Here is a 113,409-nt window from a genome sequence, read left to right on the forward strand (position 1 = left end):
GCGCTTCCTCGCTGCTTACTTCGTCCAACTCTTTGATTCTCAAGGAGTTTTCCGTTTCGTCTGCGCCGGAAGTGGGGCGAATTATAGACAGATCCGGAGGGGCGTCAACAGTTAATTTCCGGTTTCGGCAGAAAGACTGAAATACCTACATAATCAATCGGTTCCTGCTGTTTATATAGGGACGCATCAACGCCCTAGCTATATAGACAGGCTTAAAGGACCCCTGCCTCGCGCAACGCCATCACGGCCTCATCCGACAGCCCCAAAACGCCCGTCAACACTTCCAGCGTGTGCTCACCCAATAGAGGCGGCGCCCGACGATACTCCACAGGCGTTTCAGACAGCCTGATAGGGCTCGCGACCTGAGGCACCGTTCCGCCCAGCGCATGAGGTAACTCAACCTTCAGGCCCCGCGCCTGCACTTGGGGATCGGCAAACACCTGTGCTACGTCATTGATAGGACCGCACGGCACGCCCGCACGCTCCAGCGCCGCCACCCACTCTGCCGTCGTCTTGAACACAGTGGCCTGACGGATGAGCGGCACCAACTCCGCCCGATGCGCGACACGCTGCTTGTTCGTGACAAAACGCGGATCATCGGCCCACTGCGGCTGGCCCGCCACCTGCGCAAACTTGCGGAACTGGCTGTCATTGCCCACCGTCAGGATGAAATCGCCATCGGCCGTAGGAAAGTCCTGATAGGGGACGATATTCGGGTGAGCGTTACCCAGACGCCTCGGCGAGATGCCCGTGGTCAGGTAATTCATTGCCTGATTGGCCAGACACGCCACCTGTACGTCCAGCAACGCCATATCAATATGCTGGCCCATACCTCCCTGATCACGATGAGCCAGCGCCGCGAGGATGGCGGAGGTCGAGTACAGCCCGGTGAGAATATCGGTCAGCGCTACACCGACCTTCACCGGCCCGGCGCCTTCGTCCCCCTCAGGGCGACCTGTCAGACTCATCAGGCCACCCAGCCCCTGGATCATGAAGTCATAACCGGCGCGCCTGGCATACGGCCCGGTCTGGCCGAAGCCGGTAATCGAGCAATAGATAAGCCGCGGATTCTCGGCCTGCAGCGACTGGTAGTCCAGGCCGTAGGCTTTGAGCCCGCCAACCTTGAAGTTCTCGATGACGATATCGGACTTGGCCGCCAGTTCGCGCACCAGCTTCTGACCCTCTGGACGCGTGAAGTCGATAGTGACCGACTGCTTGTTGCGGTTTGCCGACAGGTAATACGCGGCCTCGGAGGTATTCTCGCCCCGAGGATCCTTGAGAAACGGTGGCCCCCAGGCGCGAGTGTCATCGCCATTGCCCGGGCGCTCGATCTTGATCACGTCGGCGCCCAGGTCTGCAAGAATCTGCCCGGCCCAAGGCCCGGCCAGCACCCGGGACAAGTCCAGCACACGCAAATGCGATAGCGCGCCCATGGCAGGCTCCTTAATAGAACGCCTGAATACCGGTCTGCGCGCGACCCAGGATCAGCGCATGTACGTCATGGGTCCCTTCATAAGTGTTAACCACTTCCAGGTTGACCAGATGACGGGCAATGCCGAACTCGTCGGAGATCCCGTTACCACCGAGCATGTCCCGCGCCATGCGAGCGATGTCCAGGGACTTGCCGCAGGAGTTGCGCTTCATGATCGAGGTGATTTCGACCGCAGCCGTGCCTTCGTCCTTCATGCGCCCCAGCCGCAGACAACCTTGCAGCGCCAGGGTGATCTCGGTCTGCATGTCAGCCAGTTTTTTCTGGATCAGCTGATTGGCCGCCAACGGACGCCCGAATTGCTGGCGGTCTAATGTGTACTGGCGCGCGGTGTGCCAGCAGAACTCGGCAGCACCCAGCGCGCCCCAGGAGATGCCGTAGCGGGCCGAGTTCAGGCAGGTGAATGGGCCTTTGAGACCGCGCACATCCGGAAAGATGTTTTCTTCAGGGACGAATACGTTATCCATCACGATCTCGCCGGTGATGGACGCACGCAACCCCACCTTGCCATGGATGACCGGGGCACTCAGGCCTTGCCAGCCTTTCTCCAGGACGAAGCCGCGGATGTCGCCAGCGTCGTCTTTGGCCCAGACCACGAACACGTCAGCGATCGGGCTGTTGGTGATCCACATCTTGCTGCCGCTCAGGCGGTAACCGCCTTCGACTGTCCGGGCGCGGGTAATCATCGCACCAGGATCCGAACCGTGGTTCGGCTCGGTCAGACCAAAGCAGCCGATCCATTCGCCGGAGGCCAGCTTGGGCAGGTATTTCTGCTTTTGCGCTTCGGTGCCGAACTCGTTGATCGGCACCATCACCAGCGATGACTGCACGCTCATCATCGAGCGGTAGCCCGAATCGACACGCTCCACTTCACGGGCAATGAGGCCGTAGCACACGTAATTCAGGCCACTGCCACCGTATTGCTCGGGAATGGTCGCGCCCAGCAGGCCAACGTCGCCCATCTCACGGAAGATCGCCGGATCGGTCTGCTCGTGACGAAACGCTTCGAGCACGCGAGGAGCGAGCTTGTCCCGGGCGAACTGTTCGGCGCTGTCACGCACCATGCGCTCTTCTTCAGTGAGCTGCTGGTCCAGCAACAGTGGATCGATCCAGTTGAAGCTTGCCTTGGCACCCATGACGTTCTCCTCGCGAATGATGCCCCGGACGATGCCGGGAAAAGTCGTGGGCTGATCCTAGGCGTGCAACAGCACCACCGCAAACGAGGATTTCGCATGGTGTTGTGCTAATTTCTCACTCCGTAACAGCGCAAGCAGCGAAATATTCCCTTCAAGAGTGAGGTTGACGTACATGCGCCGCAAGATACCCAGCACCGCCGCGCTGGTCAGCTTCGAAGCTGCGGCGCGTCACGAGAGCTTTACCAAAGCCGCCGAGGAATTGTCCCTCACCCAGAGCGCTATCTGCCGACAAGTCGGCAGCCTGGAGGAGTTCCTCAACGTGGAGCTGTTCCGACGCTCACGCAGGGGCGTAAAGCTGACGGAAGCGGGGCTTTCCTACAGCCGCAGGGTCGCCATGCAACTCGACGCGGTTGAACGAGACACGCTGTCGGTGATGGGCCATCAGGGCGCCAACGTGATCGAACTCGCCGTTGTCCCGACCTTCGGCACCCAGTGGCTGTTACCGCGACTCAAGGACTTCCAGCAGCAGCACCCGGACGTCACCATCAACCTGACTAACCGCACTCGGCCCTTCCTGTTTGCCGATACCGATTTCGATGCGGCGATCTATTTCGGCGACGCCGATTGGTCCGGGACCCAATCCCATCGTCTGATGAGCGAAAACCCGATGCCGGTGTGCAGCCCGGCACTGCGAGGCAAACATGACGTGCTCAGCCCTGGCGCCCTCGCTGAGATGCCGCTGCTGCAACAGACCACAAGACCCTACGCCTGGCGCCAGTGGTTCAGTTCGATGGGGATAAGCGTGGCACGCGACATGACAGGTCCGAGATACGAGCTATTCTCCATGCTCGCCCAGGCAGCCATGCATGACATGGGGGTTGCACTCATTCCGCCATTTCTGATTCAACGCGAGCTGGCAGAAAAGCGCTTGGTCGTCGCCAATCCTCACGCCCTGTCGAGCGTGAAAGCCTATTATCTGATGATTCCAGAGCGCAAAGTGGAATCAGCGTCGCTCAAAGCCTTCCGTGACTGGCTGGTGAATCAGGCTGAAACCTACGCCCTGCCTTGATTTGCGCCTCAGGCCGGCGAATACCTGACCCTGTAGTCAATTCCTTAGAAAACCTACAGATATCTTTATTTGTCGCATTTAAGCAACACCCGTGTGCTGAATCGAAAACATGCTGCACGCTATGTATGACGTGGGCTGTAGCCTTATTCAGTACCATTCTCTCGATAGATAGGAAAAAAACTTCAAACCGCCACTACCGCGCTACAAGCCTTTATTACTAAGGCTTGTAGCGTTTCGGCGCGTCAAACGGTCACAGGGTGACATGTAGTTAATGTGGCGTCGCGTTACAGATTTCCTTGAAGGCCCTTTGTTAGACCTGCAAAATGCCGCGCCCCGCCTTGTCTTGCGGGGACGTGGTGATCGCTGCCCCAGACGCGCCATCCGCAGTGCGCTGGCCTATTTTCAAAAGATAAAAAGATCACGCAGGAGATTTGACGTGCACATTGGTGTTCCTCTCGAAACCCAGACGGGTGAAACGCGGGTTGCTGCAACCCCGGAAACCATCAAGAAGCTCATTGGCCAGGGACATAAGGTCACCGTCCAGTCGGGCGCCGGCATTACCGCCAGCGTTCCGGACAGTGCTTATGAAGCGGCGGGTGCTTCAATTGGCAGCGCTGCCGATGCCCTTGGCGCCGAGCTGATCCTCAAAGTCGTCGCACCCAGCGACAGCGAACTGACTCTGATCAAGACGGGCGCCGTTGTCGTCGGCATGCTCAACCCCTTCAACAACGAGACCATCGCCAAGCTGGCCGAATGCGGAATTACCGCTTTTGCCCTCGAAGCGGCGCCGCGCACCTCACGCGCGCAAAGTCTCGATGTGCTTTCTTCGCAAGCCAACATTGCCGGTTACAAATCGGTACTGCTGGCGGCGCATCATTATCCGCGCTTCATGCCGATGCTGATGACCGCTGCCGGTACGGTCAAGGCTGCACGGGTGCTGGTCCTCGGTGCAGGCGTTGCCGGCCTGCAAGCAATCGCCACGGCCAAACGGCTTGGCGCAGTGATCGAGGCGTCCGACGTTCGTCCTGCGGTGAAGGAACAGATCGAATCCTTGGGCGCCAAGTTCGTCGACGTGCCTTACGAGACTGACGAAGAGCGCGAAGCGGCTGTAGGTGTTGGCGGTTACGCACGTCCCATGCCGGCCAGCTGGATGCAGCGTCAGGCGGTTGCCGTTCATGAGCGTGCCAAACAGGCAGACATCGTGATCACCACTGCGCTGATTCCTGGCCGCAAGGCGCCGGTACTGCTGAGCGCTGAAACGGTCGCGCAGATGAAACCGGGCTCGGTGGTCATTGACCTTGCCGCGGCACAAGGCGGCAACTGCCCGCTGACGGTCGCCGACCAAGTGGTGATCGAGCATGGCGTGACCATCGTCGGCCACACCAACCTGCCGGCCATGGTCGCTGCCGACGCGTCGGCGCTTTATGCACGCAACCTGCTGGACTTCCTGAAGCTGGTGTTCAACAAGGAAGGCCTGTTCGAGATCAACCTGGAAGACGACATCGTCGCCGCGTGCCTGATGTGCCGCGACGGCCAGATCGTGCGCAAGAACGGCTGAGGATAAAAACAATGGAAGACATGCTGATCTCTCACGGCGTCTACAACCTGATCATCTTCGTGCTGGCGATCTACGTCGGTTATCACGTGGTCTGGAACGTCACCCCGGCGCTGCACACCCCTTTGATGGCCGTGACCAATGCCATCTCGGCGATCGTCATCGTCGGCGCCATGCTGGCCGCTGCCCTGACCGTCACCCCACTGGGCAAGACCATGGGCACCCTGGCGGTGGCTCTGGCCGCCGTCAACGTGTTCGGTGGCTTCCTGGTCACCCGGCGCATGCTGGAAATGTTCAAGAAAAAGGCTCCGAAAGCCAAAGCTGAGGATGCCAAGCAATGAGCATGAACCTCGTTACCCTGTTGTACCTCGTTTCAGCGATCTGCTTCATTCAGGCTCTCAAAGGCCTGTCACACCCCACCACCTCGCGTCGCGGCAACCTGTTCGGCATGCTCGGCATGGGCCTTGCGGTGCTGACCACCATCGGCCTGGTGTTCAAGCTGGCCGCACTGTCCACCGACGGCGCCAGCGCGGGCATCGGTTACATCATCATCGGTCTGCTGGTCGGCGGTACCGCCGGTTCGATCATGGCCAAGCGCGTTGAAATGACCAAGATGCCGGAACTGGTCGCCTTCATGCACAGCATGATCGGCCTGGCAGCTGTGTTCATTGCCATCGCCGCCGTGGTCGAGCCGCAGTCGCTGGGGATCGTTGCGCATCTGGGCGATGCGATTCCTGCGGGCAACCGTCTGGAACTGTTCCTCGGCGCGGCGATTGGTGCGATCACCTTCTCCGGTTCGGTCATCGCCTTTGGCAAATTGTCTGGCAAGTACAAATTTCGCCTGTTCCAGGGCGCACCGGTACAGTTCGCCGGACAGCACAAGCTGAATCTGATTCTGGGTCTGGCGACGCTGTTCTTCGGTATCACCTTCATGCTCACCGGCAGCCTGTTCGCCTTCAGCCTGATGCTGATCCTCGCGTTCGTCATCGGCGTGCTGCTGATCATCCCGATTGGCGGCGCCGACATGCCGGTGGTGGTGTCGATGCTCAACAGTTATTCAGGCTGGGCGGCGGCGGGCATTGGCTTCTCGCTGAACAACTCGATGCTGATCATCGCAGGCTCGCTGGTCGGCTCTTCCGGCGCAATCCTGTCGTACATCATGTGCAAAGCCATGAACCGCTCGTTCTTCAACGTGATCGGCGGCGGCTTCGGCGGTGCGACAGACGCAGGCGCGGCGGCCGGTTCCAAGGAAGCACGCCCGGTGAAATCCGGCTCGGCTGACGACGCGACCTTCCTGCTGACCAACGCTGACACGGTGATCATCGTCCCCGGCTACGGCCTGGCGGTGGCCCGTGCCCAGCATGCCCTTAAAGAGCTGACCGAGAAGCTGACCCACCGCGGCGTGACCGTGAAGTATGCGATCCACCCGGTGGCCGGTCGTATGCCGGGCCACATGAACGTCCTGCTGGCCGAGGCCGAAGTGCCCTACGATCAGGTGTTCGAGATGGAAGACATCAACTCCGAGTTCGGCCAGGCAGACGTGGTGCTGGTGCTCGGCGCCAACGATGTGGTCAACCCCGCAGCGAAGAACGACCCGAAATCACCGATCGCCGGCATGCCGATCCTGGAGGCCTTCAAGGCCAAGACCATCATCGTCAACAAGCGCTCGATGGCCAGCGGCTACGCTGGTCTGGACAACGAACTGTTCTACCTCGACAAAACCATGATGGTTTTCGGCGACGCCAAGAAAGTCATCGAAGACATGGTCAAGGCTGTCGAGTAAACGCTCTAGACCGCAGCGAAGCGAACCCTCGGCGCGTGTATCGGCTGAGGGTTTTTTGCATCTGGCGTAACAGTGTTTTGTCTTCAAACCCGCTAATTAGAGCCCTCGAATGCGACCTTGGTAGCGGGACGAAAAAATATCAAATCTCTAGACTGCGCATTCGCTTCCCCGTCCCGAGATAAAAAATCATGCACCGTGAACGTATCCGTCGGCCTTCCCTGATGAGCAAGATAATGAGCGCGGCCGATGCCGCCTCCCTGATCAAGGACGGCATGACCGTCGGCATGAGTGGCTTCACCCGCGCAGGCGAGGCCAAGGCCGTGCCCAGGGCGCTGGCCGAACGCGCCAAGGCGCATCCGCTGAAGATCAGCCTGATGACCGGCGCAAGCCTGGGTAACGACCTGGACAAGCAACTGACCGAAGCGGGCGTGCTGTCCCGCCGCATGCCGTTTCAGGTCGACAGTACTTTGCGCAAGGCGATCAACGACGGTTCGGTGATGTTCATCGACCAACACCTGTCCGATACCGTCGAGCAATTGCGCAACCGCCAGATCAAGCCGGTGGATATCGCGGTCATCGAATGCGTGGCGATTACTGAAGAAGGCCATCTGGTACTCAGCACTTCCGTGGGCAACTCTGCCAGTTTCGCGATTCTGGCCGATCAGGTGATCGTCGAGATCAACCTTTCACAGCCGCTGGAGCTCGAAGGCCTGCACGACATCTATATACCGACCTATCGCCCGACCCGCCTGCCGATTCCGGTACTCAAGGCTGACAGCCGCATTGGCAGTCAGGCGGTAAAGATCGATCCGGCAAAGATTGTCGGCATTGTCATCAGCGACCAGACCGATTCCCCCTCCAGCGTCTTGCCCGCCGACAGCGAAACCCAGGCTATCGCAGGGCACCTGGTTGAGTTCTTCAAGAATGAAGTGCGCCACAAACGCCTGACCAATCAGCTGATGCCGCTGCAGGCGGGAGTTGGGACCATTGCCAACGCGGTCATGACCGGCCTGATCGACTCGCCGTTTCACGGCATGGCGATGTACTCCGAAGTGCTGCAAGACTCCACGTTTGACCTGTTCGAAGCGGGCAAGCTGGATTTCGCCTCGGGATGCTCCATGACCCTCTCGGAGCGCAAGCATGATTCGGTGTACAACCACCTGGAGCAGTACAAACCCAAACTGTTACTGCGCCCACAGGAAATTTCCAACCATCCCGAGGTCGTACGGCGCCTGGGCATCATCGGCATTAACACGGCGCTCGAGTTCGACCTGTATGGCAACGTCAACTCCACCCACGTTGGCGGCACGCGAATGATGAATGGCATCGGCGGCTCGGGCGATTTCGCGCGTAACGCACACCTGGCAATCTTCGTCACCAAGTCCATTGCCAAGGGTGGGGCCATTTCCAGCGTGGTGCCGATGGTCAGTCACGTAGACCACACCGAGCACGATGTAGACATCCTCGTCACTGAAGTCGGCCTGGCGGATCTGCGCGGGCTGGCGCCGCGTGAACGTGCTCGGGTGATCATCGACAACTGTGTTCACCCGGCGTACCGGGAAGCCCTGAATGATTATTTCCGCAGAGCCTGCGCCATCGGCGGGCATACCCCACACGTGCTGCGCGATGCACTCAGTTGGCACCTGAACCTGGAAGAGACCGGGCGCATGCTGGCCGTTTGAAAAAACAGTTTTGAATTGGCGGCGACCTTTCGTCGCCACTTTTTGGCTGCTGGAGGCAAAATTGGCAAAAAGTGTACTGCTGTACCGGTCTATTCGGACGACGAAAAGCTGGTTTTCACCGTTTCAGCGCACAAAACGCACCATATTTGTGCCGACCGATACAGTTGCCCCACAAAAGCACAAAACAGTGCCTTGCTACAGTTAACTGGAGCAGCACAATACAAGTGAACTGTGTCTGGAGAGAGCAGGGCAACGAGAGGAAGATGGGTACCAATCAAGCCACTATCTAATCCCGCCATAAGCGGAAGGAAGAAGCACCATGGAACGCACCCTCAGTTCCGAACTGTTCTACGAAGAAACCGCAAAATCCGCTCAAGGCTCGTTGCCGCTGCGTATGTTCGCCAACCTGATGCTCTGGCAGCGTCGTCTGTCCAGCCGCCACCAGCTGGCACGTCTGGATGCTCGTCTGCTGGCTGACGCCGGTATCAGCGAATCCCAGCGTTACGAAGAGCTGAGCAAGCCGTTCTGGCGCTAAGTTAGCGTCTGCTGGTCCAAGGCCAAGAGCCTCTCACCAGCAACCCGAATTGTTCAAACAAGGCCCGTCGCAGGAAACTGCTGACGGGCCTTGTGGTTTCTGGCGTGTGCAAAACGCCTCGTTGCAGCACGGCTTGCCGGCGGGTCCGATCCCACGGTCGCTACCGTCAGCAAGCCGTGCTGCTAAACGAGCGCTTTGTACAAATCCCGCAATCGGCCGGGAGCAGTACAATCTTATTAACTTACAATTAGACCGATACAGTTGGGGTTTTCCGCGGGGTCGGGCGCAATTAGAACGCTTCTCTGAGGCAGCTGGCCTTTAGCCGTGATAGTCCTCTATACCCCTGTTACGCTAGTCTTGCCCCACCTTTCAGCCCATCGCTTGCGAGACAGCTCTGCTCATCGCCAGATTTGCGCGTGTGGTTTCAATCGTTTCCTGGAGTTAAAACATGTCTCGCCTTCGTTTATTGAGTGCAGCTGCTTTGTTGATCGTGGCAACGGGTGCTCAGGCTTCCAGCTTCGTGGTCACCACAGACACCATCGTTCGTGCGCTGGATGCATCGTCCAACGCCACGTCGAAAATCTCCTCCTCGTTCCATGACGACAAGATCGTGCTGGCCGCACGCGATGACGCCGCCAGCTTCGTTGCAAGCCAGGGCGACATCCGTGGCGTACGTCTGGAAGGCGCGTTCCAGCACATCCGTGAAGTAGCGCCAGGCCTGCAGGCTTCGGACGCACAGTTGGCACAGGCGATTCTTGCCATCTGATTCAGCGTTGTGACAGCTTCACAAGCGCTGCCCCGGCATACGGACTAGCTCTGGCCGGGGCGTTGCGCTAGCCTTGCGGCTCGTTTTGCACATACCGAAGACTCATGCATTCATTGTCTCGCCTGTTGATTGCGACGACTGCCAGCCTGATGTGCATGACCCAGGCTCAAGCATTCGACGTAACCACGCAAAGCCTGATCAAAAGCGGGTACGCCACCAGCCAGGTGACGACCGGGCCTTTCGATAACAAACTGATACTTGCCGCCCAGGATGATGCTGCAGCGTTCATAGCCAGTGATGGCCAACTGCGAGGAGCACAGCTGGAGTCCGCGTTGATGTATCTGCGTCAGACCCAACCAAAACTTCATGCCAGCGACCTTGAACTGGCGCAGGCAATCCTCGTCCAATAACCACTTTTGCATCTTCTGTATTTTGGAGACGTTACATGCGTACCCCGCTGATCGCCGCCGCCCTCGGCCTGCTGTTGCTGGCTGATATGGCGCAGGCCCAAACCTTGAAGGCCACCAGTAATATTGTCGTTCGGGCGCTTGGCCGCAGTATTGATTTCACCTCCGACACCACCTCATCGGTGCGCAACTGGAAAGTTGTCGTAGAAGCGCAGGATGATGCCGCCAGTTACGTCGCCACCAACGGAGACATCCACGGAGCACAACTGGACGCCGCGTTTTCCACCTTGCGCGAGCGCTTGCCAGAAGCTCGCAATGCCAGTGACCAGGAACTCGCCGAAGCCATCCTCGCACTGTGAGGCGAATAGCCGTCTGGCTGCTGGCGTCGGCGCTGTCGCTGATCTGCAGCAGTGCCTTCGCCGACCTGAGCCTGTCGCTGTACACCGATGGGCTCAACCCTGCACAGCGCAAGGCCAGCCAGACGCTGCTCGACGAAGCAATGGCGCATCTGCCGCCCATGTTCACCCGCAAACTGGACCGCAAGGTCGAAGTGCGCTGGACCGATGACATGCCGGCCAATGCCTACGGGCGCGCAGACGGCCCCTATCGGCTGGACCTCAATGAGCACCTGCTCGCCGGGTTGACTGACGGCAGCGCAGCGACCACCAGAACCAATCGTCCCCATGGCACTGTGCGCGAGGAAATGCTCGCCACGGTGCTGCACGAGCTGACCCACATTTATGATCATGCGCAGCTGTGGTCACCTGAAGACCGCAAGCTGATCATCGCCTGCAGGCGTCAGGGCAACAGCGTGGGCAAGATCGGCCTGCGTGACAGTTGCCGTGGGCAGACCGATCGCCGTTTTACCCTGAGCGATGACCCGCGCCTGCTGGATCTTGCCGGCTGGCCACAATACGTCGGGCGGCGAGGGGAGCGCGAGGCGCGCAACGGCCAGGTCGCGCGCAGCCCGGACATCTACGAAATCAGCAGCCCGCTGGAATTTGTCGCCGTGAACATGGAGTACTTCCTCCTCGATCCGTCCTATGCCTGCCGTCGTCCAGCGCTGTATGACTACTACAAACAGTTGTTCAACTGGGCGCCGGCCGCCAGCGAACAATGCCCGACGTCTTATCCATACCTCAACGCCGGCAATGACTTCGCCCGCGAGCCACTGGGCAAGCTCGACCCCGAGCGCGTGTATGAGGTCGATTACCTGCTCGCCGAGGCCAACCAGAATCTGGTGAGCCGCTGGGGCCACAGCATGCTGCGCCTGGTGATCTGCAAACCGGGGCGCCCTCGTGGGCCGGACTGTCGGCTGGATCTGGATCAGCACCTGGTGTTGTCCTATCGCGCTTTCGTCAACGATTTGCAGTTGTCCAGCTGGAGCGGGCTGACCGGCGCCTACCCGTCGCGACTGTTCGTCTTGCCACTCGGTCAGGTGATCGACGAGTACACCAAGACCGAACTGCGCAGCCTGGCATCGGTGCCACTGAAACTGTCGCGCCAGGAGATAGACGGGCTGGTACAGCACGCCGCCGAGATGCACTGGGCTTACGACGGCAACTACTGGTTCCTGTCCAACAACTGCGCGGTGGAAAACCTCAAGCTGTTGCGCAGTGGCACCAACGATCCAAGGCTTGCAGGCCTGGACAGCATCATGCCCAACGGTTTGCTCGAAGTGCTCAAGGGCAGGGGTCTTGCCGACACCAGCGTGCTCGACGATCCAAAGAAGGCGTTGCGTCTGGGCTATCGCTTCGACTCCTACCGCGACCGCTATCAGGCGATGTTCAATGTGCTGCTCAAGACCACCGATGTGAAACAGGCCACCGTGGAAGACTGGCTCGCGCTTTCAGCGAAGGAACGGCGTCCTTATTTCGCCCAGGCGGATCTGCGCACCAGCGCGGCGATGCTGCTGCTGGAGCAGGCCGGTCAGCGTCGCCAGCTGTTGCTGGCCCAGGACGAGGTCAAACAGCGTTACCTCAGCGCAGTCGAGAAGAAGGACAACGGCGTATCCAGGGCCACGGGTACATTGCAGGACATTCTGGCCAACAGCGGCTTTCTCAGTCGCCCGGCAGAATTGCTCGGCAGCGGTGGATATGGTTTGCCACAGGAAGGCGAGTGGACCCGTCTGGAAGCAGAAAGCAGCCAGCGTCAGAAGCAGCTGCAACGGCTCAGCGGCGACCTGGACAAAGAGGTGAGGGCACTGCTGGAACCTGACCGCGCCGCGGAGATTGCCGCCACCGAGGAAAACCTCAAGCAGATCGGCGAGCACTTGCGGGCACTGCACAAAGCCGCGGGCGGGATTGAGTTGCCGTGAAGGCGAACGCCGGTTTGCTTTTGGTTCCGGCCGAAGGCCGTGGGAGCCTAGCTTGCTGACGATCTGCTGCCAAGCGGCAGCAGATTTGGGCACTCCATCCTGACAGACCGAATCCCGTCAATGATCTCGCTGCCGGTTCCCGGCAGATCGCTGGCAAGCCGAGCTCGCACGTCCTACGGGCAGAAACGGGTCGGCGTCCGCGCAGAAGCTAGAGGGACTCTTCCCGCTCACCCGGCAACTGCTCATCCAGATGCAGCCACGGCAAGCGGCTGTCGGTCCAGATATGCCGGTCCGCAGGCGTCAGCTCGGGATGGTCGAGCGTGGCAATGGTGATGTCCATCGTCTGCGGGCTGTTGCGGCTGAACAAGGCGACGTGCGCCCCGCAGTTATTGCAGAAATAACGCACGCAAGTGGGGCCGGAATCATACGCAGCAGGGCTGCCCGCCAGCCACTTGAAGGCCTCCAACGGCACGCTGACCCAAGTCATCACGATACCGCCTGAAGTCCGTCGGCAAATCGAACAGTGACAATGAGCGATATCGCGCACAGGCGCATTGAGCTGGTAGCGCAGATTGCCGCAATGGCACCCGCCGGTATGCATTTCACTCACGGTCGTTCTCCTGTTCGTGTTTAACGTCTGACTGCCTCTTGGCGTAATAGCTTCATTTTTCCTTTCGCGATCAACGGATCTGCGACGAAAGCTGGCTGAAAGCTAAGCCCTTTAGCATCCCCCCACCGCCGGCAACAGACCGGTCAAGCCAGGACGAACGCTATTGACGTTCGCCGGCCCATCTACAACAACAATTCGGTGATTCTGATGCTTGCTTGTCCTTTGCTGCACCCCTCGTTTACTCCCCGACTCCATGCGCCGCTCGTCCTGAGCTGATTGCCTCGTCTCGTCCGTTCCCACGTCGCGTAACGCCCGGAGTATTTCTATGTTGACCTTCCTCGGCTTTGCCATGGTCGTCGCCTTCATGTACCTGATCATGAGCAAGCGCCTGTCAGCGCTCATCGCCCTGATCATCGTGCCCATCGTCTTCGCTCTGTTCGGCGGCTTCGCTTCCGACATCGGTCCGATGATGCTGGCCGGCATTACCAAGCTCGCGCCGACCGGCGTGATGCTGATGTTCGCCATTCTCTATTTCGCCCTGATGATCGACTCCGGCCTGTTCGACCCGGCGGTGCGCAAGATCCTCAAACTGGTCAAGGGCGACCCGGTCAAAGTCTCGGTCGGCACTGCGGTGCTGGCGCTGGTGGTTTCGCTGGACGGTGACGGCGCCACTACATACATGATCTGCGTAGCCGCGATGCTGCCGCTGTACAGCCGCCTGGGCATGAGCCCACGGATCATGGCTGGTCTGATCATCCTGGCCGGTGGTGTGATGAACATGACGCCATGGGGTGGCCCGACGGCTCGCGCCGCCAGTGCGCTGCATGTCGATCCGTCCGATATTTTCGTGCCGATGATTCCGGCGATGCTCGCTGGCGTGATCGCGATTCTGGTCATCGCCTATTGCTACGGCAAACGTGAACGCGCGCGTCTGGGCGAGCTGCATCTGCCGGGCGATGAGGTCGATCACAGCGAAATCAGCGTCTCGCAATTCCCCGATGCCCGCCGGCCCAAGCTCATCTGGTTCAACGGCGCGCTGACCCTGGCGTTGATGGTGACCCTGATCATGGGCCTGCTGCCGCTGCCGGTGCTGTTCATGATTGCCTTCAGCATCGCGATGATCGTCAACTACCCTTGCCTGCAAGCGCAGAAAGACCGCGTCTCCGCCCACGCCGGGAGTGTGCTGGCGGTGGTTGGACTGATCTTCGCTGCCGGTATCTTCACCGGCATCCTGTCCGGTACCGGCATGGTCGATGCAATGTCGAAGAGCCTGCTGGCCGTGATTCCCGACGCGATGGGGCCATATCTGGCGGTTATCACGGCGGTGGTGAGCATGCCGTTCACCTTCTTCATGTCCAACGATGCGTTCTACTACGGCGTGCTGCCGGTACTCGCCGAGGCCGCCGCGCATTACGGCATCAGCCCGGTGGAAATGGCACGTGCCTCGATCGTCGGTCAGCCCGTCCACCTGTTGAGCCCACTGGTGCCTTCGACTTACCTGTTGGTGGCGCTGGCCGGTATCGAATTCGGCGATCACCAGCGCTTTACCCTCAAGTGGGCGGTGCTGGTCTGTGTGTGCATACTGGCCGCCGCACTGCTGATGGGGATCTTCCCCGCGTTCAGCAGTCTATAAGGCGAACGAACTCTCTCGCTGGCGCCTGCGCGGCAGCGAGATCAAACAAGCTCAAAGGAATACGTAATGGAATGGCTGACCAACCCTGAGATCTGGGTTGCTTTCTTGACGCTGACTGCCCTGGAGATCGTTCTGGGCATCGACAACATCATCATGATCTCGATTCTGGTCAGCCGCATGCCCAAGTCGATGCAACCGCGCACGCGGATCTTCGGCCTCGCACTGGCCATGGTCACGCGGATCCTGCTGCTGCTGTCGATCACCTGGGTCATGCGCCTGACCGACGATCTGTTCGTGGTGCTCGGCCAGGGCATCTCCGGCCGCGACCTGATCCTGTTCTTCGGTGGCCTGTTCCTGTTGTGGAAAAGCTCCCAGGAGATTTACCACGGCATGGAAGGCGAAGAGGAGCAGCTGGACGAGCCCAAAGGCAAGGGCGGGATATTCCTGTACACCATCATCCAGATTGCCATCATCGACATCGTGTTCTCGCTGGACTCGGTGATCACCGCCGTCGGCATGGTCTCCCACGTGCCGGTGATGGTCGCCGCGATCATCGTTGCGGTCCTGATCATGATGCTGTGCGCGGGCGTGATCAGCGATTTTATCGACAAGCACCCTTCGCTGAAGATGCTGGCGCTGTCGTTCCTGATCGTCGTGGGCACCGTGCTGATCGCCGAATCCTTCGATGTGCATGTGCCTAAAGGCTATGTGTACTTCGCCATGGCGTTCTCACTGGCGGTTGAAGCGATCAACATCAAGATGCGCACCTCGATGGCCAAAAAGAAGGCAATGAAGGATCCTGTGAAACTTCGCAAGGACGTTCCGGGTCAATAATCACCGATGCGTTGGCAGGTGAAAGAAAACGGGGCGTGATGAATGCCCCGTTTTTCGTTCCGGGCTCGGGCCGCAAGGGTAGAACGTCCCCGTAGCACTCCGGGTTGCGGGCGTAAGCCCATGAAGTACGTGTCAAACCGCTCAAACACCTGATTTGTTACAGATTTGTTTCAAGAAAGAATCTGCTGTGCCATTCTGGCAATAAGGCCTCTGGCCGACTAAAGCTTTAGCTGAGCGTGCTCATCACGACTATGCCCAAGCGCCTTCGCTCGCTACACGCTGTACTTTCAACCTTTGCCCATTGGGCGCCGGCCATTGTGGTCCGCCGGGCAATTAACAGGGGGCTTTCCGTATGCTGACCCTGCTCGATTTGCTTTCTGCCGTCGCGCTGTTGATCTGGGGCACACACATCGTTCGAACGGGCATCCTGCGCGTGTACGGCTCGCAGCTGCGGCGCGTGCTCAGTCAGAACATGTCCAAACGCCCGCTGGCCTTTGTCGCGGGGATCCTGGTCACCGCAGTGGTGCAGAGCAGCAACGCCACCGCCATGCTCGTGACGTCATTCGTCGGCCAAGGCCTGATGAGCCTGACGCCTGCCCTGGCGATCATGCTCGGTGCGGACGTCGGTACCGCAGTGATGTCGCGAATCCTCACCTTTGATTTGTCGTGGCTGTCGCCGCTGCTGATCTTCCTCGGGGTGATTTTCTTTCTCTCGCGCAAACAGACCCGGATCGGTCAGCTCGGGCGCGTCGGTATCGGCCTGGGCCTGATCGTGCTGGCGCTGCAGCTGATCGTCACCGCCGCCGCGCCGATCACTCAGGCCGCCGGGGTCAAGGTGCTGTTCGCTTCATTGACCGGCGACCTGCTCCTCGATGCTCTGGTCGGGGCCATGTTCGCGCTGATCTCCTACTCGAGCCTAGCCGCTGTGTTGTTGACCGCGACCCTGGCCGGTGCCGAGATCATCAGTCTGCCGGTGGCCATTGGCCTGGTGATCGGTGCCAACATCGGCAGCGGCTTGCTGGCGTTCCTGAGCACCAGCATGCAGAACGTCGCCGGGCGCCAGGTTGCCTTGGGCAGCCTGCTGTACAAGCTGATCGGCCTGTTGCTGATCATTCCGGTGCTGACCCCGCTGGTGAACTGGATGGACACCCTGGCGGTGAGCCCGTCGAGCCTGGTGATCAGTTTCCACGTCATTTACAACTCGCTGCGCTGCCTGATCATGCTGCCAACGGTCGGTCCGATGGGCCGTCTGTGCGCCTCGATTCTGCCGCAACAGGCCGAGGTCAATGGCCAGACCAAACCCCGGCACCTGGACCTCACCGCGTTGGCCACACCCAGTCTGGCGCTGGCCAATGCCGTTCGTGAAACCCTGCGCATGGGCGATCTGATCGACAGCATGCTCAACGCCATGCAGGAGGTGCTGCGTGGCAACCAGACGGCCGTAACCCAGGAAGTCCGGCGTCTGAATGACGACGTCGAGGTCCTGTACAACGCGATCAAGCTGTATCTGGCGCAAATGCCGCGCGAAGACCTGAGCGATCAGGACAACCGCCGCTGGGCCGAAATCATCGAGCTGGCGATCAACCTGGAACTGGCCAGCGGGTTGATCGAGCGTATGCTGCGTAAGGTCCAGCAGCAGAAGACTTCGCAGCGCCGGTCGTTTTCTGACGTCGGCCTGGAAGAGTTGTCCGGGTTGCATGAGCAACTGATGGCCAACCTGCGCCTGGGGTTGTCGGTATTCCTCAGCGGCGATCCGGAAAGCGCGCGCCAGCTGCTGCGCGAGAAACGTAGGTTCCGGGCACAGGAACGGCGTCTGGCCCACGCCCATGTCAGCAGACTGCAACGCAAGATCGTGCAGAGTATCGAGACCAGTTCGTTGCACCTTGAGCTGATCGCTGACATGAAACGCCTTAATTCAATGTTCTGCAGCAGCGCCTATGCCGTTCTTGAAACCACCGACACTGGGGCCTTGTCCAGCGAGAACCAGACCGAATAATCGGGCTGAACGCCAGGGCCGGACTGAAGTCTGTTACACATACCGGCCCGCAAGGAAGCCCGTTTTTATGCGTTGCCTGCTGTTCGTCTGTTTGTTTCTGACATCCCTTCCATCCATGGCCTTCGACCGCTTCCAGGTGGAGGGCTATGTGTTGCCCAACGGTTTGCAATTGCTGCTCAAACCGGGCGAAAAAGGCCATGTTTCGATTCGTCTGGTGGTGGGCATCGGTTTCGACGATTTCCCGTGTGCCGACAAGGAGCTGCCGCACCTGCTCGAGCACTTGCTGTTCAGTGGCATCGACAATTCTGGCGAGGGCGGCCTGGAGCAGCAGATGCAGACGCTGGGCGGGGAGTGGAATGCGTTCACCAGCAACACCGACACCACCTTCGTGATCGAGGCGCCTGCGCAAAACCAGCGCAAGGTCCTGGACCTGCTGCTCAATGTGCTGACCCACACCCAGATCAGCCAGGCCAACCTGGACACCGCCAGACGTATCGTCGAACGCGAGGACGGCGGGCACTATTCTCACCTGCAGCGCTGGCTCGACAAACGCGATCTGGGCCACAGCGCCAGCAATCAACTGGCGGTGGAGCTGGGCCTCAAATGCCCGGAGCGGCCGGAAGTCGATCACCTGACCCTGGATCAGATCGAGACCATCCACGACAACTGGTATGCGTCCAACAACATGACGTTGATCATCGTTGGCGAGCTGGACAAATTATTGCCTGCCTACCTTGAGCGCACTTTCGCTCAACTCAATGCGGTCGACCCGACCGAACACCCCCCGCTTGCAACCATCAACCAGAAAGCCGATCCCGAGCGCACCCTGGTTCGGGGTGCCCTGGGCGACGGCGCCAAATTGCACCTTATGTTTACCGAGCCGGACATGGGCGAGCAGCACGACGAGACCTGGGATCTGGTGAAGGCTTATCTGGATTGGGCGCTGTACACCGAGCTGCGGCTGGACAAGGGTTACTCCTACGGCCCGTGGGCGGACCGCGAAGCCTTCGGCGATACCGGGTTTCTGAGCCTCAACGCCGACCTGGCCCGCGACGATGTCGGTGCGGCGGTGGCATCTGTTCGCTCGATGCTGGAGCGGCTGCGCAAAGAGGGCATGGACCCGGCGACATTCGCCCGCCTGCAGCAAGCCTCGATCGCCAAACAGGCCTGGGCTGTTCAGGGTAACAGTGCCCTGGCTGACTACTACTGGGGCGCCTTGAATGACTACGATGACGGCCGCTTCGAAGACCCGGCCAAACGCATTCGCGGCGTCAGCCTGGACCTGGCCAACCGAGCGATGCGCCAGCTGCTGGCTCAGCCGGGGTACCTGCGCATCGAAGAGCCGCTGCTCAGTTATGACGAACTGTATGAGATCGGTGTGGCGCTGATTGTGCTGGCGGCGCTGCTGATCTTCTGGCGCTGGCGCGTGTATAAAAAACGCCCGCTTTGAGGGTTGTGCAAGGTCCTTGTGGCATTCCGGCTCGCCGGTGGTAGCGATTTCAAGGCCGCTGCCGCCGGCAAGCCGGACTGCAACAGATCAAATGTGCACGGGCTCTTTTGATTCTGGCCGAAGGCCGTGGGAGCGTGGCTTGTCTCGCGATCTGGCGCGAAGCGGCGGCAAAACCATTCGGTTTCGCCATGCCAGGCACAATGGATTTGCAGCGTTTTTGTCGGTTCCGGCAGATCGCCGCCAAGCCGGGATCCACACCTTCGGCAGAAACGGTTTGCATGCACGTAGAAGCGGTGATCATTGGTATCCTTCCAGGGTTTTTTTTCTACAGCGAAAGTGAATAACGAATGCCGGACTTGAACGCCCTCATGCAGAACTCCCACGTACAACGCGTACTGGAGTTCATCAAGCGCTACCCGGGGCTGATCGCATTCTTCGGTTTCTGCTCCGGCATCGGCAGTTTCATCCTGGTCGACCGCCAGGCCAAGCTGGCCACCTGGATCGCCGTGATCATGCTGATCAGCTGGATCTGGCTGATGGTGGAAAACAGCGCCGTCGCACTGATTGCCAGAGTGTTCAAGCGCGAGATTCCTCAGCCGCTGCTGCGCTACGCCACGCAGATGATCCACCAGGAAAGCCTGTTCTTCGTGCTGCCGTTCTTTTTCGTCACCACCACCTGGAACAGCGGCCAACTGGCGTTTACCGGCTTGTTGGCGGCCGCCGGGCTGATCTCGATCACCGATCCGCTCTATTACAAATGGCTGGCCCCACGCCGCTGGCTGTTCATGGCGCTGCACACCCTGACCCTGTTCGCCGCCTTGCTCACCGCGCTGCCGATCATTGTCCACCTGACTACCGCCCAGAGTTACAAGCTGGCGCTGGTCACCGCAATGCTGTTGTCCTTCCCGAGCCTGGCGTCGAGCTTCCCGATCAACAGCTGGAAACGCGGGCTGGGCCTGGTCCTCATGACCCTGGCCATTGGCGGCGCGGGCTGGATGCTGCGCTCATGGGTACCACCGGCGACGCTGTGGCTGACGGAGGTGGCCGTGAGCACCAGATTCGATAACCAGAATCGCACCCCTGGTGAGAGTATCCAGGAGATCGGTGTCAACCAACTGCGTAGCTCGGGCCTGTATGCGTACACCTCGATCAATGCACCGCGTGGCCTGGACGAACGGATTTATCACGTCTGGCGGCACAATGGCGAAGAGGTTGACCGAATCGCTCTGGACATCCATGGCGGACGCAAGGAAGGCTATAGGGCCTGGACTCACAAACAGAATTTCCCGCCAGATGTGCTCGGCAAATGGCAGGTAAGGGTGCTCACTGAGGATGGCCAGATGATCGGCGTTTTACGCTTTGAGGTTACCGATAGCGACCAGCCTGCGCTGACCCGCAAAAAGATCACTCCGGCGGGTCTGAAGCCCGGCGCAGACACGTTGAGCCCGGACGAGTCGAACGCGGACAAGGCTGATGACAACACGCCAGCCCAGGCCCCATCCGATCCTGTCAAAACCAACTAAGCTCGTCGCTATGACCCCACTGACCCACCTGGCTACCGGCGCACCCAAGGTTTCGGGAAGCGTCTCACTGGATACTTCGACCAGTCCCACGCAGCTGTGGATTGCCGGAGACTGGACGCTCGCCCATTACCACGAACTCAAGCGCCAGACCGACGCCTTGAGCGACGGTTTCGGCCCCGGCACGCAAGTGGACATGAGTGACCTCGGTGCGCTGGACACCGCCGGTGCCTCATTGCTGGTTGAACTTCTGGGTGCCCAACGGCTGCGTTTGTTGGCGGTTCAGGCACCCAATCTGCCCGAATCCAGTCGCGCTTTAATGCAGACGATACAAAGCGCGCTCGCCGATTACTGCCAGCCGTTGAAGGATCCTGAAGTCGCTGTCGGCACACAGCTGCTCGCGCGTATCGGCTCAGCCGTTGAAGTGATCTGGAACGATACCTTGCAGTTGCTGGGTTTCGTCGGGCTGATATTGCAAACCCTGGTGACGACCCTGTTCCGCCCCAAGCGCTGGCGCACGACTTCGGTCATTGCCCACATCGAGCAGATCGGCCTGGACGCCGCGCCCATCGTGGCCCTGCTGACCTTCATGGTCGGCGCCGTTGTGGCGTTTCTGGGCGCTACCGTCCTCAAAGCCTTCGGCGCGACGATTTTCACCGTCGATTTGATCGGCTTTTCGTTCCTGCGGGAGTTCGCCGTGCTGCTGACCGCGATTCTGCTGGCGGGGCGCACGGCCAGCGCGTTCACTGCACAAATCGGCTCCATGAAGGCCAATGAGGAGCTTGATGCTCTGCGCACGTTGGGCCTCAGTCCCACCGAACTTCTGGTCTTGCCTCGCGTGCTGGCATTGCTTATCTCACTGCCGATGCTGACGTTTCTGGCGATGATCTGCGGCATCGTTGGCGGCGGGGTGGTCTGCGCCTTGTCGCTGGGCATTTCACCGGCGATGTTTCTTTCCCTGATGCAGGCCGACATCGGCGTACAGCATTTTCTGGTGGGCATCGTCAAAGCGCCGATTTTCGCGTTCTTCATTGCGGCCATTGGCTGCCTGGAAGGCTTCAAGGTCGAGGGCAGCGCCGAATCGGTGGGCGCACACACGACATCGAGCGTGGTGCAGTCGATCTTTGTCGTTATCGTGCTCGATGCGCTGGCGGCGATGTTCTTCATGGAGCTTGGCTGGTGACCAAACGTTGCGTTCTACCCAGCGAAACGGTGATACAGGTGCGCGGCCTGTGCAATCGCTTCGGGCCGCAAGTGGTGCACGAGCATCTGGATCTGGACCTCTATCGGGGGGAGATTCTCGCCGTGGTTGGCGGTTCTGGCAGCGGCAAATCGGTGCTGCTGCGCAGTATCGTTGGCTTGCAGCGCCCGGCCGAGGGCAGCGTTCGAGTATTGGGCCAGGACCTGCTGAATCTGCCCGACAAGCCACGCTCCGAGGTTGAGCGACGCTTCGGGGTGCTGTTTCAGAAAGGCGCGCTGTTCTCGTCGCTGACCATCACCGAGAACGTCGCCTTGCCGCTGATCGAGCATGCAGGCCTGAGCCGCGATGAGGCCGAACATCTGGCCGGCATCAAGATGGCGCTGGCCGGCCTGCCCCTGTCGGCCGCCCATAAATTTCCCGCATCGCTGTCCGGAGGCATGGTCAAGCGTGCGGCGCTGGCCCGCGCCCTGGCGCTGGATCCCGACATCCTGTTTCTCGACGAACCCACCGCGGGGCTCGACCCGATTGGCGCGGGGGCGTTCGACCAATTGATTCTGACCCTGCGCGATGCGCTGGGCCTGAGTGTGTTCATGGTGACCCACGACCTGGACACCCTGTACACCATCACCGACAGGGTCGCTGTGCTTGCACAGAAACGAGTACTGGTGGCCGACAGCATCGACAAGGTGTCCGCCTACAAGGACGCCTGGATTCACGAATACTTTCATGGCCCGCGCGGCCGATCGGCCTATGCAGCGGCCACCCACCCACACGAGGTCTCATGATGGAAACCCGCGCCCATCACGTATTGATTGGCCTGTTCACGGTCATCGTGGTCGCCGCCGCGCTGCTCTTCGGCCTCTGGCTGGCCAAATCAAGCGTCGACACCGCATTCAAGGATTATCAGGTGGTGTTCAACGAAGCCGTCACCGGGCTGTCCCGTGGCAGTCCGGTGCAATACAGCGGAATCAAGGTCGGCGATGTGGTGCAGCTGCGCCTTGATCCCCAGGATCCACGCCGAGTGCTGGCGCAGATCCGGGTTGCCGGAGAAACACCGATCAAGCGCGATACCTTTGCCAAGCTCGCCCTCAACGGCATCACTGGCACATCGATCATCCAGCTCAGCGGCGGCACGCCCCAAAGCGAAGAACTCAAGGGCGAAGACGGCAGTCTGCCGGTGATCATTGCCTCGCCGTCTCCCATCTCCCGGCTGCTCAACGACAGCAACGACTTGCTGACGGGGATCAATACGCTGCTGCACAACGCCAACGAACTCCTGTCGTCCAAGAACGTTCTGGCGCTGAGCAAGACCATGGAGCATCTGGAACAGACCACCGGGGTAATTGCCGACCAGCGCGACGATATTCGCCAGACCCTCAAGCAACTGCTGGCGTTGAGCAAGCAGGCAAGCACAACGCTGGACCAGACCACCACCGCGATGCGTAACGCCAACCTGTTGTTCACGGTTGACGGAAAGCAAGCGATCGCGACCGGTCAGGCGGCCATGCTGTCCTTGCAACAAAGCACCGACACCATCAACCAGCTGATCAAGGCCAACAAGGGCTCGGTCGACGGCGGCCTGCAGGGGCTGGGCGAACTCGGCCCGGCGATTCGCGAGCTGCGTGAAACGTTGTCATCGCTGAAAACCATCTCGCGCGGCCTGAACGCCAACCCGAGCGGCTATCTGCTCGGTAGCGACAAGAACAAGGAGTTCGAGCCATGAGGCTTGCCGGTCACCCATTTACCCGACTGCTGCTGGCCAGTGCCCTGTTGTCACTGGGCGCGTGTTCAATCCTGCCCAAGCCAGAGCCTCTGGACGTCTATCGCCTGCCAGCGACATCCACGCCCAGCAAAGCGGCGACGCCAGCACCCTGGTCCTTGCGCGTGGTCAAGCCCAAGTCCAGTGAAACCCTGGACAGCCCACGTATCGCGGTCATCCCTCAGGGCGACGTCATCAGCAACTACAAAGGTGCGCGCTGGAGTGATCCGGCACCGGTGCTGCTGCGCAACCGGCTGACCGACGCGTTCTACCGCGACGGCCGTGTGCAGTCGATCAGTACCGACGACAGCAACCTGCAGGCTGATTTCGAATTGGGCGGGGAGCTACAGGCGTTTCAGAGTGAATATCGCGGCGCGACCATCGAGGTGGTGATTCGCCTGGACGCGCGACTGTCTGACGATCGCCAGCGGATCGTCGCCAGTCGCCGCTTCGAAGTGCATCAGCCGTTGGGCGATAAGCAGGTCTCAGCCGTGGTGGCGGGCTTCGGGCAGGCCAGCGACAGGCTGACCGCCCAGGTGGTGCAATGGACCCTGGAGCAGGGTCAGAAGCGTTATACCGCCGAGCCGAAGAACCAATAGCACACGGCAATGGCTGCGATCACACCGGCCAGCTCGGCCAGCAATGCGCAGCCCACGGCGTGGCGCGCCCGCTGAATGCCCACTGCGCCGAAGTACACCGCCAGCACGTAGAACGTGGTCTCGGTACTGCCCTGAATGGTCGCCGCCACAAGCGCCGGGAAGCTGTCCACGCCTTGGGTTTTCATGGTTTCGATCAGCATCGCCCGCGCGGCGCTGCCGGAGAAGGGCTTGACCAGCGCGGTGGGCAGCGCATCGACGAAGCGGGTATCCAGACCCATCCACTGGATCACATGACGGATACCTTCCAGTGCGATGTCCAGGGCGCCCGAGGCACGCAATACACCGACGGCGCAAAGCATCGCCACCAGATACGGCAGCAGGTTTTTGGCGACATCGAAGCCTTCCTTGGCGCCCTCGACGAACGCTTCGTAGACCTTGACCTTGCGCAGCGCGCCAACCACCAGAAACAGCATGATGATGCCAAACAGGGTCACGTTGCCCAGCACCGAGGACAGGCTTGCCAACGCGGTAGCCGAGAGCCCGGCCAGTACCGCCATGAAGCCGCCCAGCAGCAACGCCCCAGGTATCAGATAGGCCAGCACCACCGGGTCCCACAGACGCAGGCGCTGCATGACGGCCACCGACAGCAGACCGACCAGGGTCGATGCGCTGGTCGCCAGCAGAATCGGCAGGAATACCAGGGTCGGATCCACCGCACCTTGCTGAGCGCGGTAGACGAAAATGGTCACCGGCAATAGCGTCAGCGAGGAGGCGTTGAGCACCAGAAACAGGATCTGCGCATTACTGGCGACCGTCTGGCTCGGGTTGAGCTCCTGCAAGGCGCGCATGGCTTTGAGGCCGATGGGCGTTGCGGCGTTATCCAGCCCCAAGGCATTGGCGGCAAAGTTGAGGGTGATCAGGCCCAGGGCAGGGTGGCCGGACGGCACTTCCGGCATCAAACGGCGAAACAATGGCCCAAGGACCTTTGCCAGCCAGTCGACGATACCGGCCTTCTGGGCAATATTGAGAAAACCGAGCCACAAGGTCAGGGTGCCGAACAGGACAACCATCACCTCTACCGAGAGCTTGGCCATGGCGAAGATGCTTTCCACCATCGCGGCAAAAATGCCGGAGTTGCCCCCTATCAGCCACTGAGCCAGTGCGCAAACCGCTGCGACCACAAAAAAACCAAGCCATAGGCCGTTGAGCATCGGTAAATCCCCTCGCAAGATGCGGCGATGATAGCGGCGGGCGCGTAAACAACAAACCCCAGGGGCACACTCGATACTCTGTAGGAGCTGCAGGAAATTACGACGGTGGCGAAAGCGGCCTGCCTGACACAGCGTTTCCGCGCCGCCGGCATGGCGCGAACACCCCTGAGTTGTGCGCCATCGCAACCGGTTCACGTTTCCAGGCCCTCGCCATAAACAACAAACCCCAGCCAGGCCGGGGTTTGTTTCAACGCTATTGAGCGATCAATCGACTGTCGACTGACCCGCTGGCTGAGTCTGCTTGCTGCGCCAGTGCGGCAGAGAGTTCCAGTAGCGCTCGCCCTTGGCATCGTCGTACATGCCTTCCCAGCGCGAGATGACCAGTACCGCCAAGGCGTTGCCGATCACGTTCAGCGCCGTACGCGCCATGTCCATGATGCGGTCGACACCGGCGATGAACGCCAGGCCTTCCAGCGGAATCCCGACGCTGCCTAACGTTGCCAGCAACACCACGAAGGACACACCCGGCACGCCAGCGATGCCTTTGGAGGTGACCATCAGGGTCAGCACCAGCAGGATCTGCTGGCCGACAGGCAGGTCGATGCCGTAGAGCTGGGCAATGAACAGCGCGGCGATACTTTGATACAGCGTCGAGCCGTCAAGGTTGAACGAGTAACCGGTCGGCACCACGAAGCTGCTGATGGCTTTCGGTGCGCCGTAGGCTTCCATCTTCTCGATCACGCGCGGCAGGACGGTTTCGGAACTGGCGGTGGAATAGGCCAGCACCAGCTCATCCTTGAAGATGCGCATCAGCTTGAGTACCGAGAACCCGAACAGACGGGCAATCAGCCCCAGCACCACAAAAGCGAAGAACGCGATGGCGACGTAAACCAGGATCACCAGTTTGGCCAGCGGCAACAGCGAGGCAAATCCGAAGTTGGCGACCGTGACCGCAATCAGCGCGAACACGCCAATCGGTGCGTAGTTCATGATCATGTGAGTGACCTTGAACATAGTCTCCGACACGCCCTGGAACACCTTGACCAGCGGCTCACGCACTTCGGCGTTGAGGCTGGAAAGGCCAAGGCCGAAGAATACCGAGAAGAAGATGATCGGCAGCATGTCGCCACGGGCGACCGCCGCGAAGATGTTCGACGGTATCAGGTTGAGAATGGTCGCCACGAACGCATGGTCATGCTGAACCTCGGCGGTGGTCTTCTCGTACTGAGAGATATCCACGGTGCCCAGGGTGCTCATGTCGATGCCGGTGCCGGGGTGGAACACGTTGGCCAGCAGCAGACCGACGACGATTGCGATGGTGGTGACCACTTCGAAATAGAGAATGGTCTTCAGACCGATACGGCCCAGCTTTTTCGCATCGCCGACGCCCGCGATGCCGACCACCAGAGACGAGATCACGATCGGGATGACGATCATCTTGATCAGGCGGATGAAGATATCCCCCGCCGGCTGCAGGATATTGCTGATCCACCAGGCTTTCTCCGCGCTGAAGTGGTTGAGCAGCGCGCCAAGTGCGATACCCAGGACGAGACCGATGAGGATCTGCCAGGCGAGGCTCAGTTTTGCCTTCTTCATGTCATTACCTTTGTTGTAGTTGGCGTGGACATATCTCATCGACGCGCTCGAGGTGCTCAGGCAAGCAGCAGCGAGGCGTGAATACCCTTAGAGATGTCCAGAAGGTCACCGCAGACGAGCATCCAAGCTCTTGGCAGGCGAAAAAAGGCGCAACTATTCCCATGCAAATCAACCACGTCTAATGCCGTAAATGACTACCTCATGCCGAATCGGCATGATGCAAATCAAAGACTTAGGCAAATTCGTCTCAAAACATGACCAAAGGCTCGAGCATTTTTATGCTCAGAGGTGGCTAAAACGTCGCCTGTGGCGTGCTTGGGGAAGGGGAGGAGGAGGCAAGTGACAAAATGGTCATAAGCGGCCGAGACGTCATCGAAAGGACTTTTTTCTCGATGTACGGTCGACGCGTGGCGAATGTCAGCACGTCAGTGACGTCGGCAGCGGGAAATCCAGTGATATCAACACATGTAAGCGGGATGGCTACAGAGGGTCTGCGGGCTCGAGGCGGGCTAAAGGCGGGAGGAAAACGAACACAGCGAACTCTCGAGATATGCGCGGCGCAAGCCCATGATCGAATCACCCCGCTGGGCGAGTATGACAATGGACTTGCGTTGCGGCTTCCTGACCCGGCCCACGAATGGGAGTACTCCCTGTACACCTGGGTCGCTTCAACCATTCCTTTGGTCAGAACGCCCCGACCCCTTGGTCACGCGCATGCCTTCATCGGGCTGCGCGACTATCAGGAAGAGCCATACGGATTTCGCTCTTCCTTTGTTTGAATCAGTACCACTTCGGGTCTTTCTTCAGCTGTTCCTGAAGAAGAACCTTCACGCCCTCGTCAGGCTTGCCGAGAAAACGGTAACTGGCGTGACGGGTAGGCGATTTATCTGCAGGCAAGCCGACCGGAACCTCGACCAACATGGCGTAGGCATGCTGCTTGTCCAGACTGAAGGCCACAATGAGCCGCTTCTGAAGACAGGTGTCCTGGGTTTCGCAGAGCGGCCCTACCAGGTACTTGTCACCATGCTCGGTCACGGCATTCATCTGATCCGAAGCACCGGACAGATTGATCACCCAATCAGGTAAACGCTCTTCTTTCTTAACAACGCTCGACCAGGTCTGGCGGTACTCGGGATCCGCGCTCAGTAGCTCGTTGACCCGCGCCTGACCATCGTTAGCTGCCATGGCAATGGCGCTGGCGCTCATCAGGAGCGCCAGCGTCGTGGCATGGAAACGCCTGCCAAGCATGGTTAGCCTCGACCGCGACGACCGAAGAAGAACGACACAACGAACATCACCAGGAACACAACGAAGAGAATCTTGGCGATACCCGTGGCGGTGCCTGCGATACCACCGAAGCCAAGAACTGCTGCGACGATGGCAATGATCAGAAATGTGATAGCCCAGCTCAACATGGTGATTCTCCTTACTGTTTTTAGTTTCTAGCTACAGCGAGGCATCGATTGACCCTCGGCGTAGATCGCGTGACTGACGCTGTGCGTCAGAAAATCCAACTCTGTTTACGTGGCGCCTGATCAAGGGCAGCCGCCGCTTCTTCGACCGGTTGCAGACTGAGCGCAACATCCGTCGCCTTCAGCGCACTTGCCTTGGCAAATGGAGCGCTATGGCTGTAGGCATGCTGGATCGACGTGACCTCCTGGCTCTGATTCCAGTGGTTAAACTGCTGAACGACAATCAACGTAATCATCAACGCCAGGCTAGCGAACAAACCTTGCTGCACGTGCAGAGGGGAGATACGCAGTGTGGCGAGACGTTGAGTGTTCATTGAGCTGGCTCCAGGCAATCTTGTCGGCCGACGATGCAGACCTTTGTTAAATAAGTTATTGCAGCCTGTGTGCCAGCTTTTTACTCCAGATAAATTCTATATTTATCAATAGGTTAAGACTCAATGAGAGATAGCTCTTACAAGCAAGGTGCACGATTCAACATTTGGCATCGTGCGTAATGCACGAAGAACGCGGGTCGTAGCTCAAGTTGTCACTGCGCAGCGATGTCCCAGGAGAAAGGCCGGGAGCTGTCCGTCTGCCTTCAACGGTCGATGTAAAAGCAATGACTGCCGGCACACCGCAACGCTGCAGAGGGCCCATTAACCGGCACTGCGCGTCATCACGCGCAACGTGTCGGCGTCCACACCCTTTACGCCGCGGATATTGCGAGCGATCTCCACCGCCAGTTCCTTCTCGGCATAATTGGCAACCACCCCATCCAGGCTGACCACACCACTCTTGGTTTCGACCTTGATATTGAGACCGTCCAGATTTCGGCTATAGATAAGGCTGGATTTGACCTTGCTGGTGATCCAGGCATCGCTGAACTCCTCGCGCACGGTGTTGGCCTGCGCCTGGTTCTGCTCTTTTATAGCCTGCGTGTCACGAGCACTGAGGCTGATCAGGTTATTGACCTCGGTGACACCGTCGGTATTGCTGGCAAGGCTGCCGGCCAGCTGTTTGGCTTCGGCATCTTTGGCCTGCCCTTTGAGCGTCACGACGCCCTGCGCGGCAGCAACGTCGATATTCAAACCCTCAGTGACGCTGTTCCACAGCAGCTTGGACTTGATGGTCGCAGTCAGCGTCGCGTCGTCAAAACGCTGGGCCATATTGGCCTTGGTGCCGGGCTCGGCAGCGACTTGGGGGTCGATCTCCAGCTGATTGTCGACGTTATTGATGCCTTGAGTCCCGCCGGCAATCTGCGTGGCCAGATCCTTGTCTACCTGATTCTCAACCTTACCGGTGAGGGTCGCCGTGCCTTGCTCTACCTTGACCCCAATGTTGAATGGGCTCAGGTGGCGATTGAGCGCAAAGGCCGTCCAGATGGAGCCTTCCTGCCGCGCCTGGGCCAGTTGCGTTTGCAAATCGCCCTGGGCCGCTTGGGCAATGACGGGCGTCATGCCGAGCAGGCCTGCGGTGGATACAACCAGAGCAATTTTCTTCAGCGGGTGCATGGCGAATCTCCAGACAGTGGCAAAGGGTGCTACTGGAGAGACTTTTCATTTGCCCATACGTTCTGTCAGCCCATGCCCGCCGCCACATCCAGAACGTGCGCGATCCACAGTTTTGCGGGTGATACCCCCACAGATGAGTGAAAAATCCGATTTTTTGGCAGATCACTTACATGCAACCCGCCGAATCAATCAGAATGAACCATGCAACTTGCCCGATATTTCCGGGACTAACCAAGACAATTCATTTAGGAGCGTAGGAAAAATGGAAGCTGCCACTGAGAATCAGGGCCGTATTCTGCTTGTGGATGATGAATCCGCCATCCTTCGTACCTTCCGCTATTGCCTTGAAGATGAAGGCTACAGCGTCGCCACCGCCAATAGCGCGGCACAGGCCGAAGCGTTGTTGCAACGTCAGGTGTTCGACGTCTGTTTTCTCGATCTGCGCCTGGGGGAGGACAACGGCCTGGATGTACTGGCGCAGATGCGCGTGCAGGCACCGTGGATGCGCGTGGTTATTGTCACCGCGCACTCAGCCGTGGATACGGCGGTGGACGCCATTCAAGCTGGCGCCGCCGATTACCTGGTCAAGCCGTGCAGCCCCGACCAACTGCGTCTGGCAACGGCTAAACAGCTGGAAGTGCGTCAGCTTTCGGCGCGTCTTGAAGCGCTTGAAGGCGAGGTGCGCAAGCCCAAGGACGGTCTGGATTCTCACAGCCCTTCGATGATGGCGATTCTGGAGACAGCACGGCAGGTCGCCAACACCGACGCCAATATCCTGATCCTTGGCGAATCAGGGACCGGTAAAGGTGAGTTGGCCCGGGCAATTCATGGCTGGAGCAAGCGGGCGAAAAAATCCTGCGTCACCATCAACTGCCCGTCGTTGACCGCAGAACTGATGGAAAGCGAGCTGTTCGGCCATAGCCGCGGTGCGTTCACCGGTGCCAGCGAAAGCACCCTTGGCCGGGTCAACCAGGCAGACGGCGGTACATTGTTCCTTGATGAAATCGGCGATTTCCCACTGACCTTGCAGCCTAAACTGCTGCGCTTCATCCAGGATAAGGAGTACGAGCGCGTGGGTGACCCGGTGACGCGTCGGGCCGATGTGAGAATCCTCGCCGCCACCAACCTGAACCTGGAGGACATGGTCCGCGACGGCCGTTTCCGAGAGGATTTGCTGTATCGCCTGAACGTCATCACCTTGCATCTGCCGCCACTGCGTGAACGGGGCGAAGACATTCTGACCCTGGCAGACCGCTTTCTGGCGCGCTTCGTCAAGGAGTATGGGCGACCGGCCCGGGGCTTCAGCGAAGAGGCACGCGGGGCACTGCTCAATTATCGCTGGCCGGGCAACATTCGAGAGCTGCGCAACGTGATTGAGCGGGCGAGCATTATCTGCCCCCAGGAGAAGGTCGAGATCACTCATCTGGGCATGGCCGAACAACCGACCAACAACGCACCCCGGGTGGGCGCGGCCTTGAGTCTGGACGAGCTGGAAAAAGCTCATATCGGCGCCGTTCTGGCGACCAGCGATACCCTCGATCAGGCCGCCCGCACCCTGGGCATCGACGCCTCGACGTTGTACCGCAAACGCAAGCAGTACAACCTGTGACAGGTCGCCCATGAAGTTCGCGATGAAGTTACGCACCCGGTTGTTTTTCAGCATTTCTGCACTGATGACGGTCGCCTTGCTGGGACTGTTGCTGGGGCTGGTCAGTGTCATGCAGATGGCCAAGTCCCAGGAATCGCTGATTCGCCACAACTTCATCACGCTCGATATCGGCCTCAAGCTGCGGCAGAACCTGGGCGATCAGCTGGTCATGCTGCTCAAGGAAAAACCCGACCAGACCACCTTGCAGCAGAACCAGCAGCAGTTTCAGGAGCTGCTCGATCAGGGCATTGACCACGATCAGCAGACCAGTACCCAAAGCGGCTTCGAGAAAGCACGTCTGGACTACGAGCAATTTCTCAATGCCCTGCAGCGCTCTGGCGATCCAGCTAATGCGCTGAGTGACGACAAAGCCGTCACCAATGCCTTCAATACACTGCGCAATGGATTGCTCGACGCCCATCGCCAGGCCCTGGAGAACATCAGCCAGGCTGAAACCGCCTCACGTACCCGCGCCTTGTGGGTTGCAGCGTTACTTGGCCTGGTCGGCCTGGCAGTGCTCGCCATCGGCTTCGTCACCGCGCACGGTATTGCGCGCCGCTTTGGCGCGCCCATCGAAGCGCTGGCCAAGGCAGCCGATCATATTGGTCAAGGCAACTTCGAGGTGACGCTGCCGATTTCCTCGGCGGCAGAGATGAACCAGCTGACCCGGCGGTTCGGCATCATGGCCGAGGCGCTGCGTCAGCATCAGGTGACCAACGTCGATGAGCTGCTGGCCGGTCAACAGCGCCTGCAAGCGGTGCTCGACAGCATCGATGACGGCCTGCTGATGATTGATCGCCAGGGACGCCTTGAGCACCTCAACCCTGTCGCCCAAAGGCAACTGGGTTGGGAAGAAGGCAGGTTGGGTCAGGGGCTCGGTGAAGCCTTGCAGCGCCCGGAGCTCGACGAGCAGCTGTATCTGGTGCTGCGCGGTGGAACCCTGGAGCGAGCGCCGGAGGACCTTTCCATTGAAGTAGACGGCGAGACCCGCCTGCTGACCTACAGTCTGACGCCGGTCAGCCACACCAAGGGCCACATCCTTGGTGCGGTGATGGTGCTGCACGACGTCACAGAGCAGCGTGCCTTCGAGCGCGTACGCAGCGAGTTCGTTTTGCGCGCATCCCACGAATTGCGCACGCCGGTGACGGGCATGCACATGGCCTTCGGGCTGCTGCAAGAGCGTGTGCATTTTGCGCCGGATTCTCGCGAGACGGACCTGCTCAAGACCGTCAACGAAGAAATGCAGCGCCTGATGCAGCTGATCAACGACCTGCTGAACTTCTCGCGCTACCAGAACGGCTTGCAAAAGCTCGTCCTCGCGCCCTGTGATGTCCCCGAACTGCTGAACGCAGCACGTCAGCGGGTTGCCGAGGCAGCGCAGCAACAAGACGTGATGGTGCTGCTGGAAATGCAGGAGCCGCTGCCCCGGCTGCAAGCCGACAGGGTGCAACTGGATCGTGTGCTGGACAATCTGCTGGACAACGCCCTGCGCCACACTCCGCAGTCCGGGCTTATCCGCCTGCAGGCACGCCGTCACGGCGAGCGTCTGATCATCAGCGTCGAAGACAACGGCGAAGGCATTGCCTACGGTCAGCAGGCGCGCATTTTCGAGCCCTTCGTTCAAGTGGGCAGGAAGAAAGGCGGGGCGGGGCTTGGCTTGGCGCTGTGCAAGGAAATCGTCCAGCTGCATGGTGGACGCATGGGTGTGTATTCAAGACCTGGGCAGGGCACGCAGTTCTACATGGCGCTGCCGCTCTGACCCCCTCTGCGAGCTGACGCGCAGTGGCAGCAAAGCCCAGGTCGCATTACCCGGCGGCTACGCCACATCATCTGCCCGGCGCCCATTGCTACGCCGCCCGCCAGTGACCAGCTCGGTAAACTTGCTCGCCGTCAGCGGCCGGGCGAACAACCAGCCTTGCCCATAGATCACCCCTTCGCTCTTGAGCAGCAGGGCCTGTGATTCAAACTCGATACCTTCGGCGATCACCCGCAGTTGCAGCGCGTGGGCCATACGGATGATATGCGGCGCCACCCCGCTGCTGGCGGCGTCATGGCCCAGTGCATCAATGAACGCCTTGTCGATCTTCAGGCAATCGACTGGCAAGGTCTGCAAATACGCCAGGCTGCAATAGCCCGTGCCGAAGTCATCAATCAAGACCTGATGACCACGGTCGCGCAACGCTTGCAGGTGATTGCGGGCGACCACCACATCGACCAGGCCACGCTCGGTGACCTCGAACGCGATCTGCCGTGGCGCTACCCGGTGCAGCGCCAGCAGCTTGGCGGTCACGCGGCCGATACGTGGCGCCATCACATCACAGGCCGCCAGATTGACCGACACGTACAAATGGGGATTGGCGCGGAGCAGATGGCCAAGTTGCTCAAGCAACTGCTGCAGGACGAAATCGGTAATCTGGCGAATCTGGCCGGTGTTTTCAGCCAAGGGGATGAACAAGTCAGGACTGGTCAGCGTGCCGTCGGGTCGTCGCCAGCGCACCAGGGCCTCAGCACCCACGCACAAGCGGGTATTGAGGTCAAAAATAGGCTGATACAACACCTTCAGCTCGCCCCGGCGCAGCGCACCGTGCAACTCGCCGCCCAACGACTGACGCTGGCGCACCAGTTGCAGCACCAGAATCCCGATGCACAGCGACACCAGCACACTGGCGGGCACCAGCAACCACCAGGCGCCCGTGATCTTCTGCTGCAAGCCGCTGCGTGGAGTAATCAGCACCAGCTGGTATTCCGGATTTTGCGTCGGCATCCGGTAGACCAGCTTGTCCTGCGTGGTGATGAGCGTCTCCACGGAAGAGGGTGTCCAGTCGGATGTCGGTGGCCAGGTCTGGGCAGGCCCCAGCACCGGGACGGCCTTGGTCCCTTGATCCAGCACGACCACCAGGCTGCCCCCGGCCGGTAAATCCACGACGTCGGTGAGATGCCCGCGGGAAGTCGACACGCGAAACTCTCCGCGCCCCATCATCAGCGATGCAAGATTGTCGTCAGGCTGGGTGGATGTGTTGAGCCAGTAGTCATAGGTCGGCCCGCGGATATCCGGCGCCCGCGGCTTGCCGATCATGCTCTGGCGGGTCCAGCTGGAGCAGAACTGACTGTCGCTCACATAGGCCACTTCATAGATGAAGCGGTAGCGTGAGTTGACCTGGCGCAATTGCTCCACCATCTCCGGCCCGCAACCGCGCAGGGGCTGCGCTTCGAGTTGATCGAGTCCAGCACGTAGTTGACCGAACAGCTGCTCCAGACGCACCAGAAATCGTTCACCCTGGGCGTTCATCTGAGCGCTTTCATCCTGCCGCGCCTGGTGCATGGCCAGCCCGAAACTGCCCGCCAACAGCACGACAGCGCTCAACAACGCTGCCAGGAGTGCCAGGAGCGAGGGGCGATAGAATATTGAGCGCAGCTGCGGTGAAGCCGGGAACATCGACTGATATCCAGATGAATACCAATGAGGTATAGCAACAAGCGCGGAAATAGCCCGTCAAAAACAGACGCTAGTAGCAATTTAATGCCTGAGGTTGAGCACCTGAAGGATAGCTGCACTTTGCGCATCGGGTTCGCCATCGAATTTCTGCGGGCGATAGTGCATCTGGAAGGCGGTCAGCACATGCCGGGTGGCGATATCCCACTCGCCTGTCTGTGGCGTCGGATAACCCAGTTGCGACAGCTGTTGCTGGAACCATGAAGCGCTGGGCACCACCAGCATCTGTGCCTGATGCGACGCGACCTGCTGCTCGTCTGGCCAGATACCGAAGCCTTCCTGAGCAAGACGCTTCCAGGGAAACAGCGGGCCCGGATCGAGTTTGCGCAGTGGTGCGATGTCGCTGTGCCCGATCACGTGCCGAGGCTCGATGTGATTGCGTTTGACGATGTCCTTGAGCAGCACGATCAACGCCTGCACCTGGGCCTCACTGTAGGGGTACCACAGGCGGCCGGCAGGGGTGTCCCGATAACCGGGATTGACGATCTCGATGCCGATGCTGCTGGAGTTCAGCCAGGTACGGCCATCCCACTCGCTCTCACCCGCGTGCCAGGCGCGCTGGGTTTCATCCACCAGTTTGTAGGTGACTGCCGGGCCATCTCCGATCAGATAATGCGCACTCACCTCGCCATGGGTCAGCAACGCCAGCGATCGATCAAGAGAAGCGGAGGTGTAGTGCAGCACCACGAACTGCACGCGGCTGTCGAAGTTCACGGAGGGGCGGCTGGTGTCGAGCTTCGGTCCACTGGAGCAGGCCGTGAGGAGCAGGAACAGCGTCAAGACAACAAAGGGTTTCATCGTATCGGACCAGGCAAGGTGATTTGCATCATAACGTAATAGTGTACGGTCGTAAAAAACCTGCCAAGGGTAGGAAGTGCCCCGCCACGGGTGCGGGGCCGCCCAAACTACCGAACGCACATCAACTGGAAGCTCATCGAAGAGTCACCGGATGGTCCGCTCTTTCCAGGAAATAATGCCAGTACATTGACTTTCTCGGCCGTCGCCGCGCCACCTAACTTGACATGGCCATAATACAGTCGATCCTCATTACTGGAGTCAATGGCCGACGCCGAACAGAACACTGGCGCCTTTTTGAATTGCTCGTTGTTAAAAGTTACTTCATAGGTAGCGAAGTAGTTTCTTTGATTCTTCAGCGTCACGTCCTTGATCCAGCTGGCGTCCTGATGAACAAGGTTGCCTGCCCGATCGATGGTAGCCGTGTAGACCTGTGTCGACGCCAGCGCATGGCTCGACAATACCGCCGCACCGGCCACCAGCATCAACTTCATAATAACGTTCATAAAAGTCCTTTTCATCGCGCTGCGACACACTTGGCAATGAAGTGCGCAGCAGGCTTTTGATTGATCTAGTTAAGTAAATATATATTGCCGGTAGTTAATCTAAATAGAAAACCAGCAACACGACTAGATAAGCCCGTCACGAAATACTAATCAAGCACTCCTCAATCAGATTCGAAAAAAAGGACTGACACCACGCTAGAAGAGGAAAGTTCCTACTTACTCATAACCAAGAGCTTACGTGAAGTAGCGCCCTTAGGAAGTTATCCCTGCACTATCCGGTTACGCCCCTCGGCCTTGGCTCGATACAGTGCCTCATCAGCGCGCTTGAGCACCAGGTCACTGCGTTCATTTGGCCGGAACGTGGTAATCCCCATCGATACGGTGATGGTGACCGGCTCGCCCTTGAAGTGAAACGGGCATTGCTCGATGGTCACGCGCAGCCGCTCGAGCAACGCCAGACCGTCGTTGATCTGGGTCTGAGGAAGCAGGACCACAAATTCTTCGCCACCGAACCGCGCAATGAAATCAGCAGAGCGCAAGCGCTTCTTCAATTGATCGGCGACGATCTTCAGCACCTTGTCCCCTGCCAGGTGACCGTAGCCATCATTGATGCGCTTGAAGTGGTCAAGATCAAGAATGCCCAGCAGCAGGCTGGAGCGATTCCTTTGCAACTGATCGACCTCATGGTCCAGCCGCTCGTTCCAGGCGGCACGGTTCGGCAGGCCAGTGAGCGTGTCGATCAACGCCTTTTGTCGCTGTTCTTCAAGATGGGCGCGAAAACCCAGGGCCTCCTGCTCCATGGTTGCCACGCGGCCTGCCAGCGAATGCAGCCGGGATGCCACTTCCTGCTCACGTTCGTCGCGTTGTTTCTGATGATCATCCATTGTGCCGATCAAGCCTTCGAGGCGGCTCTCCAGCACGCTTTTCAGGCTGTTCAGATCGGACGCTTGCAGCACGCTGCTCTGCAGGCCGCCGACGTGCTCACGCAGTTGATCGTTCAGCTCACGCGACGCAGACTGCTGGCCGGCGTGGTCTTCGCTGGCGGCTTGCAGGTTGCTCTGGAATGACTCCAGCCGCTCATTGAGCTGCTTGAGATACAGTTCAAATTCGTGCTGACCGCTGTCGGTGATCGCCAGCATGAGCACGGCAAGGTCATCCAGAATCGGCAGCAGCTCGTACCAGTTCAAACCGTGCTCCAGGCGCAGGCGCATGGCCTCTGCCTGGGGACGGTGGTGCTCTGGCAGGGTCAGGTCGTTGAGCAGGCCCAACAGGGTCTGTTCGATGTGCGCCGCGACGGAGCTGTAACTTGGCTCAGGGGAGGAGGGCAACGCAAATGGGCCTTCCTCCTCGGCGGTATCGTCTTCAAGCGGCTCTTCGACGGCCTCGCCCTCTTGTTCAGCGTCTGGCTGCTCTGCATCCTGATCTGCAATCGCCTCGGCTTCAGCCTGCTCGATGGTTTGCTCCTCGCTGTCCAGAGCGGCTTGGGCGATGGACTCAACCGGCTCTGGCGTAGCAGCAAGCGATGCCGCCGGCGGTGCTGTCTCGGGCTGGGCAGGCAGTTGGGGCTGGGGCTGGGGCTGGGCAATGGCGGAAGCCGAATCTGGCTGCGCATGCTCAAGAACCGCTGCGTCGGGCTCGGCCATTTCGACGGGCATGTGCGGATCAGCGGGCAGTGCTGCGGGTGGCGGTTGCGCTATCGACGCCGCGGGCGCAAGGGCGATGGGGCTTTCGAGGGCGACAACGACTTCAGCTGGCGGCGCTTCATTGGTCCATTGGGACCTCTGCGGCGCGGTCCGTTCAGCTGCGAGCGGTTCGTCGTCGGGGTCCGGGTCATCGGCGCTCGCCGCAGCGGGATTGGGCCTCTCAGGGAGCGGCGCAGGCACCGGGGACGTATCGGTTGCCTCGACAGGCTCGCGGCTGCCAAACAGACGTTCCAGCAGACCGGGACGAGCCGTTTCTTCGGGATGCTCAAGCTGGGACAGCGCCTGACCCTGCAATCCGCTCAACTCACTGAGCAGCAACGGCAGCTCGCGCGCCTGGGTAACGCGGTCTTCAAGCGTCTTGGCGAAGCGTTTGAGCGGCTTGGCAACTTCCCGGGGCAAGGGCAGCGATTGCAGCTGCGCCACCAACGAGGTCAGCGCCGTGCCCATTTGCTCAACGCGCTTCTCACGGCGCTGCTCGGAGTCGAGCACCGCCTTTTCAAGCCGCGGGATCAACGCTGCGAGGCCTGCGTCCATGTCGTCCTTGCGAACGATCTCGCGCATTTCCTTCATGCATTGATCGACCGCCTTGTCGGCGCCCTCTGCCGCCAGACTACTGCGCACCAGACCGCGCCGCAGCAAATCCAGGCGGGCATTCCAACGCTTCTCAAGCTTGTCCTGTTGCTCGATGCTCTTGAGGTATTTTTCTTTCCAGCGTTGTGCTTCGTCGCTCATTCCGAGGGTCCGAGAGGAGATGTGCTTGTTATCGGCAGCGAGTCGCCAATTAATGAGGCCGGCAAGCGAATCTCCACCGCAACCGGCAGATGATCGGAAATGGGCTGAGCCAGCACCTGCACTTTTTCAAGCGTCAGGGTCGGGCTGAGGAGGATGTGGTCCAGACAACGTTGCGGCCGCCAACTGGGAAAGGTCGCCTCGATCTGGGGCGCGAGCAGGCCCAGATCACGCAGAGGAGAGTTTTCCAGCAGATCCGCGGCGTGGGTGTTCATGTCGCCCATCAACACCTGGTGCCTGTAGCCGCCAATGAGCTCACGGATGTAAGCAAGCTGCCGGGTTCGCGTACGCGCGCCCAGCGCCAGATGCATGACCACCACGATCAGCGCGTCGGCGCCTTCACCGAAACGCACCAGAATCGCGCCACGCCCGGCGGGCCCGGGTAGCGGGTGGTCTTCGATGTCCCAGGGGCGCAGGCGACTGAGCACACCATTACTGTGCTGGCCGAAGCGTCCAAGGTTGCGATTGAGTTGCTGGTGCCAGTACGGAAAGGAGCCGAGCTGGGCGAGGTGTTCCACTTGATTGATATAGCCAGAGCGCAGGCTCCCGCCATCGGCTTCCTGCAAGGCAACCAGATCGTAATCGCCCAGCAGGTCGCCGATCTTCTGCAGGTTCCCGGCCCGGCCGTTGTGGGGCAGCAGATGCTGCCAGCCACGGGTCAGATAATGCCGGTAGCGCTCGGTACTGATGCCCACCTGAATGTTGAAACTGAGCAACCGGAGCCGGCCATCGGCGGGCAGTCCGGTTTCCAGCAGGTGTCGCTCGTTGACCTTGGGGCTATGCCGGGCAACGATGCGTTCAGTACCCCAGCGCGTCATGACCGGCGCTTACTTGGCGGTCAACGTTGCGCGTTCTTTGGCGATCAGCTGATCTGCCACATCCAGCGCTTGCTCAGGACCACCGGCGGTGCCCAGGTCGAAACGGTACTTGCCGTTGACGATCATGGTTGGCACGCCAGTGATTTCATACTTCTTGGCCAGCTCCTTGTATTGGGCGATCTTGCCTTTCACGGCGAACGAGTTGAAGGTTTCGAGGAACTTGGTCTTGTCGACGCCTTGAGTGGCGACGAAATCAGCCATGTCGTTCGGATCGGTCAGGCGCTTGCCGCCCTTCTGGATGGCTTCGAAGACGGCGGCATGGACTTTTTTCTCGACGCCCATGGTGTCCAGGGTAATGAACAGCTGGCCGTGGGCATCCCATGGACCGCCGAACATGGCTGGAACGCGGATGAAGTGGACATCGGCCGGGAGTTTTTCGACCCATGGGTTGATGACCGGCTCAAATGCGTAGCAGTGGGGGCAGCCGTACCAGAACAGTTCGACTACTTCGATCTTGCCGGGTTCGGACACCGGAACGGCGCTTTTCAGCTCGACATATTGCTTGCCAGCTTCGAGCGGCTCTGCAGCCTGGGCGGTCAGACCGAACAGGCTGGTGAAAATCAGAGCGGCGCTGAAAATCAGATTACGCATGCTTAACTCCTGGGCATGAAAAGTCACCTCGATGGCCGCAGTTGGACCGGGCGAGGTGATGTGAGTTCGCAAGTGTAACGCCTGTCGGGACAAAAAAGGGCAGCCGTTCGCTACCCTTTTTGGCCCGCCGGAGCGAGAGACAGGTGAAAGGATTTCTAATGGTCAATTAGTTTGGAAACCAGCGTTCCAGACTTAATGCGGGCTTAATGCAGACCCTGAATGTAAGCCGACAATGCGTCGATATCCTTGTTACTGAGTTTGGCGGCGATCGAGCGCATGACCATAGTGTCTCCGTCATTGGTACGATCACCTTCGCGGAACGCCGTGAGCTGCTTTTTCACGTAGTCGGCGTGTTGGCCGCCCAGATGTGGAAAGCCTGCGGCAGCATTACCGGCGCCATTGGGCGAGTGGCACCCGGTGCACGCCGGCATGCCCTGATCGAGCTTGCCACCGCGAAACAGCGCTTCGCCGCGGGCAACCAGGTTGGCATCGGCTGCGCCAACGCTGCCTTTCTGGCTGGAGAAGTAGGCGGCGATATCAGCCAGATCCTGCTCGCTGAAGTTGTTCAGCAACCCGGTCATCTCGAGGACGACGCGCTTGCCGTCCTTGATTTCATGCAATTGCTTGAGCAGATAGCGCGGGCCCTGTCCGGCCAGCTTCGGGAAATTGGCAGCCATGCTATTGCCATCCGGGCCATGACAGGCGCCACATACCGCGGTTTTGGCCTGTCCGGCCGCGGGATCGCCGACCACCGCATCAGCGGCTCGGGCGGCGCCCGAGATGCCCAAGATCAACAGCAGACTCACCAGTAATTTGTTCATCGGCTAATCCAGTACATTTTATTGTTGGTGTAAGGTTAGTCCGTTCTGTGAACTGCATCCTTTGGACGGGACAAAGCACACACAAAATCTGCGGCATTATATACTTGCGCCCATCAAACGGAAACGACACCCCGTTGCAGCACCATTGCCGCAACGCCCTCACCGGATATCCCATGCAACTCAAGAACCCGATCCTCGGATTGTGCCAACAGTCCAAGTTCATGCTCAGCGCCGCCAAAGTCGATCAATGCCCTGATGACGAGGGCTTCGAAGTCGCCTTCGCCGGCCGCTCCAACGCCGGTAAATCCAGCGCACTGAACACCCTGACCCACGCAAGCCTGGCACGCACCTCGAAAACCCCGGGCCGCACTCAGCTGTTGAACTTCTTCAGTCTGGACGACGATCGGCGTCTGGTCGACCTGCCAGGCTACGGTTATGCAAAAGTACCGATCCCGCTCAAGCTGCACTGGCAGCGTCACCTGGAAGCTTATCTGGGTAGCCGCGAGAGTCTGAAGGGTCTGATTCTGATGATGGACATCCGTCACCCGATGACCGACTTCGACCTGCTGATGCTCGACTGGGCCATTGCCAGCCAGATGCCGATGCACATTCTGCTGACCAAGGCCGACAAGCTGACCTTCGGCGCGGCCAAGAACACGCTGCTCAAAGTGCAGGCCGAAATTCGCAAGGGCTGGGGTGATGCGGTCACCATCCAGCTGTTCTCCGCGCCCAAGCGCATGGGCCTGGAAGAGGCGTACACCGTACTCGCTGACTGGATGGAACTGGAAGACAAGGTGCCTGCGGCGTAAATCGCAGGCAAAAAAAACCCCGGACTTCATATGGGGAGGGGAAGTTCGGGGTCTAAGTCCAGACCACTAGGGAGGGGTCCGGATATCTGCCAACACTTAACACAACATAGGAGCATGAATGGCTACGTCAGCCATTCCCAATCTCTGACCCGGGTTTAGACGCGGAAGTTCAAAACCCGGGAAAATTTTATGTTGGCAGGGCAGTTGGACTTTGATTCTGGGCGCTGCCCCGTAGGAGCGGGCTTGCCCCGCGAGCTGCCGGGCACCGGCAGTAGAGTCAGCCTGCGCGGTGGTTCAGGTGCATAGCGTCCACAGGGTTTACTGCCGCTTCCCGTCAGATCGTCGGCAAGGTGGAGCACCACCTTGGCGGACTCCCACGCCCTGCGGGCAGATTAAAAGCGCTGAACCTCAATGCGCCTCATCCCAGTTATTGCCCACGCCTACTTCCACCAGCAGCGGAACGTCCAGGTCTGCGGCGCCGCTCATGTGCACGCGGATGTCCTGGTTGATCTGATCGACCAGATCCTCACGCACTTCCAGCACCAGTTCGTCGTGCACCTGGAGGATGACGCGCGCGTCCAGGCCCGAGGTGGCCAGCCAGCCATTCACCCCGACCATCGCCCGCTTGATGATATCGGCGGCGGTTCCCTGCATAGGCGCGTTGATCGCCATGCGTTCGGCGCCTTTGCGCAGCGCCTGATTCTTCGCGTTGATGTCCGGCAGGTAGAGGCGACGCCCGAAGATGGTCTCGACGAAACCTTGCTCGGCAGCCTGGGTACGGGTGCGCTCCATGTAATCGAGCACGCCGGGGTAGCGGGCGAAGTACCGGTCGACGTAGGCCTGTGACTGCTTGCGGTCGACGCCGATCTGTTTGGCCAGACCAAATGCGCTCATGCCGTAAATCAGCCCGAAGTTGATCGCCTTGGCGCTGCGACGCATGTCGTTGGTGACATCGGGCAGCTCGACACCGAAGACTTCCGCCGCCGTCGCCCGGTGCACATCCAGATCATTACGGAAGGCGTGCAGCAAGCCTTCGTCCTTGGCCAGGTGGGCCATGATCCGCAATTCGATCTGCGAGTAGTCTGCCGCGAGCAGTTTGTAGCCTTGCGGGGCCACGAACGCCTGACGAATCCGGCGACCTTCGGCCGTGCGGATCGGAATGTTCTGCAGGTTCGGGTCGCTGGACGACAGACGCCCGGTGACCGCCACGGCCTGATGGTAAGAGGTATGGATGCGCCCGGTACGCGGGTTGATCTGTTCCGGCAAACGGTCGGTGTAGGTGCTTTTGAGCTTGCTCATGGAGCGGTACTGCATCAGCACCTTGGGCAGCGGGAATTCCTGTTCGGCCAATTCCGCCAGTACTGCCTCGGCGGTGGACGGCTGACCGGTCGCTGTCTTGCTGATGATCGGCATGCCGAGCTTTTCGTAAAGAATCACCCCCAGCTGCTTGGGCGAGCCGAGGTTGAATTCCTCACCGGCGATGGCGAAAGCCTCACGCTCGAGCTCGGTCATCTTGTTGCCCAGCTCGACGCTCTGGATACCCAGCAGCTTGGCATCGACCAGCGCGCCCTGACGTTCGATGCGCGCCAGCACCGGCATCAGCGGCATTTCGATCTCGTCGAGTACGGGCGCAAGGGACGGCGTTTTCGCCAGTTTTTCCTGCAGGATTTCGTGCAGGCGCAGCGTCAGGTCCACCTCTTCAGCGGCATAGACGCCGGCCTGCTCCAGCGCGATCTGATCGAACGTCAGCTGCTTGGCGCCCTTGCCAGCGATTTCCTGAAAGTTGACCGGCGTGTGATCCAGGTACTTGGCCACAAGACTGTCGCGGTCGTGGCGGGTGGCGGTCGAATCGAGCACGTAGGATTCGAGCATGGTGTCGAACTTGACGCCCTGCACATCGATGCCCTGATCCTGGTCGCCGCCGATGGCGCAGTTGGCAAGCAGATTGATCGCGAACTTGGCATGCTGGCCGACCTTGAGCTTGCTCGCATCTTCGAGCATCGGCTTCACGGCCTTGAGCACCGCATCGCGCTCCAGCTGCTGCGGGACGCCCATGTAGGAGTGGGTCAGCGGGATGTAGCATGCTTCGTGGGTCTTGATCGCAAACGACAGGCCAACGATTTGCGCACGCTGGGCGTCGATGCCATTGCTTTGCACCACAAAGGCAAACAGATTGGCGGCCTCAAGCTTCTTCAGCCACGCATCGAACTGGGTCTGTTCCAGAATCAGCTCGTACTGGGCCTCGATGACCGGAGCGGGCGCTTCAACGGTGGCGATCTCGGCACCTTCCTGCCTGGCGTCCCGTTGCAGATCCGTGATCCAGCTCTTGAATTCAAGCTCGGTGTACAACGCCAGCAGGGCTTCGCGATCCGGCTCCCCGCAATGCAGAGCGTCGAGCTCGATGTCCAGCGGCACATCGACCTTGATCGTTGCCAGCTGGTAGGACAAGAACGCCATGTCTCGGTGCTCTTGCAGCTTGGCCGGCAGGGTTTTCGCGCCGCGGATGGACAGCGTGGGGACTTTGTCGAGGTTGTCGTAGAGTTCCTTCAGGCCGCCATTGATGCCCACCAGCAGGCCGGCAGCGGTTTTCTCGCCGACGCCGGGGACGCCGGGAATGTTGTCGACCTTGTCGCCCATCAGCGCCAGGTAGTCGATGATGTGCTCGGGACCGACGCCAAATTTCTCTTTCACGCCAGCCACATCCAGCACGCTACCGGTCATGGTGTTGACCAGCGTAATGTGCCCGTCGACCAGTTGCGCCATGTCCTTGTCGCCGGTCGAGATGATCACCGGACGGTCAGCGGCGGCACTGCTGCGCGCCAGGGTGCCGATCACGTCATCGGCTTCCACGCCTTCAACGCACAGCAACGGATAACCCAGGCCTTTCACGCAGTTGTGCAGGAAGTCGATCTGGACGCGCATGTCGTCGGGCATGCTCGGACGGTTGGCCTTGTACTCGGCGTACATGTCGTCGCGGAACGTCCCGCCCTTGGCGTCGAAAACCACAGCGAACGGGCTTTCGGGATACTGTTTGCGCAGGCTCTTGAGCATGTTCAGCACGCCCTTGACCGCACCGGTGGGCAGGCCCCTGGAGGTGGTGAGCGGCGGCAGCGCGTGGAAGGCGCGGTACAGGTACGAGGAACCGTCCACCAGGACGAGGGGCGCTAGACTCATGTGCAGGATCAACCTTTTCGGCGGGGTCGGCGCTAGAATGCGGGGACCATTGACGACAAAGGGACAAGGTTATCATGCGCACGCTAAATCGCCTGTTACTGGTCGGCTCAATGGCTGCTTGCCCGCTGATGGCGCTGGCGGCCGATGATCAAGGCCCTTCGGCCGAGCCTGACGTTACCATTGGCAAGGACGGCGACAATTTCGTCCAGGAATATAAAGCCAACGGTTTCGTGTACGCGGTAAAGATCACGCCCAAGCACGGCAAGCCGTATTATCTGGTGCGTGCCGACGGCACAAGCGGTCAGTTCATTCGTTCGGATCAACCGGACATGCTGATACCCCAATGGGTACTATTCAGCTGGTAACGCCCTACATTCACTTTTTGCTGGCAGTGTTCATATGTCTGTTTTTACTCCCCTGGCTCGGCCCGAGCTGGAAGCTTTTCTCGCCCCGTACGGGCTCGGCCACCTGCGTGATTTCCAAGGCATCGCAGCCGGAAGTGAAAACACCAACTTCTTCATCAGCATGGAACACGGCGAGTTCGTGCTGACGCTCGTCGAGCGCGGGCCGGTGCAGGAGATGCCGTTTTTCATCGAACTGCTCGATGTTCTGCACGATGCCAATCTGCCGGTGCCCTACGCGCTGCGCACCACCGACGGCCAGGCGCTGCGTGAGCTCAAGGGCAAACCTGCGCTGCTGCAACCGCGCTTGTCCGGCAAGCATCCGACCGAGCCGAACACCCAGCACTGCGTGCAGATCGGTGAGCTGCTGGCCCATATGCACCTGGCAACCCGCCACAAGACCATCGAGCGCAAGACCGACCGGGGTCTGGATTGGATGCTCAAGGAAGGCAGCAACTTCATTTCGCATCTGGATGCCACGCAAGGCGCGCTGCTGACCAAGGCAGTCGAAGAAATCGAACGCCTGAAGCCTGCGATCATGGCCCTGCCGCGCGCCAACGTGCACGCTGACCTGTTCCGCGACAACACGCTGTTCGAGGGTACCCATCTGACTGGCGTGATCGACTTTTACAATGCCTGTTCCGGGCCGATGCTCTACGACGTGGCAATCGCCGTGAATGACTGGTGTTCTTTCGAAGACGGCGGCATCGATGCGCCACGAGCCCGAGCCTTGCTGGGCGCTTATGCGGCGTTGCGGCCGTTCACTGCGGCAGAAGCCGAGCTGTGGTCGGCGATGTTGCGCGTTGGCTGCGTACGCTTCTGGCTGTCTCGACTGATCGCCGCCGAGACCTTCGCCGGGCAAGACGTGCTGATCCATGATCCGGCGGAATTCCGCAAGCGCCTGGAGCAGCGTCAGGTGACGCACATTCCGTTGCCGTTTGCGTTGTAAGGGCATATCTGCGAACGAAGAAAACACGGTAGGGGCCGGCTTGCCGGCGGCAGCGATCGCAAATCCGCCACCGCCAGCCAGCCGCAAGATTGCGCGGCTCAAAGACCTTCCAGACACCCCGCCAGGTCATCCGCCAACTTGCTCAACAACTGCTCGTAGCCCTGAGCGGTTGCGGGGGTATAGCCGCCCAGCCCGTCAAGCTCGGCCAGTTTTACCGGCAAGCCGGCACTCAACGTATCCGCCAGCCGCGGGCGCAACGGCGGCTCGCTGAACACGCAGGTCTTGCCGAATTCCGCCAGCCGCGCGCGCATTGCCGCCACATGCTGGGCGCCGGGCTGAACCTCGCTGCTCACTGCAAAGACCCCGGCATGCTCAAGCCCGTAGGCTTCTTCGAAATAGTCGAAGGCTTCATGGAACACGAAGTATTTCTTGTCGGTGATGCCGGCAACACGCTGTTTGATCCTGGAGTCCAGAGCGTCCAGCCGTGCATCGAATGCCTTGACGTTGCTGTCGTAGCGGGCAGCGTTGGCCGGATCGGCCTGACTCAGGTCCGCAGCCATCTTCGCCGCAATCACCCGCGCGTTGACCGAAGACAGCCACAGATGCGCATCGACGCTGCCGGGGCGATGATCGTGGTCGTGCTCATCGTCATCGTCGTCGTGGTGATCGCTGCTCGCCGTGAAATGCCGCAGATGCATTCCTGGCAAAGCCTGAACCGGGACGGACGCCTTGGTCCGACCGGCCAGCACACGAGGCAGGAATGTTTCCATGTCTGGCCCGATCCAGTACAGCAGGTCGACCTCCTGCACCCGCCGTACGTCGGAAGGACGCAGCGCGTAGTTATGTGGCGATGCACCCGGCGGCAGCAAGACTTCCGGGACTGCGACCCCCTCCTGCACAGCCGCTGCAATCAGCTGCAGCGGCTTGATGCTGGTCAGCACCCTGACGTCGGCCTGGGCGCTGCCGACTGTTGCAAATCCGGTGATAAATACGACAAAAAGTAAAAAAAGTCGGGACACGGTGACCACTCATGGGGGCAGGAACGGGTAACATAATAACGTCTCTCTCAAAAGCCGTCGCCGCCCATGTCTAAAACACCACTGGCCAGTCGCCCTCACGATCACTCTCATTGCGTGCACAGCGCACTCGCCCAAGCCGATGCGCTGTGCGCTGGCAAAGGCCTGCGCCTGACCGCTCTGCGTCGTCGCGTGCTGGAGCTGGTGTGGCAAAGCCACAAGCCGCTGGGCGCCTACGATATCCTCGCCGTGTTGAGCGAAGAAGATGGCCGTCGTGCCGCGCCGCCGACCGTATACCGCGCACTGGACTTCCTGCTCGAAAACGGCCTGGTGCACCGCATTGCCTCGCTGAACGCCTTCGCCGGGTGCAATCACCCGACGCATGCGCATCAGGGTCAGTTCCTGATCTGCCGCGAATGCCACGCCGCCATCGAACTGCAGCACGTGGCGATCAGCACCTCCATCGTCAATGCTGCCAATGAAGTCGGCTTTGCCGTGGAAACCCAGACGGTCGAAGTGGTCGGGGTGTGTTCCGGTTGCAAGGCCGCTTGATGAACGACGCACTGATCCGCCTGAAGGACGTCAGCGTCACTCGTGCTGGCCAGAGCGTGCTGGAAAACATTCAGCTGAGCGTCAGCCCCGGCGAGATCGTGACGCTGATCGGCCCTAACGGCGCGGGCAAGACCACGCTGGTGCGCGCCGTGCTTGGCCTGCTCAAACCCGACTCGGGCGATGTCTGGCGCAAGCCGAAGCTGCGCGTGGGCTACATGCCGCAGAAACTTCACGTGGACCCCACTTTGCCGCTATCGGTGCTGCGCTTTTTGCGGCTGGTGCCGGGTGTCGACCGTGCCACTGCGCTGGCAGCGCTGGTAGAGGTCGGCGCCGAGAAAGTCATCGACAGCCCGTTGCAGGGTATTTCCGGCGGAGAGATGCAGCGGGTGTTGCTGGCCCGCGCATTGTTGCGTGAACCGGAGCTGCTGGTGCTCGACGAGCCCGTACAGGGCGTCGACGTGGCCGGGCAGGCCGAGCTCTATGCGTTGATCACCCAATTGCGCAATCGTCATCAGTGCGGCGTGTTGATGGTGTCCCACGACCTGCACCTGGTGATGAGCACCACCGATCAGGTGGTCTGCCTGAACCGCCATGTCTGCTGCTCCGGTCACCCTGAGCAGGTCAGCAACGACCCGGCGTTCGTCGAGCTGTTCGGCCAGAACGCGCCGAACCTGGCGATCTACCACCACCATCACGATCATGCGCATGATCTGCACGGCGAGGTGTGCCAGCCTGCGCCGGCCCACGATCACAGCCACGAACATGCGCACCCTCACAATCATGACCACGGGGACAGCTGCAAGCATGGCTGATTTTCTACTCTATGCCTTGCTCGCAGGCCTTGCTCTGGCGGTAGTTGCCGGCCCATTGGGCTCCTTCGTGGTCTGGCGGCGCATGGCCTATTTTGGCGACACCCTGTCTCACGCGGCCTTGCTCGGCGTCGCGCTAGGTTTCCTGCTCGACATCAGCCCGACCATCGCCGTGACCGTAGGCTGCCTGCTGCTGGCGGTGCTGCTGGTGACCTTGCAGCAACGCCAGCCACTGGCCTCCGACACGCTGCTCGGGATACTTGCCCCCAGCACCCTGTCGCTGGGGCTGGTGGTGCTCAGCTTCATGCGTGAGGTGCGCATCGACCTGATGGGCTATCTGTTCGGCGACCTACTGGCGATCAGCCCGACCGATCTTGCCTGGATTCTGGGCGGCAGTGCCGCGGTGCTGGTATTGATCTGCGCATTGTGGCGTCCGTTGCTGGCCATCACCGTGCACGAAGAATTGGCTACCGTCGAAGGCTTGCCAGTGGCGGCTCTGCGCATGACGCTGATGCTGCTGATCGCGGTAGTGATCGCCGTGGCGATGAAAATCGTCGGCGTGTTGCTGATCACCTCGCTGCTGATCATCCCGGCGGCTGCGGCACAACGTCACGCCCGTTCACCGGAGCAAATGGCTTTGGGTGCCAGCATCATCGGGGTTGTCGCGGTCTGTGGCGGGCTGGCGCTGTCGTGGTTCAAGGACACTCCTGCAGGCCCGTCAATCGTGGTCTCTGCCGCAGCGCTGTTCTTGCTCAGCTTCCTTTTGCCCAAGCGGTAGAACCTTATGCTGGAACACGAGTCATACTCCGCAATCATTGAATGGCGGCAATATGCAATGATTCGACCCAGCGTCGCCGATGGTGATCAGATATTTTCGGTGCAAGGCACTTATGTGTAGACTTGCTCGTTTTTTGCGCAAATAGAGAATCGCAGGAATGAAGCCGTTCGCATCCCGTTATCTGCTGCTTGCTGCATTTTCCATGCTGTTGGTCGCCTGCCAAAGCAAGCCCGTCGAAGCGCCCGCCCCGGTTGCGCCACCCGACGCCTATCAGCAGCTGGAACAAAACATCGCCAGCAGCGAGTTAGCCACCGCCGAAGACCAACTGGCAGCTCTGCAGGGCAAGAACCCTGACGATCCGCGCCTTGAACAGTACCAACGACAGCTGGCCGAGGCCTACCTGAGCCGCAGCCAGATCGTGCTGCAAAAAGGTGACGTCAACGCCGCAGCCACCGCGCTCAGCCGTGCCCGCGCCTTGATGCCCAAGGCTCCGGCGCTCACCAGCGGGGTCAATGGCGCAATCGCCAACGCTCGCAAGGCAGAACTGGACAAGGCTGAAGCCGAGCTGCGTGCAGCAGAGGCCAAGCGCATCGCCAAAGTCATCGACCCCACTGTTGAGAGCACCACCATTGCGCTGAAAATCGGCGATATGAAGCAATTGCGTCGCCAACTGAACGACATCGCTGCTGATATCACCGCATTCAATTGTGATGTAGTCGTGCAGGTGCCGCGTACCGATGATTACCCTTGGCTGGCGACCCTGCTGACCAAGCGCGTGACGAAGATCAACCCGGATTTCGAATTGCAGATCCAGCGCGAGATCGAAAAAACCGAGGCTGCGCAGATCATCCTCAAACCCGCCAGATCCTGATCAGTTTTTGATCAAATAAAAAGGCGTTGCCCTCGCGGGTAACGCCTTTTTTGTTTGAATCGATCAACACTTGGCCTTTCCAACCCTTACCAGATGTAGGAGCCGGCTCGCAGACAAAAGAGGTGTTTCTGTCACCTATGAGGTGACTGACACTACGCCCTCGCCAGCAAGCCGGCTACAGGATTTGCGACTGACCCACCAGGGATGAAGCCCAGTGAAATTTCACGGTGGGTCACCCCACCGCGAACTCGCAACATGCCTTAAGCCGGAATTGCCTTGGCCTTTGCCTCCCGCGCCCATACCCGGTGCTGCTTGATGGCGTCAAAGAACGCCGCGAACGACTGGCTGTCGGATACCGCCAGCAAGCCCGTATCCGCTTCCAGTCGCAACATGTCGATCAGTTGCTGGGCATCCCCGGCATAGGCAATCGCCTTCAGGTGCTTATAAGCCTCAAGCACGTAGTGCAACGCCACGCCATTGCCGCTCAGGGCTTTCACCGACGCCGCTCCGCCAGGGATGAACACCGCATCGAAAGCAATCGACGGCAAGCCTTCAATCGATGCATCCACCGCCAGCAACTTGCCCTCGGCAGTCTTGACCGGCGCCGAGGTCGGGCCGAGGATCTTGGCATGGGCAGCCTCTGCCTCCAGCGCGGCCTTCATCGTCGCCACCGCTTTGTCATCCACGCCGTCGGCCACCAGAATCGCCACTTTGCGCGAAGCGATGTCGCCGGAAAGCAGGTTCGCCTGGCTCAGCAGTGGCGACTTGTCCACCGTTGGCTTGCCCGTTTTCTGCGCTTTGACGGTCGGGCCTGTCGGCGCGGGCAAGCCAAGGTTGGCAGCGACGCGGCTGGCCAGGGTCATGTCGATATTGGCCAGAATCTCGTTCACCTGCCGCGCGCGAATGTGCTCACGGTCGACCTTGCCCAGTTCGAAGCTGTAGGCCGCGATGATGTGCTCTTTCTCATGCTCGCTCATGCTGTTGAAAAACAGCGTGGCTTGCGAGAAGTGGTCGGCAAACGATGGGCTGCGCTCACGCACCTTGTGTGCTTCGACGCGCTCCTGATAGGTCTCGAACCCACCGTCTTCAGGACCAGCCGGCGTCTCTTTCGGCCAGCCGCCATCAATCGAATTGGGCTCGTAGGAAGCACGACCCTTATCGATGGTCATGCGGTGCTGCGCATCACGCTGGCTGCTGTGGTTAGGCGAGACCGGACGGTTGATCGGGATCTCGTGGAAGTTCGGCCCGCCCAGTCGGCTGATCTGGGTATCGGTGTAGGAAAACAACCGGCCTTGCAACAGAGGATCGTTGGAGAAGTCGATACCCGGTACCACGTGGCCAGGGCAAAAAGCGACCTGTTCGGTCTCGGCAAAATAGTTGTCGGGATTGCGGTTAAGGACCATTTTGCCCAACGGCGTGACCGGCACCATTTCCTCGGGAATGATCTTGGTCGGGTCGAGCAGATCGAAGTCGAACTTGTGCTCATCCTCCTCGGCAACGATTTGCACGCCCAGCTCCCACTCTGGGTAGTCACCGGTTTCGATGGATTCCCACAGGTCGCGGCGGTGGTAATCGGTGTCCTTGCCCGCCAGCTTCTGAGCTTCATCCCACAACAGCGAACAGGTGCCGTACTTGGGTTTCCAGTGGAATTTGACGAAGGTTGATTTGCCTTCGGTGTTGATCATGCGGAAGGTGTGGATGCCGAAGCCCTGCATGGTGCGCAGGCTTTTCGGGATCGCCCGGTCCGACATGGTCCACAGCACCATGTGGGCGGACTCGGGCACCAGCGAAACGAAATCCCAGAAGGTGTCATGGGCCGAACCGCCAGTGGGAATCTCGTTGTGCGGCTCAGGTTTCACCGCATGGACAAAGTCGGGAAACTTGATCGCATCCTGGATGAAGAACACCGGCATGTTGTTGCCGACCAGATCGTAATTGCCTTCCCCGGTGTAGAACTTCACGGCGAAACCACGCACGTCGCGAACGGTATCGCCCGATCCGCGGGGGCCCTGAACGGTGGAAAAGCGTACAAATACCGGAGTTTTCTTCCCCGGATCACGCAGGAATTCGGCCTTGCTCAGTGCAGAATGGTTCTCGTAACTCTGAAAGTAGCCATGAGCTGCGGTACCGCGCGCGTGGACGATGCGCTCTGGAATACGCTCATGGTCAAAATGCGTGATCTTCTCACGCATGATGAAGTCTTCCAGCAGCGACGGACCACGGGAGCCTACTTTGAGCGTGTTCTGGTTATCAGAGACTTTCACGCCCTGATTGGTGCGCAGGGCCTGGCCCGTGGCATCGGAACGGAACTGTTCCAGGCTGTCGAGCTTGGTATTGGTATTGCCTCGGTCCAGGGTATCGGTGCCGGCCAGTTCGCTTTTCGGGGACGTGCTCAGGGGTGCAGGTTTCTTCGTAGCCATCAGACAAAAACTCCTCGGTTCGGGCGGCTCTTTTCTCGACCTTCCATAGGCGAAAGGCGGCGTGAGCTGGGATGCAGGGATTTCCCCGACGACTAACAGGGAAATTTCGACGCTTATGTAGTGACCGAGGATAAAAATGGCCGTTCCGTGTTTTTTCCAACCTTTGGTCTAACGTTGCATCGAGCCGCACAACCTCGACGGTTATGACCGATCGCAAGGTGCAATGCGAAATAAATGCTAAGAAATCCGGGGCCAAGCCCGGCCTGACAGGCTAAAATGCGCGCCCGGTTTATCCAGCCGAGGCGTGAAGAGGCCGCAACGCCTGAACCCCGGCATCGCCCAGCAGCGTGCTCAAGACTTGTGTCACACGCTGATTTTCCAACGCGCCCCCACAAGGTTCGCTACGTGATCGAGTTTCAAAACGTCCATAAAACCTATCGGGTTGCCGACAGGGAAATCCCTGCGCTGCACCCCACCAACCTGCAGATCGAAAACGGCCAGGTGTTCGGCCTGATCGGCCACTCCGGTGCGGGCAAAAGCACCATGCTGCGCCTGATAAACCGCCTGGAAGCGCCCAGCGGCGGCACAATTCTGGTCGACGGCGTCGACGTCACCGCACTGGACGCCGATGGCCTGCGCGGCTTTCGCCGTCAGGTCGGGATGATCTTCCAGCACTTCAATCTGCTGGCCTCCAAAACTGTCGCCGACAACGTCGCCATGCCGCTGACGCTGGCCGGCGATATGTCGCGCAAGCAGATCGATCAGCGAGTGGCCGAGCTGCTGGCCCGTGTCGGCCTGTCTGAACACGCGAAGAAGTACCCGGCGCAGCTGTCCGGCGGCCAGAAGCAACGCGTCGGTATCGCCCGCGCCCTGGCCACCAAGCCGAAGATCCTGCTGTGCGACGAGGCCACCAGCGCCCTCGATCCGCAGACCACCGCCTCGGTCTTGCAACTGCTGGCCGAGATCAACCGTGAGCTGAAGCTGACCATTGTGCTGATCACCCATGAGATGGACGTGATTCGTCGGGTCTGTGATCAGGTCGCGGTGATGGATGCCGGTGTGATCGTCGAGCAGGGTGCCGTGGCCGATGTGTTCCTGCATCCCAAGCACCCGACCACCCGCCGCTTCGTGCAGGAAGACGAGCAGGTCGACGAAAACGAGCAGAACACCGACTTCGCCCACGTGCAGGGTCGCATCGTGCGTCTGACCTTCCAGGGCGAAGCGACCTACGCGCCGTTGTTGGGTACCGTTGCCCGGGAAACCGGCGTGGACTACAGCATCCTGGCCGGGCGGATCGACCGCATCAAGGACACTCCCTACGGGCAATTGACGCTCGCCATCACCGGCGGCGACATGGACGCCGCGTTCGCCCGCTTCACTGCGGCTGACGTTCACATGGAGGTCCTGCGCTGATGGATACCCTGCTCAATCTGTTTTCCAACGTCGACTGGTACGAAATCTGGGTCGCCACTGGCGATACGCTGACGATGCTCGGCGTGTCACTGGCCTTCACCGTGCTCCTGGGCCTGCCGCTTGGCGTATTGATGTTCCTCACCTCGCCGCGCCAGCTGCTGGAGAACAAACCGGTCTACGCCACTGTCGGGCTGATCGTGAACATGCTTCGCGCATTGCCGTTCATCATCCTGCTGATCGTGATGATGCCGCTGACCGAAATCATCACCGGCACCTCGCTGGGTATTCTCGGCACCCTGCCACCCCTGATCGCGGGGGCTACGCCGTTCTTCGCCCGGCTTGTCGAAACCGCGCTGCGTGAAGTGGACCGCGGGATCATCGAGGCGACTCAGGCGATGGGCGCCACCACCCGGCAGATCATCGTCAAGGCGCTGCTGCCGGAAGCTCGTCCGGGCATTCTCGCGGCAATCACAGTGACCGCCATCGCGCTGGTGTCGTTCACCGCCATGGCCGGTGCAGTGGGCGCAGGCGGCCTGGGTGACCTGGCCATCCGCTACGGATACCAGCGCTTCCAGAACGATGTGATGTTTGTCACGGTCGTATTGCTGCTAGTGCTCGTGCAGATCCTGCAAACCGTGGGCGACAGACTGGTCGCGCACTTTTCACACCGATAATCGAATTCGCCGGGCATTGACCGGCAAATGCGCGCTCAAGGGCGTGTGTTTCAAGGAGTAGCTATATGAAGAAGCTGTTGGCCGTATTCGCTGCAGTGGCTGCATTGTCCGCCCACGCCGATGAGACCCTCACCGTCGCCGCCACTGCGGTGCCGCACGCCGAGATCCTCGAGTTCGTCAAACCGGCGCTGGCCAAGGAAGGCGTGACGCTGAATGTGAAAGTCTTCAACGACTACATCCAGCCCAACGTGCAGGTCGATCAGAAGCGCATGGATGCCAACTTCTTCCAGCACCAGCCGTATCTGGATGAGTTCAACAAGGGCAAGGGCACGCACCTGGTGAGCGTTGCCAAGGTCCACGTCGAGCCTTTCGGTGCGTACTCGGACAAGATCAAGAACCTGGCCGACTTGCCGGACGGCGCGACCGTGGCGCTGCCCAACGATGCGACCAATGAAGGCCGTGCGTTCCTGCTGCTGGTCAAGGCTGGCCTGATCACGCTCAAAGACCCGGACAGCATCACCGCCAAGCCAAGCGACGTGCTGCAGAACCCGAAAGCGTTGAAGTTCCGCGAACTGGAAGCCGCGACATTGCCGCGGGTGCTGACTCAGGTCGATCTGGCGCTGATCAACACCAACTACGCGCTGACCGCCAAGCTTGATCCGACCAAGGATGCGCTGATCATCGAAGGCCAGGAGTCGCCTTACGCCAACATTCTGGTGACCCGCGAAGACAACAAGGACTCGCCAGCCATCCAGAAACTGGTCGCCGCCCTGCACAGCCCGGAAACCAGGGCGTTCATTCTGGAGAAATACAAAGGCGCGGTGGTTCCGGCGTTCTGACATGATTCGAGGCTCTCAGCGTCTGCCGCCTCCGCTGCGGTAGACGCGAACCACTGCTGCCCGGAGGTCGTGGGAGCCGCCGGGGTGGCGCTCCACCTTGTCAGCGATCTTCTCGCGCAGCGCAAGCAAACCCGGTGGACGCCAAACACCCGGACAAACCGAAGTGTCAGTTTTACCGCCGGCTCCCGGCAGATCGTCAGCAAGCTGGACTCCTACGGCCTGCGGCCAGAATCAACAGCCTGTTCCCCTTAGTTTCTCTCAACCAATCCAGGCAATTGCGCCACCAGCTTCTGGTTGTTCAACGGCCCGCGGATGAAACCCCGCTGGGTGCCGTCCGGGCCGAGCAGGGCGAGGTTGCCGCTGTGGTCGACCGTGTAGTTGGGTTTGCTGATGTCGGCTGGAATGAACGGAATGCTCACCGCATTCGCCAGCTTCTGAAGCGTATCGACCGGCGCGGTCAGGCCAAGGAACTGCTTGTCGAAGTACCCCAGGTACTGTTTGAGCTGTTGTGGGGTGTCGCGGTTGGGATCGACGCTGACCAGTACGATGCGCAGCCTGTCCACGGCCTCCTTTGGCAGCTCGCTCTTGATCTGGCGCAGCTGGGCGAGGGTGGTGGGGCAGATGTCCGGGCAGAAGGTGTAGCCGAAAAACAGCAGCGTCCACTTGTCTTTCAGGCTATCGAGTTCGACCGGCTGGCCATCCTGATCAGTCAGTTTCAGATTCGGCACGTCGCGGCTTTGCGGCAACAGGATGACCCCGGCATCGATCAGCGCGGTCTGGTCGCCCTGGCCTTTGCCCGACAGTACGCGGTTGACGGTCAGCCCCAGCACCAGCGCTACGATTGCCACGAGAATGAAAACGGTTTTTTGAGTTCGGGTCATAAATTCAACAGTAAGTAGTGATCTACAAGGAGCGCGATGAACAGCAGCAGCAAGTACCAGATCGAGTACTTGAAGGTGCTGATTGCGGCGTGCGGCCGGCTGCCACGGTACAACATCAGCGCCCAGTGCAGAAAGCGAATCCCCAGGGCACTGGCGCAGACAAGGTAAAGCACGCCACTCATTTTGATCACGAAGGGCATCAGGCTCACCGCCAGCAGCACGCAGCTGTAGAGCACGATATGCAACTTTGTATAACGCTCGCCATGGGTCACCGGCAGCATCGGGATGTCCGCCTTGGCGTACTCCTCCTTGCGATGAATGGCCAGCGCCCAGAAATGCGGCGGCGTCCAGGCGAAGATGATCAGCACCAGCAACAGCGGCTCGGCGCTGACATGTCCGGTGACCGCCACCCAGCCGAGCAGCGGCGGCGCGGCCCCGGCCAGGCCGCCAATGACGATGTTCTGCGGCGTCGCGCGCTTGAGAAAACCTGTGTAGATCACCGCATAGCCGAGCAATGACGCCAGTGTCAGCCATGCAGCGAGTGCATTGGTAAAGGTCAGCAACAGCGCCTGACCGCCGATGGCCAGTGTCAGGGCGAAGGTGAGGGCGGCAGCAGGGGACACCCGACCTTCCGCGACCGGGCGCTTGTGGGTGCGCGCCATCAAGGCATCGATGCGTCGATCCACCACATGATTGACCACCGCAGCGCCGCCGGCACACAGCGCGATCCCCAGATTGCCGAACACCAGCACCGCCCACGGCACGCCCGCACGGGTGGCGAGGAACATCCCCACCAGCGAGGTGATCAGCATCAGCACCAGGACCTTGGGCTTGGTCAGCTCCAGGTAGTCCCGCCACAGCGCCTGGCGATGCCGCTCGCCGGTTGCGGTTGTCATTAAAGGTCCTCCTCGTCTCGTATTGCTTCTGCCCGGAGGGCATGGGAGCAAACTTGCTCGCGATTTGGCGCGTAGCGGCAGCGAAATCTGATAACTGACGGTATCTGACACACCACGGGCGCAAGTTTCATGACCGGTTCCCGGTCAATCGCCAGCAAGCTGGACTCCCACGGCCTGCGGCCAGAATCGCAATCCGCAAAGCCTCAACGATGCGGCCCAAGGTGCAGCAGCACATGCGCGTGCTGCCAGAAGCTCGGCGCGTGGCGCTGCGACATGGCAAACACCGGGCGCAGGCGATAGTTGATCAGGGTCATGGTCAGCATGAGTGCAGCACCGCCCGCGTTATGGCCAACCGCAATCGTCAGCGGCAGATGAAACAGCACGTTGCTGATGCCCAGCGCGACCTGCACCGCCAGCGCCAGCACCAGCAATCGGGCAAGCCCTTGAAGGCCTGCGCGATGAAGCTGCAAGGCCAGCGCCAGCAACGAAAAGGTCACCAGCAGCGCACCGATTCGATGAGTCAGATGAATAGCGGTGCGCGCTTCGCTGTCGAGTTTGCCGCCCAGGTAATTGGGCCCGATATGCTGCGTCAGGTGAAAGCCGTTGGCGAAATCGGCGTCTGGCCACCACTGGCCCTGACAGGTCGGCAAGTCGGTACAGGCCATCGCCGCATAGTTGGAGCTGACCCAGCCGCCCAGCGCGATCTGCAGCACCACCAGCGCCAGCCCAATCGCTGCCAGACGCCGCAAGCGCCGGCCAATCTGCGGCATCGGGGCAAACAACCCGCTCAATCGCAGGGTCAGCAGGAACAACAGGCTCAGGGTCGTGACGCCGCCCAGCAGATGCGCCGTGACGACCTGCGGCCAGAGCCTGAGCGTCACCGTCCACATGCCGAACGCTGCCTGAGCGAACACCACACCCAATAACAGCATCGGCAGTCCTACTGGTTGGTCGACGATGTGCCGCCGATGCCAGGCCTGCACACCCAGCATCATGATCATCAGCGCCAGTCCACCCGCGAAATAGCGGTGGACCATCTCGTTACGACCCTTGTGCTCCTCGACCGGTGAATCGGGGAAGCGCAATTGGGCATGTGCCAGTTGCATCTCGGTGTTGGGTACGCTGACAAAACCGTAGCAACCGGGCCAGTCCGGGCAACCGAGCCCGGCGTGGGTCAAGCGGGTATAGGCACCGAGCAGCACGACCACCAGCGCCAACAGGGTGGCAAACAGGGCGAGACGAAATCCGGGTCTGGTCATGACGCCCCCCTTATCCGATGTTCGACAGTTTCAACAGCTGGCGCAGGTCGTTGAGCAAGTCCTTGCCATTGACCTCGGCGCCGTAGCGCAGCACCAGGTTGCCGTGCGGATCGACGATCCACAGTTGCGGCAGGTCCACACCCGGTGCCGCCTGCCGATAGCGCTTGAGGTCCAGCGGATAACGCTGCAACTGCGGGTACTCGCGGCGAAGTCTGGCGTCGTAGTCAGGGCTCAACGGCGCGCTGGTGGTGAGGGCATGACTGGCGCGCGAGGCATCACGACCCAGGCCGATCTGGATCTGCCGCGCCAGATACACCAGCTGCTGGCAATCGGCCTCGCATTCGCCGGGAGCCGTGACCAGCAACTGCCAGCGCGCCTCGTCGGACTGCACGCCAAGTTCGGCGCGGCTCTCACCGTTGCCAATCAGCTCGCCATGAAAGCTGCGGCTGTCCGGGACCCAGAACTTGAGCTTGTACATGCTGGTCGCCAGGATCATTGGCCCGACCGCCACCAGCAGCACCAGAATCAATTGCAACCGCCCTCGACGCCGACTCTTCGGTGGGCGGGTTTCAGACATGCTGGCTGGATTCATCGCTGTTCCCATGCGGCTTCTCCTTCTTTTTATTGTTCTTTGCGCTCGTCGGGGCATGCCAGCCCAAATACAGGTAAAGCCCGATCAGCGCCGTCGCCATGGCGAACCACTGCACGGCGTAACCAAGATGTTTTTCCGGCCCCATGGCAACCACCGGCCAGTCCGTGCGGTACGCCGCAGGGCCAGACTCCAGACGCAGTTCGTGAGCAAAACCGTCCCGATCAAGCTGCGGCCAGACCTTGACCGGATCGACGGCGGTGACCAGCTTCGGCCAGTTGGCGGTCGGCGAATCGGGGTGCAACTGGAAGGTCGCACCGGGTGAGACGTAGACCCACGCATCGAGATTCAGCGGCTGCGCGGGCGTATCGAATGCGGGCGGCGTGCGCCGGTCCGGCCACGGCAGCCAGCCGCGATTGACCATCAGCCACAAGCCGCTGGCCTGATCATGGAACGGCTGGATCAACTCGACGCCGACCTTGCCTTCACGGGTGCTGTTGTCCAGCAGCAGGCTGTGTTCAGGGTCGAAGCTGCCGCGCAACTGCACCCGGCGGTAAGCGGGATCGGCAGTGGACGACAGCAACTGCGCCGCAATCGGCGGCGCCAGGCGACGCTCGGCATAGTTGGCAAGCATGACGCGCTTTTCTTCTGCGCGGCCCAGCTGCCAGCAACCCAGCGACACCAGCAGCGGCAGCAACGCCAGAACCACCAGGGTCGGTACGATCCCGGGCCGAAAGCGTTTCATGACGCCTCCCGCGCCTGCTGGCGAGCCAGACCTATACTCCCTTGCATAGCGTTTGCTCCCGGAGTCACCCGATGCTAAAAGCGGCGATTGTCCTGATGCTCATGGCCACGGTGGTCAGTCTGTTCAGCGGCCTGTTCTTTCTGGTCAAGGACGACGCATCCTCCACCCGCCTGCTCAAGGCCCTGACCATCCGCGTCAGTTGCGCCGCCATCACCCTGGCCTTGATCGCCTACGGGTATTTCAGCGGGCAGCTGGTCTATCACACGCCTTGGTGAGCGACTTGCCGAAACCTGACCGTGTAGGAGTGAGCTTGCGCGCGATGGCGTCGGTACATTCGCCATAATTCATCGGCCGGACGGCCAATCGCGAGCAAGCTCACTCCTACAGGCGGTGCGCCAAGTCCAGTTAGCCGACGTCAAAGCACGTACACAAAAACAAACAACCCCACCCAGACCACATCCACAAAGTGCCAATACCAACTGGCGGCCTCGAAACCGAACTGGTGTTCGGCATCGAAATGCCCGCGCAGGATCCGCATCAGCATCACAAACAGAATGATCGTGCCGATGGTCACGTGGGCGCCGTGAAAGCCGGTCAGCATGAAGAACGTGGCGCCATAGATACCCGAGCCGAGGGTCAGCCCAAGTTCGGTATAGGCCTCGTGGTATTCCTTGGCCTGCAGCGACAGGAACGCGATGCCCAGCAGGATGGTCAGCGACAGCCAGAGCTTCAGCGCGCCGCGATGGCCTTTCTTCAAAGCGTGGTGGGCGATGGTCACGGTCACGCTGGAGCTGACCAGTAAAGCGGTATTGATCAGCGGCAGGTGCCAGGGGTTGATGACTTCCCTGGGCGGCGGAAACAGCGTGGGGTCAGGTGTATGCAGCAACGGCCAGGTGTACTGGAAATTCGGCCACAGCATGTGCGCGATACCCTTCGGACCTTCGCCGCCCAGCGCGGGGCCGGTCACGTTGCGCACGTAAAACAGTACGCCGAAGAACGCCACGAAAAACATCACTTCCGAGAAGATGAACCAACTCATGCCCCAGCGAAACGAACGGTCCATCTGCGCACTGTAGAGCCCGGCGCGGCCTTCCTTGATCACCGTCGCGAACCAGCCAAACATCATGTACGCGACGATCAGCCCACCCATGGCGAAGATCAGCGGCCCGTGCGATCCGGGGCGCGCCGCTTTCATGTCGATGAACCAGGTGCCCAGGCCGTACATGGTGATGAACATGCCGACCGTGGCGATGATCGGCCATTTGCTTTGCGCCGGAACGTAGTAATGCTCATGCGTTGCCATCTGCGAATCTCCTCGGCCGAAGGGCCTAGCCACCATTTGCCGCAACGGGGCGGACAACGGGCGGCATGCGAGCAGTGATGTCGAACAGCGTGTAGGCCAGCGTCAGGTGCTTCACGTCCTTGGGCAGGTCGCGGTCGACGATGAAGCGCACTGGCATCTCGATGCGCTCACCCGGTTGCAGCATCTGCTGGGTGAAGCAAAAACATTCGGTCTTGTGGAAGTACACCGCCGCAGTGCTCGGTGAAATGCTTGGAATCGCTTGCGCAGTCATCGCCTTGTCGGTCGGATTCTGCGCCACGAAAAGCATTTCGCTCACGGCGCCCGGGTGCACGCTCAGCTCTTCTGCCTTGGGATAGAACCCCCAGACCATGTCGGCATTGTTGGTCGACAGAAACTGCACCCGCACCTGACGGCTGTCATCGACCTGCTGGGTTTGCGTGTACTGCCCGCCGGTCTTGCCGTTGATGCCCAACGCCTTGCACATGACGTCGTACAGCGGCACCAGCGCGAAACCGAAGGCAAACATCAGCGCCACCAGCAACAGCAGGCGGGTCACCAGACGTCGGTTGAGGCGCGATGCATCGCTCATTTCAGGTCGCTCTCATTTTATTTCCGGAGGGGTCACAAAGGTGTGATACGGCGCCGGCGAGGGCACGGTCCACTCCAGGCCATCGGCGCCATCCCAGGGTTTGGCCGGCGCCGGCGGACCGCCGCGAATGGTCTTGATGACAATGAACAGGAAGAAGATCTGCGTGGCGCCGAAAGTGAACGCGCCAATCGAGGAGACCATGTTGAAATCAGCGAACTGCAGGTTGTAGTCCGGCACCCGGCGCGGCATCCCGGCCAGTCCCACGAAATGCATCGGGAAAAACGCCATGTTCATGCCGATGAAGGACAGCCAGAAATGCAGCTTGCCCAAGGTCTCGTCGTACATGTGCCCGGTCCATTTCGGCAGCCAGTAATACGCCGAGGCGAAGATGCCGAAAATTGCGCCAGGCACCAGCACGTAGTGAAAGTGCGCCACCACGAAATAGGTGTCCTGATACTGGAAGTCGGCAGGGGCGATGGCCAGCATCAGCCCGGAAAAACCGCCAATGGTAAACAGGATCACAAAGGCGACCGCAAACAGCATCGGCGTCTCGAACGTCAGTTCTCCCTGCCACATGGTGCTGATCCAGTTGAACACCTTCACCCCGGTCGGCACGGCGATGAGCATGGTGGCGTACATGAAGAACAGCTCGCCCACCAACGGGATGCCGACCACGAACATATGGTGGGCCCAGACGATGAACGACAGAAACGCGATGCTCGCCGTGGCGTAGACCATGGAGGTGTAACCAAACAGCGGCTTGCGCGAAAACGCCGGGATGATCGAGCTGACCGCGCCGAACGCCGGCAGGATCATGATGTACACCTCGGGGTGACCGAAGAACCAGAACACATGCTGGAACAACACCGGATCACCGCCACCGGCGGCACTGAAGAAGCTGGTGTGAAAGTGGATATCCATCAGCATCATGGTCACGCAGCCCGCGAGCACCGGCATCACCGCGATCAGCAGGAACGCGGTGATCAGCCAGGTCCAGACGAACAGCGGCATTTTCATCAGGGTCATGCCGGGCGCCCGCAGGTTGAGAATGGTGGCGATGACGTTGATCGCACCCATGATCGAACTGATGCCCATCAGGTGGATGGCGAAAATAAAGTAGGTGACGCTCTCTGGCGCGTAGGTGGTGGACAGCGGCGCATAGAACGTCCAGCCAAAGTTGGGGCCGCCGCCGGGGGTAAACAGGGTCGAGACCAGCAGCAGGAACGCCGCGGGCAGCAGCCAGAAACTGAAGTTGTTCATGCGCGGCAAGGCCATGTCCGGCGCGCCGATCATCAGCGGGATCATCCAGTTGGCCAGTCCGACGAACGCCGGCATCACTGCGCCGAACACCATCACCAGCCCATGCATGGTGGTCATCTGATTGAAAAAGGCCGGCTCGACGATCTGCAATCCGGGCTGGAACAACTCGGCGCGGATCACCATCGCGAATGAGCCGCCCAGCAGGAACATGCAGAAGCTGAACCACAGATACAACGTGCCGATGTCTTTGTGGTTGGTGGTCAGCACCCAACGCATCAGGCCCTTGGCCGGACCATGCACATGGCCTTCGTGACCATGGTCGTCAATCACTGCGCTCATGTCCTGTCTCCTGCAAATAACTCGCGCCAATCCCACCAACCCCGTAACGACGCCAACCCTGTAGGCGTGAGCTTGCTCGCGATGCGGCGGGCCAGGCACCTCGGTTTTGTCTGAACGGACGCATCGCGAGCAAGCTCACGCCTACAATGTGTTCGGCGCATTGCCGTCAAAACGTTCATTTCGCAGCTGCCTGTTTCAGCGCCAGCACGTCTTTGGGCGTGACCATGTCGCCCTTGTTGTTGCCCCACGCATTGCGCTCATAGGTGACAACGGCGGCGATATCGACTTCCGACAGCTGCTTGCCGAACGCGGCCATCGCCGTACCCGGCCGGCCGTTGAACACCGTGGCCAGGTGCGCTTCCTTCGGTCCGGTTGCGGTTTTCGAGCCTTTGAGTGCCGGGAACATCGGCGGCAGGCCCTGACCTTCGGCCTGATGACAGGCAACACAGGTGGTGTGATAGACCTTGTCGCCTTGAGCCACCAACTCCTCGAGCGTCCAGTCCTTGCTGGTCAGTTCCTTGAGCTTGGCGGATTCCTCCTTGCGACCGGCGAGCCAGGTGTCGTAATCGGCCTGGGTCTTGGCTTCCACCACAATCGGCATGAAGCCGTGGTCCTTGCCGCACAGCTCCGAGCACTGGCCGCGGTAGATGCCGGGCTTCTCGATGCGTGTCCAGGCCTCATTGACGAACCCGGGAATGGCGTCACGCTTGACTGCAAAGGCCGGAACCCACCAGGAATGAATGACATCGGCCGCGGTGACCAGAAAGCGGATTTTCACGCCGACGGGCACCACCAGTGGCTGATCTACCTCCAGCAGGTAATGCTCGCCCTTGGCTTCCTTGTTGTGAATCTGGTCGGCGGGCGTGGCCAGGTTGCTGAAGAACTCGACATCCTGACCCAAGTACTTGTAATGCCATTTCCACTGATAACCGGTGACCTGGATGTCCAGGCCCGACTCAGTGCTGTCGTACATGCGGATCAGGGTTTTGGTGGCGGGGATCGCCATGACCACCAGAATCACCAGCGGCACGACGGTCCAGAGGATTTCCACCGTGGTGCTTTCATGGAATTTGGCGGCGACCTGGCCGGTTGAGCGCCGGTGCACGATCATCGACCAGAACATCGCGCCGAACACGATGACCCCGATCACCACACAGATCCAGAAAATGGTCATGTGCAAGTCGAAGACTTCGTGACTGACTTCGGTCGCCCCCGGTGCCATATTCGTAGTCCAGGCGGCGTGCGCCCGGCCGAATACCGACCACAACAGGAGGCCCATCCAGACTTGTGGATGTCGCATCATTGCGGGTTCCCCTCTTGTTCTTCTTATTTTTGCCAGCAGTCACTTGCGGGCGAGGGAGCGGTGGTCAAGTAGTCGACACTATCGCTTGAGGACCGGGGCCAGGCCTGCGTCACATTCCAGATTCATCAGCCAACTCATCACAAACCCGAGTATAGACACGGCCAAACGGCGCGCAACGCAGTGCAGGATCGGCAAAACCGAGCTATACGCATACGCCTTTACTGAAGGAAAACGGGAAAAAGCCCACAAATATGGCCTTTTAATAGCTGATGCACATAACCATGAAACTGTTATGACAATTGCGTCTTAGCGCAGTTGATAAGCAAGCTAACGTATGACTTCCCTATAATGACTGTCTGGTTTTATCGCCCTATGGAGTATTCATGAACACCGCCGCGTTGCGCGAGCAGATCACCCAAGCACAGGAACACGAGACAAAAACCGGCCAGCTACTGGGCCAGCTCGAGTTGCAACTCCCTCACCTCCACCCTGCGATCCATCTTCCCGAGGTAGATGCCCGAGGTGTACTGGCACGTTTTGTCGTTGCCTATATCGAACAGGTGCCCGATCTTCTGGACGCCGCCCATGAAGTGGCGCAACAGGCCGGAATCGAAAGCCAGATCAAACCGGTGTTGAAAATCGCCGAGCAATTTTTCAGCGCGCCGCCGCAGATCATGACTGGCCATGAAGGTTTGGACAGCCTGCTGGACGAGGCGTATCTGGCGCATCGCCTGGTGGAGGAGGTCAACGACCTGTACATCAAGCATTTCAATCAGCCGCTGATTCCGATGAACACCACAGTGGCCAGTGTGATTGCCCATCAATTGATCGGTGAAGACTTTGCCAACCAGCTCGATGAAGTGGTGCATCACGCCATCGATGAGCTGCTGAACGAAGACAGCTTCTCCCTGGAGTCGGTTGAAGCCTACCGCGACCAGCTCGCCAGCCCCGACACCGAAGCGGCCTGGAAGCGCTGGCCAAGCCTGTCGCGCCAGTTGGGCGTAGGGCTGGAAATGGAATGTGCCAAGGACTGATTGGCAGGTGCCTGACACCGGCCTTTTGGCGGGTAAAACCAGTGTAGGAGTGAGCTTGCTCGCGATGGCGCCCGTCCTGACACATTGAAGCTGTCTGGACCATTGCATCGCGAGCAAGCTCACTCCTACAGGTTCGTGGCGGTCAGCACGTGATCAATGCAACGCCGCCCCACCAATCGACGTACGAATCCGCCCCTCGACCCTGCGCTTGAGCAAGCGTTGCTCCAGCAGCAATCGTGAGCCCTGGGCGGCATTGGCGCGGCCCCATTCCTCCAGCAACTCTAGGCAGGCGTGATCGATGTAACTGAGGTTACCCAACGGCACGTGCAACGTGGTGCCCGGCGGTACGCTGCCCAGCGCCTGGGTCAATGCCGGCACCTTGAGAAAGGTCGCCGCGCCCGTCAGACGCAATTCCATTTCTCCCTCGGCCGGTAGATCCAGCAGATTGATCTTCAGCCGCGACGCGCTCAGCGCCAGCTTCACCAGCGTCAGTCCGAAGCCGATCAGTACGCCGGTCAACAGGTCGGTGAAAATGATCGCGCCCGCGGTCGCCGCGTAAATGAGCATCGGCATGCGCCCATACCGACCCAGCCCCCGCAACGCCTTGAGATCCACCAGTTTGATACCGGTATAGACCAGCACGCCCGCCAGACTCGCCACCGGGATGCTCTGCAGCACGCTCGACAGCAGCAACACGAAGGCCAGCAACCATAGACCGTGGAATATCGCCGACAAGCGGGTCTTGGCGCCGGCCTGGACGTTGGCCGAGCTGCGCACGATCACCCCGGTCATCGGCAGAGCACCCACCAGCCCGCACAACATGTTGCCCACGCCTTGGGCACTGAGTTCCTTGTCGAAGTCCGAACGCGGACCATCGTGCATGCGATCCACTGCCGCCGCCGAGAGCAGCGTTTCGGCGCTGGCGATGAACGCCACGGCGAGCGCGGCAATCAGGATGGCAGGATCGGCCAGACTCAGCAGATCGCCCGGGCGCAGCCAGTCAATGGCTTCGGAAAGGTTGGCCGGCACCTCGACGCGCTTGACCGAGAGACTCATCACCAGGCTCACCAACGTCGCGATACCGACGCCGAGCAAAGCGCCGGGCACGAAACGCAGCGCATGGGGCCGGCGCTTTTCCCATAACCACATGATCGCAATCGTACCCAGCCCCAGCAGGCCGGCCTGCATGCCGCTACCGGGGCCGATGGCATCGGACAGGGTCTGCGGAAAGGCGATCAGGTTATCCAGCCCGGAAGGTTTCGGACCGCCGTCGAACATCACGTGGGCCTGGGAAAGCACGATCAACACCCCGATTCCGGCGAGCATGCCGTACACCACCGCAGGCGCCGTGACCCGGAACCAGCAGCCGAGCTTGAAGCGACCGGCCAGCACTTGCAGCAACCCGGCCAGCAACAGGATCGGCCCGAGCATGGCCATGCCGTGTTCACGCACCAACTCGAAGACCAGCACCGCCAGACCCGCTGCGGGTCCGCTGACCTGCAAAGGCGAGCCCGCCAGCCATCCAACCACCAGGCCACCAATGATGCCGGTGATCAATCCTTTGGCTGGTGGCATGCCGGAGGCGATGGCGATCCCCATGCACAGCGGCAGGGCGACTAGAAAGACCACCACGGAAGCCAGCAGCTCGCGTGGCAGTAAAGACTTCAGATCTGTAGTAGCCATGACGACTCTCCGGAGATTCTTCAGACGTGACAACGCCCGACGGCACGCGCAAAGTGCGGCCGCCAAGCGTTTGAAGGGGGTTCGAACCGTCAGTGGTGACGCAGATTCAGCGGCCGTCTGGCCGCTATGAGCCTGCGATCAATAACGCTTTCGCGGGGTCGCCATCGGGATGTGATCGACGCCGTCCAGCGGCAGGAAGCTGCCCTGCTCGGCATCGTAGGCGCGGATTGCGCACGTCTCGATATCGTAGACCCAGCCGTGGATGAACAGCTGGCCAGCGGCGATCTTGGATGCTACGGAAGGATGGGTCTGCAGATGGCGCAGCTGGGCGATGACGTTCTCTTCGGTGAGGACGTGCATCGTTTCGTGTTCGCCGGCGCAATTGCAGTTGTCCTGCACGACGGTCCTGGCGACTTCGGCATGGCGCAGCCAGGCCTTTACGGTCGGCATCTTTTCCAGGGTGTCGGGATTCAGCACGGCGCGCATTGCGCCGCAGTCCGAATGCCCGCAGATGATGATGTGATGCACCCCCAGGGCCATGACCGCGTACTCGATGGCAGTCGAAACGCCGCCGTTCATCGGGCCATAAGGCGGAACCACGTTGCCGACGTTGCGGGTCACGAACAGGTCGCCAGGCGAGCTGTGAGTGATGAGTTCGGGAACAATGCGCGAATCTGCGCAGGTGATGAACATCGCCCGGGGCTGCTGGGCCGTGGCGAGCTTCTTGAACAGTTCTTCCTGTTGCGGGAAAACGTCGTGACGAAAGTGCTTGAAGCCATCAACGATGTGCTGCAATGCCACATCGGCGGTTTCCGCCTCCGGCAAGGAGCCTGCCGAAGGTTGTTTATCCTTGTCTGTCATGTCTCATCCTCTCTGACGGATTGAAGTGGATTTTCCAGTTATTCCTGCGGATGACCACTTCTTTTGGCATTACGGACAATTCCATCTGTAGGCGACCAGCTGGTCACTTGTGGAACACCTTAGCGATGAAAACTTAATTGAAACTGAATACATCGCTCTAGCTTGCGGGTCTGGCGTTAGAAAATCTTAATCCCAGGCTCGCTGGTTTGCTTCTGCCTGCGGCCAGAATCAAAAGCTGCGATACCTGTTAAGACGTCACCCGAGTCACAACAATGACATCTGTCCACCGGGAGGGCAGAAGGCGTCGCAGTCCAGCTTGAAACTGTCACGACGGTTCAAGCCCAGCTTCCGCACCGCAATACTGTAGCGCTGGGCAAGAAGCTCGGCGAATACACCTTCCCCGCGCATGCGTGAGCCGAATCGACTGTCGTACACCTGGCCACCGCGACTCTGTCGGACCAGGCTCATCACGTGTTCGGCGCGTTGCGGATAGTGCGCCTGCAACCATTCTTCGAACAGCGGTGCGACCTCCAGCGGCAGGCGCAGCATCACGTAGCTGGCACTCAATGCGCCGGCATCCCTGGCCTCGCTCATGAGCCTTTCCAGCTCCATGTCGTTGATCATCGGAATCATCGGCGCCAGCAATACGCCAACCGGGACACCGGCCTCGCGTAATACCCGGATGGCCCGCAATCTCGCTTTGGGCGCGGCTGCGCGGGGTTCAAGAATGCGTTTGAGCTCATCATCCAGCGAGGTCAGGCTGATGAACACCGACACCAGGTTCAGCTTTGCCAATTCAGCCAGCAGATCAAGATCACGCAGAATCAGCGAGCCCTTGGTAATGATGGTCACCGGATGACGATAGCGCAGCAGTACCTCAAGCGTTGCGCGAGTGAGCTTGTATTCGCGTTCGATCGGCTGATACGGGTCAGTGTTGGCCCCCAGGGTGATCGGCGCGACGCTGTAGCCGGGCTTGGACAGCTGTTGCTCCAGCAGCGCCGCGGCGTTGGTCTTGGCAATCAGTTTTGTTTCGAAATCCAGCCCGGGCGACATGTCCCAATAGGCATGACTGGGTCTGGCGTAACAATAGATGCAGCCGTGCTCACAACCACGATAGGGGTTGATCGAGCGGTCGAAGGGGATGTCCGGTGAAGAGTTACGGGCAATGATGCTCTTGGCCGTTTCCAGGGTAACGGTGGTGCCCTGGGTCAGCGGCACTTCCTGGTACCAGCCGTCGTCCTCGGCTACCGAGCGATTGGGCGCGAAGCGGTTATGCGGATTGGTCGCGGTGCCGCGGCCGCGTGGTGGCAGTGCAATAGACATGCGAGCATCCCCGATAGCTGTTCATATATACAGTACCGTGAATCACTGCGGCCCTCCATGGCCGAGGCGCAAAAGAACTTCAGCGCCGATCAACGGCATCCAACGAAGTTTTGACATCCACCTCACATCACCTTGACCATGCGGCGCAGAGACTTGCCGTCCCTCACCGCTGCCCATTGCCACGGAAATACTCGATGCGTATTCGATTGATCGCCTTTGTGCTCGCAGGTTTTCTCGCCGCTTCCCTGGGTTGCCTGGCTCAAGCCGACGATCTGCCCGCACCGACATCCCGGCCGAGTCAGTGGGCGCAACCCATCGACACTCACTACAACCTGTATCAGATCACCCCGACGCTTTATCGCAGTCGCCAGCCCGACGCTGCCGCACAGCCGCTGCTGAAAAAGCTGGGCGTGGTGACGGTGGTGGATTTCATCAAGGAGAGCGACAGCAAGTGGCTGTCCGATCCGTCGGTCACGCAGGTGCAGATTCCGCTGCAGACGGTTCACATTGACGACGCGGATATCATTCAGAGCCTGCGGGCAATTCAAACGGCGCAAGAGAAGGGCCCTGTGTTGATCCATTGCAAACACGGGCTCGACCGAACCGGCCTGGTGTCGGCGATGTACCGGATTGTGGTGCAGGGATGGAGCAAACAGGCCGCGCTGGATGAGATGGAACATGGCGGTTATGGGGATGAAGACAACCTCAGGCACGGCATCGATTACATCAATAAAGTCGACGTAGATGCGCTGAAGACGGCGCTCGCCAGTGGCGCCTGCAGCACCAGTGCGCTGGCCGGCTGCGCGATCAAGGGCTGGTTTCAGAAGACCGATGTGGTGGGCGTGCAGACAATTTTGTGGCGGTTGTGATTCAAGGCGAATCGAAAACAGGGATTCCCGTCATGCCCCATGGGTGAGGCATGCCAGGATTTGCGCGTATTTCTTCAGCTCGGATCAACCGGCTTTTTCAGCTTCGGATTAGGGAAGAACTGCACCCCTTGCACCTTCGGATCGGCCGGTTTGGGTGTGGCCTTGTTGACGCGCGTGCCCAGTTCCTTGGGGATCGACTGACCCTGAGCGTTTAACGTATCCGAATAGCCGCAGCTCACGCATTCGCGGTGCGGGACGTCGTCTTCGCTCCACATCATCAACTTGTCCGGCTCGCTGCACGCCGGGCAGACAGCCCCGGCGATAAAGCGTTTCTTGGTAACCACTTGCGGTGTATCGGTCATGCTGCCGCTTCCTCACTCAAGCCACAATGGCGCAAGAGTGCGTCAATCGAAGGCTCGCGTCCGCGGAAATCGACGAACAGCACCATCGGTGCCTGCGATCCACCACGGGCCAGAATCGCCTCGCGGAACGCACGACCGGTCTGGGCGTTGAGCACGCCGTCTTCTTCGAACTTGGAGAAGGCATCGGCGGAGAGCACTTCGGCCCACTTGTAGCTGTAGTAACCGGCCGCGTAACCGCCGGCAAAGATGTGCGCGAAGCTGTTGGGGAAGCGGTTGTAGGCCGGTGGGCGCATGACCGACACCTCGTCACGCACGCCTTCGAGCACCTGCAACGTGGTGCGGCCGTCGCCATGAGTGGCGTGCAGTTCGAAATCGAACAACGAGAATTCCAGCTGGCGCACCATCATCAGGCCGGACTGGAAATTCTTCGCCGCCAGCATTTTTTCCAGCAGATCCTGAGGCAGCGGTTCGCCGGTTTCGTAATGACCGGAAATCAGCGCCAGGCCTTCAGGCTCCCAGCACCAGTTTTCCATGAACTGACTCGGCAACTCGACCGCATCCCAAGCCACGCCGTTGATGCCCGACGCGCCAGCGTGCTCGACGCGGGTCAGCAGGTGGTGCAGGCCATGACCGAATTCGTGGAACAGCGTGGTGACTTCATCGTGAGTCAACAGCGCAGGCTTGCCGGCAACCGCAGGGGTGAAGTTGCACACCAGATTGGCCACCGGGCTTTGCAGCGAACCTTGCGAGGTACGCCGACGATCACGCGCACCGTCCATCCAGGCTCCGCCGCGTTTGTTGGCGCGGGCATACAGGTCGAAGAAGAAGCGGCCGACGTGCTGGCCGTTTTCCTTGATTTCGAACAGGCGAACATCCGGGTGCCAGGTGTCGAAGCCTTTCTGCTCGGCGATTTCGATGCCGTACAGTTTTTGCACAATGGCGAACAGACCACCCAGCACCTTGTCGATCGGGAAGTAGGCGCGCAGGGCTTCCTGGGAAACGCTGTAACGCTGCTCGCGCAGTTTCTCGCCGTAGAAACCACTGTCCCAGCTCTGCAGATCCGGGCAGCCCTGTTCGGCCGCATAAGCCTTGAGCTGTTGCAGATCCTGAGCGGCAAACGGCTTGCTGCGCTTGGCCAGATCGCGCAGGAAGCTGAGCACCTGGTCGCTGGACTCGGCCATCTTGGTCGCCAGGCTCAGCTCCGAGAAGCTGGCAAAGCCCAGCAATTTGGCCAGTTCCTGACGCAGGTCGAGGATCTGCTCCATCACCGGGCCATTGTCATTCTTGCCGGCATTCGGGCCTTGATCCGAGGCGCGAGTGCAGTAGGCCGCGTAGACTTCTTCACGCAGGGCGCGGTCCTGGGCGTAGGTCATCACCGCGTAATAGCTGGGGAATTCCAGGGTGATCAGGTAGCCATCAAGCTCTTTGGCCTGAGCCGCCGCAGCCATTTGCGCCTTGGCCGAATCGGTCAGGCCGGCGAGGGCGGCTTCGTCGGTGACGTGCTTGCTCCACGCTTGAGTGGCGTCCAGCAACTGGTTGGAGAACTGACTGCCCAACTCCGACAACTTGCTCTGGACTTCGGCGTAGCGCTTTTGCTGTTCTGGCGGCAGATCGATACCCGACAGGCGGAAGTCACGCAGCGAATGCTCCAGAATGGTCTTCTGCGCCACGTCGAAACCGGCGGCTTCAGGGCCATTGGCCAGGGCCTCGAAAGCCTGGAACAGCTCGCGGTTCTGCCCCATCTCGGTGGAGTAGGCGCTCAGTCCCGGCAGGCAGGACTCATAGGCTTCGCGCAGCTCGGCACTGTTGCATACCGCGTTGAGGTGGCTCACCGGACTCCAGGCCGCGCCCAGACGATCGTTAAGCTCATCCATCGCCAGCACCAGCCCGGCCCATGTAGGCTGCGTGCCTTGCTTGACGAGAATGTCGGCAATCGCCGCGCGGTTGTCGGCAAGAATCTGGTCAATGGCAGGTTTTACGTGCTCGGCGCGGATCGCCGAGAAAGGTGGCAGGTCGTACGATTGCAAAAGAGGGTTGTTCGCGCTCACGGTTTGGCACCTTGGCTGGAAGAAACACCTGAGCATCTTAATTACAATCGGCGCTGTGCGCAGCTATCAGCGCCAGAGAAGGAGCCTATCGTGGCTATTCGCACATTCCAGAGTCACACCCCAGCCCTTGGCGAGCGGGCGTTTGTCGACCATTCGGCGGTGGTCATCGGCGATGTCGAAATCGGCGCCGACAGCTCGGTCTGGCCGCTGACGGTGATTCGTGGCGATATGCACCGTATCCGCATTGGCGCCCGCACCAGCGTACAGGACGGCAGCGTGTTGCACATCACCCACGCCGGGCCGTTCAATCCGGATGGTTTTCCCCTGCTGATCGGCGACGAAGTGACCATCGGCCACAAAGTCATGCTGCATGGCTGCACTGTCGGTAGCCGCATTCTGATCGGCATGGGCAGCACGATCATGGATGGCGCGGTGGTGGAGGACGAAGTGATCATCGGCGCGGGCAGCCTGGTGCCGCCGGGCAAGCGCCTGGAAAGCGGTTTTCTGTATGTCGGTCGGCCGGTGAAACAGATGCGTGCGCTGACCGAAAAGGAGATCGCGTTTTTCCCTTACAGCGCGGCCAACTACGTCAAGCTCAAGGATCAGCACCTGGCAGAAGGTTTCGACAAGGCCTTGTAACAGCACGGCTTGCCGGCGATAGCGATCTCAAGTTCGCAGCCGCCGGCGAGCCGTGCTGCTACAGATGTCCATAAATCGCACTTGATCCACAGACTACACAGCGCCTGAGAGAAGACATGCATTACCAGAATATTCTGTTTGACCTGGACGGAACCCTCACCGATCCCCGCGAGGGCATTACCCGCTCGATCCAGTTCGCCCTGAGCAAGCTGGGCATCGATGAACCCGATATCAGGCAACTCGAGCACTTCATCGGCCCGCCACTGCTGCAGCAGTTCATGCGTGCCTACGACTTTGACGAGGCCAAGGCCTGGGAGGCGGTGGGTTTCTACCGCGAGCGCTTCAAGGTCACCGGGCTGTATGAAAACCTGGTGTTCGACGGCGTCTTCGAGCTGCTGGACATGCTCGCCGATCAAGGCCGCACCCTGTTCATCGCCACGTCCAAGCCTTGGGTGTTCGCCCATGAAATCGCCCGGCACTTCGACTTCGCCCGGCATTTCAAGCTGATCTACGGCAGTGAACTGGACGGCACGCGTACCGACAAAGTCGAGCTGATTCGGCATCTGCTGGACGAGGAAAAGCTCGATCCCAGGCAGACATTGATGATCGGCGACCGTAAACACGACCTGATCGGCGGCAAGCGCAACGGGCTGGATGTCGCGGCGGTGGGATATGGGTTTGGCAGTCGGGAAGAGCTAGAAGCCGAGGCGCCGACCTATCATTTCGAGTCGCTGAAAGCGCTGCACCAGGCGTTCGTCAGAGCCTGAGAAAGCCGCAAACCCTGTAGGAGTGAGCTTGCTCGCGATGACGGTGTGTCTGACGATTATGCGCTGATTGATACACAGCTATCGCGAGTAAGCTCACGCCTACAGGGGGTCAAGTCAAGCTGAAGTCTTGGCCAACCGCTCCAACGCCGCCTTGCGCTCGTCCATGGGCAATCCGCCAATCTCCTCGACCGCCGTAAAAAACGCTGGCCAGTCACCCTTGACCTGTCTGAACAACGCCTCGAACGCCGGCACCCACTGGTCATACAGACCGATGGGCAGCAAGCGCGCGTTGTTCATCGGCGCGTACACCCAGCTGTCGAAGCGCTTGTCGCCGCCCCACTGGCTGTCGCGCAGTTGCTGATACTCGCTGCGCAAGCGCTCGAACTGCGCGGCCTTGCGCTGACGCATGATCGCGGGGTCGAGCGCCTCGGCATACAACGCTTTGAGCCGATCCCGGGTCGCCAACACCAACTGTGTCAGCTGATCACGCCGCTGTGTTTCAGAAGAAGCGCCCTCGGCCGGCAACCCCCGCGCCGCTCGCCACTGTCGGGTGCCTTCTTCTTCCACGAAAGTGGCGTAGGACTCGTTGAACTCGCTGTCGTCCTTCACGTAGAAACGCTGATGTGCCAGCTCATGGAAGATCAGCGTGGCCAGACGCTCATCGCCCCAGCTCATCATCGAGCTGATGATCGGGTCATTGAACCAACCCAACGTGGAGTAGGCCTCGACACCGCTGACGTACACGTCCTTGCCATCGAGCTTTTGCAACGCCGCTTCGCCCCGCGCAGCGCCTTGGGTGTAATAGCCCCGATAGGCCACACAGCCGGCGATCGGGAAGCAATGGGTGACCGGGTCCAGCGAGAACTCCCCGGTGGCGAAGACATTCCAGACCACATACCGACGATGGATATCGGCGTAGAGCCGATAACTCTGGTTGTCCGGCAAGTGCAAATGCTGGCTGGCAAACTCGCGTGCCTGCTGTGACTTGAGCAGATGGTCACGCAACGTGGCATCACGCTGCGGGTCAGCGATGACGTCGGCCACCGGCTCACGCGCCCTGAGCAATTCCAGCTGGCCGCCAGCCAACTGGGTGTAATAGGACAGACTGGAGCAACCGCTGAGGAGTAAAATCGCCAGCATCGGCAGACCGCGCTGGAACCATGAGCGTTGGAGTCGAATCATGCAGCGGCCTTAACGTCGAAACACAGGAAGGGTATAAACCCAAGCGTTATGCCGCACAGCCGGCCACTGACGCAATCACCATCTTCATCTGCCTGAATGCGGAGTCTGTCATGCGCTTGCCCCTGTCGATCATTGCCCTGAGTCTGCTGGCCGGATGCGCCGGTCCGCTGCCCGCGGTCGATCCGCAACAGGCCTGGGTCGACCTGCACACCTTCACCGGCAAGACGCTGATGGCCGACAAGCTCGATGGAAAGCGAACCGAAGACGGCCGTTATTTTCAGGTAAGCCCAGGCAAGCACAAGCTCGAGGTGCGCTACGACTACGAATACGCCCCGGGTGGTCTGGGTCTGTCGATGGACATCTATAACGAACTGACCTGCTACGTGACGATCGACTATGACCACTTCGAAGCTGGCCATCGTTATCGCCTGGACGTGCGCCACATCGCCAACAGCATCGACGCGCAGCTACGCGATGAACAGCGCAAGGTGCTGGCCGAAGAGGGCAATATTTTTTGTATTCCGTGAAGCGTGATGCGAAACCAGCCCTATAGCAGTCCGGCTGGCCGGCGGTGGCGTTCCTGAGAATGTTACCCCCGGCAAGCCGGACTGCTACAGAGGGTTCAGCTTACCGATCATTCTTCTGATAGATGATCTTTTTGGTGCCGTTTTCACAGGTGCCCACGACCATGTTCTGATCATGCGCCTCTTCGTTGCTGACGATTTCCAGGGTGTAGGAGCTGACGTTCTGCGCCTGGATCTTGGCTTCGATCTCGGCCTTTAGCTCTTCGCAAGGCTTGGGCGCGGCGAGTACGCTGCTGGCCAGCGCACTCAGAATCAGGGTTGCGGCGATACGTTTCATGCTCGACTCCTTCGATGCCGTGCGATTCGCTGCGGCCCTTCATGTGACCTTACAACGCGCCAGCGGTTCTCCGGACGTTGAAACGCAGATGACCCGCATCCTGTGAAGCATGCGGGTCATCGGGATGTTGCGCTGCAGCAGCAATCAGCTCAGCAGGGTGGCATCCAGGGTGATCTTGGCGTTCAGTACTTTCGATACCGGGCAACCGGCCTTGGCCATGCCGGTCAGTTTCTCGAACTGTTCCTGAGTCGCGCCAGGTACCTTGGCCTTGAGGATCAGATGCACGGCGGTGATGGTGAAGCCGCTGTCGTCCTGGTCGAGTGTCACCTCAGCCTGGGTGTCGATGCTCTCAGCCGTCAGGTTCTCGCCGCCGAGGATCATCGACAGCGCCATCGAGAAGCAGCCCGCATGGGCCGCGCCGATCAGTTCTTCAGGGTTGGTGCCCTTGCCGCCTTCGAAGCGGGCCTTGAAGCCATAGGGTGCTTCGCGCAGCACGCCGGTCTCTGTGGAGATGCTGCCGATGCCTGACTTCAGATCACCTTCCCAATGGGCGGATGCTTTCTTGACGATGCTCATGGTGTCTCCTCATGAAATAAAGTGCGATTGACTCGCACATGGACCAAAAGTCTGAGGAGTGTAGGCGCGACTTAGTTCAACGGTTGTGACACCTGTGCTTTATTTGCTGATTTCCTCACGGGGATAATCCGACCAAATTAGTAGGAAATTTTCCTCTACCCATTGCAACCTCAAAATACGGCCTTATTCTAGAACCTTAACGCAAATATTTAGGCTTAACGCAGGGCTTGCTGTCGCGCGTCGAAGGCACAAGGCTCCGGACCAAGCCCCCAAGAGGATCAACAGCGGCCCATGAAACGATTAGCTGATGTGAAGATTTCCACCCTGGATCTGGTTCCGGTACGCGAAGACAAAGGTCCTGCGGTTTCGCTGCATAACTCGCTGGATCTGGCACAACACGTCGAGAAATGGGGCTACAACCGTTTCTGGGTCGCTGAACACCACAACATGGATGGCATCGCCAGTTCGGCCACCTCGGTGTTGCTGGCGTACCTGGCGGGAGGCACCTCCACCATCCGGGTCGGTTCCGGTGGAGTGATGTTGCCCAACCATGCACCGCTGGTGATCGCCGAGCAGTTCGGTACGCTGGCCAGTCTGTTCCCCGGCCGCATCGATTTGGGGCTGGGCCGTGCGCCTGGCTCCGATCAAATGACCGCCCGCGCCCTGCGGCGTGAACGCTCCGGCAGCGCTGATGATTTCCCCGATGACGTCGCCGAGTTGATGAGTTATCTCGGCCCGCGCCAGCCCCATCAACGCGTGATCGCCGTGCCGGGCACAGGTACCAACGTACCGATCTGGTTGCTGGGTTCGAGTCTGTTCAGCGCTCAACTGGCCGGTCAACGCGGTCTGCCCTACGCCTTTGCCTCGCACTTCGCACCGCGCTTCATGCACGAGGCGATCCGCGTCTACCGCAATCACTTCCAGCCTTCCGAGGTGCTGGACAAGCCATACGTGATGCTGGGCGTGCCGTTGGCCGCTGCCGATACCGATGAGCAGGCTGAATACCTGGTGACCTCGGTGTATCAGCGGATCCTCAACCTGATGCGCGGGCAGAGCCTGATGCAGAAGCCGCCGGTCGACAGCATGAACGGGCTCTGGCTGCCCCATGAGCGTGACGCGGTGATGGATTTCCTCGGGCTGGCGATGGTCGGCGGCCCGGAGAAAATCCGCGCCAAGCTCGACGTGTTGCTGGAGCAGACCGACGCCGATGAGTTGATTTTCACCTGCGACATGTACGAGCACGCCGACCGGCTGCGCTCTTACGAGATTCTGGCGCAAGTGGCCAAGGGCTGAGCCGATGCGGATCCGACCGCGCTGAATGCCGGTAGCAGTCCGGCTCGCCAGCGGTGCGCTAGTGAGGACGTCACCGCTGGCAAGCCGGACTGCTACAGGGGTCCATTCGCGACACCCGATCGAGGTTTGACGCGGCTAAGGCGCTTGCATAAAAAAACCGGCGCAGATGCGTCGGTTTTTTTATGGCTGCAACGGCTTGATCAGCCGCGTTTGTAGACGATTTCCTTGCTGCCGCCCTCGCAGGTGCCTACAACCTTGGCGTCACTGGCGCTGCCTTTGTCCACCGCTTCAAGGGTATAGGACGACACGCCCTTGGCTTTGATTTTCGCGTCGATGTCCGCCTTGACGTCATCGCACGATTTCCCGGCTGCCAGGGTGGTGCCCGCAATACTCAACAACCCTACCGCCAAAAGAATCTTCTTCATCGGTCACACTCCCTCGTCAGGCGCTTTTCAAGCGAAACAGGCCGCTACGAAGAAGCGGCCCACATACATCATCGCGCGTCGAATTCACGAGCAGCGCGCTAGGTATAGCGAAGGCTGTGGCATTCAGCCAGCGTAAAAGTTCATCAACTGTTGTCGATGCGAAAGCCCACTTTGATGGTCACCTGAAAGTGCGCCACCTTGCCGTCGGTGATGTGCCCGCGGGTCTCCAGCACTTCGAACCATTCCATGAATTTAACGCTTTTGGCGGCCTGGGCAATGGCATTCTGAATCGCTTCTTCAACGCTGGTGGTCGACGAGCCGACCAGTTCAAGCAGCTTGTAGGTGTGATGATCAGTCATGGCAGTTCTCCTCAAATGGGCTTCAATTGCAGCGTAGCAGTGAATGTTGCCTGCTATGTCTGTGGCGAAAAGCAGCCGAAAAGTTCACAAAGAACGGTACTTGGAAACCGCACTGCACTTTCTGAGAACCCTGTAGTCGGAAACAACACACGCCACTCATCACTGCAGGAGAGTCAAATCATGGCATTCACGTCATCCCGTAAAGCGTCTTTGCAAAGTATGGAAGCCGAGATCGAGAGTCTGCTCAAGTCTCTGGAGAGCTTGAAGTCGGATGCTTCGGACGAGTCGCGCAAAACTCTGAAAACCCTGAAAGCCAACGCTGAAAGCGCGCTGAGCCACTCGCGCAGCCTGTTGAGCGATGTCTACGAAGACGTCAAGGTGAAAACCCGCGAGACCAGCGTTGCCACCCGCGACTATGCACAGGAACACCCTTGGACCACCGCTGGCGTGGCAGTGGGCGCAGTCGGTCTGCTGGCGGCTTATCTGCTGTGCAAACGTGGCAACTGATTACACCTGACCTGAATGCGCAAGCTCTTGTTTGAGCCAATGGGCAAGCTGTTGAGCACGTCCGTCAGCGGCGCGTTTGGGTATCCATAACGCCAGTTGCGCCGGGGTTTCAGTGAAACCCCATGGCGCAGCCAGGCGCCCCGCCTTGAGGTCGTCCGCGACCAGCGGCTGCGGCGCAATCGCAACGCCAAGGCCAGCCACCGCGGCCTCCAGCAAATAGTACAAATGCTCGAATCCCTGGCCGTAGTGCAACGCGCCGGGCTCGATACCGTTCTGTTTCGCCCAGCTTGGCCAGGCTTGCAAACGCGACATGGTTTGCAGCAGCGGCTCATCCAGCAGTGCCTGCACAGGCGCATGCAGCAACGACTCGAAACGCGCAAAGCGCGGGCTCAATACCGGGCCGATCCGTTCGCTTGCCAGCTCCAACACCTGCATGTCGGCCGGCCACGGTGGCTCGGCAAATACCAGCAATGCGTCCAGGCCCGGACGGCGCGGATCGAGATCGCCTTCGCCAGCGGACAAATGCAGGCGCAAGTCAGGCAGATCGGCATTCAGCCGCCCCAGTCTGGGAATGAACCAGCGCGCCAGCAGACTGCCCGAACAGCCGAGAACGAACGGCGCATCGGCGCTGCCTCGGCTCAACTCGGCGCAGACCGTGCGCAGGCGGTCGAAGGCGTCGGCGCTGGCATCGCGCAGCCGGATTCCGGCATCTGTGAGTTTAAGGCCGCGTCCTTCCTTGCTGAACAGGCTCACACCCAAGTGCTCTTCCAATACTTTCAGCTGGCGACTGACCGCCCCGTGAGTAACATGAAGTTGGTCGGCCGCCTGGCTGACACTGTTCAGACGAGCGGTGGCTTCGAACGCGCGCAGGGCGTTGAGGGGAGGGAGGTCGCGGCTCATGGTATCTGTGAGTTTTCCTGACAGGTTGCGCCGATCTTATCGGTTTTCATCGGCGTTGGCGCTGGTTAAAGTGTGATCACTGCCTCAACGGCTAAACCTATTTGTTACCTCGGAGGTCCCCATGACCCAGACCCAATATCGCAACGGCCCAGACGCCCGCGGCATGTTCGGCGCATTCGGCGGTCGCTACGTCGCTGAAACCCTGATGCCGCTGATCCTCGACCTGAACCGCGAGTACGAAACCGCCAAGACCGATCCTGCATTCCTCAAGGAACTGGCCTACTTCCAGCGCGATTACGTCGGTCGCCCGAGCCCGCTGTATTTCGCCGAACGCCTGACCGAGCACTGCGGCGGCGCCAAGATCTACCTCAAGCGCGAAGAGCTGAACCACACCGGCGCGCACAAGATCAACAACTGCATCGGCCAGATCCTGCTGGCGCGCCGCATGGGCAAGAAACGCATCATCGCCGAGACCGGCGCGGGCATGCATGGCGTGGCCACTGCCACGGTCGCGGCGCGCTTCGGTCTGGAGTGCGTGATCTACATGGGCACCACCGACATCGAGCGTCAGCAGGCCAACGTGTTCCGCATGAAGCTGCTGGGCGCCACGGTGATCCCGGTCGTCGCCGGCACCGGCACCTTGAAAGACGCGATGAACGAAGCGCTGCGCGACTGGGTGACCAACGTCGACAGCACCTTCTACCTGATCGGCACCGTGGCCGGCCCGCACCCTTATCCGGCCATGGTTCGTGACTTCCAGGCAGTGATCGGCAAGGAAACCCGCGTGCAGCTGCAAGAACAGGAAGGCCGTCTGCCAGACAGTCTGGTGGCGTGCATCGGCGGCGGCTCCAATGCCATGGGCCTGTTTCACCCGTTCCTGGACGACACCAGCGTGCGCATCATCGGCGTTGAAGCGGCCGGTCACGGCATTGAGACCGGCAAGCACGCGGCCAGCCTGAACGGCGGCGTTCCGGGCGTACTGCACGGCAACCGTACGTTCCTGTTGCAGGACAACGACGGCCAGATCATCGACGCCCACTCGATTTCCGCAGGTCTGGATTATCCCGGCATCGGCCCTGAGCACGCCTGGTTGCACGACATCGGCCGCGTCGAATACACCTCGATTACCGACGATGAAGCCCTGGCTGCGTTCCACCAGTGCTGCCGCCTGGAAGGCATCATCCCGGCGCTGGAAAGTGCCCACGCTCTGGCTGAAGTCTTCAAACGCGCACCGACACTGCCAAAAGATCACCTGATGGTGGTCAACCTGTCCGGTCGCGGCGACAAGGACATGCAAACCGTCATGCACCACCTGGATCTGTCCCAGCAGGAGAAACACTGATGAGCCGCCTGCAAACGCGTTTTGCCGAGCTGAAAGAACAAAACCGTGCCGCCCTGGTGACCTTCATCACCGCAGGCGACCCGGGATATGACACCTCGCTGGCGATCCTCAAGGGCCTGCCCAAAGCCGGCGCCGATGTCATCGAGCTGGGCATGCCGTTCACCGATCCAATGGCTGACGGCCCGGCTATCCAGCTGGCCAACATCCGTGCCCTGGACGCCCGGCAGAACCTGGCTAAAACCCTGCAGATGGTTCGTGAGTTCCGCGTTGAAGACAGCACCACACCGCTGGTGCTGATGGGTTACTACAACCCGATCCACAACTACGGTGTCGAGCGTTTCATTGCCGAGGCTCATCAGTCCGGCGTCGACGGCCTGATCGTCGTCGATCTGCCGCCGGAACATAACAACGAGCTGTGCGACCCGGCACAGGATGCGGGTATCGACTTCATCCGCCTGACCACACCAACCACTGACGACGTACGGCTGCCGACCGTGCTCAATGGCAGCTCGGGCTTCGTTTATTACGTATCGGTTGCGGGTGTCACCGGTGCAGGTGCCGCTACGATCGAACACGTCAAGGAAGCCGTCGCTCGTCTGCGTCGCCATACCGACCTGCCGATCAGCGTCGGTTTCGGCATCCGTACGCCGGAACAGGCGGCAGCCATAGCGCGTGTGGCCGATGGTGTGGTCGTCGGTTCGGCACTGATCGACCAGATCGCCAGCGCCGAAACGGCTGAGCAGGCAGTGAGCGGCGTGCTCAAGCTCTGCTCGGCGTTGTCCGAAGGCGTGCGCGGGGCCCGTGGCGGCTGAAGGTAAAGTTTTTGATACAGAGGAATCTCCACCTTCGTTAGCAGACTAAGCAGTACAGCAAAAGGGGTTCAGGACCTGATTCTGAACCCCTTTTTGCTGACTCGAATTTGCTCAGGAGCACGCTACATGAAAGTCTCGAATCGTTTGATCGCCGGGTTAGGCGTGCTGATGGTCAGCGCCAGTGCGCTGGTTCACGCAGCGCCACCGGATCAACGTGGCGGCCATGACGACAATGGCCCCGGTCAGCATCAGGACCACGCCCAGCAAGGCGGGCCGCAAAGTGGCTCGCAGGGCAATCGAGGCAATGACCACGGCGACGACCATCGCAACGATCAGCACGCCGACAACCGTGGCGGCGATCAGCGTGGGGGCCGGCCGCCTGAAGATTTCGGCGACGTGCGTCGCACGATCCAGGAACATCGCGAAGTCATCGGCCGTGGCCAGCCGTTGCCGCCGAACATCCACGTCGTCAAGGGCCACCCGCTGCCACGCGGATATGGCCGTCGCCTGGACGATCGCTCGTTGCAGTACCTGCCACGCTATGACGGCTACGAATGGCGTCGCCTGGGGCCGGACGTGGTGCTGATCGCGATTGGCAGCGGGATTGTCTATGAGATTTTGGAGGGTGTTTTGAACTAAGCAACACACTTCACCAACCCGTAGCAGTCCGGCTTGCCGGCGATGGCGACCTTGGAACCGCTACCGCCGGCAAGCAGGACTGCTACAGAGTCCGACGCCGCGATCAGCGCCTGAACATCCCGACATTCAACTCCCGCACTGCCCCCATCCAGATCGCGTGTTCGGTGTGGTCCGCCAGGTCATCACCCGTCGATGGATGGGTGAACACCACCAGACCGTTGCGATTAAGCGCCAGATACAGCATCACATCGGCAAATTTGCGATGCTCGAATGCCAGCTGACAACTCCAATCCGGATGCGGTCCGACCGGGCGCTCATGCACCCGTCCCATGCGAATATCGAATTTTGCCGCGACGCTCTCGCACAACGCGCGCGCCTGCTCGATGGTGCTGGCGTCGAAATAAACATGAGCGTGATAACCCTCGACAGGTGACATGTCCGGTCCTCTCTAAACGTGGAACAGCCCAAGGCGCTGCTAGTCTCATTAAAGGTGAGAGTTATCCACAGACCTGGATCAATTACCATGAAGAACGCAGAAACCCCGGTGATGAAAATCGCCTTGTTCGGCGCCATCAGCAGCTTTGGCAGTGCTTTGATGGCCGAGTTGCTGCGACGCCAGCATGAGGTCATCGCGATTGTCGATGACCTCAATGCCCTGGCCCCCAGGCCAGGTTTGCGCACCAAGGTGGGGAATCTGTTCAACGCCGAACGACTCGGCGAAAGCATTGCTGGTTGCTCTTCGGTGATCTGCCTGCTCGATGCCAAGGTGTTGCCTGTCGGTGCCGGGAACGAGCGGGCAGCCATCGACCTCACACCCGAAGAACAGCTGATCGCCACCCACACCCTGCTGTCGTGCCTCGACAGGGCGCAAACAAAACGACTGGTCCTGGTCGCGGACATCCAGTTATTGCACGACCAGCCGCTACCGGATTATCGAGACCCGAACCTCGATCAGTTCCAGGCCTCAACGTTGATTGTCGATGCCTTGCGCAACAGCGACGCCGACTGGACGCTGGTCAGCGCACCCCAAGGTGTCGCGGGATTGAGCATCGAGCACTTCAGCCAGACGAGCAAAACCCTGGAGCCCGGCCTGGAAATCCCGCTGGAGGTACTGGGGCGGGTAGCGGCCGGCATCGCCGATGAGCTGAAGCTCAACCTGCATGTGCGCCAGTATGTGAATTTCGTGGTTTGAAAGTTTTCCTGACGTTGCCCGGTCAGAGGCGGGGGCGTTTGCCCTGTTACACCTCGATGCAGCCCTAGACCGCAATCGACGGCAACGGCTTGCCAACAAGCGAATCCCCGCTCAGCGACTGTTCGCTTTTTAACCAGTCAACGAATCGCTGGACGATCTGCACGCGTCGTTTGCGCTGCGGCAGGACGATGTAATAGCCGTACGCCGAGATGGCAGTGGCTTCGATGGGTCGGCACAACAAACCTTGCTCCAGCAGATCATCGACCAGGTGTCGCCAGCCGATTGCGACGCCCTGGCCGCCAATCGCCGCCTGAATCAACAGCGTGTAATTGTCGAAACGCAGTTGCCCAGGCGCCGGGGCCTGAGCGATGTTGAGCGCACGGAACACGCCGCCCCAGTCGAACCAGTTATTGCCGCCTTCGCCACGCAGATGCAGCAACGCGAACTCCCTGAGCGCCTCGACCGGCAGGGGCAGGTCGCGCCCCCTCAGCAGCCGCGGGCTGCACACCGGAAACACTTCCTCACTGAACAACCAGTGGCTCTCACCCTGCTTGAAGCGCCCGTCGCCAAACAACACGGCGACGTCGATATCCGCCCGCAACATGCTGTGGCTACGCTCGCTGGTCACCAGACTCACGTCCACGTCTGGATTGTCTTTGTGGAAGCGATGCAGGCGCGGCATCAGCCAATAGGCAGCGAACGCGAAGTCGGTGGCGACCTGCAGCACCTCATGCTGATGCTGTTCGGTAATCAGGCTGAGCCCGGCATCCATCGATTGCAATCCGGCCTGTACATGATTGAACAGAATCTCTCCGGCGTCAGTGAGCTCGATGCCGCGATAGATACGGTCAAACAGGCGCGTGGCCAGTTGTTCTTCTAACCTTTTGATTTGCTGGCTGATCGCCGGTTGCGTGGTGCCCAGTTCGATCGCGGCAGCAGTAAAACTGCGCAATCGAGCGGCCGCCTCGAAACCGCGCAACAGATCCAGTGACACATCACCCAGAACTTTAAACATAAGCGTGGCTTATCCTACACATTGCGTTTAACGGGCTTTACCGCTGATCCCATGGGTCCCATTCTCTGGAACAGCAATTTCGCATAAATATTCACTATGGAATGCCGCGAAGACATGAAGCGCAAGAACATTCTTTTCATCATGGCCGATCAGATGGCCGCGCCGATGTTGCCGATGTACGCCTCATCTCCAATCAAGATGCCTCATTTGAGCCGCCTCGCCGCTGAAGGCGTGGTGTTTGACGCCGCTTATTGCAACAGCCCGTTGTGCGCGCCGTCGCGTTTCACCCTGGTCAGCGGTCAACTGCCGAGCAAGATCGGCGCCTACGACAACGCGGCCGATTTCCCCGCCGATGTTCCCACTTACGCGCATTATCTGCGCCGCCTGGGCTACCGCACCGCCCTGTCGGGCAAGATGCACTTCTGTGGCCCCGACCAGCTGCACGGCTATGAAGAGCGTCTGACCAGCGATATCTATCCGGCCGACTATGGCTGGGCAGTGAACTGGGATGAGGGCGACGTGCGTCCGACCTGGTACCACAACATGTCGTCGGTGTTGCAGGCGGGCCCCTGCGTGCGCACCAATCAGCTGGATTTCGACGAGGAGGTGGTGTTCAAGGCCCAGCAGTATCTGTTCGATCATGTGCGCGAAGACGGCGACCAGCCGTTCTGCCTGACCGTATCGATGACCCATCCGCACGACCCGTACACCATTCCCAAGGACTACTGGAATCTCTACAGCGACGATGAGATTCCGATGCCGGCTGCCCCGCCAGCCCAGGCCGATCAGGACCCGCATTCCCAGCGTCTGCTCAAGGTCTATGACCTGTGGGACAAGCCGCTCCCCGAGCAGAAGATTCGTGATGCCCGTCATGCCTACTTCGGCGCCTGCAGCTACATCGACGACAACGTCGGCAAACTGCTGAAGACCCTGGAAGATACCGGTCTTGCCGAGGACACCATCATCGTGTTCTCCGGCGACCATGGCGACATGCTCGGCGAGCGCGGTCTCTGGTACAAAATGCACTGGTTTGAAATGTCCGCTCGCGTGCCGCTGCTGGTGTACGCTCCGGGCCAGTTCAAGGCCGGTCGAGTGAAGGCCGCTGTGTCCACCGCCGACCTGTTGCCGACCTTTGTCGCGATGGCTGAAGGCGAGCTGGACCCCGGGCTGCCGCTCGATGGTCGCTCGCTGATGCCGCATTTGCAGGGCACCGGCGGCCACGACGAAGTATTTGGCGAGTACATGGCCGAAGGCACCAACAGCCCGTTGATGATGATTCGTCGCGGCGCTTATAAATTCGTTTATTCGGAACGCGATCCATGTCTGCTGTATGACGTGTACAACGATCCGAAAGAGCAGGAAGAGCTGAGTCAGTCAGAACTTCATCGCGACCTGTTCAATGCGTTCCTGGTCGAAGCCAGGGCCAAGTGGGACATTCCGGCGATACACCACCAGGTGCTCGCCAGCCAGCGTCGTCGGCGTTTCGTCGCCCAGTCGCTGGCCCTCGGCAAGCTGAAGAGTTGGGATCACCAGCCGCTGGTAGACGCCAGTCAGCAATACATGCGCAACCATATCGATCTAGACGATCTGGAGCGCAAGGCCCGTTATCCACAACCTTGAACCCTGCCAACACCTAGAAAACCAAAAAGGGGCACACCATGAAGAAATTGTTCACAACGCTGGCGATTGGGGTCATGAGCATGAGCGGCGCCGTTGCGTATGCCGCTGACGCAAGCTGCAGCACGGTGAAGATGGCTGATCCTGGCTGGAGCGACATCGCGGCCACCAACGCCACCGCAGGCTTTCTGCTCGATGGCATGGGTTACAAGACCAAGATCGATACGCTGGCAGTGCCGATTGCCTATGGTGGTCTCAAAGACGGTCAGATGGACGTTTTCCTGGGCAACTGGATGCCTGCGCAGCAGGGCTTCTACGACAAGTTCATCGCCACCGGTGACGTGACGCAGTATGCGAAGAATCTGGAAGGGACGGAGTTCACCCTGGCCGTTCCCGATTACGTCTACGACGCAGGTGTGCATGACTTTGCCGACCTGAACAAATTCGCCGACAAGTTCCACAAGAAGATCTACGGTATCGGCTCGGGGGCTCCCGCCAACGCGTCGATCCAGGAGATCATCAAGAAGAACGAGTTCGATCTGGCCGACTGGAAACTGGTCGAGTCGAGCGAGCAGGCGATGCTGGCCGAAGTGCAGCGCAACGTGAAGAAGAAAGAGTTTGTGGTCTTCCTGGGCTGGACCCCGCACCCGATGAACGTGCAGATCAAAGGCATGCACTACCTCAAGGGCGGCGAGAAATACTTCGGTGATACCGGCAGCGTTTACACCGTGACCCGCAAAGGCTACGCCGATGCATGCCCGAACGTGGCCAAGCTGTTCTCCAACCTGACATTCACTCAGGACATGGAAAACACCATCATGAAGAATGTGGTCGACAACAAGATCAGCAATACCGAAGCGGTGAAGGCTTGGCTCAAGGCCAATCCGGCAGTGCTGGAGAAGTGGTTGAGCGGCGTGAAAACCGTTGATGACAAGGATGCCTTGCCAGCGGTCAAAGCCAAGCTGTAAACCATTCGTTCAAAGCATCGCGAGCAAGCTCACTCCTACAGAATGTGAGCTTGTTCGCGATGGCGTCCTTTCAGCCGGGGATGTTTTTTCAGGCTGTTGCCATCAACCGCCGCAACTCGGCCAGCACCGGGGCCGAATCCGGGCGCACACCGCGCCATAGATAAAACGCCTCGGCTGCCTGCTCCACCAACATTCCCAAGCCATCCACCGCCTGCCCGGCCTTGTGCTGCGTCGCCCAGCGGCAGAAAGCCGTCGGCTCGCTGGCATACATCATGTCGTAGCAGAAGGTTTCGCCGGGCCGAATGAGGCTGGCGGCGATCGGAGGTAGCTCGCCCGCAAGACTGGCTGAGGTAGCGTTGATGATGATATCCACCGGCTCTTCCAGCCAGTCGTAACCGGCGGGCAGCACCGGCCCCAGGTCAGCGAATTCCAGCGCCAGTTGCTCGGCCTTTTCCACCGTACGATTGGCGATCACCAGCACGTAGGGCTCCTCGGCCAACAGTGGCTCCAATGCGCCGCGCACCGCTCCGCCGGCGCCCAGCAGCAGAATGCGTTTGTCCTTGAGCGTTACGCCATGGTTGACCTGCAGATCCCGTACCAGCCCGGCGCCGTCGGTGTTGTCACCCAACAGACTGCCATCGGCCTGCCTGGCCAGCGTGTTTACAGCACCTGCGCGGCGACCCCGCTCGGTGAGTTGATCGGCGAGGCGAAAGGCCTCTTCCTTGAACGGCACCGTGACATTGGCGCCCCGGCCGGTCTTGAAAAAAGTTTGGGCAAACGCAGTGAAGCCATCCAGCGGTGCCAGTGCGGCCTGATAATCCAGCGTCTGTCCGGTTTGCTCGGCAAACAGGCGATGAATCAGCGGCGATTTGCTGTGGCCGATGGGGTTGCCGAAGACGACGTATTGATCAGTCATTATTTGCCCCCCTCAGCCAGCCAGTCTCGATCCTGCAGGAAATACTCGGTCAGACGGGCTTCTTCGCTGCCCGGCACGGCTTTCCAGTCGTAGCCCCAGCGCACTTGCGGCGGAAGCGACATCAGGATCGACTCGGTACGCCCGCCCGACTGTAGGCCGAACAGCGTGCCGCGGTCGTAGACCAGGTTGAATTCCACATAGCGGCCACGGCGGAACTCCTGAAATTCGCGTTGTTCAGGCGTGTAGGGCGTGGCTTTGCGGCGTTGGACGATGGGCAGATAGGCGTCGACGAAGGCATCGCCGATTGCTCGCACAAACGCAAAGCTGGTGTCGAAGTCCCACTCGTTCAAGTCATCGAAGAACAGACCGCCCACGCCACGCGGTTCATTGCGGTGCTTGATATGGAAATAACGGTCGCACCAGGCTTTGTAGCGTGGATAGACATCCGCCCCGAACGGCGCACAGGCCTGTTCGGCCACCCGGTGCCAATGCACGCAGTCTTCTTCCACGCCGTAATAGGGGGTCAGGTCAAAACCGCCACCGAACCACCAGACCGGTTCTTCGCCTTCTTTTTCAGCGATGAAGAAACGCACGTTGGCGTGCGAGGTCGGAACATGTGGGTTATGCGGATGCATGACCAGCGACACGCCCAGTGCTTCGAAGCCGCGACCGGCAAGTTCCGGGCGGTGGGCGCTGGCCGAAGGTGGCAGTCCGGCGCCGAAGACATGGGAAAAATTAACGCCGCCTTTTTCGATGACGGTACCGTTTTCGATCACCCGGGTCCGGCCGCCGCCGCCAGCAGGCCGCTCCCAGGCGTCCTCGATGAAACGGGCGCTGCCGTCTTCCTGTTCCAGCGCGGCGCAGATCCGGTCTTGCAGATCAAGCAGGTAGGCTTTGACGGCATCGGTGCGAAAGGACATGGCGGTACCTTGAGTAAGCTGTTTTAGGCGTCATCTTGAATACGGTTTCAGCTGGCCAATCCAGCGATAGCCGAAACGGGGCCTCGAAATTGGCGCGTAGCATATCACCGGCCCGGTGGCTGCCGCAGTTGACGAAGATCAAACGAAGGAGTCCGATAGAACCCTTTCGCATTTCTTGTTTCGATCCATGACGGAGAAAGCAAATGGCAAAGCGTATCCAGTTCCGCACCCACGGCGGCCCTGAAGTGCTTGAGTATGTCGATTTCGAACCCGCCAGCCCGGGCCCGAAAGAAGTACTCGTGCGCAACAAAGCGATTGGCGTCAACTTCATCGAAACCTACTTTCGCACCGGCCTGTACCCGGCCCCGTCCATGCCGTCGGGCCTGGGCAACGAAGGCGCGGGCGTGGTCGAAGCGGTCGGCAGCGAGGTTACTCACGTCAAGGCCGGAGACCGGGTGGTCTATGGGACAGGTCCGCTGGGCAGCTACAGCGAGTTTCATATGATCCCCGCCGCCAACCTGGCCAAGCTTCCGGACGACATCAGCTTCGAGCAGGGCGCGGCAGTCATGCTCAAGGGCCTGACGGTGCAGTACCTGTTCCGCCAGACCTACGAAATTCGTCCTGAGGAAATCATTCTGTTCCACGCCGCTGCCGGTGGCGTGGGCTCCATCGCCTGCCAGTGGGCAAACGCCATGGGGGTGAAACTGATCGGCACCGTCAGCTCGCCGGAAAAGGCCGCCCACGCCAAAGCCAACGGCGCCTGGGAAGTGATCGACTACAGCAAGGAAGACGTGGCCAAGCGAGTGCTCGAGCTGACCGATGGCAAGAAAGTGTCGGTGGTGTACGACGGCGTCGGCAAAGACACCTGGGAAACCTCGCTCAATTGCCTGGAACTGCGCGGCCTCCTGGTCAGCTTCGGCAATGCTTCAGGCCCGGTAGCGGGCGTGAACCTGGGCATTCTGGCGTCGAAGGGCTCGCTGTACGTCACCCGTCCAACGCTGGGCTCATACGCCAACAGCCCGCAAGCGCTACAGGCGATGGCCGACGAGGTGTTCGGCATGGTTGCCAGCGGCAAGGTAAAAGTCGATGACATCCGCAAGTACGCCCTCAAGGACGCTGGCCAGGCCCACACCGATCTGTCGGCGCGGCGTACCACCGGGTCGATGATACTGGTGCCTTAGCGCAAATCCCTGCAAGAGCGAGCTTGCTCGCGATCGCGGTGTGTCAGTAAATGGACTCGTAACAGACATGTAGCAATCGCGAGCAAGCTTACTCCTACGGTTTGAAATGAGGGGTATCACCCCGCCCGCATCACTTGGGCTGTGACCAGGTCACGAATCACGCTCGGGTTGCGCCGGCCGCCCAGCTCGCCGCCCAGGACCATGTCCAGTTGATCATGGAAATACTGCTCGATCCGCAACCGGGACCGCGCCGCAGGCCTGCCGGTGGGGTTGGCGGATGTCGATACCAGGGGACCGGTCAAGGCACATAACTCGCGCACTTGTGGGTGATCGCTGACGCGCAGCGCCACGGTGTCACGACCGCCGGTGATCCAGTCGGGCAACAGGCCCTGATGCGGCACCAGCCAGGTGTTGGGACCAGGCCAGGTGCTGGCCATGCGATCAATCCACAGCTCGGGAAAGTCATCGAAGAGAAAGTCGAACTGATTAATATTGTCGGCGATCAGGATCAGGCCTTTTTCCACCGGCCGCGCCTTGATCGCCAGCAAACGATAGACCGCCTCGGGATCCCAAGGGTCACAGCCCAGCCCCCATACCGCTTCGGTTGGATAGGCAATTACCGCCCCGGCCCGGATTTCTCGTGCGGCTTGTTGCACACGCCAACTGCTGACCATCGTTCGCTCTCCGAATTAACGCTGGTGGGCATTTTAACCTCAGGGCGCCCGGGCAAACCATCGCCCGGCTTCACATGCCACCAGGCTGTCGAGTTCCAGATCCGTCAACGCTGCCAACACCGCAGGCAGGGGCAGACCACTGCTCAGCGCCAGACCCTCGCTGGTCTGCGGCGCGGCATGCAGCAAGGCGAGCAGCGGGTGATCGGAGCGCGGGGCGTTTTGCGAAGAGTCATTGTCGGGCGGCAGGTTCTTCCAGCCTTGCAGCGCCTCAAGAATATGCGCAACCGTTTCGACCAAGACCGCGCCCTCACGGATCAGCTGGTGGCAACCTCGCGCGCCGGGGTGATGGATCGACCCGGGAATGGCATACACCTCGCGCCCTTGCTCTGCCGCAAGGCGTGCGGTGATCAGCGATCCGCTGGCGACACTGGCTTCGACTACCAGCACGCCCAGTGACAGCCCGCTGATGATTCGATTGCGCCGCGGAAAGTTGCTGGCATGAGGGCCGGCATCGAGCGGTAGCTCTGAAATGACTGCGCCACCCTGTGCCTTCATGGTCGCTGCAAGTTGCCGGTGCCGCTGTGGATAAAGTTTTTCGACCCCTGTGCCGAGCACCCCGATTGTGCCGCCGTTTACATCCAGTGCCCCTTGATGCGCTGCGCCGTCGATACCCTGCGCAAGACCACTGGTAATGACAAATCCTGCCCCCGCGAGGCTGCGTGCGAAGGCGGCGGCGGTATCCAGCCCAGGCTTGGAAGCGCGCCGGCTGCCCACCATCCCAAGCTGTGGACGATCCAATAGAGCGGGGTCACCGGCGATGAAAAGCAGGGGCGGCGGATCGGCAATTTCTGCCAGTAGCGCAGGGTAGTCGGGGTCGTCCCACATCAGCAAATGCTGGTCCGGATGCTCTAACCAGGCCAGTGCAGCGCTGGCGCCATCCCGCACCTCGGGGCTGCGCCGGGCATCGGCACAGGCAGCTGGCATTCGCAACGAGCGCCACGCAGAAGCTGGCGCACTGAGCGCGGCTGAGGCATTGCCAAAGGCATCGATGAGGGTTTGAAAGCGCTTCGGACCAATTTCGGGCAGTCGATGAAGACGCAGGCGCGCCTCCAGCTCGGCCGGGGAATGCCCGGCCTTTTCGAACAGTGGCATAAGATCTTCCTTGATCCCGAGCCCACTTCATAAAGTGGGCAAACCTGTGGATAACTCTGTTAACAACTATTAGATAAGTGAAGCATGGCGGTGGAAAAAAGTGTGAGGCAGCTGATACATAGCATTACGGATTGTGCACCCGGTCGTTCACCGCCAGAGATCGGGTGGCATGCAGAACCATCGCGTAACTCAGCCGATCATACGTGCGAAACACCATCGCCAGGCCAGCCCGCTCATCAGGAATCTTGACCTGCTCGCCGCTGATCCGGTCGCGCACGGTTTCACCGGCCTTGAAGATCGCCAAGACGTTCCCTTCGACAAGGCCATCCTTGCGGCCACGGTCCAACGTCACTACATCGAATTCACCAATCTGGGTGACGCCGCGTGGCACGTCGATAATCATGCCGTCGACAGGCCTGGCCGGCTCGCTGGGAACAAAGGTCGAGTTGATCGCACGCTCTTCGCTGACGAACAGGCGATCGCCCAGACGCACTTCCTGGGTCGAGCGTTGCATCTGCAGGGTCGCCACGTCGCCTTCGTTGGCCACGATCTGGCCGCTGCCGATGTCGTCCGCGTTAATGCCTAGCGGCTCATCGGTCTCGGGGTCGAAGTACGTTTTGCCCTGACGGAAGATTCCGTAGGAGGTGTGGCTTGGGTCGAAGCTGCCCCGTGCGTAGATCCGGTCTCCGGCGCCACTGAGCACACGCTCGCCATTGCCGGCCAGGATATACGGCGCATCATCGAATTGTTTGGCCGTGTCCATGATGCGGTTGTTGAGCAGGAAGGCATTGATCGCGCCCAACGGGATGGTTGGAATGGCGTCGGCGATAGGCGTACTGCGTACTCGTGGGGACAGTTTTATCGTGCCGCGCGATTCACCCCGGTTGACCATGATCCTTGGCTGACCGTCCACATAAGTAAGGATCAGGGTGTCGCCGGGGTAGATCAGATCAGGGTCGTGCACCTGTGGATTGGCTCTCCAGAGCTGCGGCCATTTCCACGGCTGGCTGAGAAACTTCCCGGAAATGCCCCAAAGTGTGTCACCGCCGACAACGGTGTAACTCTGTGGATGGCCTTCCCTCAGTTGTACTTGCGCCTGAACAAGGCCAGTCGCGGCCAACAGCAGCAGGGCGAGTAGTGATTTCCTCATGCGGTGAATCCCTTTATCATGTTGGCTTCGCGTGAAACATTGAGTCCTGCGAGACTTCGGTTTTACTAAGGCTGCCCGCTTGTGACGTCCACAGCCTAGCAGCCGATTTTGACTTTACCCTACAGTGCAGCGCTTACGTATATGGCCATTCTGAACATTCTCGAGTTTCCCGATTCGCGCCTGCGCACCATCGCCAAGCCGGTGGCTGCGGTGGACGACGGCATCCGCCAGTTGGTCGACGACATGTTTGAAACCATGTACGAAGCCCCTGGCATCGGCCTGGCGGCAACGCAGGTTAACGTACACAAGCGGGTCGTTGTAATGGATCTCTCCGAAGATCGCAGCGAGCCGCGGGTATTCATCAACCCCGAGCTTGAACCGCTGACCGACGAAATGGATCAGTACCAGGAAGGCTGCCTGTCAGTGCCTGGCTTCTACGAGAACGTCGACCGTCCGCAGAAGATCAAGGTCAAGGCCCTGGACCGCGACGGCCAGGCCTATGAACTGATCGCCGAAGGCCTGCTCGCCGTGTGCATCCAGCACGAATGCGATCACCTGAACGGCAAGCTGTTCGTCGACTACCTGTCCAGTCTCAAGCGTGACCGGATCAAGAAAAAGCTGGAAAAACAGCACAAGCAGAACGCTTGATCCCTCACCCCAAAAGGCCTGTTCAAAGGCCTTTTTTATTTACCGAACGAGAAGCCCATGACTGAGCCATTGCGCATCGTCTTCGCCGGCACCCCGGAATTCGCCGCCGAACACCTCAAAGCCCTGCTCGCCAGCCCTCACCAGGTGATCGCGGTCTATACCCAGCCTGATCGTCCGGCGGGCCGTGGCCAGAAGCTGATGCCAAGCCCGGTCAAGCAACTTGCCTTGCAACACGGCATTGATGTGCTGCAACCGCCGACCCTGCGCGACCCGCAGGCACAGGCAGAACTGGCCGCGCTCAACCCCGACTTGCTGGTGGTGGTCGCCTATGGCCTGATCCTGCCGCAAGTGGTGCTGGATATCCCGCGCCTGGGTTGCATCAATAGCCACGCGTCGCTGCTGCCACGCTGGCGCGGGGCGGCGCCGATCCAGCGCGCTGTGCAAGCCGGCGACGCCGAAAGTGGCGTGACCGTGATGCGCATGGAAGCCGGGCTGGACACCGGTCCCATGCTGCTCAAGGCGATCACGCCGATCAGCGCCGAGGACACCGGCGGCACACTGCATGATCGTCTGGCCGAACTGGGTCCGGTCGCCGTGTTGCAAGCGATCACGGGTCTGGCAGATGGCACGTTGGTTGGTGAAGTGCAGGATGACAGCCTCGCCACCTATGCCCACAAGTTGAACAAAGACGAGGCGCGCATCGACTGGACGCGTCCGGCCGAAGAACTGGAGCGTCTGGTACGGGCCTTCAATCCATGGCCGATCTGTCATAGCACGCTCAACGGCGAAGCGCTGAAAGTGCTGGCCGCCCAGGTCGCCGAAGGGCAGGGCGAGCCGGGCACTATCCTCAGCGCCAGCAAGGACGGACTGATCGTTGCCTGTGGACAGACCGCCCTGCGTCTCACGCGCCTGCAATTGCCAGGCGGCAAAGCGCTTGGTTTCGCTGATCTGTTTAATAGTCGCCGCGAGAAGTTCGCTGTCGGCACCGTGCTGGGACAGGCCTGCGATCAACAAGAGCGCGCGCAATGAATCCGCGTCTGGCCGCAGCCAAGGCCCTGGCTGCCGTACTCAGTGGCAAGGCCTCGCTCAACAGTTCCTTGCCGACGCAATTGGACAAGGTCGAAGACCGTGATCGGGGACTGACTCAGGATCTGGCATTCGGCACGGCGCGCTGGGAGCCTCGGCTGTCGGCGCTGGCGGCCAAATTGCTGCAAAAACCCTTCAAGACCGCAGACAACGATGTCCAGGCATTGCTGCTGGTGGGGCTGTATCAGCTGTTCTATTCGCGGATTCCCGCTCACGCCGCCATCGGCGAGACCGTCGGCTGTGCCGACAAACTGAAAAAACCTTGGGCCAAGGCGCTGCTCAACGCCGTGCTGCGTCGCGCCCAGCGTGAAGGCGAACAACTGCTGACCGAGCTGGAACATGATCCCGTGGTGCGCACCGCCCACCCACGCTGGCTGCAAAAGGCCCTGAAAGCGGCGTGGCCGCAGCAGTGGGAAGCCATCTGCGCGGCCAACAACGCCCATCCGCCGATGATCTTGCGCGTCAATCGCCGACACAAGACCCGCGCTCAGTACCTTGATCTGCTGCAAGACGCAGGCATCGCCGCTGCTGCCGGCGCGTTCAGTCAGGACGCAATTGTCCTGACCGAACCTTGCGACGTTCGCTCGCTGCCGGGTTTTGCCGACGGCTGGATCAGCGTGCAGGATGAGGCCGCGCAACTGGCGGCCGATCTACTGGAGCTGGCACCGGGCCAGCGCGTACTCGACGCCTGCTGCGCGCCGGGTGGCAAGACTTGTCATCTGCTTGAAGTGCAGCCTGATCTGGGCGGTGTGGTCGCGGTGGATCTGGAAGCCAAGCGCATGGTGCGTGTGCGGGAAAATCTCGACCGACTGGGGCTGAGCGCCGAGCTTATCGCCGCCGATGCCCGCGCTACCGATCAATGGTGGGACGGCAGGCCGTTCCAGCGCATTCTGCTCGACGCGCCTTGCTCGGCGACAGGCGTCATTCGCCGTCATCCCGACATCAAGCTGACCCGTCAGGCCGACGACATTGCGGCCCTGGCGACGCTGCAGGGTGAGCTGCTCGATGCGTTATGGCCGACGCTTGAAGTCGGCGGCATGCTGTTGTACGCCACGTGCTCGACGCTGCCCACGGAAAACACCGAAGTGATCGAGGCCTTTCTGGCCCGCACGTCGGGAGCACGTGAGCTGGACATTGCCGGCCAGCAAGGCAACCCGCCACCGGGCCTCAAGCAACCTCACGGTCGCCAGTTGCTGGCGCAGGAAGGCGGTCATGACGGCTTTTATTACGCCAAACTGATCAAGGTTGCGGCGCACTCAGACTGATTCCCCTGTAGGAGTGAGCTGCTCGCGATAGCGTTACTTCAGCCACTGTGAAGTTGACTGGCATCATCCAATCGCGAGCAAGCTCCCTCCTACCGGGATGGCCGAACACGAGAAACTCAAGGAGAGGCTGATTGAAGATCATCATTCTCGGCGCAGGACAGGTCGGCGGTACCCTGGCCGAGCATCTGGCCAGCGAAGCCAATGACATCACGGTGGTCGACACCGATCCGGATCGCCTGCGCGCACTGGGTGACCGGCTGGACATCCGCACCGTGCAGGGTCGCGGCTCGTTCCCCACCGTGCTGCGTCAGGCCGGGGCCGACGACGCCGACATGCTGGTGGCAGTAACCAGCAGCGATGAAACCAACATGGTCGCCTGTCAGGTGGCCTACACGCTGTTCAATACCCCCACCAAGATCGCCCGCGTGCGCGAATCGGCGTACCTGACCCGTGCCGGGCTGTTCGATAACGATGCCATTCCGGTGGACGTGCTGATCAGCCCCGAACAAGTCGTCACCAACTACATCAAGCGCCTTATCGAGTACCCAAGTGCGCTGCAGGTGATCGACTTTGCCGAGGGCAAGGTCCAGCTGGTCGCGGTCAAAGCCTATTACGGCGGTCCGCTGGTTGGGCAGCAATTGCGCCAGCTGCGTACACACATGCCGAATGTCGACACCCGCGTCGCCGCCATTTTCCGTCGTGATCGTCCGATCATTCCCCAAGGCGATACGGTCATCGAAGCGGACGACGAAGTCTTCTTCATCGCGGCCAAAGCCGACATTCGCGCAGTGATGGGTGAAATGCGCCGCCTGGACCAAAGCTACAAGCGCATCGTCATCGCGGGCGGCGGGCAGATCGGCGAGCGCCTGGCCGAGGCCATCGAGAGCCGCTACCAGGTGAAGATCATCGAGATGAACCCGACCCGTTGCCGGTATTTGTCCGACCACCTGGACAGCACGGTAGTCCTGCACGGAAGCGCGTCGGACCGTGACTTGCTAATGGAAGAAAACATCGACAACGCCGACCTTTTCCTGGCTTTGACCAACGACGATGAGGCCAACATCATGTCCTCGTTGCTGGCCAAACGGCTGGGCGCGAAAAAGGTCATGACCATCATCAACAATCCCGCTTATGTGGATCTGGTGCAGGGTGGCGAGATCGACATCGCCGTCAGCCCCCAGCTGGCGACGATAGGTACGCTGCTGGCGCACGTACGACGCGGCGATATTGTCAGCGTGCACTCGTTGCGCCGCGGCGCGGCTGAAGCGATTGAAATCGTGGCTCACGGTGACGCGGGCTCGAGCAAGGTGATCGGCAAAGCGATCAAGCACATCAACCTGCCGCCCGGCACCACCATCGGCGCCATCACCCGCGCCGACGAGGTGCTGATCGCCCACGACAGCACCGTCATCGAATCCGGCGACCATGTGATCATGTTTCTGGTGGATAAAAAGCACATCCGCGATGTGGAGCGGTTGTTTCAGGTGGGCTTGAGCTTTTTCTGAACCGCCCACGGACATTGCAGGCGTGAGCTTGCTCGCGATTGCAGCGTGTCAGTCAACATTACAGTGGCTGAAATAACGCTACCGCGAGCAAGCTCACTCCTACAGCGGTGCGATGGTTGCGGGTAGGACTCAATACCAGCGCTTCTCACCCTCGGGCCGCTTCTTGAAGCGCTTCATGGTCCACATGTACTGGCTCGGATACGCACGCACATACTTCTCGACCACTTTGCTCATGGCCGCGGCGGAGGTGGCGGTGTCGGTGCTGTACATGTCTTCGGGCGCCGCTTCCAGCACCACCTTGTAGCCAGAACCGTCGTCCAGGCGCATGGCATGCAGGAATACGCCGACCGCCTTGCCGCCCGCCAGCATGTTCGGCACGAATTTGCTGGTCAGCGCAACGGTGCCGCAGAAGGGCACGAAAATACCGGCCGATTCGGCGGGCTCCGGGTCTGCGGGAATGCCCACCGAGCCGCCCTTGCGCACTTCCTTGATGACACTGAGGATGCCTTCCTTGGTCGACGCCGCCACGCGATTGCCCAATTGCACACGTTGCTTGCGCAGCAGTTCATCCACCGCCTTGAGTTTGGGCGGGCGATAGAAAATGATCGGTTTGCACTGGCTGCAGTAAAAGTGATTGAGCACCTCCCAGTTGCCCAGGTGACTGGTGATGCCCACCACGCCTTTGCCGGAAGCCAGTGCGTCCTTCAGCACATCCAGACCCTCGACCTGGCGAACCAGATTGATCGATTTCTGCGCGGGCCAGATCCATGCACAGGCGCTTTCGGTGAGGGTCTTGCCGATATCCATCAGGCTACGACCGACCAGCGCTTCAAGCTCGCCAGCGCTCAATTCGGGAAAACATTTGGAAAGGTTGATGCGTGCGACTTCGCGAGATCGATTGGGCAGCTTCCACATCAACCAACCGATAGCGGTGCCAACCCATTGCACGGCGCGCCACGGCAGCAGGGCAAACAGCCGCAATGCACCGACCATCAAGGCGCCTTTGAACTTATCCACAGATCACTCCTGAACAGATGAGGCGGCCATTGTAACCAACAGATGTCTGGATGCGGGGCGTAGATGATTCTTCAGAGCGACCAGCAAGCCAGTAGCAGTCCGGCCAGCCGACGATGGCGCATTTGAAACCGCTACCGCCAACAAGCCGGACTGCTACTGGAGCGGCCCGCTGCGTCATGCGGGAGGAACCAACTGCGCATACCGATCACAATCGACGGTGTGATCCATGACCATCCCGGTGGCCTGCATATAGGCGTAGCAAATGGTCGGGCCGACGAAAGTGAAACCGGCTTTCTTGAGGGCCTTGCTCATCGCTTCGGCTTGGGCAGTGATGGCCGGCACTTCACTGCGATCCTTGAAGTGATTGACCTTTGGCTGCCCGCCGACAAATGACCAGACGAATGCGACCGGGTCTTGCAGCCGCAGCCAGGCCTGAGCGTTCTTGCGCGCGGCGTTGAGTTTGAGGCGATTGCGGATGATGCCGGGCTCGAGCATCAGCTCCTCGATCTGGGCATCGGTCATGCTGGCGATGCGTTGCACGTCGAAGTTGAACATCACTTCGCGATAACGCGCACGCTTCTTCAAAATGGTGATCCACGACAGACCCGCCTGGAACCCTTCGAGCAATAGAAACTCGAACAGCATCTGCGCATCGCGCAACGGCACGCCCCACTCTTGATCGTGGTAGTCCATGTACAGCGGATCTTCGTTGCACCAAAAGCAGCGTGGCATAGGGCTCCCAAGGGTGGAGGCGCTGCCGAATCGGGTATACTCCCGCTCTTTAAATCGCAGCCCCCCAGTACAGGTGAATTTCGTGAGCCAGCCTACGCCAGCCGTGCGTACCTTCCAAGACTTGATCCTCGCCCTCCAGCAATACTGGGCTGAGCAAGGTTGTGTGGTACTTCAGCCCTACGATATGGAAGTGGGCGCCGGCACTTTCCACACCGCCACGTTTCTGCGCGCCGTCGGCCCGGAAACCTGGAACGCAGCCTACGTTCAACCGAGTCGTCGTCCTACCGATGGCCGTTATGGCGAGAACCCGAACCGCCTGCAGCATTACTACCAGTTCCAGGTCGTGCTCAAGCCGAACCCGGACAATTTCCAGGAGCTGTACCTGGGCTCGCTGAAGCATGTCGGTCTCGACCCGCTGGTGCATGACGTGCGCTTCGTCGAAGACAACTGGGAATCGCCAACCCTGGGCGCCTGGGGCCTGGGTTGGGAAATCTGGCTCAACGGCATGGAAGTTTCGCAGTTCACCTACTTCCAGCAAGTCGGCGGCATCGAGTGCTACCCGGTGACCGGCGAGATCACCTATGGTCTCGAGCGTCTGGCGATGTATCTGCAAGGCGTTGAATCGGTCTATGACCTGGTCTGGACTGACGGCCCGTTCGGCAAAGTCACGTACGGCGATGTGTTTCACCAGAACGAGGTGGAGCAATCGACCTACAACTTCGAACACGCCAACGTCGACAAACTGTTCGAGCTGTTCGACTTCTATGAAAGCGAAGCGGTGCGCCTGATCGAAGTCGAGCTGCCATTGCCGAGCTACGAAATGGTGCTCAAGGCCTCGCACACTTTCAACCTGCTCGATGCCCGTCGCGCGATTTCCGTGACCGCGCGTCAGCAATACATCCTGCGCGTGCGCACCCTGGCGCGTTCCGTGGCCCAGGCATACCTGATGGCCCGGGCCAAGCTTGGCTTCCCGATGGCCGCACCCGATATTCGCGATGAAGTGTTGGCTAAGCTGGAGGCTGCACAATGAGTGCTCAAGATTTCCTGGTTGAACTGGGCACCGAAGAACTGCCACCCAAGGCACTGAACACCCTGGCTGACGCGTTCCTGGCGGGTATTGAAAAAGGCCTGCAAGCTGCGGGGCTGACCTACAGCGCCAAGCAGGTCTATGCCGCCCCGCGTCGTCTGGCCGTGTTGATTACCGAGCTTGCAACCCAGCAACCCGACCGCAGCGTCAATCTGGATGGCCCGCCGCGTCAGGCCGCGTTCGACGCTGAAGGCAACCCGACCCAGGCGGCACTGGGTTTTGCCAAGAAATGCGGTGTCGACCTGAGCGAAATCGATCAGAGCGGCCCGAAACTGCGCTACAGCCAGAGCATCGCCGGCAAGCCAACCGTCAGCCTGCTGCCGACCATCATCGAGGACTCGCTCAACGACCTGCCGATTCCCAAGCGCATGCGCTGGGGTGCGCGCAAGGAAGAGTTCGTGCGTCCTACCCAATGGCTGGTGATGCTGTTCGGCGACCAGGTGGTCGACTGCACCATCCTCGCCCAGAGCGCAGGCCGTGAATCCCGTGGTCACCGTTTCCACCACCCGGAAAACGTGCGTATCACCTCGCCGGCCAATTACGCCAGCGACCTGCGCGCCGCCCACGTGCTGGCCGACTTCAACGAGCGCCGCCAGCTGATCAGCAAGCGTGTTGAAGAGCTCGCGACCCAGCACGAAGGCACGGCCATCGTGCCGCCTGCGCTGCTCGACGAAGTGACGGCCCTGGTCGAATGGCCGGTGCCGCTGGTGTGTTCGTTCGAAGAGCGTTTCCTGGACGTCCCTCAGGAAGCCCTGATCACCACCATGCAGGACAACCAGAAGTATTTCTGCCTGCTGGACAGCGAAGGCAAACTGCTGCCGCGCTTCATTACCGTGGCCAACATCGACAGCAAGGATCCGTCGCAGATCGTGCTGGGTAACGAGAAAGTCGTGCGCCCACGCCTGACCGACGCCGAGTTTTTCTTCAAGCAGGACAAGAAGCAGAAGCTCGAAACCTTCAACCAGCGTCTGCAAAACGTGGTGTTCCAGGCGCAACTGGGCACGGTATTCGACAAGGCTGAACGCGTTTCCAAACTGGCGGCCTTCATTGCCCCGCGCATTGGCGGCGACGCTCAACGCGCCGCGCGTGCGGGCCTGTTGTCCAAGTGCGATCTGGCGTCCGAAATGGTCGGCGAGTTCCCCGAAATGCAGGGCGTGGCGGGCTACTACTACGCGCTGGCCGATGGCGAGCCGGAAGATGTCGCGCTGGCGCTGAACGAGCAATACATGCCGCGCGGTGCTGGCGCTGAACTGCCGAGCACCCTGACCGGCGCTGCGGTGGCCATCGCTGACAAGCTCGACACCCTGGTCGGCATCTTCGGTATCGGCATGTTGCCAACCGGCAGCAAGGACCCGTACGCATTGCGTCGCGCGGCCCTGGGTATCCTGCGCATCCTGATCGAGAAGAAGCTCGACCTGGACCTGATCAAGACCGTGCAATTCGCGGTCGCGCAATTCGGCGCCAAGATCAAGCCTGCCGGCCTGCCTGAGCAAGTCCTGGAGTTCATCTTCGACCGCCTGCGTGCGCGTTATGAAGATGAAGGCGTGGATGTCTCGGTCTATCTGTCGGTTCGTGCCCTGCAACCGGGCTCGGCACTGGATTTCGATCAGCGCGTGCAAGCCGTCCAGGCTTTCCGCAAGCTACCGGAAGCCGCTGCCCTGGCCGCCGTGAACAAGCGCGTTTCCAACCTGCTGGGCAAGGCTGAAGGCAATATTGCCCAGACGGTCGAACCCAAGTACTTCGACAACGCCAATGAGTTCTCGCTGTATTCGGCGATCCAGCAGGCCGATCAGGCGGTCGCGCCAATGTCGGCCAATCGTCAGTACAACGAGGCGCTGGCGCGTCTTGCAGCACTTCGCGAACCGGTCGATGCCTTTTTCGAGGCGGTGATGGTCAACGCAGAAGACGCCAGCGTACGCGCCAACCGTTACGCGCTGCTGGCACGTCTGCGCAATCTGTTCCTGGGTGTAGCCGACATTTCCCTGCTCGGTTGAGCCGGGCTGAGGCGGGAGCGCATGATTTGAAGCTAGTGATTCTCGATCGGGACGGAGTGATCAACGAGGACTCCGACGCCTACATCAAGTCGGTGCAGGAGTGGATTCCGATTCCCGGCTCGATCGAGGCGATCGCGCAACTGAGCCAGGCGGGCTGGACGGTGGCGGTCGCTACCAACCAGTCCGGCATTGCTCGCGGTTATTACGATCTGGCCACCCTCGACGCCATGCACGCGCGCCTGCGTGAGCTGGTGGCGGAGCAGGGCGGCGAGGTCGGTCTGATTGTTTACTGCCCCCATGGTCCGGACCACGGCTGCGATTGTCGTAAGCCCAAACCCGGGATGCTGCGCACCATCGCCAGCCATTATGCCGTGGACTTGCCAGGAATCTGGTTTGTCGGCGACAGCAAGGGTGACCTGGAGGCGGCGGTGGCCGTCGACTCTCAACCTGTTCTGGTAATGACAGGCAAAGGTCACAAGACGCGGAGCAATCCATTACCGGCGGGAACGTTGATTTTTGACGATCTGGCGGCGGTTGCCGCAGAACTTATCCACAACAGCGCCTCGTTGAACGGCTGACAAGTCGTTCAACGGCACGCTCAATCCGGGCAACGCCCGTACGGTAAAAGCAGCTATGTCGATAGTGCAGGCCATCAGGATCTTCTTCTTTTACCTGCTGCTGGGCACCAGCTCTCTGCTGTGGTGCTCGCTGAGTTTCTTCGTCGCGCCTTTTCTGCCATTCCCCGCCCGCTATCGCTTCATCAATGTCTACTGGTGTCGCTGCGCGGTATGGCTGACCAAGGTCATTTTGAACATCAGGGTCAATGTGACGGGCCAGGAAAATGTTCCGAAGACGCCGTGTGTGATTGTTTCCAATCACCAGAGCACTTGGGAGACATTCTTTCTGTCGGCGCATTTTCAGCCGCTGAGCCAGGTGCTCAAGCGCGAGCTGCTGTACATGCCGTTTTTCGGCTGGGCGATGGCGATGCTGCGACCGATCGCTATTGATCGCAACAATCCCAAGGCCGCGCTCAAGGTGGTGGCCAAGAAGGGCGACGAGCTACTCAAAGATGGTGTCTGGGTGCTGATCTTCCCTGAAGGCACTCGGGTGCCCTATGGCCAGATCGGAAAATTCTCACGCAGCGGCTCCGCCTTGGCGGTGAACGCCGATTTGCCGGTTTTGCCAATCGCTCACAATGCCGGCAAATACTGGCCAAGGGATGGTTGGGGGAAGAAGGCCGGCACCATTGAGGTGGTCATCGGCGAGCCCATGTACGCCGAAGGCACAGGCCCGCGCGCAGTCGCGGCCCTCAATGACCGTGTATCGGCCTGGAACGAAGCCACGCAGAAAGCCTTGGGCTCGCCCGCGACGCCTGCAGCGACGCCGGAAAAACTGCCCACATGAATTGTGGATAACCTGTGCACCAAATCCGTAAATTTTCTGATAATCGTACGTAAGTTGTTAATTTAGCTGCTTATTTCCGCCCGCGATTATCAGACCCAAAACGTGCATAAGTTTTTTTGCGGGGCAATTTTCTGCGCTGAAAACATCGGCCTTGAGCCTCGCAGGGTTCAGGACCGATTTCAGATTCAAGCCATTCGACTTGATCTGGCCAACCGCAGATTACACAGCCCCGCCAGCGCGATCAGCACCAGACCTCCCAACGCCGCTGCGACAAAGCCTGATGCCGGCGAAAGGCTGTCGATGGCCAACCCCACCAATGGCGCGGACAGCGTCTGACCGATCCGGTAAGCGGAGTCATGCATCCCCATGACTTCGCCGCGCACGCTGGCAGGCGCAAGCTTGGCCACCGCTTCCGAGCCGGCCGCCAGCGTCGGGGTACACAGCAGATTGGTCGGCAACAGCGCCAGCAATAACCACCACCACACCTGGTCGAACAGGGCGACAGGCAACAGCAGCAGGCTCATCGCCAAGGCAAGCCGTGTCTGCGACCACGATCGGTGGACGATGCCATGGACGAAACCGCCGACAATCGAGGCGACCGACATGGCGGCAATAACGTAGCCGGTGAACGCGATTTCGCCGTTGGCGCGCAATACCGCGATCAGTGCCAATTCGGTGCCATAAAGCACGAACAGCGCGCCTGCACTGACAAACATCACCGCGAGCAGTTGGCCACTCATCCAGGTGCGCAGCTTTGGCCGGACCCGGTCCGAGTCTTGGGCGACTTCATCCAGAGAGCGGGTCGGCCAATTCAGCTTCCACAGCACGACATAGGCAATCGCACGCCATGCGCCGATGCCGAAGATGGTCGCGGTCGCCGAGTCGGTGGTTATCAGCAGAATGCCGCTCGCCGGACCTATGACAAAACCAAGCTCCATCAGCATCATGTTCAGCGAGTAAGCGGGGCGGCGTTTGTCTTCTGGCACCAGGCTGGCGACGAACTGCCGCGCCAGCGAGCCGGTAGGAACGGTGAATACCCCCGCGACAAACGCCAGACAAACGTAGACCGGGTATTGCACCACGGGCAACAACATCCAGGCGATTGTGGATAACGTCCCACAGACGGCGACCACCGGGCGCAGGCCGTGCCGGTCGATCTTGCGCCCCAGCAACGGAGAGCCCACCGCAAACCCCAGCGCGGTGGCGGTGCCGACGACGCCGGCATCGAAATATCCACGGCCCAGTTCGTTGAGCACATGCAAACTGAGGGTCAGGCTCATGATCGTCAGCGGCAAGCCTGCGACGAACATGAACAATGTGGCGGGTAGAACCCGTGGGATGGCCAGCACGGTCTGGTACTTGCGAAACGACATCCAGTTACAGCTCCTTGGTTATGAAACGTCCTGTCCGCTAAACCGGCCCCGCGGTTTACGCCTTCGGTTGCAACAGTAATGCCACCAGAGCGCTCCAGCCAGTCTGGTGTGATGCCCCAAGCCCGCGCCCGTTTTCACCATGAAAATATTCATGAAACAACACCAGATCCCGACTCTCGGGGTCCAATTCAAGCTGTGGATAACCCGCCATCGAAGGACGATTACCCTGCTCATTTCGTAGGAATAGTCTGTTTATACGGTCGGCTAGTCCGTCAGCCACTTCATCAAGTGATGCCAGATAACCCGAACCGCTTGGATATTCAACCGAAAAACTCTCGTCGTAGTAGCGATGAAATTCGCGCAGGGACTCGATCAACATGTAATTGAGCGGCATCCAGACCGGGCCGCGCCAGTTGGAATTGCCACCGAATAACCGCGAGTTTGACTCTGCGGGCTCATAATCGGCCGACAAGGCATTGCCATTGACCTGCATGCTGAACGGCCGTTCACCGTAAAAGCGCGACAGAGAGCGCACGCCGAAATCGGAGAGAAACTCGCTTTCATCGAGCATGCGCCTGATCAGGTCCTTGGTGCGCTGGCCGCGCAACAATGCCAACAGCAGGCGATTGCCCTTGCCGGGTTCAGTCCAGCGGGAGATCAGCGCGGCCAGGTCAGGACGGTGGTGCAGGAAACCCAGCAGCCGTTCACGCAAATCCTTGAGCCCTTCATGTTCGCGCTGCTCGAGCACGCGTACGGCAAACAGGGGAATCAGCCCGACAAACGATCGCAATCGCACTGACTCGCGGCGACCGTCCGGACCGTGCAGCACATCGTAAAAGAAGCCGTCTTCGTCATCCCACAGGCCTTCTTCGTCGTCCTTGTCGACCTCATTGATAGCGCCGGCTATATAAAGGAAGTGTTCGAAGAACTTCACCGCAATGTCGACGTACACCTCATTGTTCTGTGCGAGCTCCAAGGCGATACGCATCAGGTCCAGTGCGTACCCGGCAACCCACGCCGTGCCGTCCGCCTGATCGAGTTGGTAACCCGGGGCGAGGGCAGCCGAGCGGTCGAACAGGCCGATGTTATCCAGCCCGAGAAACCCGCCCTGAAAGATGTTGTGCCCCTCGGCATCCTTGCGATTGACCCACCAGGAAAAATTCAACAGCAGCTTGTGGAAAACCCGCTCCAGAAAAACCACATCCCCTGCGCCCTTTTGCGCCTTTTCCATCTGATAGACGCGCCAGCAAGCCCAGGCATGCACGGGTGGATTGGCATCATCGAAACGCCATTCATAAGCCGGGAGCTGACCGTTGGGGTGCATAAAGCGATCCTTGACCAGCAGCAGCAACTGGTCCTTGGCGAAACCAATGTCGATCAACGCGAAGGCCACGGCTTGAAACGCCAGATCCCAGGACGCGTACCAGGGGTACTCCCATTTGTCCGGCATCGAGACGATGTCGAAATTGCACAGATGGCGCCACTGACTGTTGCGAATATGCAGCCGCGAGGCCGGCAGCGGAGCGTGTCCAGGATCGCCCTCAAGCCAGGCTTTGACGTCGAAGTAATAGAGCTGTTTGGACCACAGCAACCCGGCCAACGCCTGACGTTGAACGTTACGCGCATCGGCGTCCTGCAAGTCCTGCTGCAACACCGCATAAAAATGATCGGCTTCCTCGCGGCGCTGCTCGAACAGCGCTCTGGCATTCACGTGCGCAGCATCCGCCGGGGCCAAGCGCAGGTAGATCATCTGCGAGGCGCCGCCCGCAAGCTCCAGCACAAAATGCGCGGCGGCCTTGGTGCCTGCGTCACTGCGGATCGCATCGAGGTTTCCCGACACCAGATACTCGTTGATGCCGTCCTTGAAAGGCCCTGCGGCTGGCTGGGCAAAAAGCCTTGGAGTGTTGCTGCGGTTCTCGCAAAACAGCCACTGGCAGGGTTGATGCCCCCAGGCGGTGACGTGCTTAGCCGGTTCGGCAGGATGGCTGGCGATGACCCGATCACCTTGCAGTAGGAGGGCAGGGCACGAATTTTCCGGTGCCCGGCTCCACACGTCCCGCGCCCACAACTGCGGCATTACGTGCAGACGCGCTGAGCGATCGGAACGATTGCTCACCGTTACCCGCATGAGGATGTCATCGGGGGTGTGCTTGGCGTATTCGATACTCACATCGAAATAATGGTTGTCGTTGAAAACCCCGGTATCCAGCACTTCGTATTCCGGGTCATTGAGTCCGCGTCGCGCGTTCTCCTCGACCAGATCGCTGTAGGGGAACGCCGCGTGCGGGTATTTGTAGAGCATGCGCATGTAGGCATGGCTGGGCACCCCGTCGACGTGAAAATACAGCTCTTTGACGTCCTCGCCGTGATTGCCTTCGGCATTGTTCAGGCCGAACAGGCGCTCCTTGATGATCGGGTCGCGCTCGTTCCATAGCGCCAGGCCCAGGCACCAGTGCTGCGACTTGTCAGAAAAGCCGGCGAGCCCATCCTCGCCCCAACGATAGGTACGACTGCGGGCGTGATCATGAGGGAAGTACGCCCAGGCATCGCCGTCGGCGCTGTAGTCCTCACGCACTGTCCCCCATTGACGATCACTGACATACGGGCCCCACTCGCGCCACTGCGCAGCCCCGTCGCCTTCAAGTCTGAGGCCTTCGATGGTTTGCTGCAGGGTTCGCTTTGACTCGGCAGACATGTGCACTTCCAGAAAAACGCAGCTGAACGAAAGAAACCGCCACCCACTACAAGAAAATCTATCGAACGGTGCCTTTGGTCAAATTATTGGCAACCAACTTATTCAGGGGGCGATTAGTGATGGCAATTAGACGCCGTATACGGCCGGTGTATGGTTCCAGAGTCGGAACATAACTCCAGCCCTCAGGATTGCGTTGTTCAGGACGTATGCACAGCGGCGAATGGACCGGAACGTTGTTGACCTGGGCGCGGGCGGAGGCGATATGAATACTTTGGGTGATCTGGCTTCCAGACGAAACAATAATTTCAATCTCATCAGAATGCTCGCCGCCACAGCGGTCCTGGTTTCGCACAGCTATCCCCTGGCGCAAGGCAGCACCGCCGTTGAACCGCTGGCCCAATGGCTGGGTTTCTCATTGGGTGAAGTGGCGGTCATCACCTTTTTCTGCGTGTCGGGGTTTTTCATTTCCCTGAGCCGTGATCGCGCCCCCAGCAGCCTGGACTTTTTCTGCGCGCGGTTTTTGCGCATTTATCCGGGGCTGATGGTGGTCCTGCTGTTGAGCGTGTTTCTGATCGGCCCGATCTTTACGACACTGGGTACGGTGGAATATTTGCGCTCCAGCGCAATTTACAGCTATCTGAGCAACAACCTGATGCTGTTCAGCATGCGATTCCAGTTGCCGGGGCTGTTCGAAGACAACCCGTGGCCTGGCATCAACGGATCGCTGTGGACGCTGTTCTATGAGGTCACGCTGTATGTGCTGGTCGGCGGCCTGGGGGCATTCGCGTTCTATGGGCGAGGCCTTCGCTTCGGCGTATTCCTTCTGCTGTATGTCATTGCCTATGTCGCGTTCAAGGCCGCTCTGGCCAACACGGATGTGCTCAACGATATGCATCGCGCGCAGTTCTTCTTCACCTGGAGTCTGCCGTTCATATTGGGCATGTCGCTGTACCGCTACCGGCAGCACATCCAGCATCGTTTCATCTGGTTCCTGCCGTTGGCAGGGCTGGCTGTGTGGTCTTGGCAGACGGCATTTTTCTTCGAAACCTTCGTGATTGCCTGGACCTATCTGATTTTTTATCTCGGGTTCGCCACCCATACTTTCGTTGACCGCTATAACCAGTTGGGCGATTACTCGTATGGCGTGTACATCTATGCCTTCCCTGTACAAGAGATTCTGGCGCATCAGTTCAAAGGGATCGGACCGCTCAGCATGATGCTCGTGGCGTTTCCAATCGTACTGGTCGCGGCCATGGCTTCCTGGCACTTCATCGAGAAGCCGGCAATGTCGAGGCGTCACGGATTTGCCGCACAGCTTGGTTCGTCTTTGAACGGCATCAAGGCGTATTGGGCGGGTATGCGAAAAGGCGCCGCCTGAAACACAAAAACCTCGGACGATGGGCATCGGCCGAGGTTTTTGATCAAGCGCAGTAGCTGTACAAGGGGCGCGATCATCGCCCACTCACAAAGGTGCCTGACGATCTATGCTGAACGCCAGCAGCCTTAACGATTGCGGAACTGCCGAGCGATGATCGGCAGAATGCGGTAGGCATCCAGTGCATAACGTCGCCCGAGCCGCTTGGGTTCGGTCACCAGCCGATGCAGCCATTCCAGCGACAAACGTTGAACCCACAGTGGAGCGCGTCGGACCTTGCCGGAGAGGAACAGCAACGATGCGCCTGTGCATAAGCCGATCCCGGTGGCGCCGCCACGCTTGAACAGCGTACAGGCGAGGATTTCCTGACGAGGGGAGCCTACTGAAAAGACAGTCATGCGTGAGCGATGCCGTTGGATAAAAGCGACGCAGCGTTCCACCTCCAAGGGGTCGTCTATGAACCCCATTGGCGGGTTGTAGTGGTGAAAGACCACGGCCGGATATTGGCCCTTGAGGGTGTTGATGACGTCGTTTTCGCATCCCACGATGGTCACCGGCCACTGCCTCAGCTGTGCGATGTTCATCATGGCCCGGGTCAGCGTGCTGCCGGGAATGGGTTCGGCAATCCCGGCATTCAGGCGCTGGAGCACCGGGTACAGGACACGGCTGTCACATAATCGATGCCCGGCGTAACGATAAGCTTCCCGAAACTGCTCGTTATGTTCAAGCGCCACGATGTGATTGACGTTGGCGGTTACCAGGTACCTGAAAGGGGCATCACTGAGTTTGATCAACTCATCGATGAGCTCCCGTTGGCGGCCACGATAGAACTCGATTCCAAACACTTTCATAAGGCGGGCTCCTGCTAATGAATCATCGCGTGCAGAGCCGAACCACACTGGACAACAGCGCGATTGCGGCGAGTGCGACCCTCGCGGGTACCAGCGGTAAGCATCGGGAGCGACGCAACAAGCAGGCAGGCGACAAGCCCGGGTTGCTTGAACAACACGAATTCCGTCCGGCAGTCTTACGTGGTGAAAAGACGGCGAGGATGAGTCGCGCTTTGAGGTGGTTGCGCAAGGCGGTGTTGGCCGGCTTGTCGCTGACGGTCATTCAGGGGATGTGCGCCACTGCCCAGGCGGCGTCCTTGCCCATGGTGCTGATCAACGTCTCGGGGGCAGAGTCTTCGGAGAACGTGTTTCCCGGAGAAAACGGCACGCACTACTTCTTCCCCAGCGAAGGGTATTTCGCACGCTGGAAAGCCAAGGGCATCCGCACGGTGCGGTTTCCGGTGAAGTGGGAACGCTTACAGCCGGTGTTGGGCGATGGCCTGGACGCCACATATGCCGGGTTGATAGACAAGATGCTCGCGCAGGCGAACCAGCAAGGCATCGGCGTGATTCTCGATGTGCATAACTATGCTCGGTATCGACAGCAAGTGATCGGCAGCCCGAAGGTGACCGTCGACCATTACCGCCAGTTGATGCAGCGCGTTGCCGAACGCTGGCATGACGCGCCGGCGCTCTCTGCGTATGACTTGATGAACGAACCCCACGATGACTCCGACGCCACCTGGCCTCAGGCCGCGCAGGCGGGCATCGATGCGATTCGTACGATAGACCCCAGGCGACTGATCATTGTCGAGGGACGCTCCTGGTCCAGTGCCGAGCGCTGGCCCCAGCACAACAACGCCTTGTTGTCGCTGAAGGACCCGGCCAACAACATCGTGTTTTCCGCGCACCTGTACATGGACCGTAACGGCGGCGGTGAATACAAGGACGCCAGGACCTCGCGGATCGATCCGGACATCGGCGTACGCCGGGCGAAGCCGTTCATCCGGTGGCTGCAGCAGCATGGCCGGCGGGGGCAGATCGGTGAAATGGGTTTCCCGGACAACGACCCACGCTGGATCGAGGCGGCGGACCACCTGCTCAGCTTTCTGCGCCAGCATTGCGTGCCGGTAGCGTACTGGTCGTCAGGCGAACGATGGGGCCGTCAGCCTCTGAACCTGGAGCCCATCAACGGCCAGGACCGCCCTCAATGGCGAGTGCTGGCCAAGTACCTCGTCGCACCGGGCTGCACTGACTATGGGCCCGCACCCGCCCGGGGCTGATCAGCGATGCTGCAGCGGTTGTCGATAATCATGTTCCTGCGCCGGTTGCCGTTGTGGGCTCTGGTTACTGACCGCCGACGCTCTTGCGAAGTACACGAAAGCGGCAATCGCCAGCCCGGCCATGTCGCCGCCATACATGATCGATGTGGACAGAAAGAAGTTGAGCGCATTAAGCACAAAGTCCAGCTGCAACGCGCTCAGCAGATCGCCTTTACGCCGGCACTGACGAATGATCCGCCAGTAGCCGATGTAGTAGAACAGGGCAATGACCGGAGTGAGGAAACCGAACCGGTAGAACACGCCGAGCAGGCCGACATCGGAGAGATAGAAATACCCGCTGTAGACCCGTGCGAAGCCGTTCTGCCATTGCAACGACAAAGCGCCCATGCCGACATAGTAGTTCTGCTTCACCTCGCGCAGCACAGTGTCGGAAGTGATCTCGCGAACCCCGCCCTCGCTGGTCGCCTCGAATAGCAGTGCATTGAATTGCTGGTACTGGTCGTCGAAGAAAGCCGGCGCAATGAAGTACGCCACCAGCACAATGGCGGCGACGGCGACGGCCGATTTCAGAATGACGCTCCAGCGCCGGCGGAAAATCCACATCCCGGCCAGCGCCCAGATCAGCATGGTGTTGCGGGTCTGCAG

At 60.1% G+C, this 113,409-nt stretch carries 109 protein-coding genes (1 of these 109 only partly in view); 57 read left to right on the plus strand and 52 right to left on the minus strand.

Annotated elements, in window-relative coordinates:
- Window positions 1–212: 212 nt before the first annotated feature.
- A complete protein-coding gene (locus ACI2KS_RS25590) occupies window positions 213–1,433 on the minus strand; it encodes a CaiB/BaiF CoA transferase family protein (protein ID WP_404623813.1) in 1,221 nt (406 codons plus the stop codon).
- Between the two features lie 10 nt (window positions 1,434–1,443).
- Entirely contained in the window at window positions 1,444–2,625 is a 1,182-nt protein-coding gene (locus ACI2KS_RS25595; protein ID WP_404623814.1) for an acyl-CoA dehydrogenase, read from the minus strand.
- A gap of 172 nt (window positions 2,626–2,797) precedes the next feature.
- On the opposite strand from ACI2KS_RS25595, the gene ACI2KS_RS25600 reads away from it, so the two are divergent.
- From ACI2KS_RS25600 to ACI2KS_RS25645, 10 genes are all read left to right on the plus strand, one after another.
- Complete coding sequence (locus ACI2KS_RS25600) at window positions 2,798–3,694, plus strand: LysR family transcriptional regulator (protein WP_404623815.1); 897 nt, start codon at window positions 2,798–2,800, stop codon at window positions 3,692–3,694.
- A gap of 436 nt (window positions 3,695–4,130) precedes the next feature.
- A complete protein-coding gene (locus tag ACI2KS_RS25605) occupies window positions 4,131–5,252 on the plus strand; it encodes a Re/Si-specific NAD(P)(+) transhydrogenase subunit alpha (RefSeq protein ID WP_404623816.1) in 1,122 nt (373 codons plus the stop codon).
- 11 nt (window positions 5,253–5,263) lie between these two features.
- Window positions 5,264–5,590 carry an NAD(P) transhydrogenase subunit alpha gene (locus tag ACI2KS_RS25610; protein ID WP_062386518.1) on the plus strand — a complete coding sequence of 109 codons (327 nt, stop codon included), beginning with the start codon at window positions 5,264–5,266 and terminating at the stop codon, window positions 5,588–5,590.
- Window positions 5,587–7,032, plus strand: coding sequence for an NAD(P)(+) transhydrogenase (Re/Si-specific) subunit beta (locus tag ACI2KS_RS25615; protein ID WP_404623817.1), 1,446 nt, complete (start codon window positions 5,587–5,589; stop codon window positions 7,030–7,032). The genes ACI2KS_RS25610 and ACI2KS_RS25615 overlap by 4 nt, the downstream gene beginning before the upstream one ends.
- Window positions 7,033–7,220: 188 nt before the next feature.
- Window positions 7,221–8,714, plus strand: coding sequence for an acetyl-CoA hydrolase/transferase family protein (locus ACI2KS_RS25620; RefSeq protein ID WP_404623818.1), 1,494 nt, complete (start codon window positions 7,221–7,223; stop codon window positions 8,712–8,714).
- A 319-nt stretch (window positions 8,715–9,033) separates the two neighbouring features.
- On the plus strand, window positions 9,034–9,249 hold the full coding sequence (locus tag ACI2KS_RS25625) for a DUF1127 domain-containing protein (protein WP_404623819.1): 216 nt from the start codon (window positions 9,034–9,036) through the stop codon (window positions 9,247–9,249).
- A gap of 448 nt (window positions 9,250–9,697) precedes the next feature.
- On the plus strand, window positions 9,698–10,015 hold the full coding sequence (locus ACI2KS_RS25630; RefSeq protein WP_404623820.1) for a DUF2388 domain-containing protein: 318 nt from the start codon (window positions 9,698–9,700) through the stop codon (window positions 10,013–10,015).
- Window positions 10,016–10,119: 104 nt separating this feature from the next.
- Window positions 10,120–10,425, plus strand: coding sequence for a DUF2388 domain-containing protein (locus ACI2KS_RS25635; protein WP_404623821.1), 306 nt, complete (start codon window positions 10,120–10,122; stop codon window positions 10,423–10,425).
- Between the two features lie 35 nt (window positions 10,426–10,460).
- Window positions 10,461–10,781, plus strand: a complete 321-nt coding sequence (locus ACI2KS_RS25640) for a DUF2388 domain-containing protein (RefSeq protein WP_404623822.1) — start codon at window positions 10,461–10,463, stop codon at window positions 10,779–10,781.
- Window positions 10,778–12,739, plus strand: a complete 1,962-nt coding sequence (locus ACI2KS_RS25645; RefSeq protein WP_404623823.1) for a DUF4105 domain-containing protein — start codon at window positions 10,778–10,780, stop codon at window positions 12,737–12,739. The genes ACI2KS_RS25640 and ACI2KS_RS25645 overlap by 4 nt, the downstream gene beginning before the upstream one ends.
- A 208-nt stretch (window positions 12,740–12,947) precedes the next feature.
- On the opposite strand, the gene ACI2KS_RS25650 is transcribed toward ACI2KS_RS25645, so the two are convergent.
- On the minus strand, window positions 12,948–13,349 hold the full coding sequence (locus tag ACI2KS_RS25650) for a GFA family protein (RefSeq protein ID WP_404623824.1): 402 nt from the start codon (window positions 13,347–13,349) through the stop codon (window positions 12,948–12,950).
- Between the two features lie 325 nt (window positions 13,350–13,674).
- Here ACI2KS_RS25650 and ACI2KS_RS25655 point away from each other — a divergent pair, with 325 nt between their 5' ends.
- The 10 genes from ACI2KS_RS25655 (at window position 13,675) to ACI2KS_RS25700 (ending at window position 24,341) form a co-directional block, all read left to right on the plus strand.
- On the plus strand, window positions 13,675–14,982 hold the full coding sequence (locus ACI2KS_RS25655; RefSeq protein WP_404623825.1) for a CitMHS family transporter: 1,308 nt from the start codon (window positions 13,675–13,677) through the stop codon (window positions 14,980–14,982).
- A 66-nt stretch (window positions 14,983–15,048) separates the two neighbouring features.
- Entirely contained in the window at window positions 15,049–15,816 is a 768-nt protein-coding gene (locus tag ACI2KS_RS25660; RefSeq protein WP_404623826.1) for a TerC family protein, read from the plus strand.
- A gap of 352 nt (window positions 15,817–16,168) precedes the next feature.
- The gene (locus tag ACI2KS_RS25665; protein ID WP_404623827.1) at window positions 16,169–17,812 is read left to right on the plus strand and encodes a Na/Pi cotransporter family protein; all 1,644 of its coding nucleotides are present in this window, start codon (window positions 16,169–16,171) and stop codon (window positions 17,810–17,812) included.
- 67 nt (window positions 17,813–17,879) lie between these two features.
- Complete coding sequence (locus tag ACI2KS_RS25670) at window positions 17,880–19,262, plus strand: M16 family metallopeptidase (protein WP_404623828.1); 1,383 nt, start codon at window positions 17,880–17,882, stop codon at window positions 19,260–19,262.
- 107 nt (window positions 19,263–19,369) lie between these two features.
- On the plus strand, window positions 19,370–19,606 hold the full coding sequence (locus ACI2KS_RS25675) for a hypothetical protein (RefSeq protein ID WP_404623829.1): 237 nt from the start codon (window positions 19,370–19,372) through the stop codon (window positions 19,604–19,606).
- Between the two features lie 3 nt (window positions 19,607–19,609).
- Window positions 19,610–20,785, plus strand: a complete 1,176-nt coding sequence (locus tag ACI2KS_RS25680) for a DUF5924 family protein (protein ID WP_404623830.1) — start codon at window positions 19,610–19,612, stop codon at window positions 20,783–20,785.
- Window positions 20,786–20,795: 10 nt separating this feature from the next.
- The gene (locus tag ACI2KS_RS25685; protein ID WP_404623831.1) at window positions 20,796–21,965 is read left to right on the plus strand and encodes an MlaE family lipid ABC transporter permease subunit; all 1,170 of its coding nucleotides are present in this window, start codon (window positions 20,796–20,798) and stop codon (window positions 21,963–21,965) included.
- Window positions 21,962–22,768, plus strand: a complete 807-nt coding sequence (locus tag ACI2KS_RS25690; RefSeq protein WP_404623832.1) for an ABC transporter ATP-binding protein — start codon at window positions 21,962–21,964, stop codon at window positions 22,766–22,768. The genes ACI2KS_RS25685 and ACI2KS_RS25690 overlap by 4 nt, the downstream gene beginning before the upstream one ends.
- The gene (locus ACI2KS_RS25695) at window positions 22,768–23,706 is read left to right on the plus strand and encodes an MlaD family protein (RefSeq protein ID WP_404623939.1); all 939 of its coding nucleotides are present in this window, start codon (window positions 22,768–22,770) and stop codon (window positions 23,704–23,706) included. Before ACI2KS_RS25690 ends, ACI2KS_RS25695 begins: the two co-directional genes overlap by 1 nt.
- Complete coding sequence (locus ACI2KS_RS25700) at window positions 23,703–24,341, plus strand: ABC-type transport auxiliary lipoprotein family protein (RefSeq protein ID WP_404623833.1); 639 nt, start codon at window positions 23,703–23,705, stop codon at window positions 24,339–24,341. The genes ACI2KS_RS25695 and ACI2KS_RS25700 overlap by 4 nt, the downstream gene beginning before the upstream one ends.
- On the opposite strand, the gene ACI2KS_RS25705 is transcribed toward ACI2KS_RS25700, so the two are convergent.
- From ACI2KS_RS25705 to ACI2KS_RS25730, 6 genes are all read right to left on the minus strand, one after another.
- Window positions 24,314–25,552 (minus strand): nucleoside recognition domain-containing protein, encoded by a 1,239-nt coding sequence (locus ACI2KS_RS25705; RefSeq protein ID WP_404623834.1) that lies wholly within the window; start codon window positions 25,550–25,552, stop codon window positions 24,314–24,316. The genes ACI2KS_RS25700 and ACI2KS_RS25705 overlap by 28 nt on opposite strands.
- 264 nt (window positions 25,553–25,816) lie before the next feature.
- Window positions 25,817–27,148 (minus strand): glutamate/aspartate:proton symporter GltP, encoded by a 1,332-nt coding sequence (gltP, locus tag ACI2KS_RS25710; protein WP_404623835.1) that lies wholly within the window; start codon window positions 27,146–27,148, stop codon window positions 25,817–25,819.
- Window positions 27,149–27,928: 780 nt separating this feature from the next.
- A complete protein-coding gene (locus tag ACI2KS_RS25715; RefSeq protein WP_404623836.1) occupies window positions 27,929–28,396 on the minus strand; it encodes an inhibitor of vertebrate lysozyme family protein in 468 nt (155 codons plus the stop codon).
- Window positions 28,397–28,398: 2 nt separating this feature from the next.
- Complete coding sequence (locus ACI2KS_RS25720) at window positions 28,399–28,563, minus strand: DUF1328 domain-containing protein (protein ID WP_002555679.1); 165 nt, start codon at window positions 28,561–28,563, stop codon at window positions 28,399–28,401.
- 86 nt (window positions 28,564–28,649) lie between these two features.
- Complete coding sequence (locus ACI2KS_RS25725) at window positions 28,650–28,934, minus strand: hypothetical protein (RefSeq protein WP_404623837.1); 285 nt, start codon at window positions 28,932–28,934, stop codon at window positions 28,650–28,652.
- 321 nt (window positions 28,935–29,255) lie between these two features.
- Window positions 29,256–30,110, minus strand: coding sequence for a BON domain-containing protein (locus ACI2KS_RS25730; protein WP_404623838.1), 855 nt, complete (start codon window positions 30,108–30,110; stop codon window positions 29,256–29,258).
- A gap of 262 nt (window positions 30,111–30,372) precedes the next feature.
- Here ACI2KS_RS25730 and algB point away from each other — a divergent pair, with 262 nt between their 5' ends.
- Both algB and ACI2KS_RS25740 read left to right on the plus strand, forming a co-directional pair.
- Window positions 30,373–31,719 (plus strand): sigma-54-dependent response regulator transcription factor AlgB, encoded by a 1,347-nt coding sequence (gene algB, locus ACI2KS_RS25735; RefSeq protein ID WP_404623839.1) that lies wholly within the window; start codon window positions 30,373–30,375, stop codon window positions 31,717–31,719.
- Between the two features lie 10 nt (window positions 31,720–31,729).
- Window positions 31,730–33,517 (plus strand): KinB sensor domain-containing domain, encoded by a 1,788-nt coding sequence (locus ACI2KS_RS25740; protein WP_404623840.1) that lies wholly within the window; start codon window positions 31,730–31,732, stop codon window positions 33,515–33,517.
- Window positions 33,518–33,574: 57 nt separating this feature from the next.
- Here ACI2KS_RS25740 and ACI2KS_RS25745 read toward each other — a convergent pair whose 3' ends face one another.
- From ACI2KS_RS25745 to ACI2KS_RS25775, 7 genes are all read right to left on the minus strand, one after another.
- A complete protein-coding gene (locus tag ACI2KS_RS25745) occupies window positions 33,575–35,194 on the minus strand; it encodes an EAL domain-containing protein (protein ID WP_404623841.1) in 1,620 nt (539 codons plus the stop codon).
- An 81-nt stretch (window positions 35,195–35,275) separates the two neighbouring features.
- Complete coding sequence (locus ACI2KS_RS25750) at window positions 35,276–36,049, minus strand: N-acetylmuramoyl-L-alanine amidase (RefSeq protein WP_404623842.1); 774 nt, start codon at window positions 36,047–36,049, stop codon at window positions 35,276–35,278.
- A 107-nt stretch (window positions 36,050–36,156) separates the two neighbouring features.
- Window positions 36,157–36,552: a hypothetical protein gene (locus ACI2KS_RS25755; protein WP_404623843.1), complete on the minus strand. Its 396-nt coding sequence runs from the start codon at window positions 36,550–36,552 to the stop codon at window positions 36,157–36,159.
- Window positions 36,553–36,812: 260 nt separating this feature from the next.
- Window positions 36,813–38,987, minus strand: a complete 2,175-nt coding sequence (locus tag ACI2KS_RS25760) for a diguanylate cyclase (RefSeq protein WP_404623844.1) — start codon at window positions 38,985–38,987, stop codon at window positions 36,813–36,815.
- Window positions 38,984–39,862, minus strand: coding sequence for an endonuclease/exonuclease/phosphatase family protein (locus ACI2KS_RS25765; protein ID WP_404623845.1), 879 nt, complete (start codon window positions 39,860–39,862; stop codon window positions 38,984–38,986). Before ACI2KS_RS25765 ends, ACI2KS_RS25760 begins: the two co-directional genes overlap by 4 nt.
- Before the next feature lie 9 nt (window positions 39,863–39,871).
- A complete protein-coding gene (locus tag ACI2KS_RS25770; RefSeq protein WP_404623846.1) occupies window positions 39,872–40,513 on the minus strand; it encodes a thiol:disulfide interchange protein DsbA/DsbL in 642 nt (213 codons plus the stop codon).
- A gap of 203 nt (window positions 40,514–40,716) precedes the next feature.
- Window positions 40,717–41,334 (minus strand): c-type cytochrome, encoded by a 618-nt coding sequence (locus tag ACI2KS_RS25775; RefSeq protein ID WP_404623847.1) that lies wholly within the window; start codon window positions 41,332–41,334, stop codon window positions 40,717–40,719.
- A gap of 173 nt (window positions 41,335–41,507) precedes the next feature.
- Between ACI2KS_RS25775 and yihA the strand changes: the two genes are divergently transcribed.
- Window positions 41,508–42,143 carry a ribosome biogenesis GTP-binding protein YihA/YsxC gene (yihA, locus tag ACI2KS_RS25780; RefSeq protein WP_404623848.1) on the plus strand — a complete coding sequence of 212 codons (636 nt, stop codon included), beginning with the start codon at window positions 41,508–41,510 and terminating at the stop codon, window positions 42,141–42,143.
- A 408-nt stretch (window positions 42,144–42,551) separates the two neighbouring features.
- Here the strand turns inward: yihA and polA are convergent, their stop codons facing one another.
- Entirely contained in the window at window positions 42,552–45,317 is a 2,766-nt protein-coding gene (polA, locus tag ACI2KS_RS25785) for a DNA polymerase I (RefSeq protein ID WP_404623849.1), read from the minus strand.
- A 74-nt stretch (window positions 45,318–45,391) separates the two neighbouring features.
- Here polA and ACI2KS_RS25790 point away from each other — a divergent pair, with 74 nt between their 5' ends.
- Both ACI2KS_RS25790 and ACI2KS_RS25795 read left to right on the plus strand, forming a co-directional pair.
- Window positions 45,392–45,682 carry a DUF2782 domain-containing protein gene (locus tag ACI2KS_RS25790; protein ID WP_404623850.1) on the plus strand — a complete coding sequence of 97 codons (291 nt, stop codon included), beginning with the start codon at window positions 45,392–45,394 and terminating at the stop codon, window positions 45,680–45,682.
- A gap of 34 nt (window positions 45,683–45,716) precedes the next feature.
- Window positions 45,717–46,667 carry a homoserine kinase gene (locus tag ACI2KS_RS25795; protein ID WP_404623851.1) on the plus strand — a complete coding sequence of 317 codons (951 nt, stop codon included), beginning with the start codon at window positions 45,717–45,719 and terminating at the stop codon, window positions 46,665–46,667.
- A gap of 98 nt (window positions 46,668–46,765) precedes the next feature.
- Here ACI2KS_RS25795 and ACI2KS_RS25800 read toward each other — a convergent pair whose 3' ends face one another.
- A complete protein-coding gene (locus ACI2KS_RS25800) occupies window positions 46,766–47,686 on the minus strand; it encodes a zinc ABC transporter substrate-binding protein (RefSeq protein ID WP_404623852.1) in 921 nt (306 codons plus the stop codon).
- A 66-nt stretch (window positions 47,687–47,752) separates the two neighbouring features.
- Between ACI2KS_RS25800 and ACI2KS_RS25805 the strand changes: the two genes are divergently transcribed.
- From ACI2KS_RS25805 to ACI2KS_RS25820, 4 genes are all read left to right on the plus strand, one after another.
- Window positions 47,753–48,235 carry a Fur family transcriptional regulator gene (locus ACI2KS_RS25805; RefSeq protein ID WP_404623853.1) on the plus strand — a complete coding sequence of 161 codons (483 nt, stop codon included), beginning with the start codon at window positions 47,753–47,755 and terminating at the stop codon, window positions 48,233–48,235.
- On the plus strand, window positions 48,235–49,047 hold the full coding sequence (gene znuC, locus ACI2KS_RS25810) for a zinc ABC transporter ATP-binding protein ZnuC (protein ID WP_404623854.1): 813 nt from the start codon (window positions 48,235–48,237) through the stop codon (window positions 49,045–49,047). The genes ACI2KS_RS25805 and znuC overlap by 1 nt, the downstream gene beginning before the upstream one ends.
- Complete coding sequence (gene znuB, locus ACI2KS_RS25815; protein WP_404623855.1) at window positions 49,040–49,822, plus strand: zinc ABC transporter permease subunit ZnuB; 783 nt, start codon at window positions 49,040–49,042, stop codon at window positions 49,820–49,822. Before znuC ends, znuB begins: the two co-directional genes overlap by 8 nt.
- Window positions 49,823–49,979: 157 nt before the next feature.
- The gene (locus ACI2KS_RS25820; RefSeq protein ID WP_404623856.1) at window positions 49,980–50,693 is read left to right on the plus strand and encodes a PA5502 family lipoprotein; all 714 of its coding nucleotides are present in this window, start codon (window positions 49,980–49,982) and stop codon (window positions 50,691–50,693) included.
- 260 nt (window positions 50,694–50,953) lie between these two features.
- Here ACI2KS_RS25820 and katE read toward each other — a convergent pair whose 3' ends face one another.
- On the minus strand, window positions 50,954–53,113 hold the full coding sequence (katE, locus tag ACI2KS_RS25825) for a catalase HPII (RefSeq protein ID WP_404623857.1): 2,160 nt from the start codon (window positions 53,111–53,113) through the stop codon (window positions 50,954–50,956).
- Window positions 53,114–53,518: 405 nt separating this feature from the next.
- Between katE and ACI2KS_RS25830 the strand changes: the two genes are divergently transcribed.
- From ACI2KS_RS25830 to ACI2KS_RS25840, 3 genes are all read left to right on the plus strand, one after another.
- Window positions 53,519–54,526, plus strand: coding sequence for a methionine ABC transporter ATP-binding protein (locus tag ACI2KS_RS25830; protein ID WP_404623858.1), 1,008 nt, complete (start codon window positions 53,519–53,521; stop codon window positions 54,524–54,526).
- Complete coding sequence (locus ACI2KS_RS25835) at window positions 54,526–55,200, plus strand: methionine ABC transporter permease (RefSeq protein WP_404623859.1); 675 nt, start codon at window positions 54,526–54,528, stop codon at window positions 55,198–55,200. Before ACI2KS_RS25830 ends, ACI2KS_RS25835 begins: the two co-directional genes overlap by 1 nt.
- 65 nt (window positions 55,201–55,265) lie before the next feature.
- The gene (locus ACI2KS_RS25840) at window positions 55,266–56,039 is read left to right on the plus strand and encodes a MetQ/NlpA family ABC transporter substrate-binding protein (RefSeq protein ID WP_404623860.1); all 774 of its coding nucleotides are present in this window, start codon (window positions 55,266–55,268) and stop codon (window positions 56,037–56,039) included.
- Between the two features lie 248 nt (window positions 56,040–56,287).
- Here the strand turns inward: ACI2KS_RS25840 and ACI2KS_RS25845 are convergent, their stop codons facing one another.
- The 5 genes from ACI2KS_RS25845 to ACI2KS_RS25865 all read right to left on the minus strand — a co-directional run bounded on the left by ACI2KS_RS25845 (window position 56,288) and on the right by ACI2KS_RS25865 (window position 60,409).
- Entirely contained in the window at window positions 56,288–56,920 is a 633-nt protein-coding gene (locus ACI2KS_RS25845; RefSeq protein WP_404623861.1) for an SCO family protein, read from the minus strand.
- Window positions 56,917–57,816: a heme o synthase gene (cyoE, locus tag ACI2KS_RS25850; protein WP_404623862.1), complete on the minus strand. Its 900-nt coding sequence runs from the start codon at window positions 57,814–57,816 to the stop codon at window positions 56,917–56,919. The genes ACI2KS_RS25845 and cyoE overlap by 4 nt, the downstream gene beginning before the upstream one ends.
- 203 nt (window positions 57,817–58,019) lie before the next feature.
- On the minus strand, window positions 58,020–59,075 hold the full coding sequence (locus ACI2KS_RS25855) for a heme A synthase (RefSeq protein ID WP_404623863.1): 1,056 nt from the start codon (window positions 59,073–59,075) through the stop codon (window positions 58,020–58,022).
- A 10-nt stretch (window positions 59,076–59,085) separates the two neighbouring features.
- Window positions 59,086–59,679: a hypothetical protein gene (locus tag ACI2KS_RS25860; protein WP_404623864.1), complete on the minus strand. Its 594-nt coding sequence runs from the start codon at window positions 59,677–59,679 to the stop codon at window positions 59,086–59,088.
- On the minus strand, window positions 59,645–60,409 hold the full coding sequence (locus tag ACI2KS_RS25865; protein ID WP_404623865.1) for an SURF1 family protein: 765 nt from the start codon (window positions 60,407–60,409) through the stop codon (window positions 59,645–59,647). Before ACI2KS_RS25865 ends, ACI2KS_RS25860 begins: the two co-directional genes overlap by 35 nt.
- A gap of 71 nt (window positions 60,410–60,480) precedes the next feature.
- Between ACI2KS_RS25865 and ACI2KS_RS25870 the strand changes: the two genes are divergently transcribed.
- A complete protein-coding gene (locus tag ACI2KS_RS25870; RefSeq protein WP_404623866.1) occupies window positions 60,481–60,684 on the plus strand; it encodes a twin transmembrane helix small protein in 204 nt (67 codons plus the stop codon).
- A 140-nt stretch (window positions 60,685–60,824) separates the two neighbouring features.
- On the opposite strand, the gene ACI2KS_RS25875 is transcribed toward ACI2KS_RS25870, so the two are convergent.
- The 4 genes from ACI2KS_RS25875 to coxB form a co-directional block, all read right to left on the minus strand.
- Window positions 60,825–61,712, minus strand: coding sequence for a cytochrome c oxidase subunit 3 (locus tag ACI2KS_RS25875; RefSeq protein ID WP_404623867.1), 888 nt, complete (start codon window positions 61,710–61,712; stop codon window positions 60,825–60,827).
- Between the two features lie 25 nt (window positions 61,713–61,737).
- Window positions 61,738–62,301, minus strand: coding sequence for a cytochrome c oxidase assembly protein (locus ACI2KS_RS25880; protein ID WP_404623868.1), 564 nt, complete (start codon window positions 62,299–62,301; stop codon window positions 61,738–61,740).
- 12 nt (window positions 62,302–62,313) lie between these two features.
- Window positions 62,314–63,900, minus strand: a complete 1,587-nt coding sequence (gene ctaD, locus ACI2KS_RS25885; RefSeq protein WP_404623869.1) for a cytochrome c oxidase subunit I — start codon at window positions 63,898–63,900, stop codon at window positions 62,314–62,316.
- 175 nt (window positions 63,901–64,075) lie between these two features.
- On the minus strand, window positions 64,076–65,203 hold the full coding sequence (gene coxB / locus ACI2KS_RS25890) for a cytochrome c oxidase subunit II (RefSeq protein WP_404623870.1): 1,128 nt from the start codon (window positions 65,201–65,203) through the stop codon (window positions 64,076–64,078).
- 383 nt (window positions 65,204–65,586) lie between these two features.
- On the opposite strand from coxB, the gene ACI2KS_RS25895 reads away from it, so the two are divergent.
- The gene (locus ACI2KS_RS25895; protein ID WP_404623871.1) at window positions 65,587–66,237 is read left to right on the plus strand and encodes a hypothetical protein; all 651 of its coding nucleotides are present in this window, start codon (window positions 65,587–65,589) and stop codon (window positions 66,235–66,237) included.
- A gap of 153 nt (window positions 66,238–66,390) precedes the next feature.
- On the opposite strand, the gene ACI2KS_RS25900 is transcribed toward ACI2KS_RS25895, so the two are convergent.
- From ACI2KS_RS25900 to ACI2KS_RS25910, 3 genes are all read right to left on the minus strand, one after another.
- On the minus strand, window positions 66,391–67,920 hold the full coding sequence (locus ACI2KS_RS25900) for a SulP family inorganic anion transporter (protein WP_404623872.1): 1,530 nt from the start codon (window positions 67,918–67,920) through the stop codon (window positions 66,391–66,393).
- A 138-nt stretch (window positions 67,921–68,058) separates the two neighbouring features.
- Window positions 68,059–68,781 (minus strand): carbonic anhydrase, encoded by a 723-nt coding sequence (locus ACI2KS_RS25905; protein WP_404623873.1) that lies wholly within the window; start codon window positions 68,779–68,781, stop codon window positions 68,059–68,061.
- A gap of 264 nt (window positions 68,782–69,045) precedes the next feature.
- Entirely contained in the window at window positions 69,046–70,104 is a 1,059-nt protein-coding gene (locus ACI2KS_RS25910; protein WP_404623874.1) for a PA0069 family radical SAM protein, read from the minus strand.
- A 194-nt stretch (window positions 70,105–70,298) separates the two neighbouring features.
- Between ACI2KS_RS25910 and ACI2KS_RS25915 the strand changes: the two genes are divergently transcribed.
- On the plus strand, window positions 70,299–70,973 hold the full coding sequence (locus ACI2KS_RS25915) for a dual specificity protein phosphatase family protein (protein WP_404623875.1): 675 nt from the start codon (window positions 70,299–70,301) through the stop codon (window positions 70,971–70,973).
- Window positions 70,974–71,047: 74 nt separating this feature from the next.
- On the opposite strand, the gene ACI2KS_RS25920 is transcribed toward ACI2KS_RS25915, so the two are convergent.
- A complete protein-coding gene (locus tag ACI2KS_RS25920) occupies window positions 71,048–71,335 on the minus strand; it encodes a YheV family putative zinc ribbon protein (protein ID WP_404623876.1) in 288 nt (95 codons plus the stop codon).
- Complete coding sequence (gene prlC, locus ACI2KS_RS25925; RefSeq protein ID WP_404623877.1) at window positions 71,332–73,383, minus strand: oligopeptidase A; 2,052 nt, start codon at window positions 73,381–73,383, stop codon at window positions 71,332–71,334. Before prlC ends, ACI2KS_RS25920 begins: the two co-directional genes overlap by 4 nt.
- A 90-nt stretch (window positions 73,384–73,473) precedes the next feature.
- On the opposite strand from prlC, the gene ACI2KS_RS25930 reads away from it, so the two are divergent.
- A complete protein-coding gene (locus tag ACI2KS_RS25930; RefSeq protein ID WP_404623878.1) occupies window positions 73,474–74,022 on the plus strand; it encodes a gamma carbonic anhydrase family protein in 549 nt (182 codons plus the stop codon).
- Between the two features lie 116 nt (window positions 74,023–74,138).
- Window positions 74,139–74,789: an HAD family hydrolase gene (locus tag ACI2KS_RS25935; protein WP_404623879.1), complete on the plus strand. Its 651-nt coding sequence runs from the start codon at window positions 74,139–74,141 to the stop codon at window positions 74,787–74,789.
- A gap of 114 nt (window positions 74,790–74,903) precedes the next feature.
- On the opposite strand, the gene ACI2KS_RS25940 is transcribed toward ACI2KS_RS25935, so the two are convergent.
- Window positions 74,904–75,971, minus strand: a complete 1,068-nt coding sequence (locus tag ACI2KS_RS25940) for an aminopeptidase (RefSeq protein WP_404623880.1) — start codon at window positions 75,969–75,971, stop codon at window positions 74,904–74,906.
- A 110-nt stretch (window positions 75,972–76,081) separates the two neighbouring features.
- Here ACI2KS_RS25940 and ACI2KS_RS25945 point away from each other — a divergent pair, with 110 nt between their 5' ends.
- Window positions 76,082–76,498 carry a hypothetical protein gene (locus ACI2KS_RS25945; protein ID WP_404623881.1) on the plus strand — a complete coding sequence of 139 codons (417 nt, stop codon included), beginning with the start codon at window positions 76,082–76,084 and terminating at the stop codon, window positions 76,496–76,498.
- 100 nt (window positions 76,499–76,598) lie between these two features.
- On the opposite strand, the gene ACI2KS_RS25950 is transcribed toward ACI2KS_RS25945, so the two are convergent.
- Together ACI2KS_RS25950 and ACI2KS_RS25955 are read right to left on the minus strand one after the other, a co-directional pair.
- The gene (locus ACI2KS_RS25950) at window positions 76,599–76,832 is read right to left on the minus strand and encodes a DUF1161 domain-containing protein (RefSeq protein WP_404623882.1); all 234 of its coding nucleotides are present in this window, start codon (window positions 76,830–76,832) and stop codon (window positions 76,599–76,601) included.
- Between the two features lie 144 nt (window positions 76,833–76,976).
- A complete protein-coding gene (locus ACI2KS_RS25955; protein ID WP_404623883.1) occupies window positions 76,977–77,408 on the minus strand; it encodes an OsmC family protein in 432 nt (143 codons plus the stop codon).
- A 291-nt stretch (window positions 77,409–77,699) separates the two neighbouring features.
- Here ACI2KS_RS25955 and ACI2KS_RS25960 point away from each other — a divergent pair, with 291 nt between their 5' ends.
- Entirely contained in the window at window positions 77,700–78,701 is a 1,002-nt protein-coding gene (locus ACI2KS_RS25960) for an LLM class flavin-dependent oxidoreductase (protein WP_404623884.1), read from the plus strand.
- Between the two features lie 200 nt (window positions 78,702–78,901).
- Here ACI2KS_RS25960 and ACI2KS_RS25965 read toward each other — a convergent pair whose 3' ends face one another.
- Entirely contained in the window at window positions 78,902–79,126 is a 225-nt protein-coding gene (locus tag ACI2KS_RS25965) for a DUF1161 domain-containing protein (RefSeq protein WP_404623885.1), read from the minus strand.
- Between the two features lie 143 nt (window positions 79,127–79,269).
- Complete coding sequence (locus ACI2KS_RS25970) at window positions 79,270–79,485, minus strand: dodecin (RefSeq protein WP_404623886.1); 216 nt, start codon at window positions 79,483–79,485, stop codon at window positions 79,270–79,272.
- Between the two features lie 180 nt (window positions 79,486–79,665).
- Between ACI2KS_RS25970 and ACI2KS_RS25975 the strand changes: the two genes are divergently transcribed.
- On the plus strand, window positions 79,666–79,992 hold the full coding sequence (locus ACI2KS_RS25975; protein WP_349801082.1) for a DUF883 family protein: 327 nt from the start codon (window positions 79,666–79,668) through the stop codon (window positions 79,990–79,992).
- Here ACI2KS_RS25975 and ACI2KS_RS25980 read toward each other — a convergent pair whose 3' ends face one another.
- Window positions 79,993–80,892, minus strand: coding sequence for a LysR family transcriptional regulator (locus ACI2KS_RS25980; RefSeq protein ID WP_404623887.1), 900 nt, complete (start codon window positions 80,890–80,892; stop codon window positions 79,993–79,995).
- Window positions 80,893–81,013: 121 nt separating this feature from the next.
- Between ACI2KS_RS25980 and trpB the strand changes: the two genes are divergently transcribed.
- The 3 genes from trpB (at window position 81,014) to ACI2KS_RS25995 (ending at window position 83,685) form a co-directional block, all read left to right on the plus strand.
- Window positions 81,014–82,234: a tryptophan synthase subunit beta gene (trpB, locus tag ACI2KS_RS25985; RefSeq protein ID WP_404623888.1), complete on the plus strand. Its 1,221-nt coding sequence runs from the start codon at window positions 81,014–81,016 to the stop codon at window positions 82,232–82,234.
- On the plus strand, window positions 82,234–83,046 hold the full coding sequence (trpA, locus tag ACI2KS_RS25990) for a tryptophan synthase subunit alpha (RefSeq protein WP_404623889.1): 813 nt from the start codon (window positions 82,234–82,236) through the stop codon (window positions 83,044–83,046). The genes trpB and trpA overlap by 1 nt, the downstream gene beginning before the upstream one ends.
- 126 nt (window positions 83,047–83,172) lie before the next feature.
- Window positions 83,173–83,685: an anti-virulence regulator CigR family protein gene (locus ACI2KS_RS25995; RefSeq protein ID WP_404623890.1), complete on the plus strand. Its 513-nt coding sequence runs from the start codon at window positions 83,173–83,175 to the stop codon at window positions 83,683–83,685.
- A gap of 103 nt (window positions 83,686–83,788) precedes the next feature.
- Here ACI2KS_RS25995 and ACI2KS_RS26000 read toward each other — a convergent pair whose 3' ends face one another.
- Window positions 83,789–84,121, minus strand: coding sequence for a DOPA 4,5-dioxygenase family protein (locus tag ACI2KS_RS26000; RefSeq protein WP_404623891.1), 333 nt, complete (start codon window positions 84,119–84,121; stop codon window positions 83,789–83,791).
- A gap of 87 nt (window positions 84,122–84,208) precedes the next feature.
- Here ACI2KS_RS26000 and ACI2KS_RS26005 point away from each other — a divergent pair, with 87 nt between their 5' ends.
- Window positions 84,209–84,877, plus strand: coding sequence for an NAD(P)-dependent oxidoreductase (locus ACI2KS_RS26005; RefSeq protein WP_404623892.1), 669 nt, complete (start codon window positions 84,209–84,211; stop codon window positions 84,875–84,877).
- 64 nt (window positions 84,878–84,941) lie between these two features.
- On the opposite strand, the gene ACI2KS_RS26010 is transcribed toward ACI2KS_RS26005, so the two are convergent.
- Window positions 84,942–85,892: a choline sulfate utilization transcriptional regulator gene (locus ACI2KS_RS26010; RefSeq protein ID WP_404623893.1), complete on the minus strand. Its 951-nt coding sequence runs from the start codon at window positions 85,890–85,892 to the stop codon at window positions 84,942–84,944.
- Window positions 85,893–86,006: 114 nt separating this feature from the next.
- Here ACI2KS_RS26010 and betC point away from each other — a divergent pair, with 114 nt between their 5' ends.
- Both betC and choX read left to right on the plus strand, forming a co-directional pair.
- Window positions 86,007–87,512, plus strand: a complete 1,506-nt coding sequence (gene betC / locus ACI2KS_RS26015) for a choline-sulfatase (protein ID WP_404623894.1) — start codon at window positions 86,007–86,009, stop codon at window positions 87,510–87,512.
- 38 nt (window positions 87,513–87,550) lie between these two features.
- A complete protein-coding gene (gene choX / locus ACI2KS_RS26020) occupies window positions 87,551–88,477 on the plus strand; it encodes a choline ABC transporter substrate-binding protein (RefSeq protein WP_404623895.1) in 927 nt (308 codons plus the stop codon).
- An 88-nt stretch (window positions 88,478–88,565) separates the two neighbouring features.
- Here the strand turns inward: choX and aroE are convergent, their stop codons facing one another.
- Window positions 88,566–89,393 (minus strand): shikimate dehydrogenase, encoded by an 828-nt coding sequence (gene aroE, locus ACI2KS_RS26025; RefSeq protein WP_404623896.1) that lies wholly within the window; start codon window positions 89,391–89,393, stop codon window positions 88,566–88,568.
- Window positions 89,393–90,313, minus strand: a complete 921-nt coding sequence (gene hemF, locus ACI2KS_RS26030; RefSeq protein WP_404623897.1) for an oxygen-dependent coproporphyrinogen oxidase — start codon at window positions 90,311–90,313, stop codon at window positions 89,393–89,395. The genes aroE and hemF overlap by 1 nt, the downstream gene beginning before the upstream one ends.
- Window positions 90,314–90,516: 203 nt before the next feature.
- Here hemF and ACI2KS_RS26035 point away from each other — a divergent pair, with 203 nt between their 5' ends.
- Window positions 90,517–91,494 (plus strand): NADPH:quinone reductase, encoded by a 978-nt coding sequence (locus ACI2KS_RS26035; protein WP_404623898.1) that lies wholly within the window; start codon window positions 90,517–90,519, stop codon window positions 91,492–91,494.
- Window positions 91,495–91,610: 116 nt separating this feature from the next.
- Here the strand turns inward: ACI2KS_RS26035 and ACI2KS_RS26040 are convergent, their stop codons facing one another.
- The 3 genes from ACI2KS_RS26040 to ACI2KS_RS26050 form a co-directional block, all read right to left on the minus strand.
- A complete protein-coding gene (locus ACI2KS_RS26040) occupies window positions 91,611–92,168 on the minus strand; it encodes an L-threonylcarbamoyladenylate synthase (protein WP_404623899.1) in 558 nt (185 codons plus the stop codon).
- A 39-nt stretch (window positions 92,169–92,207) separates the two neighbouring features.
- Complete coding sequence (dprA, locus tag ACI2KS_RS26045) at window positions 92,208–93,320, minus strand: DNA-processing protein DprA (protein WP_404623900.1); 1,113 nt, start codon at window positions 93,318–93,320, stop codon at window positions 92,208–92,210.
- A 124-nt stretch (window positions 93,321–93,444) separates the two neighbouring features.
- The gene (locus ACI2KS_RS26050) at window positions 93,445–94,470 is read right to left on the minus strand and encodes a LysM peptidoglycan-binding domain-containing protein (protein WP_404623901.1); all 1,026 of its coding nucleotides are present in this window, start codon (window positions 94,468–94,470) and stop codon (window positions 93,445–93,447) included.
- A 141-nt stretch (window positions 94,471–94,611) separates the two neighbouring features.
- Here ACI2KS_RS26050 and def point away from each other — a divergent pair, with 141 nt between their 5' ends.
- The 4 genes from def to trkA all read left to right on the plus strand — a co-directional run bounded on the left by def (window position 94,612) and on the right by trkA (window position 98,974).
- Window positions 94,612–95,118: a peptide deformylase gene (gene def, locus ACI2KS_RS26055; RefSeq protein WP_404623902.1), complete on the plus strand. Its 507-nt coding sequence runs from the start codon at window positions 94,612–94,614 to the stop codon at window positions 95,116–95,118.
- A gap of 57 nt (window positions 95,119–95,175) precedes the next feature.
- On the plus strand, window positions 95,176–96,147 hold the full coding sequence (gene fmt / locus ACI2KS_RS26060; RefSeq protein WP_404623903.1) for a methionyl-tRNA formyltransferase: 972 nt from the start codon (window positions 95,176–95,178) through the stop codon (window positions 96,145–96,147).
- Window positions 96,144–97,469: a 16S rRNA (cytosine(967)-C(5))-methyltransferase RsmB gene (gene rsmB / locus ACI2KS_RS26065; RefSeq protein WP_404623904.1), complete on the plus strand. Its 1,326-nt coding sequence runs from the start codon at window positions 96,144–96,146 to the stop codon at window positions 97,467–97,469. Before fmt ends, rsmB begins: the two co-directional genes overlap by 4 nt.
- Window positions 97,470–97,600: 131 nt before the next feature.
- Entirely contained in the window at window positions 97,601–98,974 is a 1,374-nt protein-coding gene (gene trkA, locus ACI2KS_RS26070; protein ID WP_404623905.1) for a Trk system potassium transporter TrkA, read from the plus strand.
- Window positions 98,975–99,103: 129 nt separating this feature from the next.
- Here trkA and ACI2KS_RS26075 read toward each other — a convergent pair whose 3' ends face one another.
- Both ACI2KS_RS26075 and ACI2KS_RS26080 read right to left on the minus strand, forming a co-directional pair.
- Window positions 99,104–99,991: a lysophospholipid acyltransferase gene (locus ACI2KS_RS26075; protein ID WP_404623906.1), complete on the minus strand. Its 888-nt coding sequence runs from the start codon at window positions 99,989–99,991 to the stop codon at window positions 99,104–99,106.
- A 174-nt stretch (window positions 99,992–100,165) separates the two neighbouring features.
- Complete coding sequence (locus ACI2KS_RS26080) at window positions 100,166–100,723, minus strand: DNA-3-methyladenine glycosylase I (protein ID WP_404623907.1); 558 nt, start codon at window positions 100,721–100,723, stop codon at window positions 100,166–100,168.
- Between the two features lie 82 nt (window positions 100,724–100,805).
- Here ACI2KS_RS26080 and glyQ point away from each other — a divergent pair, with 82 nt between their 5' ends.
- Genes glyQ through ACI2KS_RS26100 form a run of 4 tightly spaced genes read left to right on the plus strand, consistent with a single transcriptional unit; the run spans window position 100,806 to window position 105,208 of the window.
- On the plus strand, window positions 100,806–101,753 hold the full coding sequence (gene glyQ / locus ACI2KS_RS26085) for a glycine--tRNA ligase subunit alpha (protein ID WP_404623908.1): 948 nt from the start codon (window positions 100,806–100,808) through the stop codon (window positions 101,751–101,753).
- Window positions 101,750–103,804: a glycine--tRNA ligase subunit beta gene (glyS, locus tag ACI2KS_RS26090; RefSeq protein WP_404623909.1), complete on the plus strand. Its 2,055-nt coding sequence runs from the start codon at window positions 101,750–101,752 to the stop codon at window positions 103,802–103,804. Before glyQ ends, glyS begins: the two co-directional genes overlap by 4 nt.
- A 26-nt stretch (window positions 103,805–103,830) precedes the next feature.
- Window positions 103,831–104,382: a D-glycero-beta-D-manno-heptose 1,7-bisphosphate 7-phosphatase gene (gmhB, locus tag ACI2KS_RS26095; protein WP_404623910.1), complete on the plus strand. Its 552-nt coding sequence runs from the start codon at window positions 103,831–103,833 to the stop codon at window positions 104,380–104,382.
- Window positions 104,383–104,437: 55 nt separating this feature from the next.
- The gene (locus ACI2KS_RS26100) at window positions 104,438–105,208 is read left to right on the plus strand and encodes a lysophospholipid acyltransferase family protein (protein ID WP_404623911.1); all 771 of its coding nucleotides are present in this window, start codon (window positions 104,438–104,440) and stop codon (window positions 105,206–105,208) included.
- A 185-nt stretch (window positions 105,209–105,393) separates the two neighbouring features.
- Here the strand turns inward: ACI2KS_RS26100 and ACI2KS_RS26105 are convergent, their stop codons facing one another.
- Both ACI2KS_RS26105 and ACI2KS_RS26110 read right to left on the minus strand, forming a co-directional pair.
- Window positions 105,394–106,581, minus strand: a complete 1,188-nt coding sequence (locus ACI2KS_RS26105) for an MFS transporter (protein ID WP_404623912.1) — start codon at window positions 106,579–106,581, stop codon at window positions 105,394–105,396.
- Window positions 106,582–106,636: 55 nt separating this feature from the next.
- A complete protein-coding gene (locus ACI2KS_RS26110; protein WP_404623913.1) occupies window positions 106,637–109,276 on the minus strand; it encodes an MGH1-like glycoside hydrolase domain-containing protein in 2,640 nt (879 codons plus the stop codon).
- A gap of 262 nt (window positions 109,277–109,538) precedes the next feature.
- Between ACI2KS_RS26110 and ACI2KS_RS26115 the strand changes: the two genes are divergently transcribed.
- On the plus strand, window positions 109,539–110,654 hold the full coding sequence (locus tag ACI2KS_RS26115; protein ID WP_404623914.1) for an acyltransferase family protein: 1,116 nt from the start codon (window positions 109,539–109,541) through the stop codon (window positions 110,652–110,654).
- Window positions 110,655–110,779: 125 nt separating this feature from the next.
- Here ACI2KS_RS26115 and ACI2KS_RS26120 read toward each other — a convergent pair whose 3' ends face one another.
- Window positions 110,780–111,502: a WecB/TagA/CpsF family glycosyltransferase gene (locus tag ACI2KS_RS26120; RefSeq protein ID WP_404623915.1), complete on the minus strand. Its 723-nt coding sequence runs from the start codon at window positions 111,500–111,502 to the stop codon at window positions 110,780–110,782.
- Between the two features lie 200 nt (window positions 111,503–111,702).
- Between ACI2KS_RS26120 and ACI2KS_RS26125 the strand changes: the two genes are divergently transcribed.
- Window positions 111,703–112,764: a glycoside hydrolase family 5 protein gene (locus tag ACI2KS_RS26125; RefSeq protein WP_404623916.1), complete on the plus strand. Its 1,062-nt coding sequence runs from the start codon at window positions 111,703–111,705 to the stop codon at window positions 112,762–112,764.
- Here the strand turns inward: ACI2KS_RS26125 and ACI2KS_RS26130 are convergent, their stop codons facing one another.
- Window positions 112,765–113,409: the 3' portion of a hypothetical protein gene (locus ACI2KS_RS26130; protein WP_404623917.1), read on the minus strand. The gene runs 633 nt beyond the window's last position; the window shows 645 of its 1,278 coding nt (coding positions 634–1,278); the start codon falls outside the window, past its right edge — the gene reads right to left on this strand; its stop codon occupies window positions 112,765–112,767.

Origin of the sequence: Pseudomonas sp. NPDC087358 (assembly GCF_044900785.1) — a bacterium.
GTDB lineage: Bacteria > Pseudomonadota > Gammaproteobacteria > Pseudomonadales > Pseudomonadaceae > Aquipseudomonas.

Bases quoted from the DNA above. Each gene is read 5' to 3' on its own strand.
- ACI2KS_RS25590 (WP_404623813.1), bottom strand. From the start codon at position 1,433: ATGGGCGCGCTATCGCATTTGCGTGTGCTGGACTTGTCCCGGGTGCTG.
- ACI2KS_RS25595 (WP_404623814.1), bottom strand. From the start codon at position 2,625: ATGGGTGCCAAGGCAAGCTTCAACTGGATCGATCCACTGTTGCTGGAC.
- ACI2KS_RS25600 (WP_404623815.1), top strand. From the start codon at position 2,798: ATGCGCCGCAAGATACCCAGCACCGCCGCGCTGGTCAGCTTCGAAGCT.
- ACI2KS_RS25610 (WP_062386518.1), top strand. From the start codon at position 5,264: ATGGAAGACATGCTGATCTCTCACGGCGTCTACAACCTGATCATCTTC.
- ACI2KS_RS25615 (WP_404623817.1), top strand. From the start codon at position 5,587: ATGAGCATGAACCTCGTTACCCTGTTGTACCTCGTTTCAGCGATCTGC.
- ACI2KS_RS25620 (WP_404623818.1), top strand. From the start codon at position 7,221: ATGCACCGTGAACGTATCCGTCGGCCTTCCCTGATGAGCAAGATAATG.
- ACI2KS_RS25625 (WP_404623819.1), top strand. From the start codon at position 9,034: ATGGAACGCACCCTCAGTTCCGAACTGTTCTACGAAGAAACCGCAAAA.
- ACI2KS_RS25630 (WP_404623820.1), top strand. From the start codon at position 9,698: ATGTCTCGCCTTCGTTTATTGAGTGCAGCTGCTTTGTTGATCGTGGCA.
- ACI2KS_RS25635 (WP_404623821.1), top strand. From the start codon at position 10,120: ATGCATTCATTGTCTCGCCTGTTGATTGCGACGACTGCCAGCCTGATG.
- ACI2KS_RS25640 (WP_404623822.1), top strand. From the start codon at position 10,461: ATGCGTACCCCGCTGATCGCCGCCGCCCTCGGCCTGCTGTTGCTGGCT.
- ACI2KS_RS25655 (WP_404623825.1), top strand. From the start codon at position 13,675: ATGTTGACCTTCCTCGGCTTTGCCATGGTCGTCGCCTTCATGTACCTG.
- ACI2KS_RS25660 (WP_404623826.1), top strand. From the start codon at position 15,049: ATGGAATGGCTGACCAACCCTGAGATCTGGGTTGCTTTCTTGACGCTG.
- ACI2KS_RS25665 (WP_404623827.1), top strand. From the start codon at position 16,169: ATGCTGACCCTGCTCGATTTGCTTTCTGCCGTCGCGCTGTTGATCTGG.
- ACI2KS_RS25670 (WP_404623828.1), top strand. From the start codon at position 17,880: ATGCGTTGCCTGCTGTTCGTCTGTTTGTTTCTGACATCCCTTCCATCC.
- ACI2KS_RS25680 (WP_404623830.1), top strand. From the start codon at position 19,610: ATGCCGGACTTGAACGCCCTCATGCAGAACTCCCACGTACAACGCGTA.
- ACI2KS_RS25685 (WP_404623831.1), top strand. From the start codon at position 20,796: ATGACCCCACTGACCCACCTGGCTACCGGCGCACCCAAGGTTTCGGGA.
- ACI2KS_RS25695 (WP_404623939.1), top strand. From the start codon at position 22,768: ATGGAAACCCGCGCCCATCACGTATTGATTGGCCTGTTCACGGTCATC.
- ACI2KS_RS25700 (WP_404623833.1), top strand. From the start codon at position 23,703: ATGAGGCTTGCCGGTCACCCATTTACCCGACTGCTGCTGGCCAGTGCC.
- ACI2KS_RS25705 (WP_404623834.1), bottom strand. From the start codon at position 25,552: ATGCTCAACGGCCTATGGCTTGGTTTTTTTGTGGTCGCAGCGGTTTGC.
- gltP (WP_404623835.1), bottom strand. From the start codon at position 27,148: ATGAAGAAGGCAAAACTGAGCCTCGCCTGGCAGATCCTCATCGGTCTC.
- ACI2KS_RS25715 (WP_404623836.1), bottom strand. From the start codon at position 28,396: ATGCTTGGCAGGCGTTTCCATGCCACGACGCTGGCGCTCCTGATGAGC.
- ACI2KS_RS25720 (WP_002555679.1), bottom strand. From the start codon at position 28,563: ATGTTGAGCTGGGCTATCACATTTCTGATCATTGCCATCGTCGCAGCA.
- ACI2KS_RS25725 (WP_404623837.1), bottom strand. From the start codon at position 28,934: ATGAACACTCAACGTCTCGCCACACTGCGTATCTCCCCTCTGCACGTG.
- ACI2KS_RS25730 (WP_404623838.1), bottom strand. From the start codon at position 30,110: ATGCACCCGCTGAAGAAAATTGCTCTGGTTGTATCCACCGCAGGCCTG.
- algB (WP_404623839.1), top strand. From the start codon at position 30,373: ATGGAAGCTGCCACTGAGAATCAGGGCCGTATTCTGCTTGTGGATGAT.
- ACI2KS_RS25740 (WP_404623840.1), top strand. From the start codon at position 31,730: ATGAAGTTCGCGATGAAGTTACGCACCCGGTTGTTTTTCAGCATTTCT.
- ACI2KS_RS25745 (WP_404623841.1), bottom strand. From the start codon at position 35,194: ATGTTCCCGGCTTCACCGCAGCTGCGCTCAATATTCTATCGCCCCTCG.
- ACI2KS_RS25750 (WP_404623842.1), bottom strand. From the start codon at position 36,049: ATGAAACCCTTTGTTGTCTTGACGCTGTTCCTGCTCCTCACGGCCTGC.
- ACI2KS_RS25755 (WP_404623843.1), bottom strand. From the start codon at position 36,552: ATGAACGTTATTATGAAGTTGATGCTGGTGGCCGGTGCGGCGGTATTG.
- ACI2KS_RS25760 (WP_404623844.1), bottom strand. From the start codon at position 38,987: ATGAGCGACGAAGCACAACGCTGGAAAGAAAAATACCTCAAGAGCATC.
- ACI2KS_RS25765 (WP_404623845.1), bottom strand. From the start codon at position 39,862: ATGACGCGCTGGGGTACTGAACGCATCGTTGCCCGGCATAGCCCCAAG.
- ACI2KS_RS25770 (WP_404623846.1), bottom strand. From the start codon at position 40,513: ATGCGTAATCTGATTTTCAGCGCCGCTCTGATTTTCACCAGCCTGTTC.
- ACI2KS_RS25775 (WP_404623847.1), bottom strand. From the start codon at position 41,334: ATGAACAAATTACTGGTGAGTCTGCTGTTGATCTTGGGCATCTCGGGC.
- yihA (WP_404623848.1), top strand. From the start codon at position 41,508: ATGCAACTCAAGAACCCGATCCTCGGATTGTGCCAACAGTCCAAGTTC.
- polA (WP_404623849.1), bottom strand. From the start codon at position 45,317: ATGAGTCTAGCGCCCCTCGTCCTGGTGGACGGTTCCTCGTACCTGTAC.
- ACI2KS_RS25790 (WP_404623850.1), top strand. From the start codon at position 45,392: ATGCGCACGCTAAATCGCCTGTTACTGGTCGGCTCAATGGCTGCTTGC.
- ACI2KS_RS25795 (WP_404623851.1), top strand. From the start codon at position 45,717: ATGTCTGTTTTTACTCCCCTGGCTCGGCCCGAGCTGGAAGCTTTTCTC.
- ACI2KS_RS25805 (WP_404623853.1), top strand. From the start codon at position 47,753: ATGTCTAAAACACCACTGGCCAGTCGCCCTCACGATCACTCTCATTGC.
- znuC (WP_404623854.1), top strand. From the start codon at position 48,235: ATGAACGACGCACTGATCCGCCTGAAGGACGTCAGCGTCACTCGTGCT.
- znuB (WP_404623855.1), top strand. From the start codon at position 49,040: ATGGCTGATTTTCTACTCTATGCCTTGCTCGCAGGCCTTGCTCTGGCG.
- ACI2KS_RS25820 (WP_404623856.1), top strand. From the start codon at position 49,980: ATGAAGCCGTTCGCATCCCGTTATCTGCTGCTTGCTGCATTTTCCATG.
- katE (WP_404623857.1), bottom strand. From the start codon at position 53,113: ATGGCTACGAAGAAACCTGCACCCCTGAGCACGTCCCCGAAAAGCGAA.
- ACI2KS_RS25835 (WP_404623859.1), top strand. From the start codon at position 54,526: ATGGATACCCTGCTCAATCTGTTTTCCAACGTCGACTGGTACGAAATC.
- ACI2KS_RS25840 (WP_404623860.1), top strand. From the start codon at position 55,266: ATGAAGAAGCTGTTGGCCGTATTCGCTGCAGTGGCTGCATTGTCCGCC.
- ACI2KS_RS25845 (WP_404623861.1), bottom strand. From the start codon at position 56,920: ATGACCCGAACTCAAAAAACCGTTTTCATTCTCGTGGCAATCGTAGCG.
- cyoE (WP_404623862.1), bottom strand. From the start codon at position 57,816: ATGACAACCGCAACCGGCGAGCGGCATCGCCAGGCGCTGTGGCGGGAC.
- ACI2KS_RS25855 (WP_404623863.1), bottom strand. From the start codon at position 59,075: ATGACCAGACCCGGATTTCGTCTCGCCCTGTTTGCCACCCTGTTGGCG.
- ACI2KS_RS25860 (WP_404623864.1), bottom strand. From the start codon at position 59,679: ATGGGAACAGCGATGAATCCAGCCAGCATGTCTGAAACCCGCCCACCG.
- ACI2KS_RS25865 (WP_404623865.1), bottom strand. From the start codon at position 60,409: ATGAAACGCTTTCGGCCCGGGATCGTACCGACCCTGGTGGTTCTGGCG.
- ACI2KS_RS25870 (WP_404623866.1), top strand. From the start codon at position 60,481: ATGCTAAAAGCGGCGATTGTCCTGATGCTCATGGCCACGGTGGTCAGT.
- ACI2KS_RS25875 (WP_404623867.1), bottom strand. From the start codon at position 61,712: ATGGCAACGCATGAGCATTACTACGTTCCGGCGCAAAGCAAATGGCCG.
- ACI2KS_RS25880 (WP_404623868.1), bottom strand. From the start codon at position 62,301: ATGAGCGATGCATCGCGCCTCAACCGACGTCTGGTGACCCGCCTGCTG.
- ctaD (WP_404623869.1), bottom strand. From the start codon at position 63,900: ATGAGCGCAGTGATTGACGACCATGGTCACGAAGGCCATGTGCATGGT.
- coxB (WP_404623870.1), bottom strand. From the start codon at position 65,203: ATGATGCGACATCCACAAGTCTGGATGGGCCTCCTGTTGTGGTCGGTA.
- ACI2KS_RS25895 (WP_404623871.1), top strand. From the start codon at position 65,587: ATGAACACCGCCGCGTTGCGCGAGCAGATCACCCAAGCACAGGAACAC.
- ACI2KS_RS25900 (WP_404623872.1), bottom strand. From the start codon at position 67,920: ATGGCTACTACAGATCTGAAGTCTTTACTGCCACGCGAGCTGCTGGCT.
- ACI2KS_RS25905 (WP_404623873.1), bottom strand. From the start codon at position 68,781: ATGACAGACAAGGATAAACAACCTTCGGCAGGCTCCTTGCCGGAGGCG.
- ACI2KS_RS25910 (WP_404623874.1), bottom strand. From the start codon at position 70,104: ATGTCTATTGCACTGCCACCACGCGGCCGCGGCACCGCGACCAATCCG.
- ACI2KS_RS25915 (WP_404623875.1), top strand. From the start codon at position 70,299: ATGCGTATTCGATTGATCGCCTTTGTGCTCGCAGGTTTTCTCGCCGCT.
- ACI2KS_RS25920 (WP_404623876.1), bottom strand. From the start codon at position 71,335: ATGACCGATACACCGCAAGTGGTTACCAAGAAACGCTTTATCGCCGGG.
- ACI2KS_RS25935 (WP_404623879.1), top strand. From the start codon at position 74,139: ATGCATTACCAGAATATTCTGTTTGACCTGGACGGAACCCTCACCGAT.
- ACI2KS_RS25940 (WP_404623880.1), bottom strand. From the start codon at position 75,971: ATGATTCGACTCCAACGCTCATGGTTCCAGCGCGGTCTGCCGATGCTG.
- ACI2KS_RS25945 (WP_404623881.1), top strand. From the start codon at position 76,082: ATGCGCTTGCCCCTGTCGATCATTGCCCTGAGTCTGCTGGCCGGATGC.
- ACI2KS_RS25950 (WP_404623882.1), bottom strand. From the start codon at position 76,832: ATGAAACGTATCGCCGCAACCCTGATTCTGAGTGCGCTGGCCAGCAGC.
- ACI2KS_RS25955 (WP_404623883.1), bottom strand. From the start codon at position 77,408: ATGAGCATCGTCAAGAAAGCATCCGCCCATTGGGAAGGTGATCTGAAG.
- ACI2KS_RS25960 (WP_404623884.1), top strand. From the start codon at position 77,700: ATGAAACGATTAGCTGATGTGAAGATTTCCACCCTGGATCTGGTTCCG.
- ACI2KS_RS25965 (WP_404623885.1), bottom strand. From the start codon at position 79,126: ATGAAGAAGATTCTTTTGGCGGTAGGGTTGTTGAGTATTGCGGGCACC.
- ACI2KS_RS25970 (WP_404623886.1), bottom strand. From the start codon at position 79,485: ATGACTGATCATCACACCTACAAGCTGCTTGAACTGGTCGGCTCGTCG.
- ACI2KS_RS25975 (WP_349801082.1), top strand. From the start codon at position 79,666: ATGGCATTCACGTCATCCCGTAAAGCGTCTTTGCAAAGTATGGAAGCC.
- ACI2KS_RS25980 (WP_404623887.1), bottom strand. From the start codon at position 80,892: ATGAGCCGCGACCTCCCTCCCCTCAACGCCCTGCGCGCGTTCGAAGCC.
- trpB (WP_404623888.1), top strand. From the start codon at position 81,014: ATGACCCAGACCCAATATCGCAACGGCCCAGACGCCCGCGGCATGTTC.
- trpA (WP_404623889.1), top strand. From the start codon at position 82,234: ATGAGCCGCCTGCAAACGCGTTTTGCCGAGCTGAAAGAACAAAACCGT.
- ACI2KS_RS25995 (WP_404623890.1), top strand. From the start codon at position 83,173: ATGAAAGTCTCGAATCGTTTGATCGCCGGGTTAGGCGTGCTGATGGTC.
- ACI2KS_RS26000 (WP_404623891.1), bottom strand. From the start codon at position 84,121: ATGTCACCTGTCGAGGGTTATCACGCTCATGTTTATTTCGACGCCAGC.
- ACI2KS_RS26005 (WP_404623892.1), top strand. From the start codon at position 84,209: ATGAAGAACGCAGAAACCCCGGTGATGAAAATCGCCTTGTTCGGCGCC.
- ACI2KS_RS26010 (WP_404623893.1), bottom strand. From the start codon at position 85,892: ATGTTTAAAGTTCTGGGTGATGTGTCACTGGATCTGTTGCGCGGTTTC.
- betC (WP_404623894.1), top strand. From the start codon at position 86,007: ATGAAGCGCAAGAACATTCTTTTCATCATGGCCGATCAGATGGCCGCG.
- choX (WP_404623895.1), top strand. From the start codon at position 87,551: ATGAAGAAATTGTTCACAACGCTGGCGATTGGGGTCATGAGCATGAGC.
- aroE (WP_404623896.1), bottom strand. From the start codon at position 89,393: ATGACTGATCAATACGTCGTCTTCGGCAACCCCATCGGCCACAGCAAA.
- hemF (WP_404623897.1), bottom strand. From the start codon at position 90,313: ATGTCCTTTCGCACCGATGCCGTCAAAGCCTACCTGCTTGATCTGCAA.
- ACI2KS_RS26035 (WP_404623898.1), top strand. From the start codon at position 90,517: ATGGCAAAGCGTATCCAGTTCCGCACCCACGGCGGCCCTGAAGTGCTT.
- ACI2KS_RS26040 (WP_404623899.1), bottom strand. From the start codon at position 92,168: ATGGTCAGCAGTTGGCGTGTGCAACAAGCCGCACGAGAAATCCGGGCC.
- dprA (WP_404623900.1), bottom strand. From the start codon at position 93,320: ATGCCACTGTTCGAAAAGGCCGGGCATTCCCCGGCCGAGCTGGAGGCG.
- ACI2KS_RS26050 (WP_404623901.1), bottom strand. From the start codon at position 94,470: ATGAGGAAATCACTACTCGCCCTGCTGCTGTTGGCCGCGACTGGCCTT.
- def (WP_404623902.1), top strand. From the start codon at position 94,612: ATGGCCATTCTGAACATTCTCGAGTTTCCCGATTCGCGCCTGCGCACC.
- fmt (WP_404623903.1), top strand. From the start codon at position 95,176: ATGACTGAGCCATTGCGCATCGTCTTCGCCGGCACCCCGGAATTCGCC.
- rsmB (WP_404623904.1), top strand. From the start codon at position 96,144: ATGAATCCGCGTCTGGCCGCAGCCAAGGCCCTGGCTGCCGTACTCAGT.
- ACI2KS_RS26080 (WP_404623907.1), bottom strand. From the start codon at position 100,723: ATGCCACGCTGCTTTTGGTGCAACGAAGATCCGCTGTACATGGACTAC.
- glyS (WP_404623909.1), top strand. From the start codon at position 101,750: ATGAGTGCTCAAGATTTCCTGGTTGAACTGGGCACCGAAGAACTGCCA.
- ACI2KS_RS26100 (WP_404623911.1), top strand. From the start codon at position 104,438: ATGTCGATAGTGCAGGCCATCAGGATCTTCTTCTTTTACCTGCTGCTG.
- ACI2KS_RS26105 (WP_404623912.1), bottom strand. From the start codon at position 106,581: ATGTCGTTTCGCAAGTACCAGACCGTGCTGGCCATCCCACGGGTTCTA.
- ACI2KS_RS26110 (WP_404623913.1), bottom strand. From the start codon at position 109,276: ATGTCTGCCGAGTCAAAGCGAACCCTGCAGCAAACCATCGAAGGCCTC.
- ACI2KS_RS26115 (WP_404623914.1), top strand. From the start codon at position 109,539: ATGAATACTTTGGGTGATCTGGCTTCCAGACGAAACAATAATTTCAAT.
- ACI2KS_RS26120 (WP_404623915.1), bottom strand. From the start codon at position 111,502: ATGAAAGTGTTTGGAATCGAGTTCTATCGTGGCCGCCAACGGGAGCTC.
- ACI2KS_RS26125 (WP_404623916.1), top strand. From the start codon at position 111,703: ATGAGTCGCGCTTTGAGGTGGTTGCGCAAGGCGGTGTTGGCCGGCTTG.